This window comes from Micromonospora sonchi, assembly GCF_014646235.1.
Classification (GTDB): Bacteria; Actinomycetota; Actinomycetes; order Mycobacteriales; family Micromonosporaceae; genus Micromonospora; species Micromonospora sonchi.
This window is the reverse complement of record NZ_BMNB01000022.1, coordinates 1-105,267: the sequence shown is the minus strand read 5'-3', so window position 1 is coordinate 105,267 and position 105,267 is coordinate 1. Positions and strand designations below refer to the sequence as shown.

At 69.2% G+C, this 105,267-nt stretch carries 90 protein-coding genes, 1 tRNA gene and 6 pseudogenes; 40 read left to right on the top strand and 57 right to left on the bottom strand.

The features are described from left to right. Window positions 1-161: 161 nt before the first annotated feature. A pseudogene (locus IEY61_RS21705) lies at window positions 162-854 on the top strand (transposase); the annotation flags it as partial. Window positions 855-899: 45 nt separating this feature from the next. Here IEY61_RS21705 and IEY61_RS21700 read toward each other — a convergent pair. Continuing rightward, window positions 900-2,165: an IS256 family transposase gene (locus IEY61_RS21700; protein WP_229706311.1), complete on the bottom strand. Its 1,266-nt coding sequence runs from the start codon at window positions 2,163-2,165 to the stop codon at window positions 900-902. A gap of 280 nt (window positions 2,166-2,445) precedes the next feature. Between IEY61_RS21700 and IEY61_RS21695 the strand changes: the two are divergent. Then, window positions 2,446-3,228, top strand: a pseudogene (locus IEY61_RS21695) (transposase family protein); the annotation flags it as partial. 105 nt (window positions 3,229-3,333) lie between these two features. Then, the gene (locus IEY61_RS21690) at window positions 3,334-3,693 is read left to right on the top strand and encodes a sigma factor (protein ID WP_189047225.1); all 360 of its coding nucleotides are present in this window, start codon (window positions 3,334-3,336) and stop codon (window positions 3,691-3,693) included. A gap of 37 nt (window positions 3,694-3,730) precedes the next feature. On the opposite strand, the gene IEY61_RS21685 is transcribed toward IEY61_RS21690, so the two are convergent. Both IEY61_RS21685 and IEY61_RS21680 read right to left on the bottom strand, forming a co-directional pair. Then, window positions 3,731-4,159 (bottom strand): VOC family protein, encoded by a 429-nt coding sequence (locus IEY61_RS21685; RefSeq protein WP_189047203.1) that lies wholly within the window; start codon window positions 4,157-4,159, stop codon window positions 3,731-3,733. An 83-nt stretch (window positions 4,160-4,242) separates the two neighbouring features. Beyond that, window positions 4,243-4,662 (bottom strand): MerR family transcriptional regulator, encoded by a 420-nt coding sequence (locus tag IEY61_RS21680; RefSeq protein ID WP_189047201.1) that lies wholly within the window; start codon window positions 4,660-4,662, stop codon window positions 4,243-4,245. Between the two features lie 108 nt (window positions 4,663-4,770). Between IEY61_RS21680 and IEY61_RS21675 the strand changes: the two are divergent. The 4 genes and pseudogenes from IEY61_RS21675 (at window position 4,771) to IEY61_RS21660 (ending at window position 9,780) form a co-directional block, all read left to right on the top strand. After that, window positions 4,771-5,698, top strand: a pseudogene (locus tag IEY61_RS21675) (aldo/keto reductase). Between the two features lie 189 nt (window positions 5,699-5,887). Next, on the top strand, window positions 5,888-6,424 hold the full coding sequence (locus tag IEY61_RS21670; protein ID WP_189047199.1) for a hypothetical protein: 537 nt from the start codon (window positions 5,888-5,890) through the stop codon (window positions 6,422-6,424). 126 nt (window positions 6,425-6,550) lie between these two features. After that, complete coding sequence (locus tag IEY61_RS21665) at window positions 6,551-7,213, top strand: GNAT family N-acetyltransferase (RefSeq protein ID WP_189047197.1); 663 nt, start codon at window positions 6,551-6,553, stop codon at window positions 7,211-7,213. A gap of 695 nt (window positions 7,214-7,908) precedes the next feature. Then, window positions 7,909-9,780, top strand: coding sequence for an FAD-dependent oxidoreductase (locus tag IEY61_RS21660; protein ID WP_229706303.1), 1,872 nt, complete (start codon window positions 7,909-7,911; stop codon window positions 9,778-9,780). Window positions 9,781-9,814: 34 nt separating this feature from the next. Here the strand turns inward: IEY61_RS21660 and IEY61_RS21655 are convergent, their stop codons facing one another. The 3 genes from IEY61_RS21655 to IEY61_RS21645 all read right to left on the bottom strand — a co-directional run bounded on the left by IEY61_RS21655 (window position 9,815) and on the right by IEY61_RS21645 (window position 12,973). Next, window positions 9,815-10,375: a GNAT family N-acetyltransferase gene (locus tag IEY61_RS21655; RefSeq protein ID WP_189047195.1), complete on the bottom strand. Its 561-nt coding sequence runs from the start codon at window positions 10,373-10,375 to the stop codon at window positions 9,815-9,817. 76 nt (window positions 10,376-10,451) lie between these two features. Further along, complete coding sequence (locus tag IEY61_RS21650) at window positions 10,452-12,077, bottom strand: ABC transporter permease (RefSeq protein WP_189047193.1); 1,626 nt, start codon at window positions 12,075-12,077, stop codon at window positions 10,452-10,454. Then, the gene (locus IEY61_RS21645) at window positions 12,074-12,973 is read right to left on the bottom strand and encodes an ATP-binding cassette domain-containing protein (protein ID WP_189047190.1); all 900 of its coding nucleotides are present in this window, start codon (window positions 12,971-12,973) and stop codon (window positions 12,074-12,076) included. The genes IEY61_RS21650 and IEY61_RS21645 overlap by 4 nt, the downstream gene beginning before the upstream one ends. A gap of 175 nt (window positions 12,974-13,148) precedes the next feature. Here IEY61_RS21645 and IEY61_RS21640 point away from each other — a divergent pair, with 175 nt between their 5' ends. Together IEY61_RS21640 and IEY61_RS21635 are read left to right on the top strand one after the other, a co-directional pair. Next, the gene (locus tag IEY61_RS21640) at window positions 13,149-14,474 is read left to right on the top strand and encodes a sensor histidine kinase (RefSeq protein ID WP_189047188.1); all 1,326 of its coding nucleotides are present in this window, start codon (window positions 13,149-13,151) and stop codon (window positions 14,472-14,474) included. Further along, window positions 14,465-15,151, top strand: coding sequence for a response regulator transcription factor (locus IEY61_RS21635; protein WP_189047186.1), 687 nt, complete (start codon window positions 14,465-14,467; stop codon window positions 15,149-15,151). The genes IEY61_RS21640 and IEY61_RS21635 overlap by 10 nt, the downstream gene beginning before the upstream one ends. A 31-nt stretch (window positions 15,152-15,182) precedes the next feature. Here IEY61_RS21635 and IEY61_RS21630 read toward each other — a convergent pair whose 3' ends face one another. After that, window positions 15,183-15,599 carry an ASCH domain-containing protein gene (locus IEY61_RS21630; RefSeq protein WP_189047184.1) on the bottom strand — a complete coding sequence of 139 codons (417 nt, stop codon included), beginning with the start codon at window positions 15,597-15,599 and terminating at the stop codon, window positions 15,183-15,185. Between the two features lie 103 nt (window positions 15,600-15,702). Then, window positions 15,703-16,350 carry an Rv0361 family membrane protein gene (locus IEY61_RS21625; RefSeq protein ID WP_189047182.1) on the bottom strand — a complete coding sequence of 216 codons (648 nt, stop codon included), beginning with the start codon at window positions 16,348-16,350 and terminating at the stop codon, window positions 15,703-15,705. A 142-nt stretch (window positions 16,351-16,492) separates the two neighbouring features. Between IEY61_RS21625 and IEY61_RS21620 the strand changes: the two genes are divergently transcribed. From IEY61_RS21620 to IEY61_RS21610, 3 genes are all read left to right on the top strand, one after another. Beyond that, a complete protein-coding gene (locus IEY61_RS21620; RefSeq protein ID WP_189047180.1) occupies window positions 16,493-17,374 on the top strand; it encodes a hypothetical protein in 882 nt (293 codons plus the stop codon). 6 nt (window positions 17,375-17,380) lie between these two features. Further along, window positions 17,381-18,061 (top strand): hypothetical protein, encoded by a 681-nt coding sequence (locus IEY61_RS21615; protein ID WP_189047179.1) that lies wholly within the window; start codon window positions 17,381-17,383, stop codon window positions 18,059-18,061. 237 nt (window positions 18,062-18,298) lie between these two features. After that, complete coding sequence (locus tag IEY61_RS21610) at window positions 18,299-21,232, top strand: DUF5005 domain-containing protein (RefSeq protein ID WP_189047177.1); 2,934 nt, start codon at window positions 18,299-18,301, stop codon at window positions 21,230-21,232. Window positions 21,233-21,292: 60 nt separating this feature from the next. On the opposite strand, the gene IEY61_RS21605 is transcribed toward IEY61_RS21610, so the two are convergent. Next, window positions 21,293-24,076, bottom strand: coding sequence for an AfsR/SARP family transcriptional regulator (locus IEY61_RS21605; RefSeq protein WP_268240678.1), 2,784 nt, complete (start codon window positions 24,074-24,076; stop codon window positions 21,293-21,295). 218 nt (window positions 24,077-24,294) lie between these two features. On the opposite strand from IEY61_RS21605, the gene IEY61_RS21600 reads away from it, so the two are divergent. From IEY61_RS21600 to IEY61_RS21575, 6 genes are all read left to right on the top strand, one after another. Next, window positions 24,295-24,759: a hypothetical protein gene (locus IEY61_RS21600; RefSeq protein ID WP_229706301.1), complete on the top strand. Its 465-nt coding sequence runs from the start codon at window positions 24,295-24,297 to the stop codon at window positions 24,757-24,759. Window positions 24,760-24,797: 38 nt separating this feature from the next. Beyond that, window positions 24,798-25,298, top strand: coding sequence for a hypothetical protein (locus IEY61_RS21595; RefSeq protein ID WP_189047174.1), 501 nt, complete (start codon window positions 24,798-24,800; stop codon window positions 25,296-25,298). Window positions 25,299-25,484: 186 nt separating this feature from the next. After that, on the top strand, window positions 25,485-25,934 hold the full coding sequence (locus tag IEY61_RS21590) for a recombinase family protein (RefSeq protein WP_189047172.1): 450 nt from the start codon (window positions 25,485-25,487) through the stop codon (window positions 25,932-25,934). Beyond that, window positions 25,931-27,310, top strand: a complete 1,380-nt coding sequence (gene tnpB / locus IEY61_RS21585; protein WP_189047170.1) for an IS607 family element RNA-guided endonuclease TnpB — start codon at window positions 25,931-25,933, stop codon at window positions 27,308-27,310. The genes IEY61_RS21590 and tnpB overlap by 4 nt, the downstream gene beginning before the upstream one ends. A gap of 97 nt (window positions 27,311-27,407) precedes the next feature. After that, window positions 27,408-28,379, top strand: coding sequence for a PaaX family transcriptional regulator (locus tag IEY61_RS21580; protein ID WP_189047168.1), 972 nt, complete (start codon window positions 27,408-27,410; stop codon window positions 28,377-28,379). Window positions 28,380-28,520: 141 nt separating this feature from the next. Continuing rightward, window positions 28,521-29,753: a cellulose binding domain-containing protein gene (locus tag IEY61_RS21575; protein WP_189047166.1), complete on the top strand. Its 1,233-nt coding sequence runs from the start codon at window positions 28,521-28,523 to the stop codon at window positions 29,751-29,753. Between the two features lie 165 nt (window positions 29,754-29,918). Here IEY61_RS21575 and IEY61_RS21570 read toward each other — a convergent pair whose 3' ends face one another. Continuing rightward, window positions 29,919-33,395: a S8 family serine peptidase gene (locus IEY61_RS21570; protein WP_229706299.1), complete on the bottom strand. Its 3,477-nt coding sequence runs from the start codon at window positions 33,393-33,395 to the stop codon at window positions 29,919-29,921. 157 nt (window positions 33,396-33,552) lie between these two features. Here IEY61_RS21570 and IEY61_RS21565 point away from each other — a divergent pair, with 157 nt between their 5' ends. From IEY61_RS21565 to IEY61_RS21555, 3 genes are all read left to right on the top strand, one after another. After that, window positions 33,553-34,065: a SigE family RNA polymerase sigma factor gene (locus IEY61_RS21565; protein ID WP_189047164.1), complete on the top strand. Its 513-nt coding sequence runs from the start codon at window positions 33,553-33,555 to the stop codon at window positions 34,063-34,065. Window positions 34,066-34,074: 9 nt separating this feature from the next. Then, window positions 34,075-35,424 carry a hypothetical protein gene (locus tag IEY61_RS21560; RefSeq protein ID WP_189047162.1) on the top strand — a complete coding sequence of 450 codons (1,350 nt, stop codon included), beginning with the start codon at window positions 34,075-34,077 and terminating at the stop codon, window positions 35,422-35,424. Between the two features lie 103 nt (window positions 35,425-35,527). Next, window positions 35,528-37,027: a SulP family inorganic anion transporter gene (locus tag IEY61_RS21555; RefSeq protein WP_189047160.1), complete on the top strand. Its 1,500-nt coding sequence runs from the start codon at window positions 35,528-35,530 to the stop codon at window positions 37,025-37,027. Window positions 37,028-37,051: 24 nt separating this feature from the next. Here IEY61_RS21555 and IEY61_RS21550 read toward each other — a convergent pair whose 3' ends face one another. Further along, window positions 37,052-38,845, bottom strand: a complete 1,794-nt coding sequence (locus tag IEY61_RS21550) for an alpha/beta fold hydrolase (protein WP_189047158.1) — start codon at window positions 38,843-38,845, stop codon at window positions 37,052-37,054. Continuing rightward, window positions 38,842-39,429, bottom strand: coding sequence for a TetR/AcrR family transcriptional regulator (locus tag IEY61_RS21545; protein ID WP_229706297.1), 588 nt, complete (start codon window positions 39,427-39,429; stop codon window positions 38,842-38,844). The genes IEY61_RS21550 and IEY61_RS21545 overlap by 4 nt, the downstream gene beginning before the upstream one ends. A gap of 61 nt (window positions 39,430-39,490) precedes the next feature. Here IEY61_RS21545 and IEY61_RS21540 point away from each other — a divergent pair, with 61 nt between their 5' ends. Next, complete coding sequence (locus IEY61_RS21540) at window positions 39,491-39,958, top strand: NUDIX hydrolase (protein WP_189047156.1); 468 nt, start codon at window positions 39,491-39,493, stop codon at window positions 39,956-39,958. Between the two features lie 112 nt (window positions 39,959-40,070). Here the strand turns inward: IEY61_RS21540 and IEY61_RS21535 are convergent, their stop codons facing one another. Together IEY61_RS21535 and IEY61_RS21530 are read right to left on the bottom strand one after the other, a co-directional pair. Next, entirely contained in the window at window positions 40,071-42,230 is a 2,160-nt protein-coding gene (locus IEY61_RS21535) for a TerD family protein (protein WP_189047153.1), read from the bottom strand. 57 nt (window positions 42,231-42,287) lie between these two features. Then, window positions 42,288-42,416 (bottom strand) — tRNA-OTHER (locus IEY61_RS21530). Window positions 42,417-42,447: 31 nt separating this feature from the next. Between IEY61_RS21530 and IEY61_RS32015 the strand changes: the two genes are divergently transcribed. Both IEY61_RS32015 and IEY61_RS21520 read left to right on the top strand, forming a co-directional pair. Then, window positions 42,448-43,290: a DapH/DapD/GlmU-related protein gene (locus tag IEY61_RS32015; RefSeq protein ID WP_308424586.1), complete on the top strand. Its 843-nt coding sequence runs from the start codon at window positions 42,448-42,450 to the stop codon at window positions 43,288-43,290. A gap of 404 nt (window positions 43,291-43,694) precedes the next feature. Continuing rightward, window positions 43,695-44,993, top strand: coding sequence for an ISAs1 family transposase (locus IEY61_RS21520; RefSeq protein ID WP_189047151.1), 1,299 nt, complete (start codon window positions 43,695-43,697; stop codon window positions 44,991-44,993). A 49-nt stretch (window positions 44,994-45,042) separates the two neighbouring features. Here the strand turns inward: IEY61_RS21520 and IEY61_RS21515 are convergent, their stop codons facing one another. The 7 genes from IEY61_RS21515 to IEY61_RS21485 form a co-directional block, all read right to left on the bottom strand. Beyond that, window positions 45,043-46,224, bottom strand: a complete 1,182-nt coding sequence (locus IEY61_RS21515) for a helix-turn-helix domain-containing protein (protein ID WP_189047149.1) — start codon at window positions 46,222-46,224, stop codon at window positions 45,043-45,045. A 593-nt stretch (window positions 46,225-46,817) separates the two neighbouring features. After that, window positions 46,818-48,014, bottom strand: coding sequence for a helix-turn-helix domain-containing protein (locus IEY61_RS21510; RefSeq protein WP_189047147.1), 1,197 nt, complete (start codon window positions 48,012-48,014; stop codon window positions 46,818-46,820). A 206-nt stretch (window positions 48,015-48,220) separates the two neighbouring features. After that, window positions 48,221-48,715, bottom strand: a complete 495-nt coding sequence (locus IEY61_RS21505; protein ID WP_189047145.1) for an SLATT domain-containing protein — start codon at window positions 48,713-48,715, stop codon at window positions 48,221-48,223. Window positions 48,716-48,867: 152 nt separating this feature from the next. Then, complete coding sequence (locus IEY61_RS21500) at window positions 48,868-50,376, bottom strand: class I SAM-dependent DNA methyltransferase (RefSeq protein WP_189047143.1); 1,509 nt, start codon at window positions 50,374-50,376, stop codon at window positions 48,868-48,870. Further along, the gene (locus IEY61_RS21495) at window positions 50,369-51,355 is read right to left on the bottom strand and encodes a restriction endonuclease subunit S (RefSeq protein WP_268240676.1); all 987 of its coding nucleotides are present in this window, start codon (window positions 51,353-51,355) and stop codon (window positions 50,369-50,371) included. The genes IEY61_RS21500 and IEY61_RS21495 overlap by 8 nt, the downstream gene beginning before the upstream one ends. 329 nt (window positions 51,356-51,684) lie before the next feature. After that, complete coding sequence (locus IEY61_RS21490; protein ID WP_189047139.1) at window positions 51,685-54,447, bottom strand: type I restriction endonuclease subunit R; 2,763 nt, start codon at window positions 54,445-54,447, stop codon at window positions 51,685-51,687. 262 nt (window positions 54,448-54,709) lie between these two features. After that, on the bottom strand, window positions 54,710-55,189 hold the full coding sequence (locus IEY61_RS21485) for a nucleoside deaminase (protein ID WP_189047137.1): 480 nt from the start codon (window positions 55,187-55,189) through the stop codon (window positions 54,710-54,712). Between the two features lie 260 nt (window positions 55,190-55,449). Here IEY61_RS21485 and IEY61_RS21480 point away from each other — a divergent pair, with 260 nt between their 5' ends. From IEY61_RS21480 to IEY61_RS21470, 3 genes are all read left to right on the top strand, one after another. Beyond that, on the top strand, window positions 55,450-55,926 hold the full coding sequence (locus IEY61_RS21480) for a hypothetical protein (protein WP_189047135.1): 477 nt from the start codon (window positions 55,450-55,452) through the stop codon (window positions 55,924-55,926). 34 nt (window positions 55,927-55,960) lie between these two features. Further along, window positions 55,961-57,796: a glycoside hydrolase family 15 protein gene (locus IEY61_RS21475; RefSeq protein ID WP_189047133.1), complete on the top strand. Its 1,836-nt coding sequence runs from the start codon at window positions 55,961-55,963 to the stop codon at window positions 57,794-57,796. 135 nt (window positions 57,797-57,931) lie between these two features. Next, window positions 57,932-58,414, top strand: coding sequence for a DUF2231 domain-containing protein (locus IEY61_RS21470; RefSeq protein WP_189047131.1), 483 nt, complete (start codon window positions 57,932-57,934; stop codon window positions 58,412-58,414). 19 nt (window positions 58,415-58,433) lie between these two features. Here IEY61_RS21470 and IEY61_RS21465 read toward each other — a convergent pair whose 3' ends face one another. From IEY61_RS21465 to IEY61_RS21375, 19 genes and pseudogenes are all read right to left on the bottom strand, one after another. Next, window positions 58,434-59,057: a LutC/YkgG family protein gene (locus IEY61_RS21465; protein ID WP_189047129.1), complete on the bottom strand. Its 624-nt coding sequence runs from the start codon at window positions 59,055-59,057 to the stop codon at window positions 58,434-58,436. Further along, window positions 59,054-60,568 carry a LutB/LldF family L-lactate oxidation iron-sulfur protein gene (locus IEY61_RS21460; RefSeq protein ID WP_189047127.1) on the bottom strand — a complete coding sequence of 505 codons (1,515 nt, stop codon included), beginning with the start codon at window positions 60,566-60,568 and terminating at the stop codon, window positions 59,054-59,056. The genes IEY61_RS21465 and IEY61_RS21460 overlap by 4 nt, the downstream gene beginning before the upstream one ends. Then, the gene (locus tag IEY61_RS21455; RefSeq protein WP_189047125.1) at window positions 60,565-61,296 is read right to left on the bottom strand and encodes a (Fe-S)-binding protein; all 732 of its coding nucleotides are present in this window, start codon (window positions 61,294-61,296) and stop codon (window positions 60,565-60,567) included. The genes IEY61_RS21460 and IEY61_RS21455 overlap by 4 nt, the downstream gene beginning before the upstream one ends. 1 nt (window position 61,297) lies before the next feature. Then, the gene (locus IEY61_RS21450) at window positions 61,298-61,684 is read right to left on the bottom strand and encodes a RidA family protein (protein ID WP_189047123.1); all 387 of its coding nucleotides are present in this window, start codon (window positions 61,682-61,684) and stop codon (window positions 61,298-61,300) included. 29 nt (window positions 61,685-61,713) lie between these two features. Beyond that, entirely contained in the window at window positions 61,714-62,526 is an 813-nt protein-coding gene (locus IEY61_RS21445) for an IclR family transcriptional regulator (protein WP_189047121.1), read from the bottom strand. 14 nt (window positions 62,527-62,540) lie between these two features. Continuing rightward, window positions 62,541-63,344, bottom strand: coding sequence for an MBL fold metallo-hydrolase (locus IEY61_RS21440; RefSeq protein ID WP_189047119.1), 804 nt, complete (start codon window positions 63,342-63,344; stop codon window positions 62,541-62,543). A gap of 5 nt (window positions 63,345-63,349) precedes the next feature. Beyond that, window positions 63,350-64,195 (bottom strand): fumarylacetoacetate hydrolase family protein, encoded by an 846-nt coding sequence (locus tag IEY61_RS21435; RefSeq protein ID WP_308424585.1) that lies wholly within the window; start codon window positions 64,193-64,195, stop codon window positions 63,350-63,352. 5 nt (window positions 64,196-64,200) lie between these two features. Continuing rightward, a complete protein-coding gene (locus IEY61_RS21430) occupies window positions 64,201-65,421 on the bottom strand; it encodes an aminotransferase class V-fold PLP-dependent enzyme (RefSeq protein WP_189047115.1) in 1,221 nt (406 codons plus the stop codon). A gap of 15 nt (window positions 65,422-65,436) precedes the next feature. Continuing rightward, window positions 65,437-66,630 (bottom strand): amidohydrolase family protein, encoded by a 1,194-nt coding sequence (locus IEY61_RS21425; protein ID WP_189047113.1) that lies wholly within the window; start codon window positions 66,628-66,630, stop codon window positions 65,437-65,439. Next, window positions 66,627-67,592, bottom strand: coding sequence for a Gfo/Idh/MocA family protein (locus IEY61_RS21420; protein ID WP_189047111.1), 966 nt, complete (start codon window positions 67,590-67,592; stop codon window positions 66,627-66,629). The genes IEY61_RS21425 and IEY61_RS21420 overlap by 4 nt, the downstream gene beginning before the upstream one ends. A gap of 10 nt (window positions 67,593-67,602) precedes the next feature. Beyond that, complete coding sequence (locus tag IEY61_RS21415; protein ID WP_189047109.1) at window positions 67,603-68,364, bottom strand: SDR family NAD(P)-dependent oxidoreductase; 762 nt, start codon at window positions 68,362-68,364, stop codon at window positions 67,603-67,605. A 100-nt stretch (window positions 68,365-68,464) separates the two neighbouring features. Beyond that, window positions 68,465-69,433 carry a phosphotriesterase family protein gene (locus IEY61_RS21410; protein ID WP_189047107.1) on the bottom strand — a complete coding sequence of 323 codons (969 nt, stop codon included), beginning with the start codon at window positions 69,431-69,433 and terminating at the stop codon, window positions 68,465-68,467. Then, window positions 69,430-70,308, bottom strand: a complete 879-nt coding sequence (locus IEY61_RS21405; RefSeq protein WP_189047105.1) for a carbohydrate ABC transporter permease — start codon at window positions 70,306-70,308, stop codon at window positions 69,430-69,432. Before IEY61_RS21405 ends, IEY61_RS21410 begins: the two co-directional genes overlap by 4 nt. Further along, a complete protein-coding gene (locus tag IEY61_RS21400) occupies window positions 70,305-71,249 on the bottom strand; it encodes a carbohydrate ABC transporter permease (protein ID WP_189047103.1) in 945 nt (314 codons plus the stop codon). The genes IEY61_RS21405 and IEY61_RS21400 overlap by 4 nt, the downstream gene beginning before the upstream one ends. After that, a complete protein-coding gene (locus IEY61_RS21395) occupies window positions 71,250-72,614 on the bottom strand; it encodes an ABC transporter substrate-binding protein (protein WP_189047101.1) in 1,365 nt (454 codons plus the stop codon). Window positions 72,615-72,987: 373 nt separating this feature from the next. Further along, window positions 72,988-73,855, bottom strand: a pseudogene (locus IEY61_RS21390) (SAM-dependent methyltransferase). A 35-nt stretch (window positions 73,856-73,890) separates the two neighbouring features. Continuing rightward, the gene (locus tag IEY61_RS21385; protein WP_189047099.1) at window positions 73,891-74,397 is read right to left on the bottom strand and encodes a YcxB family protein; all 507 of its coding nucleotides are present in this window, start codon (window positions 74,395-74,397) and stop codon (window positions 73,891-73,893) included. Between the two features lie 33 nt (window positions 74,398-74,430). Further along, entirely contained in the window at window positions 74,431-74,652 is a 222-nt protein-coding gene (locus IEY61_RS21380) for a ferredoxin (protein ID WP_189047097.1), read from the bottom strand. Continuing rightward, window positions 74,649-75,854, bottom strand: a complete 1,206-nt coding sequence (locus IEY61_RS21375) for a cytochrome P450 (protein ID WP_189047095.1) — start codon at window positions 75,852-75,854, stop codon at window positions 74,649-74,651. The genes IEY61_RS21380 and IEY61_RS21375 overlap by 4 nt, the downstream gene beginning before the upstream one ends. Window positions 75,855-76,247: 393 nt before the next feature. Here IEY61_RS21375 and IEY61_RS21370 point away from each other — a divergent pair, with 393 nt between their 5' ends. After that, the gene (locus IEY61_RS21370) at window positions 76,248-77,096 is read left to right on the top strand and encodes a hypothetical protein (RefSeq protein ID WP_189047093.1); all 849 of its coding nucleotides are present in this window, start codon (window positions 76,248-76,250) and stop codon (window positions 77,094-77,096) included. Then, window positions 77,093-78,016: a nucleotidyltransferase family protein gene (locus tag IEY61_RS21365; RefSeq protein ID WP_189047091.1), complete on the top strand. Its 924-nt coding sequence runs from the start codon at window positions 77,093-77,095 to the stop codon at window positions 78,014-78,016. Before IEY61_RS21370 ends, IEY61_RS21365 begins: the two co-directional genes overlap by 4 nt. A 5-nt stretch (window positions 78,017-78,021) precedes the next feature. On the opposite strand, the gene IEY61_RS21360 is transcribed toward IEY61_RS21365, so the two are convergent. The 15 genes from IEY61_RS21360 to IEY61_RS21300 form a co-directional block, all read right to left on the bottom strand. Beyond that, window positions 78,022-78,594, bottom strand: a complete 573-nt coding sequence (locus IEY61_RS21360) for a hypothetical protein (protein WP_189047089.1) — start codon at window positions 78,592-78,594, stop codon at window positions 78,022-78,024. Between the two features lie 62 nt (window positions 78,595-78,656). Next, window positions 78,657-78,911: a hypothetical protein gene (locus tag IEY61_RS21355; protein ID WP_189047087.1), complete on the bottom strand. Its 255-nt coding sequence runs from the start codon at window positions 78,909-78,911 to the stop codon at window positions 78,657-78,659. Window positions 78,912-78,964: 53 nt separating this feature from the next. Beyond that, window positions 78,965-79,153: a hypothetical protein gene (locus IEY61_RS31375; RefSeq protein ID WP_229706293.1), complete on the bottom strand. Its 189-nt coding sequence runs from the start codon at window positions 79,151-79,153 to the stop codon at window positions 78,965-78,967. A 206-nt stretch (window positions 79,154-79,359) separates the two neighbouring features. Next, window positions 79,360-79,482 (bottom strand): hypothetical protein, encoded by a 123-nt coding sequence (locus IEY61_RS31855; RefSeq protein ID WP_268240675.1) that lies wholly within the window; start codon window positions 79,480-79,482, stop codon window positions 79,360-79,362. Between the two features lie 187 nt (window positions 79,483-79,669). Further along, window positions 79,670-80,674, bottom strand: a complete 1,005-nt coding sequence (gene denD / locus IEY61_RS21350; RefSeq protein WP_229706310.1) for a D-erythronate dehydrogenase — start codon at window positions 80,672-80,674, stop codon at window positions 79,670-79,672. 5 nt (window positions 80,675-80,679) lie between these two features. Continuing rightward, window positions 80,680-82,146: a four-carbon acid sugar kinase family protein gene (locus tag IEY61_RS21345; RefSeq protein ID WP_189047083.1), complete on the bottom strand. Its 1,467-nt coding sequence runs from the start codon at window positions 82,144-82,146 to the stop codon at window positions 80,680-80,682. After that, a complete protein-coding gene (locus IEY61_RS21340; protein WP_229706291.1) occupies window positions 82,143-83,318 on the bottom strand; it encodes a DUF993 family protein in 1,176 nt (391 codons plus the stop codon). The genes IEY61_RS21345 and IEY61_RS21340 overlap by 4 nt, the downstream gene beginning before the upstream one ends. A 40-nt stretch (window positions 83,319-83,358) precedes the next feature. After that, on the bottom strand, window positions 83,359-84,615 hold the full coding sequence (locus tag IEY61_RS21335; protein WP_189047081.1) for a CaiB/BaiF CoA transferase family protein: 1,257 nt from the start codon (window positions 84,613-84,615) through the stop codon (window positions 83,359-83,361). A gap of 46 nt (window positions 84,616-84,661) precedes the next feature. Then, window positions 84,662-86,272: an acyl CoA:acetate/3-ketoacid CoA transferase gene (locus IEY61_RS21330; RefSeq protein ID WP_189047079.1), complete on the bottom strand. Its 1,611-nt coding sequence runs from the start codon at window positions 86,270-86,272 to the stop codon at window positions 84,662-84,664. A gap of 115 nt (window positions 86,273-86,387) precedes the next feature. Further along, on the bottom strand, window positions 86,388-87,164 hold the full coding sequence (locus tag IEY61_RS21325; RefSeq protein ID WP_229706283.1) for an SDR family NAD(P)-dependent oxidoreductase: 777 nt from the start codon (window positions 87,162-87,164) through the stop codon (window positions 86,388-86,390). Then, the gene (locus tag IEY61_RS21320; protein WP_189047077.1) at window positions 87,161-87,994 is read right to left on the bottom strand and encodes an ABC transporter ATP-binding protein; all 834 of its coding nucleotides are present in this window, start codon (window positions 87,992-87,994) and stop codon (window positions 87,161-87,163) included. Before IEY61_RS21320 ends, IEY61_RS21325 begins: the two co-directional genes overlap by 4 nt. Further along, on the bottom strand, window positions 87,991-88,494 hold the full coding sequence (locus IEY61_RS21315; RefSeq protein WP_189047075.1) for a MaoC/PaaZ C-terminal domain-containing protein: 504 nt from the start codon (window positions 88,492-88,494) through the stop codon (window positions 87,991-87,993). Before IEY61_RS21315 ends, IEY61_RS21320 begins: the two co-directional genes overlap by 4 nt. A gap of 44 nt (window positions 88,495-88,538) precedes the next feature. Next, entirely contained in the window at window positions 88,539-89,609 is a 1,071-nt protein-coding gene (locus tag IEY61_RS21310; protein WP_189047073.1) for an ABC transporter substrate-binding protein, read from the bottom strand. 68 nt (window positions 89,610-89,677) lie between these two features. Then, a complete protein-coding gene (locus IEY61_RS21305; protein ID WP_189047071.1) occupies window positions 89,678-90,532 on the bottom strand; it encodes an ABC transporter permease in 855 nt (284 codons plus the stop codon). Window positions 90,533-90,609: 77 nt separating this feature from the next. Further along, window positions 90,610-90,852, bottom strand: coding sequence for a hypothetical protein (locus IEY61_RS21300; protein ID WP_189047069.1), 243 nt, complete (start codon window positions 90,850-90,852; stop codon window positions 90,610-90,612). A gap of 154 nt (window positions 90,853-91,006) precedes the next feature. Between IEY61_RS21300 and IEY61_RS21295 the strand changes: the two genes are divergently transcribed. The 11 genes and pseudogenes from IEY61_RS21295 (at window position 91,007) to IEY61_RS21250 (ending at window position 103,052) form a co-directional block, all read left to right on the top strand. Then, window positions 91,007-91,810: an IclR family transcriptional regulator gene (locus IEY61_RS21295; protein WP_229706281.1), complete on the top strand. Its 804-nt coding sequence runs from the start codon at window positions 91,007-91,009 to the stop codon at window positions 91,808-91,810. A gap of 214 nt (window positions 91,811-92,024) precedes the next feature. Then, a complete protein-coding gene (locus IEY61_RS31850; protein ID WP_268240674.1) occupies window positions 92,025-92,159 on the top strand; it encodes a hypothetical protein in 135 nt (44 codons plus the stop codon). 423 nt (window positions 92,160-92,582) lie between these two features. Then, window positions 92,583-93,971, top strand: a complete 1,389-nt coding sequence (locus IEY61_RS21290) for a hypothetical protein (RefSeq protein ID WP_229706277.1) — start codon at window positions 92,583-92,585, stop codon at window positions 93,969-93,971. Then, window positions 93,968-94,762: pseudogene (locus IEY61_RS32200) on the top strand (ARPP-2 domain-containing protein); the annotation flags it as partial. The gene IEY61_RS21290 and the pseudogene IEY61_RS32200, both read left to right, overlap by 4 nt. Before the next feature lie 70 nt (window positions 94,763-94,832). Beyond that, a complete protein-coding gene (locus IEY61_RS31365) occupies window positions 94,833-95,162 on the top strand; it encodes a hypothetical protein (protein ID WP_229706273.1) in 330 nt (109 codons plus the stop codon). A gap of 163 nt (window positions 95,163-95,325) precedes the next feature. Further along, window positions 95,326-95,709 (top strand): annotated as a pseudogene (locus IEY61_RS32195) (DUF7002 family protein). A gap of 168 nt (window positions 95,710-95,877) precedes the next feature. After that, window positions 95,878-96,345 carry a hypothetical protein gene (locus IEY61_RS21270; RefSeq protein ID WP_189047207.1) on the top strand — a complete coding sequence of 156 codons (468 nt, stop codon included), beginning with the start codon at window positions 95,878-95,880 and terminating at the stop codon, window positions 96,343-96,345. Further along, window positions 96,345-97,739, top strand: a complete 1,395-nt coding sequence (locus IEY61_RS21265) for a hypothetical protein (RefSeq protein WP_189047059.1) — start codon at window positions 96,345-96,347, stop codon at window positions 97,737-97,739. The genes IEY61_RS21270 and IEY61_RS21265 overlap by 1 nt, the downstream gene beginning before the upstream one ends. After that, window positions 97,736-99,082, top strand: coding sequence for a VWA domain-containing protein (locus IEY61_RS21260; RefSeq protein WP_189047057.1), 1,347 nt, complete (start codon window positions 97,736-97,738; stop codon window positions 99,080-99,082). Before IEY61_RS21265 ends, IEY61_RS21260 begins: the two co-directional genes overlap by 4 nt. 14 nt (window positions 99,083-99,096) lie before the next feature. Then, complete coding sequence (locus IEY61_RS21255; protein WP_189047055.1) at window positions 99,097-100,209, top strand: ATP-binding protein; 1,113 nt, start codon at window positions 99,097-99,099, stop codon at window positions 100,207-100,209. Beyond that, entirely contained in the window at window positions 100,206-103,052 is a 2,847-nt protein-coding gene (locus IEY61_RS21250; protein WP_189047053.1) for a DUF5682 family protein, read from the top strand. Before IEY61_RS21255 ends, IEY61_RS21250 begins: the two co-directional genes overlap by 4 nt. Window positions 103,053-103,451: 399 nt before the next feature. On the opposite strand, the gene IEY61_RS21245 is transcribed toward IEY61_RS21250, so the two are convergent. Next, window positions 103,452-103,772 carry a hypothetical protein gene (locus IEY61_RS21245; RefSeq protein WP_189047051.1) on the bottom strand — a complete coding sequence of 107 codons (321 nt, stop codon included), beginning with the start codon at window positions 103,770-103,772 and terminating at the stop codon, window positions 103,452-103,454. After that, the coding region (locus IEY61_RS21240) for a hypothetical protein (RefSeq protein WP_229706271.1) at window positions 103,769-105,267 on the bottom strand (1,499 nt) is incomplete at its 5' end. The genes IEY61_RS21245 and IEY61_RS21240, both read right to left, overlap by 4 nt.

The following is a 105,267-nucleotide window of genomic DNA, read 5'->3' as shown; positions in this document are numbered from 1 at the left end:
CGGCTACGCTGTGGCACGCGGCCACCGCAAGATCTGATGTTGTGTCCACAACGCACAGACGATCACGCGGTGGCCGCCTCGCGTCCAGCCCTTCCGAGCAGCGAAATCTCAAACGGCGGCTGCCGTACTAGGGAAGAAGATCGCGAATCAAGGGCTGTCTGGTGATCAGTGTGCACGATGTCGGAGCGTTCGACGCGGTCGGGCGGCTGGCGGTGTTCCGGCGTGAGTTCCATGCCTGCCTGCCCGTTCGTGGGGACGCGTTGTTCGAGCTGGCGGACGCGCTGTTGTGCGGGGATGCGCCGGTGCGCTCGTTGGTGGAGTTGTCGCTGGTGGGTGAGCATCGTCGTGGTCACGGTTCGTTGTATGCGGCGTTGAACCGTGGTCGGATCGATGTCGATCGGCTGCGGACGGCGGTGGCGGCGGTGCCGGTGCCGCGGGCCGCGGACGGGCGGATCGTCCTGGCGGTGGACGTGACCTGTTGGCTGCGGCCGGAGGCGCACACCTGCCCGCAGCGGGTGTTGTGCCACACCTACGGGCGTGGGAAGGACAGCCACATCGGGGTTCCGGGCTGGCCGTACTCGTTCGTCACCGCCCTGGAGGCCGGGCGCACTTCGTGGACCGCGCCGTTGGACGCCCGCCGGCTGGCGCCCGGCGACGATGCCGCCACGGTCACCGCCGGCCAGTTGCGGGAGGTGTTGCAGCGGCTGATCGCTGCCGGGCAGTGGCAGTCTGGTGATCCGGATGTGTGGATCGTGGCGGATGCCGGCTACGACGGGCCGCGGCTGGCGTTCCTGCTGGCTGATCTGCCGGTGCAGGTGTTGGTGCGGATGCGCTCGGACCGGGTGCTGCGCCGGCCCGGGGCCTGTCCGATTGTCTGTGTAACGTCCTATTCTGTAGAACTATCGGGCATCGGTGGGGATGCGGCCTGGGAAGAAGATTTCCAGGGCGTTGAGGGCCTGTTTCCAGCCGTGCACGCCGGCGCCTTCGACGAGGCGGGGTGGGGCGGTGCGGGTGTTGGCGGGCTTGCCGGCCTCGGCGGCGCGTTGGCGGGCGCGTTTGTCCTCGATGTCGGCGATGGCCAGCCAGATCAGCTTGACCACGGCGTCGTCGGTCGGGAAATGGCCACGGTTTTTGATGACCTTTCGGATCTGGTAGTTGAACGACTCGATCGCGTTGGTGGTGTAGATGATGCGGCGCACCTCGGGCGGGAAGGACAGGAATGGGGTGAAGCGGTCCCACGCCCGTTCCCAGACGGCGACCGCGGCCGGGTAACGCTTCCCGAGTGGGCTGTCGGCGAAGGCGAGCAGGGCGGTCTCGGCGGCCTCCACTGTCGGGGCGGTGTAGATGTCCTTGAGCGCGGCGGCCATCGCCCGCCGGTCCTTGTAGGACACGAATTTCATCGCCGCCCTGATGAGGTGCACCACGCAGGTCTGCACGGTGGTGTGCGGCCACACGGCCTCGATGGCCTCGGGCAGGCCGGTGAGTCCGTCGCAGCAGGCGATGAGCACATCCCTGACGCCGCGGTTACGCAGCTCGGTGCACACCTGCATCCAGAACTTCGCGCCCTCGGCCTGCGCCACCCAGATACCCAGCACATGCTTGACGCCCTCGGTGTTGACGCCGACGACGAGGTAGCAGGCCTTGTTACGCACCTGCCCGCCGTCGCGGACCTTCACCATCAGGCAATCGACGTAGATGATCGGGTAGACCTCGTCCAGGGGTCGCTGCTGCCAGGTCTTCACCTCGTCGAGGACCTCGTCGGTGATGGTGGAGATGGTGTCCGGGCCCACCTCGGTGCCGTAGACGCGGTGCAGGTGATGCGAGATGTCCCGCACCGTCATCCCACCCGCGTACAGGCTGATCACCACGTCGGACAGGCCACCCAGGCGGCGGGCGTTCTTCGGCACCAGCATCGGGGTGAACGTGCCCGCCCGGTCCCGAGGCACCTTCACCTCGATCGGCCCGACCTCGGTCTGCACCGTCTTCGCGGTGGCCCCGTTACGCGAGTTACCCGATCCCCGCCCGGCCGCCTCGTGCGCGCGGTAGCCCAGGTGCTCGGTCAACTCAGCCTGCAACCCCCGCTCCAGGACCGCCTTGACCAGCTCGGACAGGAACCCACCCGGCCCGGTCAGCCGCAACCCGTCGCCCTTGATCTGAGCCAGCATCGCATCCAGAGCCTGCTTGTCGATCAGATCGTCGACCGCCCGGCGGGCCGCCACCACCGCGGCCTGCTCATCCACCACCGGCCCCGCGAGGGGCAACCGCGGCCCGTCAGCGGCGATCCGCTCGGCCAACGCCGCGACCTCGGAGTCGACGTCGACCGGGGTGTCGTACTGCTCTACCGAGGAGAAAATCATCAAACTATTCCTATCTGTGCTAGCCGGCTCCTACCGGCCATAACGGATATACATCTACATCCGTTACACAGATCTCCCTACAGGCCCCCGGCCCGCGCCGCCCCGGCTGCCCGGGACCACCGGCCGCCCCCGCAGGCATGGCGGCGAGTTCATCTTCGGCGACCCCGCCAGCTGGGGCGACCCGGACGCCGCCACGACCACCGATACCCGCCTCTACGGCATCGCGACCGTGCGGGCCTGGCACCGGCTGCACCCCAGGCTGACCCACCGCACCGCCTGGACCAGCCAACACGGCCCGCTGCCGATCATCGAGGGCACCGTGATCCTGCTGGCCGTCGACCGGCTCCCCTCGGGCGCCACCGCGAAGCCGGTCTGGCTGTGGTGGTCACAGGCAACCGCCACCACCGTCGAGGTCGACCTGCTCTGGCAGGCGTTCCTACACCGCTTCGACATCGAGCACACCTTCCGCATGCTCAAACAGACCCTCGGCTGGACCAGCCCGAAACTGCGAGACCCGCACGCCGCCGACCGCTGGACCTGGCTCGTGCTGGCCGCCTACACCCAGCTACGCCTCGCCCGAGGCGCCGTCGCCGACCTACGCCGACCCTGGGAACGCCCAACACCACCCGAACGACTCACCCCGGCCCGCGTCCGGCGAGGGTTTCGACACCTGCGCACCAAAGCCGGCAACCCCTCGGCCGCACCGAAACCCTCCCGGCCAGGACCCGGCCGACCACCCGGACTACCCAACCGCCAACCCGCAGCCCGCCACGACGTCCACATCGTCACCGCCGCCACCAGCACCAAACCAAAAGGTGACACGAAGAAAACGAAGACTTCGAATAACCCGAGGCCACGCCGCACAGGTTAAAGATCAAGCTAGAGCACGCTCGGGCCTTGGCGGCCCTCCCGCGCGGGCCTTCACCCCCGCCCTAAAGGGCGGAGCACTGGCCCGCATTCCGGTAGCGATGCCGACCTGCTGGCGCTGGCCGCCGCCGGAGACCGGGCGGCGTTCGAAGCGTTCTATCGCCGTCACGCCGCGTGGCTGGTGCTGCGGCTGCGCTACCGGTGCGCCGACGAGACCCTGGTCGACGACGTCGTTCAGGAGACGTTTCTCGACCTGTGGCGCGGCGGCGCCGAGCGATACCGCGAGCGGCATGGACGCTGCTACGTCGATCGGCTTCGCGAGAACGGCACCGACGCCCGCCTGACCTGCTACTCCAGGGCCACCCACACCTTCCTGAGCATCCCAGGTCTGGTGCCGGCCGCCCGACCAGCGCGGCGCGAAATCCTCACCTTCCTGCGTAGCCATCTCGACCCGGCTTCGCGAGGATGACCCGACCTGGTGGTGTGGCCGAGAAGTGGATATCCGATCATGCTGAGCCAAGATCGGAGCTGGCCCGCTGCGGAGACGCCTCGTAGGAAATGAACTCGAGCAGACTTCCGTCAGGATCGCGAAAGTAGACACTTGTCCCTGTCCCGCTGGCACCGAATCGCCGGACAGGCCCCGCTTCCACCTCAACATCGTGTCTCCGCAGGTGCGCCGCCGCCTCCTCGATCGGCCCCTCCCAGACAAAACAGATATCGCTGTTCCCCGGGCGAACGGGCAGCCGGGCAACGTTGCCCGCGAGGTCGACACCCGGACCATGAACGCTCAACTGGTTGGGACCGACTCGGAACGCAACGCGGTCGCCGCCCACGTCGATCACCTCAGCGCCGACGACGTTGCGATAGAAGTCGGTGGAGATCTGCCAGTCCGAAACAGCGATGACGGCATGGTCCAGTCGAGTCACAGGCACCATCTCTCGACCATACTTCGCGAGGTGATCCACGGTGAGGAATCTCCCTGGTGAAAGTACCGGTCAGTCAGCGCCGGGAACGTCGGTCACCGGCCGGCGTCGGTACCGGTGGCGGACGAGAAGGCGAGCCGGTCCACCGCGTCCTCGTACACCCCGACCTTGAAGTTGACCAGGTCCAGACACTTCCGTAGCTGGTCGATCTGGTCCACGACCCGCTCACGATGCTCCCGCAGCAGCACCAGCCGTTCCGCCTCGGTGCCGCCGCCGGCGCGGACCAGCTCGGTGTAGCGCCGGATCGCCGGCAGCGGCATGCCGGAGCCGCGCAGGATCACGCAGACGGTGAGCCAGCCCACATCGTCCTCGTGGTAGACCCGGCGACCGCCGGGATCGCGCCCGACCGGGTTGACCAGGATGCCTTCCCGCTCGTAAAACCGCAGCGTGTGCACGCTCAGCCCGGTGCGCTCGGCAACCTCGCCGATGCTCAGGCCCGAGACGATTTCGGACATGCTGTCCAACCTACGGGTTGACCTGGAGTCGACTCCAGCTCCTAGGGTGCGCGCACGGGTAGCCGGCGGGCCGACCGCCAGGCGCGCGACGACCACAAGGAGCACTCCATGCGCTACCGCGTCCTCGGCCGTACCGGCATCGAGGTGAGCGTCCACTGCCTCGGCACCATGATGTTCGGCGCCGTGGGTAATTCCGACCATGACGATTGTGTGCGGATCATCCACGCCGCCCTCGACCAGGGGATCAACTTCGTGGACACCGCGGACATGTACTCCGCCGGCGAGTCCGAGGAGATCGTCGGCAAAGCGTTGCAATGCCGCCGGGACGACGTGGTGCTCGCCACCAAGGTGCACTTCCCGATGGGCGAGGGACGGAACCGGGGCGGCAACTCGCGGCGCTGGATCGTCCGCGAGGTCGAGGAGAGCCTGCGCCGGCTGAACACCGACTGGATCGACCTCTACCAGGTGCACCGGCCGGACTCCACCACTGACATCGAAGAAACGCTATCGGTGCTGACCGATCTCGTACGCCAGGGAAAGATCCGCGCCTTCGGCTGCTCGACCTTCCCAGCCGAGCAGATCGTCGAGGCGCACCACGTCGCCGAGCGGCGCGGGCTGCACCGGTTCCGGACCGAACAGCCCCCGTATTCGCTACTCGCCCGGGGGATCGAGACCGACCTGCTCCCGGTCACCCAGCGCTACGGCATGGGCGTGCTGACCTGGAGCCCGCTTGCCTCCGGCTTCCTGACCGGCCGCTACCGCAAGGGGCAGCCGGTGGACCTGTCCACCGGCCGGGCCGCGCTCACACCGGTCCGGTTCGACCCGGCGATCGAAGAGAACGTACGCAAACTGGACGTGGTGGAGAAGCTCGTCGAGCTGGCGTCGGAGATCGGCTGCACGCTGCCTGCTGGACCGGATCGACGAGATCGTTCCGCCGGGCACCAACCTGTACCAGGCCGACGGCACCTGGCGCCCACCGGCGCTGATCGACCCGACACTTCGCCGTCGCCCGATCGCCGACCGCGCAGCCGCCTGACCGCACGCCCTATCCGCACCGGCGCTGAGGGTCTCGGATACCCGCGACACCCCTGCCGGGGCTGCCCGAGCAGATTGTGATCGCGCCAACGTGGACTCTTACGTCTTCATTGCACAGTCCTGAGGGCCGGCAACCGCCGCCTCCCGGGTACAGTCAGCCAAGATCACCCGAGCCGTCCCGGAGAATGCCATGACATCAGAGTTCGCCCGCGACGCAGCCATGACGGCCGCCATTTTCGGCTTCTTCGCAATGGGGTGGTTCGGCTGGGCACAGGAGCATCCACCAAAGCCCTGGAAGAAGTGGCTGATCAGCGGTTCCGTGCTGGCAGCACTGATCCTGGTCGTGGCCGGTCTGCTCTCCTGGAGCATCTGGAACACCGGCACGGTGTTCGACCGCGACACCTCTCAGCTGTTCGGCATCATCGTGGGCATCGAGTTCGGCCTGGCCGGCATCGGAGCGGGCGTGCTGACCCGGCGTGGCCGTCGCGAACTCGTCCCGGTCTGGATCGCCCTGGTGGTGGGGTTGCACTTCATCCCGCTCGCGCCGCTGCTCCGGTCGCCATTGCTCTACCCGGTGGCCGTGGTTGTCATCGCCGTGGCAGCTGCCGCCGTGCCCGTTGCCCGTCGACGTTCACTTCCGGTCAGCGCCGTCAACGGGATCGGGGTCGGCACGACACTGGTTACCGCCGCGATACTCGCACTCGTCGACGCCTTCGCCCGCTCCTGAACTCGAGAAGAGCCCCCGGTAGCTGGGGGCCCTGACAGACAAGGGCGCCCCGGGCGCGCGCTTCAGCGTGCGTGCCGGTCGATATGGTCGAGCCGTACGGGTGCACGGCATGTGGAGTGGACGGGGATGGTCGAGTTGGTCGTGGTCGAGCGGGGAGACGAACTCGGCGAGGGATACCGGCGCCGCATCACCGAGGTGTACGTGCGCAGCTTCGCAGCGGACTTCGTCGCGTTCTCCCGCGACACGGGGAAGTTGGCCGACGCGTTCGAGCACATGCTGCTGCTCGAACGGTTCTACATCGCGCTCGTGGACGGGGAGCCCGCCGGCCTCGCCTCGCTCACCGAGGGCGACCAGACGCTGTTCGCGCCGCGCTGGCCGGAGATCCGGCGTCATCTCGGGCTGGTGCGCGGGCTGCTCGGCTACGCGGTGATCCGCAGATGGTTCATGCGCACCTCCGACGGTGCCCGGCCCGGGCTCGCCGAGATCGGGTTCGTCGCCACCGAGCCGGTTCATCAGGGTCGCGGCGTCGCGACCGCGTTGCTGCGTCACCTGCTGGCGTTGCCCGGGTATCGCGAGTACGTGCTCGAGGACATCAAGGACACCAACACACCCGCCCTCGGCCTCTACGCCAAGCTCGGCTTCACGGTGTACAAGCGCCGGAAAGTACGCTTCGCGCGACGCGCCGGATTCACCGAACTCGTGTCGATGAAGCTCATGCAGGGCTCCCCGTCGCAGCCTGGGGGTGGCGGGGGCACCGGATCTGGTTGGCCCGGACAGCAACAGCCGTAGCGGGCCTCGCACCACATCGGCGAAGGCAGGAGCGGCACTGGTGTGGACGGTGAACCAGAGATGGGCGGTGTAGAAGTCGACGGCGGCCTGGACGTCGTCACGTAGTCGTACCGGCGGTCGGCCACGGCATCGAGGTGCCGGGGCTGCTGCCCGCACCGTCACCGGACAGATTGATCTTTTTACCGGCGAGGCATAGAGGACTGGCAGCCCCGGCATCCCGTGCGCAGAGGATGTCGAAGTCGGCTGCTGTCGAGCTGACCCGTTTGCGCTATCGCGGCCCCTCAGCGAGGGGCGGGTTCGGTCACCGCTATGACGCACCCCCGCCCACGGCCGATCACCGCGATCCGTTCACGCTCTCAGCTCGACAGGACCCAAACCCGACACGACGACCACCGGGTCACCACCCCCGCAGGCCAGGAAACCCGGCGACAGCTTTGCCGCGACCCGCGCTTGCCCCCTCGCCAGCGACCACACGGCGCTGCCCTGGGCCTCGCTACGAGGCGGAAACAGTTCGCATCGGCGGCCTCTTCGAGGATCAGGGGGGGCCGGGTCCCGGCCTGCACAAACCGGCGATGAACACCGAAAGTACGCGCAGTGGTGCCAAAGAGCCTCCCGCAGGTCGCCACAAGTGGCTCAGCCCGATCCGAATTCCGCGTGCTGATCCTCTGCAAGGCCTACGTTGACTCAAGAGGGTCATGACCGAAATTGATCATGCGGAGGACGTCGTGGTCAGCAGTTCGACTCAGCACCGTGGCTCCATCGGGACCGTGTCGCAGCGCGGCATCCCCGAGGAGGTGGAGGTAGCGATCGTCGGCTCTGGCGGGGCGGGGCTGATGGCGGCGCTCAGCGCCGCGAAGCAAGGGGCACGGGTCCTCGTCGTGGAGTCCCAGCCGATCGTCGGTGGCGCTACCGGAATCTCCGCAGGTGCGGCCTGGATTCCGAATCATGGTTTTTCGACCAAGGATCTGAAGGTGAGCGACGACCTGGACAAGGCGCGGCGCTACATCTATGGCGAGGGCCGGGACAGGATTCTTGACCATGAACTGGTGGAGAAATTCCTGGAGATGGGGCCCTACGTCGCCCGATTCGTAGAAGAACACACCTCTTTCGGGTGGATCCCGACGATCTGGCCGGACTACCGCTCCGACATCGATGGTGCGTCGGTCGGGCGGGCCCTCTTCCCCGGCCCCTACTCCCCGCAGGGATTGGGGGAAGCCGCCTCGTTCGTGCGACCGGCCCTGACGACCGGCATGGCCAGGAATCCGCTCCCGTTCTGGCTGCTGGGCGGGCTCCGCAGTGATGCCGTGTGGCTCGCCGGACCAGCCTTGGTCGGTGCCCTGCTCGAAGCGGTTCTGGGTAACGGCGTCGACGTACGCGTCCAGGCGCCCGCGGTCCGGCTCATCACGGATGAATCGGGGGTGCGGGGCGTCGTCGTACAGGATGATGATGGCGTCGAGCGCACGGTGCGCGCCACCAAGGGCGTCGTGCTGGCCAGCGGCGGGTTCGAGGGGTCGACCGATCTCACCACGAGCCACCTCCACGCACCCTTCGCGGTGCAGGTGTCGCCGCAGGGGCATGAGGGCATCGCGGTGCAGCTGGCCCGGGACGTGGACGCCGATCTGACGGGTATGCAGGACGCCTGGTGGATGCCCGCGGTGCAGGTGCCCGGCGAGACGCTGGAGGGGCGCCCGCTCAGTCGGGTGTTCCTGGGTGAGCGCGCGCTGCCGCACAGCATCATGGTGAACAGTGCCGGCGAGCGCTTCGCGAACGAGGCCCTCCCCTACGACCAGCTCGGACAGATCATGCGCGAGGTGGACCCGGCAACGGGCGCCATGCCGAACGCCACGGCGTGGCTGATCTTCGACCACAACTACTGGACGAAGTTCGGCATCTTCGGCATCACGCCCGGCGGGCCGGTGCCCGACTACATCCACCGCGCTGACACGCTGGCGGAGCTGGCGGCTCAGATCGGGGTCGACGAGGTGGGGCTACTCCGAACCGTCGATCGATTCAATCCCGATGCCGGACGGGGTCACGACCGGCACTTCGACCGCGGTGGCACGTTGTTCGATCGGTACTTCGGCGCCTACTACCCCCGGCTGAGCAAGAGGTCTCCCGATGCGCTGTTCCCAGCCGCCACCGCGAAGGCTCGGATGGCCATCGCAAAGGCGATCGGACCGATCGTGACCACGGTGGCGGCACGGGCGGCGAAGAGGAACGACCCCGAACGCCTGCGCTCCCTCGTGGTCAGGCCCATCACGAAGATCGTCCGACCGGTCCTGAGGAGCCCGAGGTCAAGCGTCCTCGGGCCCGTCAACACCCCGCCGTACTACGCGCTCAGGGTCGAGGCCAGCGCGCTCGGCACCGTGGGTGGCCCGAAGACCGACGCACACGGGCACGCGCTGAACACCGACGGCAAGATCATCCCAGGCCTGTACGCCGCCGGCAATGCAGGAGGCGCACCAACGAAGGGGTTCTACGGGGGCGCCGGCGGGACGATCTCCCTGGGGCTGGTCTTCGGCTACCTGGCGGGACAGGAGGCAGCCCGGCGGCAGGATGTTCCCTGAGCCAGGTTCGACAGGACCCGACCCCGACACGGCATTACGGCGTTGTCCCGCGGCGCCATGTCTCGGCGAGCAGCGCGTACGTGTAGCCGTCGACCCAGCCGAACTCGGCGTGCCAGGAGTCGCCGACGCCGTGCTGTTCACGGCGCATGCCGACCTTCTCGAGGATCCGCACCGAGGCGAGGTTGTCCGCGAAGCAGCCAGCGGTGATCCTTCGTACGCCCAGCCGGTCGAATGCGTACGCCACCATCGCGGTGACCGCCTCGGTCGCGTAGCCGTGGCCGCCGTACCGCGGGTCGAAGATGTAGCCGATGTCGGCATCCGTCCGCGGCGGCGTGCCGGGCTGGCCCATCGCGTCCATCACCTCGAGCGAGACCGTCCCGATCACCACCCCGTCGAGGGTCACCGCCACGCTGTGGTCGTCGGGGTTCTCCGCCGAGCGCCGCCACGCCGCTCGGTAGGACGCCGGGTCGACCTCGGTGCGCAGTAGCCAGCGAGTGACCTCCGGCAGGTTGCGGTACTCCAGGATCCGATCGACGTCCTCGTCACGCACCGGGCGGAGCGTGAGACGCTCGGTGCGTAGGTTGGTGCTCCCCATGAGGTGGGACGTTAGCGCACGCACTCCGGCGGCTCGCGCACGCCGCCGGACGCGACCAGGCGCCTCTACCACCGCTTCACCTCCTGATCTGTCGGGCTGTCGCCACGGCGACCCCCACCGAGAGCAGGACCAGCGAGGCTCCCCCGACCAGCAGCGGCGACGGCCCGGCCGGCTGTCCGTCGATCCGTACGGCACCCAGGTAGTCACCGGCGGCGACGCCGTTCACCACCAGGAACCACAACGGGAGGTAGAGCGCCTGGAAGAACCGGCTGGTCCGGCTGACCAGGCCCAGCACCAACGCGAGCGACGGGATGAAGAAGGCCCCGCCGACCCAGGCCGCCGCACCCGGCCAGTCGGCGGCCATCGCCAGCCGCAGCACCGGTCCGAGCCCGACCAGCGCCGTGAACCCGACCCCGGCCGCCCACTCGGCGAGTAACCGGCGGCGTGCACGGGGGTACGCCCCGAGCAGCGGCTCGACTCCGTTCTCGTGCTGCTGGGTGCCGAGCCGGGACCAGACCAGGATCGGCCAGATCCAGACCAGGAGCAGCAGCGGAGTGGCGGCAACAGGAACCGGCACCAGGAGGCTGACGACGGTCAGCGCCGCGACGCCGAGCCACCACCAGCGGGACCCGCCCCGGGCCAGGATGCGCAGCTCACCGACGAACAGCCGGCCGAAAACGGCACCGCCACGGACCTCGACACGCGGCAGCCCGCCGTAGACCGTCGGTCGGCTCGGGGCCGCTGGCCCGGCTGGCCCGGGCACAACACCGGCTGACCCGGACACGAAACCGGCTGACCCAGCCGCGGCACCGACTGGCTGGCCGGCAGGCCGGCCCCCCAGCGGGTCACGGGCCGGGTCGAAGCGACCGAACCACAGCGCCCCCAGCGTCGCCAGCACGACCGCGACCAGGCCGGTCAGGATCCGCTCCCCGACGAAGCCCGCGGAGACCGGCAACCCGGACCAGACGAACGTCCGGAGCGGATGGTCCAGGTACATCAGTCCCAGCGCGAACTCACCGTCGGCTCGACCGTGCTGGGCGACGATGTCGGCCCGCATCGACTCCCCGATCTCGCCGATGCCGAACCCGCCGAAGAGGGCGTCGGAGCCCTGCCCCACCAGGACGAAGACCAGCCACACGAAGAACCAGACGATGTTGCCGAAGCCACCACGCAGCGGCCGGACCGTCTCGAAGAACACCGCCGCAGCGGCGGTCACCGCCAGGACCGGCAGCGCGATCAGCACGAACGGCAGCAGCAACGCGACCGGATCGACGGCCCGGGACTCACCGCGCATCAACTGCATCATCAACGCCGTACCGGCCAACGCAAGCAGCATCGAGCCGAGCACCAGCAGGTTGCTGAGCCATTTCCCGGCCAGGTAGGTGACCATGCGCAGCGGCGTCGCGGCGAGCAGTTGCCCGACCCGGGTCCGCTCGTCCCGGGCGACGGCGTCACGCACGACGTAGAACCCGCCGAGGGTGAGCCAGAGCACGCCAGCGAGCGCGGTCACCGTACCGAGGTAGGCGCTGTCGTAGACACCCCGGAAGTTGCCCGCGTTCAAGATCACCCAACGTCCGTCCGCGGCCGGTGCCGCCAGGTAGCCCAGGCCGATCGCCGCGACCAGGATCACCAGGTACGCGGGACGGCGCGCCCGCTCGCGGAAGTCGGCAAGGGCGAGCGCGCCGAGTACGCCGATCCTCATCGCGGCACCGCCGGCAACTCGCTGGTGTGCGCGCCCGATCCGGGGACCACGCCGAGGTAGACGTCCTCCAGGTCCGGTGGCACCCCGATCGCGTCCGCGGTGGGCGGCCCGCTGGACAGCAGTCGGACCCGTACGCCGACAGCGGTCCGGATGGTGCGGCTGACCACGTACCGTGCCTGGAGCCGGGCCGCCTCGGCCGGGTCGACCACCGTCTCCCAGACCTGACCGTTCATCGTGCCGAGCAACTCCTCCGGAGTGCCGCGCCGCCGAAGCCGCCCCTGCGCCATGATCGCGATGTCGCTCGCCACCGATTCGATGTCGGAGACGATGTGGGTGGAGAGCAGCACGATCCGGTCCGCCGCCAGATCGCTGAGCAGGTTACGGAACCGCACCCGCTCCTCCGGGTCCAGCCCGGCCGTCGGCTCGTCGACGACGATCACCCGAGGATCGGCCAGGAGAGCCTGCGCGATGCCGACCCGGCGCAGCATGCCGCCGGAGTACCCGCCGAGCGGGCGCTTGGCCGCCTCGGTCAGGTTGACCAGTTCCAGCAGCTCGTCGATGCGGCTGCGGGCGGACCGGGCCGACAGTCCCTTGACCGCCGCCAGGTAGGACAGGAACTCCCGGGCGGAGAGGTGGGGGTAGACGCCGAAGTCCTGCGGGAGATAGCCCAACGTCTGCCGTAGCTCGTTCGGCCGGGCCACGACGTCGGTGCCGTTGAACAGGATCTTCCCGCTGGTCGGTCGGGTCACCGTCGCGGCGATCCGCAGCAGCGACGACTTGCCCGCACCGTTGGGGCCCAGCAGGCCCAACAGTCCGGCCCCGAGCTCCAGCGTCAGCCCGTCGATGGCGCGCTTCCGCCCTCGGTAGAGCTTCGTCACGTCGATCAGTTCAAGCATCATCTGAGGCTGCACCCGTCCCCTTCTGCTGGCGAACATCGCCGATTCAGCAGACCAGTCGGGGGATGGCGTGGGCACTACCAGCAGTGCCCCGAACCGAGGTAGGGCCAGGCATACCCGGTGACTACGCCCACGTGGCTGGGAGCGGGCCGGGTGGCGGGCTAACGTCCCTCTGGTGGTCACCCCGCACCCGAGGACAGCGCTGGAAGCGACCAGCAGACGACGGCTGCTGCGCACCGCGTGGCCGTGGCGGGCCCTGGCCTACCTGGCGACCGCCCTGCCGCCAATGCTCGCCGCGATGCTCCTGCTGGCCCTGTTCGGGCTCCCGTGGGCGGTGCTTCTGCGCTGGCTCACCACCCGTGCCGACCGGTCCCCCGGAGAACTGCTCCTGCTCGCCCTGCTCGGCGCCGCACTGACGGTGACCATCGGCCCGATGGGCGCGATGCCGCTGGCCGCGCTGGAGCGGCTACGGCTGCGTCTGGTCGACGACCGACCGGTCACCGCCGGGCACCGACGGCCACCGGAAGCCACCCCCTGGTCGTGGCTGCGCACCCGCTACACCGAGGCGATCACCTGGCGTGAGCTGGGCTACGTCTGTCTCCTGGCCACCGTGCTCCCGGTGCTGTACGGCGTCGTCGGGCTGGTGGTGCTGCTGCTCGGGGCGTACGCGGTGAGCCCGGTCCTGGTCCACGACGGCGAGGCGGTCACGCTCGGCTTCGGGGAGGTCACCACCGTCGGCGGGACGCTGCCGTACGCGGTGATCGGCCTGCTGCTGCTACCCACGCTCGTGCCCTACCTGCTGACCGGCCTCGCCGGGGTGCACGGCGCGCTGGCACGGGCGCTGCTGCACGGCGGCTCCGACGAGCGGCTGCGCGCCGAGTTGGTCGAGGTGTCCCGCTCCCGAGCCCGGTTGGTGGCCGCCTTCGAGGCCGAACGCCGCCGGATCGAACGGGACCTGCACGACGGGGCCCAGCAACGACTGGTCGGCCTGACCCTGCAGCTGGGGCTGGCCCGACTCGACCTGCCGCCGGGTTCCGCTTCGGCGCAGGCCGTGGCCAGCGCCCACGGGCAGGCCAAACAGCTCATGGCCGAGTTGCGCGAACTCATCCACGGCATCCATCCGCAGGTGCTCACCGATCTCGGGCTCACCGCCGCCCTCCAGGAACTCGCCAGCCAGGCCGCAATCGAGGTGGTGGTGGATAGCGACGTGGCCGGGCGGCTGCCGGACCATATCGAGGCGACGGCCTACTTCGTGGCCGCCGAGGCGTTGACCAACGTCGCCAAACACAGTGGTGCCACCCGGGCGGCGGTGACCGTACGCCAGCAGCGCGACCGGTTGGCCGTCGAGGTCGACGACGACGGCCGGGGCGGGGCCGATCCGGCGCGCGGCACCGGTCTCACCGGACTTGCCGACCGGGTCGCGGTGGTCGACGGAAGAATGTTGCTGTCCAGTCCGGTCGGTGGACCGACCCGAGTGCGTGTGGAGCTGCCGTGCGGTTAGACCAGACCCCGGTACGCGTGGTCCTTGCCGAGGACGGTGTGCTGTTACGGGAGGGGCTCGCCGGTCTGCTGAGCCGGTTCGGGTTCGAGGTCGTCGCGGCGGTCGGCGACGCCGACGGCCTGCTGCGCGCCGTCGCCGAGCACCGGCCCGAGTTGGTGGTGACGGACATCCGGATGCCGCCCGACCACACCGACGAGGGGCTGCGGGCCGCCGTGTGGTTACGTCGCGCCTACCCGGGGCTGGCCGTCGTCGCGCTCAGTCAGTACGTGCAGCAGGGCTACGCCGCCGACCTGCTGGACTCCGGTGACGGACGCCGGGTCGGCTACCTGCTGAAGGACCGGGTGGTCGACGTCGAGGAGTTCGTGACCGCGCTCCATCAGGTGGTCGACGGCGGCACCGTGGTCGACCCGCAGGTCGTACGCCAGTTGCTGCGCCGCCGTAACGATCCGGTGGCCCGGCTGTCGGCCCGCGAGCGGGAGGTCCTCGCCCTGGTCGCCGAGGGGCACTCCAACGCGGCCATCGCCCGCCTCCTGGTCGTCTCCGAGGCGGCGGTGGGCAAACATGTCGGCAACATCCTGGCCAAGCTCGACCTGCCGCCGACCGACGACAGCAACCGGCGGGTCCTGGCGGTGCTGACCTATCTGCGCAGCGGTGGCGGACCCGATCAGGTTGCGTGACGAGCGAGATCGCCGTGCGGTCGTGGGGCGGTCAATGCGTCGCGACGAGCCGGAACCGCTCCAGCACGACCTGCGTGTCGTCGTCCACGGTGAAGCCCGGATCGCCCAGCCACCCTCGGTAGTCCGCTCCATGCCAGAACTTCTCGTGGTCAGCGCGCCAGGCAGCGACCGAGTCGTGCCCCTCGCCCTCGTCGCGGGCGTGGTCGAGGTCGACGTCGCCGAGCCGGCTGACCCGCACCTCGGTCAGTTCGATCACCGCCACCCGGCGACCAGCAGAATCGACCACCGCCGCGCGGGCACCGACGACCGGTAGTGGCTCGCCTTCGATCTCGTAGTCCTGAAGCAGGCCGGTCGTGGCGGTCTTGGTCCCATCGAGCACCACAGCCACCAGCGCGTCGCGCAACGGACCAGGGAACGCGAACTCGACCGTGGGTAGGTCTTCGATCACCAAAGAAGACTAACAACAAGCCACACGCGTAGGCGGGTCGTCGACGACGAGGCGGCCTGATTGGACGCCGCTGTCGCCGGTCTCTGTGAAGGTTCAGACTTGTCTAGTTTGGCGGAGTGGCGCTGGCGCTCGGTGTGGTTGCATCCCCCGCGGGAGCGCAGACTTTCCAGGCGCCGCCTTCCTTGCGGAAATACAGTGTCACGTCCCGCTGCCCCGGCCGCGACACCTCGGCGCTGCCCGTGTCGCCCATGACCCGGATGCCGGCGGCGGTCACCGGCCTGACCGGGGGTGGTTCGGCGAGCGGCTCCCGGGAGGGCTGGAAGTCGTCGTCGGCCCGAAACTCCTCGGCCTCCTCGGCGCAGAGCAGGTCCAGGACAGCCGCCTGATCCTGCTGGTCGACTGCGGCGGCGAAGTCCTCGACGAGGCCGCGGATCCGGCTCTCCTCCGTCAACGTGACCGGCTGCGACGCACCGCCGCGTGTCAGCAGGTAGAGGCCGAAGCCGCCCGCCACGAGCAGCACGATTCCGGCGATCATCGCCGGGAGGACCGGCACCCGCAGCCAGCGGTCAGCGGCGGTTCGCGGCTGCCGAATCGGCACCGCGATGCCCGGCGCCTCGGGTGACGGCGGCGGCGCGGGCGGTGGCGGCACCTCGGGTAGCGGCGGCACCTCGGGTAGCGGCGGCACCTCGGGTAGCGGCGGTGCGGGCGCCGGCTCGCCGGGCGGCAACGGCCGGTCAGAATCGTCTGGCATCGCGCCTCCCCGGTGGCGTGGCGTCCACCGGAGGGGTGCGGCCCTGCCGGCCAGGCATCCAGCGTGGACGACCTGTCCAGTATTGCACCCCGTCGATAGGCTCAGGCGCGCCCTCTCGCAACGGAGACAGGGAGTTCACCCCATGCGCCTTCCGGTCACGACGCGCCGGTGCGCGTACCTGCTCGTCATTGTCCTCGCCTGCGCGTTCCTGGTGGCACCCCGGGATCCCGCCCACGCTGGCCCCGCCGACCTGTGCGCTAAACCGCTCGCCGCGGTGGCCTCGCTCAAGGCACGGGTGGACGCGCACAATGCCCGACCCCACCACTTCGAGCTGCCGAGGCAGCAGGCGGCCTATGCCGCTTACAACGCCGAGGCCCACCGGCTCAACCTGGAGAAGACCAGGGTGCTGAAGCGGCTGGAGAACTGTGTCGAGGCGATGAAGACGCTCGAGGACACCGCTGCCGGATCCCCACCACTGACCGCCCCGAGATCCCGAACTCTCAGGAACATCAAGGACGCGGCCGATCAGGTGCCGGCGAACTGGCGACGCCCGCCCAGACCGTCGCAGAAGGAGTACTGGCGGGTCCCGGCCGAACTGCGTCCGCTCTACGAAGTGCTCCGCGGAGTGTCACCCCCAACGTCGTTCCGCATCCGGAACGTGCCGCTGCGCGGGCAGATGCGCCCGCCGGTGAACTCGCCCGATCCCGCCTACCCGGGTGCGAAGATCGCTCGACGGGCGAACAACGCCTCGGACGTCTCGCCGGATCACATCATCCCGCTCGCCGAGGTGATGCAGATGCCCGGCTTCTTGAAGCTGCGTCCGGAGAACATGTACCAGGTGGCCAACGCGCGGGTGAACCTGCAGTGGCTGTCGAGCCGCGCCAACGACGCCAAGTCCTCCCGTAGTGTGGCGGGCATGTCCGGGGTCGACCCGAACTGGCAGCGGAGTCAGATCCAGCTGGAGGCTCAGGTGCGCCGAGAGCTGCGCAAGGCGATCGACACGCTACTGAAGAGCCAGAAGTGAGGAGCAGTGCCACAGTTCGACCACACCGCGATCGCGGGCACCCTGCCGGGACTGGACATCGAACTGCTGGCCGGACCGGACGACCTGCCCGGCCTGCCGGCGCAGTGGCGGCCGATCGCCTCGGCCGGCGACCCGGCGACCCGACTCGAGCTGGCAGTGGCGCTGTGGAACGAGCCGCTGCTGGCGATGCTGCCCGAGTTCTCGGCGGAGCTGCGGACCAGCTTCTTCGACGTGCGGGCGTGCCGGGCCGATGGCGAGTTCGCCCTGGTGTACCTCGCGACGGACGAGCTCGGTGAACTGCTGACCTGGCTCGGCCTCGACCCGGCCGGGTTCGTCGAACCGCAGTTCTGGCAGCACTTCCCCGAACCGCTGCGGACCTTCCAACGCCAGGTCCATGCCGGCTTCACGTCCGTGGAGCCGGACACGTTCGGACCGATGCACCCGCGGCACATGCAGACCATCGCCGAGCGAGCCGGCATGCCGGACGGCTTCCCCGACTGGGACGAGGCGCAGCGCGTCGCCTCCACTCGGCTGCTGTTGATTTCCTCCAACGGCAGCCGGCTCGACTGCTGCGTGTCCCCGGACATCCCGGCTGACCATCTGGCCCTGGTGCACGAGGGCGACATCGACCCGACGCCCTACGGCCGGGCGCTGGACGAGATGCTCATGCTGCGGTTCGAGGGGTAGCACCTCGATCTCGATCAAGCTCCAGCGTTGATCATGAGGTTAGCGACAGTGGTTGATCTCCGCACTGCCGTTAACCTCATGATCAACGGAGAACCCATGGCTCCATGAGGTCAGCGGGATTTCAGTGCTCGATCAGCGGCGCGCGTTACGTTCCGTCGGCCTATGACGGGCGCGCCGTCCGGCACCACCGGATGCCAGCACAACGCCCGTCTCCCCCACCCGGCAGCAAGGAGCAGCGTGAGAAAGATCCTGGCAATGGGTACGGCGGCGGTCACTCTGGCCGCCGCCGTACTGGTCGGCAGCCCGTCCCAGGCCGTGCCACCCGACGACACCACGCGTCGAGTCGGCGACCGGCCGGCACCGACCACGCCCGCACCCGAGGCCGGCGCCGACCGGTACAAGGCCCAGATAGCGAAGCCGTACCAGCCCGTGGCGCCGGACCCCAAGGCCAAGCGGCCGAAGGCGGACCGGCCGGACTTCGGGCCGCACGAGAAGATCGTCCGCGCGTACCATCGCGGCCAGCTGTCGCTCGACGACGCCGTGCGGTACGGCACCATGTCTGTCGACTCCCCGGCCTCGGTGCCCGCGCGGCTGCGCCCCACCGGCGCCATCGAGGACCCGGCGACGTACCTGACCTACCTGTCGATGCTGTCGGCCAGCGCGACGCCGGCCACCTCCCGCGCCGTCACCCCGACGCTCGCCGCACCAACCGCCACGGCGGCCGGGTACGACGACTGTGCGGCCGAGGACTACGAATACATCGGCGTCACCTACAAGTGCCGGGCCAGCGCCGGCGAGTTCCTCATTCTGTACAACGTCGCCGGTGGCGGCCAGCCCGGTGTCCCGGCGGATTACAACCCGAACGGACGGGCGAAGGCCGTTCAGTACATGCTGAACTCGCTGTCGATGGCGGTCAGCGAGTACCGGGCCATGGGATATCCCCTGCCGGTGCGCGCGGACAAGCCGTACGTGCTCGTGTACGGCGTGAACAGCATTCTCGGGCAGCCGAACACGGCCCCGTTCGTGCTGCCGTTCGGCCTGAACCAACAGCCGACGATCCTGGTGCCGACCAGCGAGACCAGGTGGGACTACATGCCGCGGCACGAGCTGTTCCACGTCATGCAGTACCAGTACTGGGACAAGTCGAGCGTGAGCTTGGACTTCCTGTGGCAGTTGGTCGGCGGGAAAGAGTTCGGTTCGATGAACTGGTGGATGGAGAGTACCGCCGAGTGGGCGGCCCACCAGACCTACGTCCGGACCGGCGGGTTGAGCCCGCTCAGCGAGCACAACGACTACGCCCGCAACGTCTCCCGCGTGCTGCGCAAGCCCGGGCAGGCCCTGAACTCGTGGGGTGGGCTCGGTGAAGGCTCCCAGTACGGCTCGTTCCTGCTGCCCGCGTACCTGACCGAGCGGACCGACGGCGCCTTCGTGCGGCGCACCTGGGAGAACGTTCGGAACCACGACCACCTGCCGATCGAGGCGATCCGCAAAACCGTCGAGGGCTACAGCATGAACTTCAAGTACATGCTGCTGGACTACCACATCGCCAACTACCGCCTGACGAAAGCGAACGCCGCACCACCACCGGATGTCTGGGGCCGCTACGGCTACCAGGACCCGGACGCCCACAACGTGTGGCGAACCTTCCTGTACAGCTACAGCGAGACCGCCGACGACGGGCTGGGTGACGCCCGCCCGGCGCGCAAGAAGCACACCGTCCCGGCCGGTACCCACACCGAATACCACGACATCCTGCGCAAGGGCGGCGCTGTCTACCACGACTTCTGGGCCAAGGCACAGTCCGGCGACCCGGACTGCGGCTACTGCTCGACGCTGATGGTGGACACCACCAAGGACCCGAACCGCAGCTCCGCGATCATCGTGTGGTCACCCAAGGGCAGCCCCGGCAACCTCGCCGAGTACCCGACCATCGAGACCGTGAAGTACCCCGACGCCGGTGGGCTCATCACCGTGTCGAACTTCGCCTACCCGATGGTGGCCACGCTGGTGACCACCTGGACCGAGCTGGACATCCACTCGCAGGACGCGGACGACTCCCCCAAGACGTTCGACACCTACATGGAGACCACGCTGCCGCTGAAGGAGCGGAGCTGCGCGCTGCGCGCCCCCAACGTCACCAGCCGGACGTTGAACGTCGCCCCCGAGTCGACGTTCAACTCGTACGCGGCCACCACCCGCGACGGCTGGACCGGCGGCGACTCGACCTACTCGGTGAAGTTGCCGGACGGCCGCATCATCTGGCTGTTCTCCGACACCTGGCTCGGTCCGCTGAATTCCAACGGCACCCGGCCGACGACGGCGCCGCTGGTGAACAACACGTTCGTGGTGCAGAACGGCAACAGCCTCACCACGTATCACGGCGGAACGGCCGGGGCGCCCCGCCCCATCATGGGCCCGACGTCCACCACCACCTGGTACTGGATCGGCGACGGACACCTTTCCGGTGGCCAACTCCAGGTGGTGTTCCAGGAGTACCTGAAGTTCGGTCCCGGCGGGTGGGACTTCCGGTTCAACCGCAACGTCGTGGCGGACTTCGACCTGAGCAACCTGCACGCCCCGGTCCGGGTCCGCGACCTGCCCTCGGCCAGTGGGGTGGCGTGGGGTTCGGCGCTGCTGCCGGCGAGCCGCAGCGGTGACGGCTACACCTACATCTACGGCGTCGACGACTCGCCGACGCACAAGCAGATGCGGATCGCCCGGGTGCAGGGCAGCGACCTCGCCTCCGGTACCTGGCAGTACTACACGCCGTGGGGCTGGACGTTCCGGGAGCAGAACGCGCGCAACATGCTCACCGGCATCGCGAACGAGTACAGCGTGACCCCGTGGAACGGCCAGTACCTGCTGCTCAGCCAGGACAGCACGGAGGCGTTCAGCGGCCGGATCATGGCCTACACGTCGTGCTCGCCGTTCGGGCCGTTCCACCACCGCACCGAGGTCTACCGGATGCCCGAACCGGGCCCCTACGGCAGCTACTGGAACCCCAACGTCATCTCCTACAACGCGCACGTCCACGCGTCGCTGAGCTCGGGTAACACCTTCGTCGCCTCGTACAACGTGAACAGCATGGACACGAGGGTGAGTCCCGAAGGGGACCACTACCGGGACCCGGGGATCTACCGCCCCCGGTTCTTCAGGTTCACGCTCGGTTGACGGGCCGGTGGGGTGGTGCCGCAGCCCGGCACCACCCCACCGGGACATCGACCCGTTGGGTCATCCCGGCCCGGGCCGCTGGTCGGCACCGGGCGGCGCGGCCGGCAGCAGGCGCAGCCGTTCGGTCAGCTCCGCGGCCGCAGCGTCGTCCAGGTCGGTCAGCAGGGTCATCGCCCGCTGCCACTCCCGCCGGCACCCGGCCGTCTCACCGGCGGCGAGGCGGCTCTCCCCGAGGCAGATCAGGGAACGCGCCGAGCCCATCCGGTCGCCGCACTCCTGCAACATCTCGAGGCTGCGCTCGTAGCACTGGATGGCGAGCGGGTACTCGCCGCGCTGATGGTGGATGTAGGCCACGCTGTCCCAGCCGGCTGCCTCGCCGTGGCGGTCCGCACTCGCCTGGAGCAGCGCCAGCGCGGCCCGGCAGTGCTCCAGCGCCTCGTCGTACTGGCCGAGTTGGGCGTGTTCCCAACCCAGCGCGGCGAGGGTGCGGGCCTCTCCGACGCCGTGGCCCTCCGCGCGGAACAGGACCAGGGCGCGTTCCAGGTGGTGCACCGCGTCCCGGTGGCGCTGCTGCCGGTCGAGCATCCGGGCGACGTCCAGTTCGACGTGTGCCTGCCCGATCCGGTCCTCGACGGTCCGGTACAGGTCGAGCGCCCGCTGGTAGTCGACTTCGGCGTCGCCGTGCTGGCCGAGCCGGTCGAAGCCATCGGCCAGATACCGGTGTGCCACCGCCTGCGCCGCGGTGTCCCCGGCCTTCGTCGCCATCGCCACCGCGGTCCGCTGCGCCCGCACCTGGTCGTGGCGGTGCCACTGCCGGCTCAGCCACGGTTTGATCGCCCAGGCCAGCTGCCAGGCGTGCGCGGCGAAGCCCTCAGCCGCGGCCCGGTCGACCGCGGCCAGCACGACCGCGCGCTCGGTGGTGAACCACGCCTGAGCCTCCTTCCGGTCCGTCGGCTCGTCGACGTGCACCTCGTCGGCGCACGCCTCGAACCGGATCGGCGCCCGGTGCGGCTCCACGAGCGCGTCGGCGAGCCGGGCGCTGTGCAGGTAGTGGTCGAGAAGCCGGCGCAGCGTTCGGTGGCGGTCCGCCGCCGACTCGACGTCCCGTGCCAGTTCCTCCGCGTACGCCCGGAGCAGGTCGTGGAACACGTAGCGGCCCGGAACAGGTTCCTCGATCAGGTGTGCCCGGATCAGCTCACCGATGAGTGCCCGCGTCCGCGCCACGGGCAGCCCCGTGAGGTTGGCCGCCGCGGACAGGCCGAGGTCGGGACCGACATGCAGGCCGAGCCGCCGGAACACCCGGGCGGCCTCCGCACCGAGTGCCCGGTAGGACCAGGAGAACACGGTCCGCACGTCGGTGGCGGAGTCACCGTTGGCCAGGGCGTCGAGGCGGTCGCGGCTCTCCCGCAACTCGGCCGCGAGCGCCGCCAGCGGCAGCCGGGGATTGGTGACGGCGCGCGCGGCGACCACGGCCAGCGCCAGCGGCAGTCGGCCACACGATTCGACGATGTCCGCGCTCGCCTGCGGTTCGCGGGCGACCCGCTCACTGCCGAGCCGCTTGGCCAGGAATTCCCGCGCCTCCGACGCGGACGGGCGGCCGAGCGCGAGCGGGGTCGCACCATGTCCGGCCACCAGTCCGGTCAGCTGGTCGCGGCTGTTCACCACGACGAGGCTCCCCGAAGCTCCGGGCAACAGCGGGCGGATCTGTGCGGCGTCCCGCGCGTTGTCCAGCACGATCAGGACTCGGCGCTGCGCGACCACCGTACGGAAGAGGGCCGACTGCTCGTCCAGCGCCGCCGGAAGTTGGCTCGCCGGCACGCCCAGCCCGGCCAACAGCCGGCGTAGCGCGTCGGCCGGGTCCATGGCGGCGCCCGTGGTGTCGAAGCCGCGCAGGTTCACGAACAGCTGCCCGTCCGGGAAGCGGTCGGCGACCCGGTGGGCCCAGTGCACGGTGAGCGCCGTCTTGCCCGCCCCCGGGGCGCCACTGACCACGGCGACCGCGACACCGGCGTGCCGCCACCTGAGCAACCCGTCGAGCGCGGCAAGCTCGGCGGTACGGCCGGTGAAGTACGGCACGTCGGCGGGCAGCTGACGGGCACGGGGACCGGTCGGGGCGGGCGGCGCCGCAGGAGGAGCATGGTCCGTCAGTACCGCGCGGTGGATCCGCTGCAGCTCGTCGCTCGGCTCGATGCCGAGATCCCGGGTCAGCCGGAGCCGGGCCGCCCGGAACACGTCCAGGGCCTCGGTGCGCCGGCCCGCGCGGTGCAGCCCGGTCATCAGCAGCGCGACCGCGTTCTCCCGCGTCGGATGCTCGGCGACCACACCGGCCAGCCGGCCGATGGCGGCGCCGGTATGCCCCGCGCTCAGCTCGGCCCGGGACAGCTCCTCGACGGCGGCGAGCCGCTCCTGCTCGAGCGCCGGCCCGGCGGTCGCCGCCAGCCACTCACCGGCGACGTCGGCGAAGGCGGGACCACGCCACAAATCCACGGCGGTACGCAGCAGCTCGTCGAGCGGAACCTCAGCGGCCTGTGCCCGCTCCACCAGTCGTCGGAACCGGTGCACGTCCACCGACTCAGGCGGCACGTTCAGCCGGTAGCCCGGCCCCGCCGTCACCAGCTCGGCCCCCGGGATTCCGTCGAGGAGCCGGCGGAGCCGGGACACGTGCCCCTGAATGGCATTGCGCGCCGACGCCGGCGGGCAGTCGCCCCACAGGGCGGTGACCAGCTGGGCGAGGGTGACGACGTGGGCCGGGGTCAACAGGAGCATCGCCAGGATCGTGCGTTGCTGGGCATTTGTCGGACACAGCCGCTCGCCGTGGTGCCACACACCGACCGGTCCCAGCATCCGGAACTCGACACCGTCCACCACTCACCGCCCCCGTGCAGGTTCCCGCGCAGCTTACTGTCCAGAGACGACGGTCCGATCCGGTGGGCGTCGGCATGATCGCCGGCAAGCGACGGTCCGGTCACGGATACCGCCATCAGCGGCATTTCAGTGCTCTTTCACCCCTCGCCGATACGGTCCCCCGGTCCAGATCGGACGTCTGACCCAGGGAGTGCTGAATGATTCGTCGTACCCTCCGTCGTGCCGGCGTGCTGGCCGTCGGCCTGGTCACCCTGGCCGCCACGGGGCTGATCGCCGCCGCACCCGCGCAGGCTGCGACCTCCTGCTCGGGCACCGTCACGTACAGCAAGACGGTCTCGCGCAGCGGCAGTCCCATCGGAGAGCTGATCATCTACTACAACTCCAGCAACGGTGGCACCAACAGCGCCTGCTTCTACCACCGCGGCGTCTCCTACGGGAAGTCGGCGCTGACCGGCGTCCACATCGCGCGCTGCGCCCAGCGCTCGGGCGAGGGCCGCACCTGTGACTTCGATGTGCTCTCCAACCCGGACGAGGGCTCCTACTCCTACTACGCCGGACCGGTCGGCGTCACCGGCACCGCCAACAAATGCGTTTCGGCGAAGGGTTGGATCGTGTGGGACTTCAAGGTCTACATCGTGGACAGCCTCACCCAGGGCTGCTGACGCCAGCGGCAGATGCCAATGCTGAAAAATAGGAAAGGATGCAGTTCTTGAAACACATGACGACATTCCTGCAGGGGCTTTCGCGATCTCGGCGCGCGGTCGGCGGTGTCCTCGCTCTCCTGACAGCAGCGGTCGTGGTGCTTGCCGCGCCGTCGCCGGCCATGGCCAGCGAGAATTACGCCAACATCTGCGAGGTCAGCTACGCAAGTTGCCAGACCGGTGTCCAAGCCGGACTGGTGGAAGGCCAGTGCATGACGGCGAACGCCACGTCGCACTACACGCAGGTCTGCGTCAAGTACGACGGTGACTACGTCTACGTCAGGGACGGCCAAGCCGACGGGCACGCGGCGGTCGCGGAGATCAGTGGCGGAAACGGCGACATCCGGAACCGGTTCTGCCGCAACCCCTATGGATACGGCACCTGGGCCAAGTGCAACTTCAACTGGACCGAGTCGGGTACCAAATGGGTTGCTGGCGGCTACTTCGCCAACAGAAATCAATTTATTGCGAACTCACTCTGGCGGTTCTCCGACAACTGAACCGTCATGAGGGCGTCCCGACGGCCGTGTCAACGGCCGCCGGGACGCCCTTCCCCTGCGGCAGGGGTGGACGGCGCGAGCATGGATGACGCCCGGGTCATGGGCGGGGCTTGCGGGGCGTACGAGGGGTGTCTGCTGCTGGCGTGTCAGCGTTGTTTAGCGCTCTGTGGGGTGCAGGGTGGTCGGGTGAACTTGAAGGAATGGGCGGCTTCTCAGGGCGTCGCGTATGTGACCGCGCGGCGGCAGTACGCGGCTGGGAAGCTTCCCGTTCCCACGTATCCTCCCGGGCGGCTCATCATGGTCGGAGAGCCGCTAGCCTGCTCGACCGAGGTCGGGTCCGCGTTCAACGGGCACCGTGAGAAGTTCCTCGCCCTGTTATGCGATCCGGCGGTGGGCACGATCGTGGTCGAGCATCGCGATCGGTTCGCCTGTTTCGGTGCCGAGTATGTTGAGGCCGCGTTGTCCGCGCAGGGTCGTCGGCTGCTGGTGGTCGATCCTGCCGGGGTCGATAACGACCTTGTGCGGGACGTGACCGAGACGTTGACGTCGTTGTGTGCCCGCCGGTACGGCCGACGTGCCGCTGCGGACCGCGCTCGTCCGGCGGTTGAGGTCGCCTGCGGGGATGACGCGGCGTGAAGGCGATTCAGGCGTATCGGTACGCGTTGGACCTCACGCCGGCGCAGGAGCGGGCGGTGTTGGCCCATGCCGGGGCGGCTCGGGTTGCGCATAACTGGGCGCTGGCCCGGGTGGTGGCGGTGATGAACCAGCGTGCGGCCGAACGCACCTACGGGGTCGCCGAGGCCGATCTGACGCCCGCGATCGGCTGGTCGCTGCCCGCGCTGCGTAAGGCGTGGAACGCCCACAAGGAGCAGGTCGCGCCGTGGTGGCGGGAGTGCTCAAAGGAGGCGTTCAACACCGGCCTGGATGCTCTCGCCCGCGCACTGAAGAACTGGTCCGACTCCCGCACCGGGAAACGGGCTGGCCGGCCGGTCGGGTTTCCTCGGTTCAAGTCCCGCCGGCGTAGCGTGCCGAGTGTGCGGTTCACCACCGGAACGATCCGGGTGGAGCCGGACCGTAAGCATGTGGTGCTGCCCCGGCTGGGCCGGTTGAAGCTCCACGAATCGGCGCGCAAGCTGGCACGCCGCCTCGACAACGGCACCGCCCGGATCATGTCCGCCACAGTGCGTCGTGACGGCGGCCGGTGGCATGTGGCGTTCTGCGTCGAGGTTGACCGCGCCGAACGCCGACCCGCCCGCCCCACGTCGGTGGTGGGAGTGGACGTCGGCATCACGCACCTGGCGGTGCTGTCCACCGGTGAACTGGTCGACAACCCACGCCACCTTGACGCCGCGAAGACCCGGCTGCGGCGTCTCGGACGGGCACTGTCCCGCAAGACCGGCCCCGACCGGCGTACCCGGCAACGTCCATCGAACCGCTGGCGACGCGCATCCCTGCGCCTGACCCGCGCGCATGCCCGCGTGAGCAATCTGCGTCGTGACGGCCTACACAAACTCACCACCCGCCTCACCCGCGAGCACGCCACGATCGTGGTCGAAGACCTGAACGTCGCCGGGATGCTGCGCAACCGCAGACTGGCCCGACACATCACCGACGCCAGCTTCGGCGAGCTACGCCGCCAACTGGCGTACAAAACGCAATGGAACGGCGGCCGACTCCTCATAGCCGACCGCTGGTACCCGTCATCGAAAACCTGCTCAGGCTGCGGCGCGGTGAAAACCAAACTCGCCCTGTCCGAACGCACCTACACCTGCACCACCTGCGGCATGAACCTCGACCGCGACATCAACGCCGCACGCAACCTCGTCGCACTCGCGACCGAGATGGACACCGCCGGGAGTGGCCCGGTGACCGGACGTGGAGCCGACCATAAGACCCGCCCCGGCAGGCAGGTGGCTACGAAGCGTCAACCCGGCACGGCGACCGCCGATCAGACCGGGACCGTCCCACCGCAAGGTAGGACTACCGATCACGTGCTCACTGGAGCGTACTGAAAGGTAACGGACTCCTCGAACGGCCATGCCGCACACACCGTAGTCCACCATCCGCCCCAGAACGCCCGTGCGCCAGGTGGTGAGGCAATCTGGTGAGGTGAACGTCCATGAACCCGCCGACGACGTCCGAGTTCCCCGGGCCCAGGTCGGGTCCAGTCCGCAACATCTGCTGACGACCCTGCTCGGCGAGTATCTCGACTCCTCGGATGCCGATCTGCCGTCGATGGCGGTCATCGCGATTCTGCGTGAGTTCGGGGTCAGCGAGCCCAGTGCCCGTGCCGCGTTGTCCCGGCTGATCAAGCGTGGTCTCATCGCGAGGCGGGGGAACGGACGACCGCCGGTCTATCACCTCACGCCTCAGGCGATCGCCAGGCATCGCTCCCGGATGCAGCACTTTCTGAACTTCGGCGCCCATCCGCCGGAATGGACCGGTGAATGGGTGATGGCGTCCTTCTCGATGCCGAGCTCCGGCCAGGCGTCCCGTCATGCGGTACGCAGGTCGTTGAGCGCGCTGAGCTTCGTGGGCCTGTACGACAGCGTGTGGATCCGGCCGGGATCCGACGCCGCGCCGGTAAAGGCGGCGCTGAGCGAGTTGCTGCGCCATGTCGAGGGTGCTCGGTGGTCGGTCATGCACGTCCGGTTCGACGAGGAGTCAGGCCCCCACGGCCCGGCCGCCGCGTACGACCTGACCGCTCTCGCTGCTGCCTACTCGACGTTCATAAAGCAGTACGCGGAGCTGCGGGTGGCCGCCCGCAACGGGGAGGTGGACGCGGCCAGGGCGCTGGTGGCCCGAACCTCCGCCATGGATTCCTGGCGGAAGTTCCCGGACATCGACCCGGATCTGCCCCACCATCTGCTGCCGCAGCCCTGGCCGCGTCAGCAGGCCAGAGACACCTTCCTGGATATCCACTCCGCGCTCGGCTCGCTCGCGCAGACGCGTTTCGTTGAGGTGGCGACCCCGCACTGGCCGGACGCCGCCTCGTGGATCACACACTTCCAGGCCTCGCGGGATCCGGTACGACCGGAGCCGACCGGCGGAAAGCACGCCGGCCCACCCTGCACCGGCTGACGGCGTCCTGGTCCGCCAGCCGGGCAACGCATTGACACTTTTCGCTACGGCAGTGATAGTAACTGCACACAGCTCCCATCGGGTCGCCTGCCGCCACCGCCACCGCAGGGAGTGCCGTCGCGACATCCGCTGGAGGGGTGCATGAGAAGGACATCGAAGCTTTGCGCGGGGCTGGCGGCCCTTATCGTCCCGGCCACCGCCGTGATCATGGCGGTCGGCGTGACACCGGCCGGTGCCGCGATCGGCGGTTCCGGTCCTTATCCCGCCGACTACGAGACCTCGGCCAGCCTGGCCAATCACACCATCTTCCGGCCCCAGACGCTCCCGTCCGAACGCCTCCCCATCTTCGTGTGGGGCAACGGCGGCTGCTCGGCCAACGGCCTCTCGCAGGGCAATTTCCTCCGCGAGATCGCCTCCCACGGCTTCCTCGCCATCGCCAACGGAGCCCCGAACGGATCCGGCTCCACCACCTCCCAGATGCTCACCCAGTCCATCGACTGGGCCGTCGCGGAGAACTCCCGGCAGGGCAGCAAGTACTACAACAAGCTCGACACGACCAGGATTGCTGCCGCGGGCTTCTCCTGCGGAGGTCTGGAGGCCTACGCCGTCTCCAACGACCCGCGCATCACCACGACCGGCATCTTCAGCAGCGGCCTGTTGAACGACGCCGACGACTACCAGCTCAGGAGACTGACCAAGCCGATCGCGTACTTCATCGGCGGGCCCAGCGACATCGCCTACCCGAACGCCATGGACGATTGGGGCAAGCTGCCGGCCGGGCTGCCCGCCTTCATGGGCAACCTGAACGTCGGGCATGGCGGCACCTACGACCAGCCCAACGGCGGCGAGTTCGGCCGCGTGGCAGTGCTCTACCTCAAGTGGCGCCTGAAGGGCGACACCACCGCCGGCGCCAACTTCGTCGGGGCCAACTGTGGTCTGTGCCGCAGCCAATGGACCGTCCAGCAGAAGAACCTGACGCTCGATGGTCCCCCGCCGACCACCCCACCCCCCACCACTCCCCCGCCGACCACCCCGCCACCCACCACCCCACCCCCCACCACCCCGCCGCCCGGTGGGACCCGCACCTGCACCGCGGTCTATTCGGTGCAGGACCAGTGGAACGGTGGATTCGTCGCCAACGTCAACGTCACCGCGGGATCCAGCGCGCTCACCGGCTGGCGGGTCACCCTCAACCTGCCCAGCGGGGCGTCGGTCACCTCGCTGTGGAACGGCATCAACAGCGGCGCCAGCGGCACCATCACCGTGTCGAACCAGAGCTACAACGGGCGACTGGCCGCGGGCCAGAGCACCAGTTTCGGGTTCCAGGGCACCGGAAACGGCAGCGGAGCCACCGCCACCTGCACCGGAAGCTGACCCCAACACACGGCAGACGAACCTGACCGCTCGGCGGGCCGGTGCCCAGGCACCAGCCCGCCGACGGAGAGACCAGCCGTCCGCGGTGCGCCGGTTACGGCGCGCCGCGGACGACCGCGCGACAGGGTGGCCGACCACGCAATCAGGCCACCCGGGCGGCCAGGGCTATCCGGCCCGGTAGGCGTCGAGGATGGTCTGCTCGATGCCGCTACCGGCCTTGCCCTTCGCGGTCACCCGCAACGACACCGTCTGGCCGGCGGCGGGGTGCGGCAGCCGGGCAGCGTACGTGCCGTCGCCTGACCGGTTGACCCGTACGGGCTGCCAGGTGGCACCCCCGTCGAGGGAGACAGCGAGCGCGAAGGAGGTGATGGGTTGGGTCGGCACGCCGTGTGCCTGACGGACGGCGAAGGTCGCCGTACCGGAGGCGATGGGGCGGTTCGCCCTGTCCAGCGGCAGGTCGTAGTCCACCGACAGCAGCGGCAACGGGACGCTGCGGGTGCCGGTCGGCCCGCTGGACCGGAACGTCCAGGAAGTGCTGACCCGACGGGAGACCGGCAGGGCGGCGCTGGCGTCGATGTCGTAGGTCAGCCGGTAGTCGTCGGCCCGCTGCGGCACCGGGAAGTCGGCGATCGAGCCGTCGACCCGACCCACGGTCCGCCCGTCACGCTGGAGGGTGAGCGTCCGCGAAATGTCAAGGTCCCACCCGTCGGCGAGGCAGTCGAACCGCCCGTGCTGGTCGGTCAGCGTGACGACCTCGATGTGCAGGTTGCCGCTGGTGCGGCTCGGCGGGCGGGGCGCGCAGGCGCTCGGGGAGATCGCCGGGTCGTCGTACCAGTCGGAGCGCAGCGGCTGGCGCACCCACGCCTTCTCCTGCCGGCTGCCCGGGGCGTACCGACGCGTCCCCTCCTGGGTAACGATCCCGTCCCAGAACGCCTCGTCCAGCCAGTCGACGCCGGGCGACACGTAGTCGACGCGGTCGCCGGAGAGCGACTCGGTGTAGGTCTCGGCGATGAAGACGCCCTCCGGGCTGAACCCGTACCGCTTGTGGGCGGTGGCCGAGTCCGGGCGGTCCAGCGTGTGGAAGCGCTGGTCGATCCGGGCCAGGGTGGCGTGCTCGGCCGAGGTGACCCGGTACCCGGGATCGTCCGGGATGCGGTCGGACCGGCGGATCAGGTCGTAGAGGTAGGGGCTCTGCCCGCTGCCGGGCGCGACCAGGCCGAAGGTGCCGTACGCGTCGAAGGTGCCGATGCCGGTCCCGTCGTTCGGCACCGCCGACACGTTCCCCGCCCTGGCCGCGTCGCCCCAGGCGAAGGCGAAGTCGTACCAGCCGAAGTCGGGCCGGGGTTGCTGGATGTAGGTCAGGCCGAGCGAGACGGCCTCGGTGGCGACGCCGTCCACGCTCGCCGTGAGCGGGCGGGCCTGGGTCAGGTCGAGTCGCAGCGACGTGTCGCCGGTGACCGTCAGGTCCGGATCGCCGGCCAGGACCGCCCGCTCGTCCTCGTCCGCCCAGGACATGAAGCTCGCCATGACGCTGTACCGGCCGGCGGGCACCCGGAAGGTCAACGTCTCACCGGCTTCAACGCTGTCGACCTGGGCGTACCGGGCCGGGTCGTCGAGGTTGACCACCGTCACTGAGGACCATGCCGATGCCTCGTCCGGAGCCCCGGGAATCGCGGTCGTGGTGACGGTGAGATCGTGGCTGGGTGCCTCCACGTGGAACGTCACCGGCGTACGCGATGCCACCCGGCCGCCGACGCGGGCCGTGACCAGGGCGGTGTAGCGGCCGGGACGGGTCGCGAACGCGGCGCGGTCGACGCGCAGCGTGACGCCGCCGCTCGCCCCCGCCGCGAGCTTCACCCGAGGGGCGGAGAGGGTGGCGGCGCCGGCCGGCGCGGCGACACCGTCGTGGCCGGTCACCGTCACGGCGAGGTCGACCGCGGCCGGGCCGGTCCCGGTGTTGACCCACGTCAGCCTCGCGTCGGTCGTGCCCGACTGCGGGTGGTCGAAAATGCCGAGGTTGACCACCGGCTCGGCGCTCACCACGCCGGACAGCGGCCGGGCCACGTCGAGCCGCCCGCTGCCGCTGGTGTACGTGTCGCCGCCGGCGATCGGGTCGGCCGCGCCGGTCAGTGCGGCCTTGAGCCGCTCGCCGTTCCACCGGGGGTGGCGCTGGGCCAGGACGGCGGCGGCACCGGCGACGTGCGGGGCGGCCATCGACGTGCCGGAGGCGAACACGTACCGCGCGTCGAGCACCCGGCCCAGGGTGGTCCCGGCGGCCCGGGCCGCGACGATGTCCACGCCCGGCGCGACCAGTTCCGGCTTGGCGGCACCGGTGTTGACCAGCGGTCCCCGGCTGGAGAAGTCGGCGAGTACGTCGTCGCCGTCCACCGCGCCCACGGTGAGCGCGCTGGCGGCGGCGGCCGGTGCGGAGACCGTGCCGTAGAGCGGTCCGGAGTTGCCGGCCGCGACCACGAAGAGCGCCCCGGTCTGCGTGGACAGTGCGTCGAGCGCGAGCGACATCGGGTCGCTGCCGTCGCTGGACTCCCAGCCGCCGAGGCTCATGTTCACCACGTCGGCCCGGCTCGCGGCCCACTCCATACCGGCGATCACCTGTGAGTCGGTGCCTTCGCCGTGCTCGTCGAGGACCTTGCCGACGACGAGACGGGCGTCGGGCGCCACGCCGCGCCGGGTGCCGTTCGAGGCGGCACCGGTGCCCGCGATCGTGGCCGCCACATGGGTGCCGTGGCCGTGGTGATCGCCGGCGTCGCCGTCGTCGGCCGTGAAGTCCTTCTTCGCCGCGATCTGCCCGGCGAGGTCGGGGTGGGTGGCGTCGATCCCGGTGTCCAGCACCGCGACGCGGATGCCCTTGCCGGTGTAGCCGGCGTTCCACGCCTGCGGCGCGGCGACCTGGCGCAGGTTATGGTCCCACCGCCCGCCCCCGGTGCCGGTCGCGCTCCCGGTCACAGGGGTCGTCGCGGTCGTGGGGGCGAGGGTCGCCCGTACCCGCCGGTCCAGCCACACCTTCGGTGCCGAGCCGGACGAGCGGAGCGTCGTCGGGCGGCTGGTGAGCGACCGGACGAACGTCGCGCTCGCCGCCTTCGAGCGCCGGCCCGAGACCGCCGCGATGCTCGGCAGCTCCCGGAGATCGGCCAGGCCGGTGACGAGGGGGTCGGTCTTTGCCTGGCGGGCCTGCCCGCCAGGCCGGACGATGAGCGGCAGATCCGTGGTGCGGGCGTCGTCGTAGCCATTGAGGATCAACGTGGTCACGTCGAACAACGCCGGGTCCAGCACCGTGTCGAGCAGCGGGGCGACCCGCGCCGGCACCACCCGCACGTGCCCGTCCGGGCCGCAGCTGCGGTTCATCACGCCGCTCGGCTCGGCCGGGCGCACGCTCACCGTGGGACAGCCCGACGACGTGCCCCGGACGGTCACCACATCCCCGGTCAACAGCGTCACCGTGTACGTCCGCCCGGCGGGCAGCAGCGACGCCGGGGCGGCCACGGGCGGCGTGCCCCCCGTACCGCCCTGGCCCGCGTCCGCGATGCCGGGAACGGCCAGCCCGAGCGCCGCCAGCAGCACTCCCACGGCGGGTGGTCCGACCAGCAGTTGGCGTCTGCGTCTGCGCAGCCACCCTGCATCCATCGAGAGATTCATGCCCCTTAGAGGGGCTCGGACGGTCGCGGGGTTGCCTGACCGAACGAATAAGGAAGATCACGCAGAGCGAAATCGGTGGACCGGACAACCGCTCGGTCGCCCGCGCCCGTCTGAGGGTGGATGACCCAACGGAGGGGAACAGACGATGCGGGATGCCTCGGAGCGGGAGTACGTCGACTACGTCACGGGGCGGATTCCCGCGCTGCGACGACTGGCGTATCTCCTGGTCGGAGACGAGCACCGCGCCGACGACCTGGTGCAGCAGACCATCACCACCCTGTACGTGAAGTGGAAGCGGGCGCGGGCGGCCGACCATCTCGACGCGTACGTCCGGACCATGCTGGTGCGCACGCACCTGGACGAGCGGCGGCTGGCGTGGGCACGTGTCCAGCTGTTCCACAAGGTGCCGGATCCCGATCCGATCGAGGAACACGGCATCGAGGACCGCCAGATCATCCGGGCGGAGCTGGCCCGGGTGCCCCGCCGGCAGCGGGCCGTGCTGGTGCTGCGGTTCTGCTACGACCTGCCGGTCGACGAGGTGGCCACAATCCTCGGCTGCTCGGCCGGCACGGTGAAGAGCCAGACCTCCCGCGGGTTGGCGACGCTGCGACGCCTGCTCGACGAGCGGGGGTTCGTACGTCATCCCGCCATGAACTGAGGAGTCGACATGCCGAACGAACGTGACCTACTGAACGAACATGACCTGCTGAACTCGCTCGACGACGAGCCACGCGGTCCCTCCAGGGTGGACATCCAGCGCGCGATCGCCGACGGTCGGCGTCGCCGCGCCCGCCGTGGCATCGCGTACACCGGCGCCGCGGCGGTGACGGCGCTCGCCGTCGCCGGCGCGGCGGTCGCGACAGGGGTGCTCGATCAGCGGCCGACGCAGGTCGCAGCGACCGGTACCGCACCCACCGCCGTCTCCACCCCGGCGCAGCCGCAGTACACGATTCCCGGCACCACCGACTGGAGCGTGCCGCCGTCGATCCCGCCCGCCAGGTGCACCCTCGACCGGTTACCCGTGCCGGACAACGCCCCGGCAGCCCTGGTCTCCGGCGCCGATCCCACCGGCCGGTACCTCGTCGGACGCTCGTACCCGAAGGCCGGCGGCTACCAGGCGGTCATCTGGCACGACGGCAAGGCCGCCAAGGTGATGCTCCCCGGCGACCTGGAGGAGTCGCTGCAGGACGTCAACTCGACGGGTACCGCGGTCGGCTGGAGCTACACGGGTAACGGCGAGGCGGACACCGGCCCGGTCCCGTACGTCTACCACGACGGCAAGGTGTCGAAGCTGCCCGGCGTACGACGTGGATCGGCGTACGCGATCAACAACGCCGGAGCCATCGCGGGCGACGACAACGGCGACGCCGCGCTGGTCTGGCCGTCGGCGACCGCGCAGCCGATCCGGCTGCCGCTGCCCGCCGGCGCGTCGAGGGCCTCGGCCAACGACATCGACGAGGACGGCACGGTCGTGGGCACCATGACCGTCAGCGGGCAAAGCACAGCGTCCGCGTCGGGTGTCGCCCCGACCGTGCCGTACGTCTGGTTCGCCGACGGCACCCACCGCCCGCTTCCGATGCCGACCATCGACGGTGTCCAGGCCGCGACCGCGAGCGTCGCCGGTGTCCACAACGGCTGGGCGATCGGCGTGGCCAGCCGCGACACGAAGACCCGAGGGGCGGGAAGTCCGGGCGACGCCGACCGGGCAGCCGCGACGCGGGCGGTCCGGTGGAACATCCGCAACCGCGAGGTGCGCGTCTTCGACGATCTGGGCTTCGGCGCCGACGCGACAAACGCGCACGGCTGGCAGGTCGGCACGGACCGGCAGGGGCGGGCCGTACTCCTCACCGACACCGCCATCGTGGTCCTGCCGGACCTCGCCGACCCCCCGCCGGGCGGGCTCGCCACCATCCCGAGCACGTTGAGCGATGACGGGCGCACCATCGCCGGACAGTCCGACGATGCGACGGGAAAGATCCAGCCCATCGTGTGGCGCTGCCGGCCGGCATCACCGTGACATCACCCGTGGTGATCATCACGATCGCGGAATCGTGCCCGCACCGGACGGTAGGTTCGGTGCGGGTGCGCCCGGCGCGCACGCCCTGAGCGGAAGCGGCTGTATGTCTTCGATGCTGTCCACGACCACCCGGCCGCGCCTGACCCGCCCGTCCTGGCTGTCGCCGAAGGTGTTCCGCACCGAGGTCCTCGCCGGTCTGGTGGTGGCGCTGGCGTTGATTCCCGAGGCGATCAGCTTCTCCATCCTGGCCGGGGTCGATCCCCGGGTCGGGTTGTTCGCCTCGTTCACCATGGCCGTGGTCATTTCGATCTGCGGTGGCCGCCCGGCGATGATCAGCGCGGCGACCGGCGCGATCGCCCTGGTCGTGGCGCCGCTGGTCCGCGATCACGGGTTGGACCACCTGATCGCCGCGGTGATCCTCGGCGGGGTGATCCAGGTGCTGCTGGCGGTGCTCGGGGTGGCGAAGCTGATGCGGTTCATCCCGCGCAGCGTGATGGTCGGTTTCGTCAACGCCCTGGCGATCCTGATCTTCGCCGCGCAGGTGCCGTATCTGCTCGGGGTGCCGTGGCTGGTCTACCCGCTCGTCGCCCTCGCCCTGGTGATCATCGTCGGGCTGCCACGGTTCACCAGGGTCGTGCCCGCCCCGCTGGTGGCGATCGTCGTGCTGACCGTCATCACGGTGGTCGCCGCCATGGCCGTGCCGACCGTCGGTGACCAGGGCGAGCTGCCCGACAGCCTGCCGGCTCTCGGCCTGCCGCAGATCCCGTGGACGATGGACACTCTGGCGGTGATCGCCCCCTACGCCGTGGGCATCGCGCTGGTCGGGCTGATGGAATCGCTGATGACCGCGAAGCTGGTCGACGACATCACCGACACCCACTCGAACAAGACCCGCGAGTCCTGGGGTCAGGGCGTGGCGAACATCGTCACCGGCTTCTTCGGCGGCATGGGTGGATGCGCCATGATCGGCCAGACGATGATCAACGTAAAGGCGTCCGGTGCCCGGACCCGGCTGTCGACGTTCCTGTCCGGCGTCTTCCTGCTCATCCTGGTCGTGGCGCTCGGCGACGTGGTCGCCGCGATCCCGATGGCCGCCCTCGTCGCCGTGATGATCATCGTTGCCGTTTCCACCTTCGACTGGCACTCCGTCGCCCCCGCCACCCTCAGGCGCATGCCGCTCGGCGAAACCCTGGTCATGCTCACCACCGTCGCCACCACCCTGGTCACCCAGAACCTCGCGATCGGTGTCGTCGCCGGGGTGCTCGCCGCCATGGTGGTCTTCGCCCGCCGGGTCGCCCACCTGGTCGAGGTCACCAGCGTGCTGGACCCCGACGGCGGCACCCGCATCTACTCCGTGCACGGCGAGTTGTTCTTCGCCTCCAGCAACGACCTCGTCTACCAGTTCGACTACACCGGCGACCCCGACAAGATCATCATTGACCTGAGTCACGCCCACGTCTGGGACGCCTCCTCCGTCGCCGCCCTCGACGCGATCACCACCAAGTACGCCGCCCGCGGCAAAACCGTCGAGATCGTCGAGCTGAACAAGCCCAGCGCCACCATCCACCGCGCCCTCGCCGGCACCCTCACCAACGGCCACTGACGCCGCGCCGACCCGACCGGGTCGTCACGCCGGCGGCCGCGAGATGGCGCGGGCGACGTCGGCCGGGTGCGTCAACTGGGGATGGTGGCCGGCGCCCGCGATGACCGACACGCCGGCCTGCGGCAGCGTCTCCAGCAGCGCCCGCGCCTCGGGAGTGAGCGGGTCGTCGCCCCCTACGATCACGTGTACCGGCCCTGGAAAGCGCCGCAGCTCAGACCGGAGCCCCTCCCGCCACCGTTGGCGTCCGGCGTCGGCCAGCAGTCGGGCGACGTTGGCCGCGACGACGCCGCGACGCAGGTCGGCCACGGTGGACCCGAGCACCCCGGCGTACGCCGCGTCGCCGGTGAGCCGCTGCGCCAGCGCCGCCGCGCCGACCCGGTGCAGGTACCACCGGGTCAGCGGTGCCCAGCGTCCGGCGCCACCGGTCGGCGCCTGGAGGAAAAACGGCGAGACGAGCGTGAGTCGCTCCACCGACCGGGGGTGGGCCGTAGCGGCCGCCAGCGCCGCCGCGGCGCCGATGGAGTGGCCCACCAGGTGACGGGCGCCGGTCGCGGTGACCAGCGCGGCCAGCCAGGCCGACCAGTCGGCGCGCCGGCCCGCGCTCAGCCCCAGCCCGGGGAGGTCCACGACGCGGGCCTCACCCAACGCCTCGCAGACCGACGCCCAGGTGTCGGCGTTGACCGGCAGGCCCGGCAACACCACGGTGGACGCGTCCGGCTTTCCGAGCTCGAAGGTCCGTACGCCGGCCGGGGCGACGAACCGCCGGTCACCGGCGGGGGCGGTGCCGAAGCGGTGGGCCGCGAGGTGATCGGCCCAGCGCAGGATCGACATGGTGGTGTCGGGCATGGCGAGGCCGTGCCGGGCGGCGAAGGCCTTCGCCGAATCCGTCGGATACCGGTCGCTCGACAGGAACGTCAGCGTCTCCGGATCGGTCCTGGTGAGCGCCGGCGGCAGGCGCTTGATGAGGGAGACCGGGACCCGGGCACGGGGAACCCGTACGCGATAGTGCGTGCCGACCAGCGCGAGCAGGTCGGGCAGGGCGGGGGTGGCATCGTCGAGCACCCAGTACGCACCGCCCCTGCTCGCCTCGTCCACCGGCAGCCGGGTCATGAACCGGGCAAGGTGGTCGACCGGCACCACGGGGACGAACGTGCTCGCGTTCCCGGGCAGGGCCATCACGGTGCCCTGCCAGATCTCCTGGACGCTCGACGCGAGACCCAACTGCTGGTCGGACTCGCCGGTGGCGCTGTCGCCGATCACGCTGGACGGGTTCACGAGGGACCAGGGAACGCCCAGCCGGTCGGCGTCGGCCTGGAAGACGACGTCGGCCTCGACCTTCGACGCCTCGTACGCGCCCAGGGCCCGGTACGTGTCCCGCCTCCGCTCGTCGCTGCACTGGACCAGCCCCGGATCCTGCCCGCCCACCCGGTACCCGGAGACGTGCACGAGCCGGCGCAGCCGGGGCAGGCCCGCCGCGAAGTCGACGATGGCGCGGACACTGTCGACGTTGGCGCGGCGCGCCTCCTCGGCCGACATTCCGAAGCGGTAGGCGCCGGCGCAGTTGTAGATCTCGGTGACGTCCGCCCACGCCGTGGGGTCGCCCGACAGCAGCGGCGGTGCCGCGAAGTCGACCCGGAGATCGGCGGGGACGTGCCCGTGCCCGTGGTCGGCGAGCCAGCGGGTGAGCCGCCGGTACGACCCGGAGCTACGACTCGCCGCGCTGACGCGTACGCCGGCCCGGCCGAGCGCGAGGACCAGGTGCCGCCCGACGAGGCCGCTCGCCCCGAACACCAGGGCGTGCCGTTCGGCGGTGTTCACGGCGCCTCCGTTCCTTCCATCTGCCCGGCGAGCATGTCGGCGACGCAGCGCAACGGCTCCACCGACCGCTGCGCCCGCGACACGATCATCGCGCCCTCCACACTGCTCACCACGGCCGTCGCCAGCATCCGGGCCGCCTCCTCGGAGTGACCGAGCCCGACCAGGTACTCGGCGACCGGGGAGATCCACGAGTCGAAGGCGTTCGCGCAGGCGGTCCGCAGCCGATCACTCTGCGCGCCCATTTCCAGCGTGACCACCGAGACCGGGCAGCCCAGCTGGAAGTCGCTCTCCTCAAGGAGCCCGGCCAGCACGTCGATCACGCGGCGGATCACGTCTCCCGGGGCGGTCGAACCCAGGTCCGCGTCGACCAGGAGGGAGCGGAAACGGACCGCGGCGAGCTCGATGGCCCGCTCGCCGAGCGCCTCCTTCCCCTGAGGGAAGTGGAAGTAGAGCGACCCTTTGGGGGCCCCTGCCCGCTCCACCACGGTGTTGAGGCCCGTGCCGCTGTAGCCACGGACCTGGATCAGCTCGAGCATCGCCTCCACCAGCCGACCGCTGGTCTCGGCACCCTTCGTTCCGGTCATCACGCCACAGTAGACCGGTCTACATATTTTGGCGAAGGTAGGATCGTTCGGGAGGTGCGGGATGAGTTTCCGGCTGGCCGCGTACGCCGTGTGCATCGAGGAAGCGCGGGTACTCCTTGTCCGTCACGTATCGTCGGCTGGCGAGACGAACTGGACCCTGCCGGGCGGCAAGGTGGAGCACGCGGAGGATCCGTTCGATGCGGTGATCCGAGAGGTTGCCGAGGAGACCGGCTGCGACGCGATGGTCGAACGCCTGCTGGGCGTCGATTCCAGGGTGATTCCCGCCGCCGAGGCGTGGTCAGGGCTCGAGCACCAGAATGTCGGCATCTTCTACCAGGTCCGGATCACGGCCGGCGTGCTCCGACCGGAGCCGAACGGCGAAACTGCCGGGTCGGTCTGGACCCCGATACCGGACGTGGTTCACCTGCGCCGATCCTCTCTCGTCGACGTCGGTCTTGCCCTGGCGCAGACGCGTCCGCTCACCGGCCACGTCCCTCCGGTCTCGGCCGGCGGGCTCATTCAGCACTGAACCGGCGAGGCCGAGGAGAGCGCGGGCGCTGAATACCAATCCTCCGCTTACGCGGAGGTTCCGAATTGAACGGAATAGCAGGAAGCGCCCGCATGGCCTCGGCTGTCGCCGCTCACTCAGGGATCAGCTCGCTGAGTCGATCCAGTGTAAACGCCTCCGATCCGGCTGGCAGCTCCTGCGGCGCCTCGATGCCGACGAAAGTGACCGGCTCGTCCGGCAGGCGGCCGTCCCACGTCCTGACTTCGGCTCGCGTCCGCCAGCGGTCGAGAAGGTACGACATGGTGAGGTAGCGCCGCTCCATCAGCGCGCGTACCCGGTCGGCAGTGTTGAAGGTGTTGTCCTCCACCCGGTTGAAGGACGGCCAACCCGCCAGGTACAGGTGCAGCCACACGGCCTGCCAGCCCTGCTCGCCCCTGGTGAACACCATCGGCAGTGCGACCCGGCCCCGGCCGCGCAGCTGCGAACGCGCCCGCACGGTCCGCGCGTCGAACGGGGCGCCGCGCTGGTCCCGCGCGCGGGTCTGGTACCCGAACATCGACTCGGCGACCTCGTCGAACGACTCGCCGGCATAGATGTGGACCTGCGGCACCACATAGTGCCCGCGGGCCTTCAGGGGCACGTCGATGAACTCGGTCGCACCGTCCTTGGCGTCGGTGATGTCGCCGGAGTGCACCACCCGGCCGTGGCGGAAATTCGTCCAGGACACCTGACCCGTGGGGTGGAACTCGTCATCGAGCAGCAGCACCGACAGGTCGTAGTCGGTGCGACGACTGTTCTGACGCCAGTACATGAAGAAACGCAGCAGCTCACCGGAGAGCAACGCCCGCGAACCCCGCGGCAACACCGCGAAACCGCCTTCGGTGGCCTTGCCGGACAGCGGCAACGCGACGTCGAGCACCTCCGGGTCCACCACCAGCGGCCGCTCCGATTCCGGCAGCCGGGCGCTGATCTCGGCGTCCAGCAGCGACGACAACTCGGCCACCAGGCCGGCCGGCAGCGGCGGTCGCTGGTCGGGCCCCACCCACGCGGTGCGTGAGCGGCTGGCATACATCCGGGCGGACGCGGGCGTCAGGCGGTTGTCGACGTGCTCCCGCAGCGAGAGCAGCACCCGGCCCGACGCCGAGCCGAGCGCACCGGTGACCGCCTCGACCACAGCGGCCCGCTCCGCCGCCGACGCCAGCCGCAGCAGCCGGTCCGCGGATCGCAGGAGCAGGCCCGGCGCAGCCGACAACACCGACACGGCCGAACCGATGGCGCCGGCGCGGATCGCCTCCTCCGCACGGCCGGCGAGGTTGGGTACCCGCCGTTCGCCACGCGCGACCTTGAACACCTCCTGCGCGTGCGGCCACTGGTCGTACTCGTGCGGGTGCAGCCGTTCCCCGAGCCGCTTCCACCGCTCCGCGTAGCGCACCACATCACCGAGCTTGGCCGGGCTCGCACCGACGACGTCGTTCAACGCGGCCAGCAGCATCCGCCGCTCGGGGCGCCGGAAGGCACGAAAACGCGTGGGTGCGGCGAGCGAGACGTCCCCGCCGGAGACCTGGCAGGCAAGGCGCAGCACGTCGGTCGTGGTGTCCACGCCGAGCAGCGGCCGGCCCAGGACGAGCCGGATCCCGTTGAGCACGGCCCGGTTCTCCCGCACCGGAATCTCGGTCGGCTGCATCCCGTCCGCGCAGGCGACCGCGAGCTCACCGAGGATCGCGAGGTCCGCCTCGCCGTGCGGCGTCGAGCTACCCGCCAGCGCCAGGTAGAGCCGCTCCGCCTCCACCTCGGCCGGGTCGCCGAGACGCAGCACCGTCAACCGGTCACCGGCCGCGGCCACCAGGTCGTCGTGCACGGCCAACAGCTCGGCATAGGTGTGCTGGTATGTCCCGTAGGCCGGCAGATCGAGCAGGTTCACCCCACCCGAGACCATGATGTCCCGCAGCTGCGCGTCGGTCGCCGTGCCACCACCGGCGAGCACGGCCGCCCGCAGCCGCTCCACCCAGAACTCGACGGTGTCCGGCACATCGTCGGGGAAGCCGATGAAATAGGCGTTGTGCTGGACGTGGTCACCGACCAGCTCCCGCACCGCCGAGACAACCGTGGCGGCGAGATCCATCGCCGGCGCGGGCGCCAGGGCGCCGACGTGTTCGAGCAGGGCCCGCGACGCCGAGAACCCGACATCGAGCAACGCCGCGTCCAGCTGCCGAGCCACCGGTGTGCCGTCACCAGCCGCGCCAGTGCTCGCCGGCACGCGCAACGTCTTCTGAATGATCAGCTTTTCGAGCACGTGCTCCCCCCATTCCGGTCGATTCCGGCAGTTGTCGGCCCACCGCCGACGGCAGTGTGGGTCGCCGGGGACTCGAACCCCGAACCGTCCAATTAGACAGGAGAAGGAAGCGCCCCCATGACCGCACAGGTCGGAAAGCGGACGCGCTACTCAGTCGGATGCTCTAGCCAGTTGAGCTAGCGACCCACATGTCGATCATGCCACCAGCCGACCCGGCATGGCTATCGCGTTTTCGGTGGGCCCACACCGAGTCGTCGACCCGGGTGTGCCAGCATCGCTCGTGCGCAACGAACAACGCATACGAACACGGACGCAGGAGTCACGGGCCTTCGCGCAGCGCGTACAGCTGGTCATGATCCTGACCTCGCGCCTCAACGCGCTGCCCTTCGACGACCTCGACGGGCGCAGGACGCTGCTGACCGAGATCTTCGGTGAACCGGTCCCTGACTCGCTGTCCATCCTGCCACCGTTCTATTGCGACTACGGGCTCGGAGCATCGTTCGGCGAGCAGGTGTTCATCAATCAGGGTTGCTTCTTCCTCGACTACGGCGGCATCACGATCGGTGACCGAGTCCTGATCGGTCCCCGAGTGACCCTGTGCACGGCCGGACACCCCGTCGAGCTCGACGAGCGGTACGACTTCATCACGCACGCGCCCATCGTCATCGAGGATGACGTGTGGATCGGCGCCGCAGCCACGATCACCCCTGGAGTGACGATCGGTCGCGGCTCGGTCGTCGGCGCGGGCACCGTTGTCGCGAAGGACGTGCCACCGCTGAGCGTGGTGACGGCAACAAGCGTTGTCGAGCGGAAGCGTCTGAGGTCGGTAGGCTCGTCGTCCATGGGCACCGCGGAGGGGTTCGACTACATCAAGCGTCCGGACGGCAGCGTCGTCATCACGCACCGCGGCCGCGTGGCCACCACGCTGCGCGGGCAGCGGGCCGCCGAATTCCTCGACGAGGTCGACGACGACCCGCAGGGCCTGATGGCCCGCGTGACCGGCAATTACAAGCACGGCAACGAGCGCACGGCCAAACAGCATCCCCGTAATCGGCATTGAGCCGGTCACCTGAGCTTTCGCGAACACGCCATTGTGCGCGTGACGTCAGTCAGGTTGACGCGGCCGTCGGACAGGCCGGCGACCTCCTGAATGATCCCGTAACCCGAGATCACCGCCGAACTCGCGGAAGGTCTCCTCAGCGTGAGCGGTAGTAGCGCCGAACCCACCAGGACAAACAGGATGAGACAAGTTCGGGGAGGTTGCTGCCTCGCGGGCCGTCTGACACCGCAACTTCCCCGAAGATGCGCCGTTCGGTGCTGGTTCACACCCAGGGCCCCGGCGTTGTTCCGTTTTGTTCGGCTCCGTCCTGAAACGCCATGGCTGAGGGTTGCGTAGAGGACGAGCACGACTTCTGGTGATCTTTAGGTTCCTAGGCCAGAAGATCATGTTCAGGAGTCGTGCTCGTGCCGGTATCTTCCCCGATCAGTCCTGCTGTTGACCACCTCGCCGACCTGGCCCTGTGGGAGGCCGAACTCGCGGCCGACCCGCAGCAGGTGGCCTCGTCGCTGGCTGACCGCCTCGCCGTGGTGCCGGACCCACGTGCCCTTCGGGGCCGCCGGCATCGGCTGGTGGTGATCCTGGTGCTGGCCGCGTGCGCGACCCTGGTCGTGGGCAACGATTCGGTGGCGGCGATCTGGCAGTGGGCGACCGGTACCGGGCAAGAGGTCCTGGCCCGCATCGGCGCCCGCTACGACGCGTTGACCGGCCGGTATGTGGTGCCCAGCGAGCGGACCTTCCGCCGGGTCCTGACCGATCTGGACGGTGACGCCCTGGACGCGGCGGTCGGCGGGTATCTCGTCGACGTGATGCGGGGTGTCAGCCCCGCCCCGGTCCTGCCCGCTGCGGCCGGGCCGGTCGAACGCGAACAACGCCGCGCCGCGACCCGCGCGGTGACGCATCCGGTCCCGGCGGGGCTGCTGCCGGCCGCCGCGATCGACGGGAAACTGCTGCATGGGACTGTTACGGCGGCCGGTCGGGTGTTCCTGGTCGCGGCGATCGGCCACGGGACCGGGACCGTGCTGGGCCAACGGCAGGTCGCGGACAAACGCGGTGAGGGCACCGTCATCGAGCCCCTGCTGGGCGGGTTGGACGTGACCGGCATGGTCCTGACCCTGGACGCCCTGCACACGACGAAGAAGACCGCCCGGCTGATCACCGGCACCCTGCACGCCCACTACGTCCTGATCCTGAAGGCCAATCAGCCGCTCGCTTCGCAGGCCGCGCAAGCTCTGCTGTCCGGCACCGACGTGCGGTTCGCCGATCGCACCGACATCGGCACCGACCGCGGGCACGGCCGCACGGAACGCCGTACCCTGCGTGTCGCAGTCGCCGACGATGCCCTGTTCCCCGCCGCCCGGCAGGTGTTCCGGCTGCGTCGCGACACCGGCGGCCTGGACGGTCAACGCACCCGCAAGGAGATTGTTTACGGCATCACCAGCATGCCCGCCGATCTGGCCGCCCCTATCCACCTCAACCACTACGCACGCCAGCACTGGTGCGTGGAAAATCGCCTACATTGGGTCAGGGACGTCACCTTCAACGAAGACAACTCCCAGCTCAGGACCGGTACCGCGCCACGCGCCCTGGCTACCTTCCGTAACCTAGCTATCGGAACCTACCGGCTCGCCGGACGCGCCAACATCGCCCACGCCCGCCGCGACCTCCACGATCGCGCTGACGTCTTCACCGTCTACGGCATCTAGCAAACCATCACCAAGTCGGACAGAAGGAAACAACGCCGGGGCCCTGGGTTCACACCAGCCCGAGGCTGAGCGCCAGCTCGCCGATCGCCGCCGGTGCCTTCGGATCACGGGCGACCTGGGCGAGGACGTCCCGGCCCGCCGGCCGGCGCCGCACCTCGTACGGCGCAATGCTCTCCGCAGCGAGCAGCACTCGGGCCGCGTTGCCGGGGTCGTCGGTCTGAAGGTACGCACGGGCGGCGTCGATGAGGTGCGCGGCCCGGTGCTCGACCGGCAGCAGCCGCCACCCGTCCCGCCGGGTCGCCTGCTTGTGCCGCGCGACCGCCTCCCGCCCGTCGCCCAACTCCCCGGCGGCGGCGCACCGGGCCAGCTCGACAGCCGTCGGCCCGAACCCGGTCCGGTGATGGTCGTGCCCGTCACCAACCAGGACCGCCATCTCGGCGGCCTCGTCCAACAGCTCGCCGGTCGCGCGCTCGTCACCGCACCGGGCCGCCACCAACGCCGCCTGCACCAGCAACGTCCCGCACAGCGACAACTCCCCCGCCTCACCGACGCCATGGTCGGGCGGAGCGATCCGGTACGCGGCCGCCAGCAGCACCGACCGCGTCCACGCCGAGGTCCGCAACACCTGCCCGAGCTGCACCGCCGCAGCCGCCACCAGGACGGGATCACCGGTCGCGGCAGCCATCGCCCGGTCGGCGGCGAGCCAGGCAGGACTCGTAGCCTCCAACTTCACCAGCAGCGCGGCTGTCACCCGGTACGCCTCCACCACCGCCACCCGACCCGCCACCGGATCCCGGGCACCGGCCCGGTCGACATCGCTGAGCAGCCGGGGCAGCAACTCCACCACCTGCGGATACCGCGCATGCTGGTACGCCGTCCAGACGTACCCCACATGCCGCAGGAGACGATCGACGGGCACCACCGGCGCAGGCCGGTCACACACCACCGCGTACGACGACAACGCCCCACGGATTCGCGCGATGTCCACGCTGCGCGCCGCCGTTTCGGCGGGCTGCGCGTCCCGGCCGAGCAGCGTCGCGGCGTCGACCCGCAGCACGGCGGCGATGTCCCGGATGGTCGACACCCGCTCCAGCGAGCGCACCCCACGCTCCACCTTGTCGACCCAACTCTTCGACTTGCCCAACCGATCCGCCAACGACTGCTGCGACAGCCTCCGCCGTGCCCGCAGGTAGGCGACCCGCCGACCGATCGGCACCCCGTCACCGCTCATCCGACACCGTCCAGCGGCCACGGTTCACCGGCACGCGAAGCCGCGCCCGGCACGGCAGGTCCGCACCACACCGGCAGACCCGCCGCCGCTTCCGCCACGACCAGACCGGCCGATGCCGGCAAGCAAGGACGAGCGCCACCGCCGCGACATAATCGCCGTACGAAATGCGCCGGCTGTTCGATGTCGACCGGCCGGACCTGTTTGCCATGCCCCGGCTCACCGGAGGCTCCCCGGGCCGTGCCCGTTCACCGACCTGCCTGTGGTCGGTTTGTGGCCGCCTTGGGTCTGTTGTAGCTGCGCCGCGTGGTCGAGCAGCCGTTGCTGCGCCGCCGCCTGCTCGATGTCCTGATACCGCTGTCCGGTTCCCGGCGGTGGTGGTGGCTCGGGCCGCCGGAGCAGCCACCGCGTCAGCGCGCACAGCTCAGACCAGACCGTCACAGACTCGCCTCCTCGATCGAGCATCGGGAGGCGGCGGCGAAGTCCCGGCAGGCCCTATTGAGGGCCGGACCAGCACAGGTCCCGCCACCGCCAGTGACCCGCACGGTACGAAGGGTCACATGCGGCGGTGGGGAGAGTTTGTACCTGAGGGAGGGTTACCCCGTCACTCCCATGGCGAGAGCCAACTCTCGTGCGCCCTCACCGATCGTCCCCGGCCGGTTCGACAGTTCCAATGCGGCCGTGCGAGCGTACGGGTGGTGCCGCACGGTATCGACGCTCTCCCGCAGTGCCCGCCCGAGCAGGTGCACTGCCGCGACCTCACCCCGCGCCAGCATGTGCGCCCGAGCGGCCTCGATCAGAGCGCCGGCCCGACGAGTATGTGAGGGCAGCGCGCGGTAGTCGGTGGTGTCGGCCCGCCGCACGGCCTCACCCGGCCGGCAGAGGTCCGTCTCGATGGTGACCGCGTACGCCACGCAGGCCGCCGGCCCGAACATCAACCACGGGTGGACGTACCCGCCGCCAAGGCGACTCGCGGCCGAATCTGCGGCATCCCAGGCCCGCCAAGCTCGTCCCGCCCGACCAGCCTTGCTGTGTGCCAATGCGATGCCGAGTTGCGCCTGCCCCCACCGCGCCAACTGCTCGCCGCCTGCCGCCGGATCGACCAGCCCAGCGACGTCAACCAGCACCTGCTCGGCAGCCTCGACCTGGTTGGCACCCCGGTATACGTGGGCGTAGTACCAGGCAGCCACCGCCATCGCGGCGGGATCGTCGGCCTCCTGAGCCGCCAGCATCCCACGGTCGGCGGCAAGCCACACCAATTCCGGGTACGGCTGGTGGGCCAGGTACAACTGCACCAGGTGGTAGACCCGCGCCAACTCGACCAAAGCCTGCCGGCGAGCCGCACCGTCCAACCGCCGGGCGCTACGTTGCGCATCCGTCAGCAACCCGGGAAGCACCGCGGCGACCGCCGTGCGCTCGGTGGTCGATCGATGCCACAGCGCCCACGCCTGATCAACCAACCCACGCACCACCTCGATCGGCGTCACCGGGCCGATCGGCAGGGAAGCACGTTGCATGGCGGCAGCCACCTTGCCGACATCGGCATGCCCGGCGCTGGTCACCGAAGCCACCGGCAGGGACTGATCACCGGTCAGAACCGCAAGATCAGAAATGTCGAGCACCTCCGCCAGCCGCAGCAGCATGGGCAGACGAGGCGGCAGAAGCCGGCCGTTCTCCAGGGCCTTGACCCACTCCGCACTACGACCGACAAGCCCGCCAAGGACCGGCCGAGTCTTTCCTGAACGCTCGCGGAACGCGCGAAGACGGGCACCAAAGGTTGCCGGGTCGGTCACCGTCGCCTCCTAGGGATCGGTCTGGCCGGCGGACCACCGGGCGCTACGACCAGCAGACCGCCACAGTCGACGGTACGCGCATCGCCCGCCTCGACGCGCCCCGCCGCCGCGGTGGCACCACCGGCCCCAGGCTGGCTGGACCAAGCAATTGCACCAGTGCTACTCAGGGTCGCGGTGCCGTGATGGCCCGGCGCGTCCGGAAGGGCTCAATGGGTAGCTGATCCCGAGCGCCTGTACTCCTGCCAGCGAGAGCTGAGGTCGTCCCAAATTCTTTGATATTCATCGAACAACCCCCGCACTTTGTCAACTTCGATTTGGTCTGGTTGAGTCGATGCAATATAGTACATAACGTCGTCCCTCAGCCGGTAGAATCTATACTGACTTTCCTCCATCAGCACCCACCGTGCTCGCCACGCAAAAAACGGCTCGACCGTGTTTGCGACGGTTGCCACGGCTACCAGCGCAAAGCCGAGCCCTGCCCAGAAGTCGAGATTCTGCAATCCGAGAATGATGGTCGACGCGACGGATAGGGCAACGGCGACAAGCCGTATAAGTACAGCCCCCCGCCTGAAAGTCTCCTTCCGCAGCCTGACGTAGTCATTGCCACGCTCGATCCGACGAAGAAGATCAAGAGCAAGCGCGAGAGGATCGAGTCCTGAGCCCGCAAATTCTGACTGTATTGGCTCCTGCAAATTCGACATACCTATGCAGCGTAGTACCGTCCATCAATGCGCGAGATGGGAGGCGCCGCTCGGCCAACTGATCAACGGTAAGACTGAAAGCTCAAATCGACCGAGACGCGCCGCCAGCCAGGCAAAGCCCTGAGCACGCCTGTCGTGGATCGGCTGGCCAGTCAACTGTCAGCACTGGGTGCATCTGGCACGCCGGACGTTGCTGCAGCCTCCAGTGCGGCGGCGACAGCCTCGAATTCGGCCAGGGCTGCGGTGAGGTCTTCGACGATCTCTCGGGCGATGACCTCGGGGGCCGGGAGGTTTTCCATGTCCTCCAAGGACTCGTCGCGCAGCCAGGTGATGTCGAGGTTGACCTTGTCGCGGGCGAGCAGCTCGTCGTACGTGAAGGACTTGAACCGCTCGGTCGTCACACGCTCGGATCGGGGCTTGCCCGGCAGGTAGCTGGAGACGAAGTCTTCGAGGTGGTGACGGCGCAGCGGGTTCTGCTTGAGCGTGAAGTGGTGGTTGGTCCGCAGGTCGTAGATCCACAGTCGGTCGGTCCACGGCTGCTCGGCGGCAGGCTTCTTGTCGAAGAAGAGCACGTTGGCCTTGACGCCCTGGGCGTAGAAGATGCCGGTGGGCAGGCGCAGCATGGTGTGCAGGTCGAAGTCGTGCAGCAGACGCTTCCGAAGCTTCTCCCCTGCCCCGCCCTCGAACAGCACATTGTCTGGCAGGACGACGGCGGCCCGGCCGTTGATGTCGAGGATCGTGGCGATGTGCTGAAGGAAGTTGAGCTGCTTGTTGGCGGTGGTGACGACGAAGTCCTGCCGCTCGATCTCCCGATCCTCGCGGGCCTCCCGGCCGTCCGCGCCGATCATCGTGAGGGACGACTTGCGACCGAACGGCGGGTTGGATAGCACCACGGAATACCGCTGGCCCGGGTCGGCGATCAGGGCGTCCTTGACCTCGATGAGGCTCTTGCCCGTGGGGGTGCCGATGCCGTGCAGCAGCAGGTTCATGGCGGCGAGCCGAGCGGTGCCGTCGACCAGTTCGAAGCCGTGCACGAAGGTGTCGCGCAGATGGGCGCGCTCGGTCGGGGTCAACGTCTCGGCGTCGCGGGAGGCATACTCGTGCGCCGCCAGCAGGAAGCCGCCGGTGCCGGCAGCCGGATCGACCACCGTGTCACGAACGGTCGGCTGAACACAGTCGACCATCGCTTGGATCACCGCACGCGGGGTGAAGTACTGCCCAGCGCCGGACTTGATGTCCTCCGCGCCCTTGGAGAGCAGTTCCTCGTACGCGTCGCCCTTGATGTCGGTGCCGGCCGCCGACCAGTTCTCCTTGTCGATCAGGTCAACGATCAGCCGCTTCAGCTTGGCCGGGTCCTGGATCCGGTTCTGCGCCTTGCGGTAAATCGTGCCCAGCGTGCCAGGCTGACGAGCCAGGTCTTCGAGGATGTGCCGGTAGGTGACCTCCAGGTCGTCGCCCTCGGCGTCCAACAGCAACTGCCAAGAGCAGTGCCTCGGCACGATCCGCTCCGGCTTCAGCGGCCGGGTCTCCCGCTCATGCGCCATCTTGAGAAACAGCAGGTACGTAAGCTGCTCGGTGTACTCAATGGTGCCGACCCCGTCGTCCCGCAGCACATTGCAGTACGACCACAGCTTGTCGACCAACCGCCGCGCGTCAGACACCCGCTATCTCCTCAACCATGTCCATGTCACTCCCCCGCCCCGTCAACCGCCCGGAAAAGGCAGCGTCAAGCATCGCCTTCCGGAGAGCCTGACCTTGACGCCGCGTCGTACCAGCGTCCATGGCCAATCGATTAGCGACCCGTTCAATCTCGGAGAGTTTAGCTACCAATTCCCGCTGACAGGGCAGGGACGGGACCTTGAGGACAATCGATGCAATGGCCTGTTGATCGATCTTGGGCATTGAGCCTGCCAGTCCTTTCGCCTTGTCGCGCAGTTGGCGGTGGACTCGTTCGCTACGCAGCACTGCCGTGACGTACTCGGGGAGAACGACTTCAGTGTCAACCCGCAGGCGGATCATGAGATCGGGAAAGATCGCCCAATTATTTGGGCCGCCGTACATGGCGGCTGTCCCGACGAGTTCCGGCGTATTGGATCGCTGCACCAGGATGTCCCCGGGTGCCAGCCAGAGTCCGACTACCCGCTTCGGGTCAGCCGCGCTCATCTTAGTGAAGGCGTCAGCAAACAAACCTCGCGTGACGGCTGTCAGCGTCAACGTCCTAACGCCAGGCTCGCCGTCACGTGCGGCTCGGGCAGAATGGCCGTTGCGCATCGGTTCTCTCAACAGTTCCGCCACGCTTCTCAGGGGTGCTTCCTGATTTAAGAGCAAGCGGTCAGCACTTGCCCGCCTCCAGCCGTCGACCCGACGATCGGCAGAGTCAACCTCAAACTGCGCCGCATCGAGTCGGGAGAGATAATCTTCGAGGAGGTTGACGATTCTCTGCTGCTCCCGAAGGGGCGGCACAACGATGGGCAAATTAAGGAATCGTGATTGCGTCAGGTTTACGCCATTGTCACTAATTCCAGTTTTCATTAGGTCTAGGGCGGACTGGCACGCTGGACTCAGGAGCTGCAATTCAAGAAATCGAGGATCTACGAGCGCCTCATCCGCCCGAAAGCGGTACATCTTATCGGATATCATAAGCCGCGAACGTGTGGATCGCACAAGGCAGGGTATAGCACACCTGCCACGGGGTCCAGCCCGCGTAATTAGGATGTCGCCAGCAGAAACCTCTAATGCTAGCTTCGGCGACAGATGGTCCGGTAAGCGCTTATTGCGATCGTCAACGAAATACCCTGGCTGGATTGCCGCTGTCTGCAGCACCCCCCATGCACTTTCATCTACCGACGGCTCCCTATGGCACTGAGGACTCCATCCTTGTTGTAATAGCTGGCCAATAGGCAGCGGCCGGAGGACCTTTGAGATAGCCATAGAAGGCCAGGAGAGCGGTCTTTCGAACCCGTTGCCCGTCACGCCGTCAGCTCCGTGTTGAGTTGGTCGATGAGGGTGGCGGTGCGGGGGCCGAGGTCGCGGAGGGCGCCGTCGATGCCGCCGCGTTCGGTGAAGGGGGCGTTGTCCAGGTCGTCTGGGCTGATGCCCGCTGATGCGGCGATCACCTCGGCCATGCGGTCCAGCCACCACCTCTCCGTGTCGGTGAACGTGACTCCGGCCTGCTCCTGCTGGCGGAGCCAGCCGGCGTACCGCTCGCGAATCTTTTCCGCGTACGGCACGAGTTCGTCATCTTGCCCGATGGCGTACCGGATCAGCGACACCAGGTCGGTGAGTGTGTGTCGATCGCTGTGCCGGACCCGACTGGCCTCGATCGCTTCGTGGGCGGCCCAGATGAGGTCGATGGTCCAGTTGCGAGGCGGGCGCTGGATGCGGTCGGCGAGTTCCTTGATGTCGGCGAAGGAGATTCGCCGCCCGCGCGCCTCGGCCAGCAGCTGGATTGCGGTGATCTCGTCGCGGTGCTCGTCCAGGTAGGACCGCCAGGATGTGACGATCGAGCGGGCGCGGGAGGTGTCGACCACGCCGTACGCGTCTTCGAGCACGTCGACGCTGACCTCGTCGATGATCCGGTCATGGGTGCGGCGTAGCTCCAGGATTCGCTGGCGCAGTTGCGGGTTCGCCGCGATGGGGCGTACCGCCGTGTCGAGCAGCGCCTGCACGGCGGCTTCGGGGTCGGCGGCGCTGGCGGTGGCGCGGGCCTGGGTGTCGGGGTCGACGGCGTCGACCAGGCTGCGGACGATGTCGCGGACCGAGCCGCTGGCCACGGCGTCGAGTTCGGTGCGCTCGTCGGGGGTGAGCTGCAACTCCAGGGCGGCCAGCCGGGACGCGAGCGTCGCGGTCTCGGCCTCGGTGAGGGTGAGGGTGGCGGCCTTCTCCAGCAGTTGCTTGAGCGAGACGCCCTTCTCCCGGTTCAGCGGCGGATCGACGAAGTCGTGTTCGGTGACGCCGATGGCGTCGACGATGACGAACCGGGTCTTCTGCGTGGCGTCGGGGGTGACGGCCTGGAAGTCCGCTTCGGCGATGGTGCGGGCACCGCGACCCTTCATCTGCTCGAAGTACGCCGCGGAGCGCACGTCGCGCATGAAGAAGACGCATTCCAGGGGCTTGACGTCGGTGCCGGTGGCGATCATGTCGACGGTGACCGCGATGCGCAGGATGGCCGAGGTACGGAACGCCTGCAACTGGCCCTTCGCGTCGCGGGCGCTGTAGGTGATCTTCGCGGCGAAGTCGTTGCTCTTGCCGAACACCTGGCGGACGATGGTGACGACTTCCTCGGCGTGGCTGTCGTCCTTGCAGAAGATCAGCGTCTTGGGGACGGTGGACCGTCCGGGGAAGATCTCGGTGAACAGCTTGTCCCGGAACGTCTCTAGCACCAGGCGGATCTGCGAGGTGGAGGTGACCGCCCGGTCCAATTGCTTGTGGGTGTATTCCAGGTCCTCGTCCAGGGTTTCGAACCGCTGGACCCGGGTGCGGCGGTCGACCTTCGGCACGACCGTGCCGGCGTCGATCTTCGAGCCCTCGCTGCTGATCCGGGTCTTGATCCGGTAGAGGTCGAAGTCGACGTTGACGTTGTCGGCCACCGACTGGGGGTAGGTGTACTCCGACACCAGGTTCTGCCGGAAGAAGCCGAAGGTCTGCTTGCCGGGGGTGGCGGTCAGACCGACAAGGTGTGCGTCGAAGTACTCCAGCACCCCACGCCACACCCCGTAGATCGAGCGGTGCGCCTCATCGACGATGACCAGGTCGAACGTCTCCGGCGGCATCCCGGCGTGGTAGGCGACCGTGACCGGGTCATCCGGCACGTACCCGTCGAGGCCCGGGTCGTCGCCCTCGGGAGCGGCGTCGCCGGCCAGCACCTTGTAGACCCGCTGGATCGTGGAGATCACTACGGTGGAGCTACCCAGCATGCCCGCGCGGGTCAGCTTGTCCACGTTGTACAGCTCGGTGAACCGTCGGCCGTCACCCGGGGTGCGGTAGTTCTGGAACTCGGCCAGGGTCTGGTCGGCCAGGTTGTTCCGGTCGACCAGGAACAACACTCGGGTGAAGCCGCCGTATTTGAGCAGCCGGTAGCACTCGGTCACGGCGGTGTAGGTCTTGCCGGCACCGGTTGCCATCTGCACCAGCGACCGGTCGAACCGCTGCTCGGCCAGCGAGCGCTCGACTCCCTCGATCGCCGTGATCTGGGCCGGGCGTAGTGGCGCGACATCCAGCGGTGGGAGGTGCCGGACCTTCGCCCGCCACGTCGGTCGCTCGGGATCGGCCTCGGCGTCACGGACGATCCTGGCCAGGGTGCCGGGCTGCGGGAAGGCGAAGATCCGCCGCGCCCGGGGCTGCGGGTCGTATCCGTTGGTGAAGTGGGTCTCCGAGCCGCTGGCCTCGAAGACGAACGGCAGCCGTCCGTCGCGGGTCAGCGCCTTGAGCCGTACCGAGGGCGGCAACCCGGTGGCGTACAGGGCCGACTGCCATTCCACTCCGGACAGCGGAGTGCCCTGGGGCTTTGCCTCGATCAGTCCGACGGCCCGCTGGTCTACGTAGAGGAGGTAGTCGACCCGGCCGTGGCCCTTTGCCATGATCACTTCGCGGATGACCACACCCTGGCCGGCGAAGAGATTGGTTTCGGAGCGGTCCTGCACGACCCAGCCGGCATCGTGAAGCTGGCGGTCGATCAGAAATCGGGCCCGCTGCTCCGCCTGAAGTCGAAGATCGTCAGTCTTTCCCCCCACAACCCGTAGAGGCTAGTCAATCAAGCGCGCTGTCCGAATCCTCTTCATGACGGATCATCACGGTACGTCTGCCGGAAAATCGCCACGGTCGTCCACCGTCCTCAAGCGAAGGTCGACCTCGACCTGCCGGGCACCGTGTCCCCACCCACTCATCCCGTTGATCATGAGGTTAGCGGCAGTTGGGGAGATCCACTTCGCCGCTAACCTCATGATCAACCAGAATATTGGGGGGTGGCGTGGGAAGCGCTGCCGGCAGGTCTCCTCAGCGTGCGCCGTGGTAGCGCCGATGCAGGTCGCGCACCTGCTCGGTGAGCTCGGCCACGGGCCCCTGCACCACGACGCCGGGCGCGACGTCCCGGACCGGCAGGCTCCGGACCGGTGGCGCGGGCACACCCATCTCGGCCAGCCAGGCCGCCAGTTGCTCGGATGAGGCCACGTACACGATCCGGCCGAGGCCGACCCAGCCGTGCGCGGCGGCGCACATCGGGCAGTGCTCGCCCGACGTGAAGACCGTCGCCTGCGCACGCTCCTCGGGGGTCATGTTCGCCGCGGCCCAGCGAGCGAGCTCGAATTCCGGGTGGCGGGTCCGGTCGCCGCCCGCCACCCGGTTGTGGTCCTCGGCGAGGGCTCGGCCGTCGGCCGCGACGAGCACCGAGCCGAACGGCTCATCGCCCTTCTCCAACGCCTCGGCGGCCAGTTCCACGCACCGGCGTAGGTGCCGCAGCTCGGTGTCGCTCAGCATCGGATTCTCCCGGAGTCGATCGCTCGTTCTCGAGGTGCTTCGTGTGCACGGTCGTCCTGCCGGCATCGTAAAGGGCAGGCCGCTCTCCCTGAACTGGGGACTGACGTGCCCAAAGTCCATGATCATCGCCGATGGCGACCTAAAATCGGCACCCGACAGCGTGTCCAGGCGGAGGGGTGGACCGATGACCGGGAGAACGCTCGGCGTCGCCCGTACGGCCATGCCGACTCAGCACGCCCCCGACGTCGACCACTGTTGAGATGGACTGGGCCGCATGGGCATTGTTCGGGCTGGTGGCCACGGTGGCGCTCACCGCAGCGCTGATCTCTGCTCAACTGGCCGGCCTCACGCGCCTCGATTTTCCCCTGGTGCTCGGGACCCTCGTCACGGAGGATCCCGACCGGGCCCGGGTCGTCGGTTTCTTCATCCACCTCTGTATCGGTCAGGGCTTCGCTCTCGGTTACGCGGCGGCGTTCACGCTGCTGCACCGGGCGACCTGGTGGATCGGGGCGCTGTTCGGGGTGCTGCACGTCGGGATTGCGCTGACGGTGATCCTGCCGCTGTTGCCCGGTGTCCACCCGCGCATGGCGTCGCAGCGAGCGGGCCCGTCCAGCACGGCCATGCTGGAGCCGCCCGGCCTGTTCGCGCTCAACTACGGTGTGCAGACTCCGGTGGTCGCGGTGGTCGTCCACGTCATCTACGGGATCGTCCTCGGGTTGCTTCTCCGACCCGGCTGACCGACGTGGCGCGGCTCGTGAGGCAGCGGCCGCCATGAGCAGGAACTGCCCTAGGCCCGCGCCGCCGATCAGCGATTACGGGCTGCTGGGTGACACGCGCACCGCTGCCCTGGTCGCCGGTGACGGTGGGCTCGACTGGCTCTGTGTGCCCCGCTTCGACGGCGAGCCCCTGTTCGGCCGGCTGGTCGGCGGCCCGGATGCGGGAACGTTCCGGGTCGGCCCGGCCGGGCCGGCCACGGTCGTCGGACGGCGGTACCGGCGGCACACCGCCACGTTGGAGACGACCTGGGCGGTGGGCCGGGGCCGTCTCACCCTCACCGAGGGGATGATCGCCGAGGCCAATCGCCGCCTTCTGCCCACGACGCTGATCGTGCGGCGTCTGTCGGCCGAGGCGGCGGCGGTCGACGCCGTCGTCGAGTTCGACCCCCGCCTCGGCGTGCGGCACCGCCGGCCCCGGGTTCAGCACCGGCACCAGGCCCTGGTGTGTGAGTGGGGGTCGTTTGCGGTGGCTCTCGGCGTCGCCCCCCGGCTCACCATCGAACCGGGTCGCCCCGTCCCGATCACGGTCAGGCCGGGCTGTCCGGTCACCCTCGTGCTGGCCCTGGCCCACCACGAACCGCTGATCCACGTCGAGCCGGTGGCGGCCTGGGACCTGCTCGTCGAGGACGAGAGTCGATGGCGGGCCTGGAGCGGGGAGGTCGACGAATCGCTGCCCTTCCGGGAGGAGGTCGTCCGGAGCCTGCTGACCCTGCGACTGTTGACCTACTCGCCCTCGGGGGCCCTGGTGGCCGCACCCACCACGTCACTGCCCGAGGAGCCCGGTGGGATACGCAACTGGGACTACCGCTACGTCTGGCCCCGGGACGCCAGCATCGGCGTCAGCGCCTTCCTCAGCGTCGGCAAACCCGACGAGGCCCAAGGGTTCCTCGCGTGGCTGTTGCACGCCAGCCGGCTGCAGCGGCCGCGCCTGCCGGCATTGCTCACCCTGCACGGCCGCCACGTGCCGGCGGAACGGGACCTGCCGGGCTGGCCCGGCTATCTCAACAGCGTTCCGGTGCGGGTCGGCAACGGGGCCGCCGGCCAACACCAGCTCGACGGCTACGGCTGGGTGATCGACGCCGCGTGGGCGTTCGCGCAGGCCGGGCATCGCCTCTACAACGAGACGTGGCGGGCGGTGCGGGGCTTCGCCGACGTGGTCGCCCGGTGCTGGCAGGAGCCCGACGCCGGCATCTGGGAGGTCCGCGAACCCGCTCAACACGTGCATTCCAAGCTGATGGGCTGGCTCGCCCTGGACCGGGCCCTGCTCATCGCCGACACCCACCCGCTGCCCGAGCGCCAACGTCGACGGTGGCGGGCGGCCCGGGAGGCCATTGCCGCCGAGGTCCGCACGCGCGGCTTCGACCCGACGGTGGGCAGCTACGTCCGCAGCTACGGCTTTTCCGACCTCGACGCGGCCCTGCTCGTCCTGCCGCTGCTCGACCTGGACAGCATCGAGTCATCCCGGGTGCGTGGCACCATCGACGCCATTCGGGACAGGCTCTCCGCGGGCGGCGGGCTGCTCTACCGCTACCCGCCCGGACGGGACGGCTTCCCCGGCACCGAAGGCGCGTTCCTGCCCTGCTCCTTCTGGCTCGTCCAGGCCCTCGCCCGCACCGGACGCCGCGACGAGGCGATCGACCTGTTCCGGATCATGCTCGACCGCGCCACCCCACTGGGCCTCTACGCCGAGGAGATGGACCCGGCGACCGGCGCCCACCTCGGCAACTACCCTCAGACGCTGACCCACGCCGCGCTCATCCAAGCCGCACTCGCGATCCGAGACGCCCCCACGCCCGATACCGGGTCCGGCCGGCCGCGGGGCGGTGCCTGATCCTGCCGCCAGCCGGGCGTCGCGAAGCGAAGTTCCGCCTCGCCTTTTATCCAGTTTTGACGCCTATGCACACATCTTCTGTGGTGGACTCTGTTGGCGGATACCAGGGTCGTGTAGCGACGTCGGGAGGCGATCATGCAGAGTCGAGCGAAGGCGATGGGGCACGCCATCCATCCGATGTTGATCGTATTCCCGCTCGGGCTGCTCGCCACCGCGGTGATCTTCGACATCGTCTACCTGATCACCGACCGGTCGGGGTTCACCGTGGCGTCCGGATACATGATCGGGGCGGGGATCGTCGGCGGGCTGGTCGCGGCGTTGTTCGGTTTTCTGGACTGGCGGGCGACTCCGGCGGGCAGCAGAGCGCGACGGATAGGCATGCTGCACGGAGGCGGCAACGTCGTGGTGCTCGTGCTGTTCGCGATCAGCTGGCTGCTCCGCAGAGGCGCAGTCGACTGGCAGCCCGGTGCGCTGGCCCTGGTGTTCAGCTTCGTCGGCGTGGCCCTGGCCGGCGTCACCGGGTGGCTCGGCGGCGAGTTGGTCGAGCGGCTCGGGGTCGGCGTGGACGATGGCGCCCACGTGAACGCCCCGAGCTCACTGGCCCACAAGCACGTGTGAGTCCTCGACCGAGCAGCGCTTACCCGAGATCGTCGACGATCACCACGTCCAGCCGGCGCGGCCCGTGTACGCCGTCGACCCGGTCCAGCTCGATGTCGCTGGTCGCCGACGGTCCGGAGACGAAGGTGAGCGGCCGGGTGGGGTCGGGTAGCCGGGCCAGCGCCGCGGGCAGCCCACCGACGATCTGCTCCGCGCGCACGACACAGACATGGTGGTCGGGCAGCAAGGTGAGCAGGCGTCGCCCCTGATCCGGGCCGCCGTCGAGGATCAGCGTGCCGGTCAGCGCCACCGCGACCGTGCAACCGGTCAGCACCGACACCCCGTCGGCGGCCAGTTCGGCCACCGACAGGGGGTGGGTGTCGCTGTCCCGCCGGACACGTGCCCGGCATGCGGTCACCCACTCCTCCGGCGCCCCGGCCGGCATGATCACGGTACGGCCTTCGGGCAGCAGCCTGCCGAGAATCTCCGGCAACCCGGCTGGGCCGGTCCGCTGCACCCCGGCCTGATAGTCGCGCACCCGTTCGGCAAGCATCGACACCCGGTCGACCACCTCGCCGCGCCGGTCGTAGTCGCGCGGTACGGCCACCGGCGTACCGCTGCGGGCGGCGTGCAGCCGGGCCAGGACATCGGCGCGCGCGGTCATCGCGGTTCCCCCGGCTCGTGAGTCGCGTCCCCGGCCACGGGGTCTCCCGCCGCCTGAGCGGATTCGTCTGACGCCCGGACGGCCCACCATTCCCGAAAGGTCTGCCGGGCGGGCAGTGGGGCGTCCCGGCTGGCCGTCCAGGCGGACAGTGGCCAAGGGAGCCGACGCGCGGTGCCCCGACTGCCGGCCAGCAACCGCAGCGGTGCCGCGCCGCGCCGCGCCGCACGCAGTGCCATCGCGTACCGTCGTCGGTCCCGCATCAGTCCGGACGCGGCGCGCAGGGCGACTCGCTCCAGCGACGGCCGGTCGCGGCGCGCGTCGACGCCGACCTGGCGCAGGTGAACCAGCACCTGAGGAATGTCGATCTGCACCGGGCAGACGTCGTAGCAGGCGCCGCAGAGCGTCGAGGCGTACGGCAGTGTGCGGTTGGCGGCGTTGTCCGGGCCGGTCATCTGCGGGGACAGGATCGCGCCGATCGGCCCGGGGTAGGTCGACCCGTATGCGTGCCCACCCACCTGCTCGTAGACGGGACAGACGTTCAGGCAGGCTGAGCATCGGATACACCGCAGTGCCTGGCGGCCCACCTCGTCGGCCAGGGTATCGCTGCGCCCGTTGTCCAGCAGCACGATGTGGACGTCGCGCGGCCCGTCGCCGGGATGCACCCCGGTCCAGATCGAGGTGTACGGGTTCATCCGCTCGCCGGTCGCGGAACGCGGCAACAGTTGCAGGAAGACCTCCAGGTCCGCGAAGGTCGGTACGATCTTCTCCACTCCGACGACGGAGATCAGCGTGTCCGGCAGGGTCAGGCACATCCGGCCGTTGCCCTCGGATTCGACCACGACAAGTGAGCCGGTGTCCGCGACGGCAAAGTTCGCGCCGGAGATCGCCACCTTGGCGGAGAGGAAGCGTTCGCGAAGGTGGCGCCGGGCCGCCTCGGCGAGCGCGGCCGGTTCGTCCGTCAACTGGGACGCGTCGATCTCCGGCATGCCGGCGGTGAGGATGTCCCGGATCTGGCGGCGGTTGTAGTGGATCGCCGGTACCAGGATGTGCGATGGGGTGTCTCCGGCGAGCTGAACGATCAACTCGGCCAGGTCGGTTTCCACCGCGGTGATCCCGGCCTCGGCGAGCGCCTCGTTGAGCCCGATCTCCTGCGTGGCCATCGACTTGACCTTGACCACCTCGTCGGTGCCGGTCTCCCGGACCAGGCCGGTGACCACGGCGCACGCCTCGGCCGCGTCCCGCGCCCAGTGCACCCGGGCGCCAGCGGCGGTGGCGCGTGTCTCGAACTCTTCGAGCAGTTCCGGCAGCCGGCTCAGCACGTCGTCCTTGATCGCGGCTCCGGCGGCCCGGAGCGCCTCCCAGTCGGTGACCTCGTCGACCACCTGGCTGCGGCGGTTCCGGATCGTCCGGGTCGCCCGCCGCAGGTTCGCCCGCAGCTGCGGATCAGCGAGCTGCCGACGAGCTGCGGTGGGGAAGGGCACGGTGGCGCTGATGCGTCCGGTGCCGGTCATCGGTCCTCCTCTGGTCCGGCGAGGATCTCGGCGTAGTGGATCGGCCGCGGCGCGCCCGGCCGCCGGGCCAGTCCGCCGCCGATGTGGGCCAGGCAGGAGTTGTCCGCCGCCGCGAGATAGTCGGCGCCGCAGGAGGTGGCGGCGGCGCACTTGTCGGCCAGCATCGCTGCGGAGACCTCGGGGTTCTTCAGTGCGAAGGTGCCGCCGAAACCGCAGCACTGCTCCGCTTCGGCCAGCTCGACGAGGTCGAGGCCCCGGACGGCGGCGAGCAGCCGGCGTGGCCGGTCGCCCAGCCGGAGCGCTCGCAGGCCGTGACAGGTGGGGTGATAGGCGACCCGGTGTTCGAAGGTGGCGCCGACGTCCGTCGTACCGAGCACGTCGACCAGCAGTTCGGACAGCTCCAGGGTCCGTGGCGCGAGGGCCGCGACGGCGGCGGACAGGGTCGCGTCTCCCGCCGCCAGTCGCGGATAGCCGTCGCGCACCATTGCCACGCACGACCCGGACGGGGCCACTACCACGTCGTACGGCTCGAAGGTGGCCACGAAGGCCCGTACCAGCGGCAGGGCCTCCTGTCGGTAGCCGGTGTTCGCGTGGAGTTGGCCGCAGCAGGTCTGCGCCTGCGGGAAGTCCACCTGGTGACCGAGGCGTTCGAGGATCCGCACCACCGCTCGACCGGTGCCGGGATAGATGAGGTCGTTGACGCAGGTGACGAAGAGCGCGATGCGCATCTCACCGGTCCCCGTCCACCACCGCCACGAAGTCGATCTCGACGAGCATGCCCGGGGGTAGCGTCGATCCGACGGTCGTGCGTACCGGATAGGGTTCGGACATCAGTGTCCGGTACGTCCGGTCGAAGACGGCGAAGTCCGCCAGGTCGGCCAGGTGGACGGTGGCCTTCACGACCCGGGCAAGGCAGCTTCCCCCGGCGCGCAGCACCTCGTCGAGGTTGCGCAGCACCAGGCTCGTCTGTTCCTCGATGTCCTGGCCGACCAGTTGCCCGGTCGCCGGGTCGATCGGGCCCATCCCGGCGGTGAAGATCAACCCGTTGACCACCAGCGCCTGCGAGTAGCCGCCCGCTGGCGTCGGGGCGCTGTCGGTCCGTACCTGTGTCGCCATGTTCTTGCCTTCCCCTAGACAGTGGTTGGTCATTGCGGCCCGCCAAGCCAGCCGAGGTCGCGGGAGAGCGCGGCGGCGTGGCGGGTCAGTGCACTCACCAGGTGGTCGCGGTGGATCAGTCCTCCGTCGAGCCGGACGCGGGGAAGGGAACAGCTCATCGCCGCCACTACCCGTCCGCTGCCGTCGCGCACCGGAACGGCCACGCAGAAGACGCCCACGGTGTACTCGCCGTCGTCCTCACCGAAGCCGCATTCCCGGATCGCCTGGATCCGCTCGTACAACTGCTCGAAGGTGGAGATGGTGTGGGGCGTGAACGCCTGCATGGTCACCCCCTTGAATCGGGCCGCGAGGTCCCTGGGGTCGACGTAGGCCAACAGCACCTTGCCGAGACCGGTGGCGTATGCGGGCAGCCGCATCCCCACCCGGGACACCAGTCGGAGCGGGTGGTCGGCCTCCACCTTGGCGACGTAGACGTTGTCGATGCCGTCCAGCACCGCCAGTTGCACGGTTTCGTTCAACTCGTCGCGGGCCGACCTGAGGTGCGGCTCGGCCCGGTGGACGAGGCTGTCCAGATAAACGAAGCTCTGCGCGGTCTCCCAGACCCGCATCCCGATCCGGTAGCGCCGGCTCTCCTCGTCCAGGTAGATCCAGCCCCGGTTGACCAGCGTGCCCAGCAGCCCGTGCAGGCTGCTCTTGGGCACCCGCAGATCCGCAACGATGTCAGGAAACGTCGCACCGGAGCGCCGGGTCGCCAGGTACTCCATCAGGTCCAGCGCCCGTTCGGCGGACTTGACCCCGGTCGCGGAAGAACTGCTCTGCGAGGTGCTCTGGGCGGACTTCATGGCCGCTAGGCTCCTTACGTTCCGAGGGATGACCGGGTGACCGGCCCGGGCCCATGCGGAAAACGCGCCGCATTGCCCGGGTCATGCAACGCCACCACCTCATCACACAGTCGTCGATAGTCCTTGATGGCCCGGCGGCACGCTGCGGCGTCCTCGGCGATGCCGATGGGTAGCGTCTCGGCGATGTTGCGGTCGAAGAACGCCGTCTCCAGCAGTCCCACCACACCGTGCGCGCAGTCGACCCGTACGCCGGCCGACCCGGGATGGTGGCCGCCGGTGGTCTCGAACACCAGTCCCGGCGCGACCGTGACCGGCTCGTCGGTGAGCACGAGCCGGCCCTCGATCGCCAGCGTCCGCAGGTACGACCAGGAGTCGCTGGTGAAGTAGAACTCGGTGGGCGGGTGCCCGGGTGGGGCGCAGAGCATCTCCCGCACCCCTGCGTACGAGGCGTACACCGTCGCGCGGGGCAGCAGCTCAGCAAGCAGGCCACCGGTGTGGTACGTGATGGTCTGGGTGACCAGCACGAAGTCGATGTCCTCGCCCCGCACCCCGAATTCGGCGAGGACCTCGGGCAGCAGCCGTACGTCGTGGAACTGGCACCGCGGGTCGACGCCCTGGTTGGCGCGGTCCAACGCCGACCGGTCGTCGGCGTCGAGCGGCAGGCCGACGTCGATGAGGCCGGTGCGGGTGCCGTCGGTGACCAGCCAGACGTAGAACCACAGGTCGTGGAAGGTGGTGTCGTTCTCGCCGAAGAACGCCTCCCAGCCGGGAATCGGCAGGCGGGCCACCGGTGCCGCGGTGAGAGTGAAGGGTGCCATCGCCCTCACCCCGCCGCCGCGACGACGGTCCGCTGGACGCCGAGCCCGTCGATCGACATCTCGATCTCGTCGCCGGGGGCGAGATAGGGGAACCGTCCGGACAGGGCCACCCCCTCCGGCGTACCGGTGTTGATCAGGTCGCCTGGCTCCAGGACGAGGTACTGACTGAGGTGGTAGATGAGGAAGTGCACCGAGAAGATCATGTCCGCGGTGCTGGAATCCTGCCGCGGCTCGCCGTTGATCCAGCTCCGCAGGCCCAGCGCCTGCGGGTCACCGACCTCGTCGGGGGTGACCAGCCATGGGCCCAGCGGGTTGAACGTCTCGCAGCTCTTCCCCTTCGACCATTGCCCACCGGAGACGTCGAGCTGGAAGGCGCGCTCCGACACGTCGTTGGAGATGGCGTACCCGGCGATCAGCGCGGCGGCGTCCTCCGGCGAGTCCAGGTAGCGGGCCGGCGCGGCCAGCACCACGGCCAGCTCCACCTCCCAGTCCGTACGCTGGGAGTTGCGCGGGATGCGCACGGTGTCGTGCGGGCCGATGACGGTGTTCGGCGCCTTGTAAAACAGCACCGGATACTCGGGAGGCGCGGCCCCCGACTCGGCGGCGTGCGCCGCGTAGTTCATCCCGATGCACAGCACCGAACCTGGCCGGGCGATCGGCGCCCCCACCCGCAGGCCGGTGATGTCGGTGCGGGGCAGCGCGTTGCTCTCGACGGCTTGGCGTACCCGGTCCAACCCGCCGTAGCGGAAGAACGCCGCGTCGATGTCGGGGGTGATGGGGCGCAGATCGCGGTGGTCATCCGCGCTCAATCGCACCACCGGTCGTTCCGCGCCGAATGGTCCAACCCGCATCAGCTTCATCGTCCAGCCTCCGATCCTTCCGCCGCCTTGTCGGCGGCGTCATCGGCGGTCGCCCCGCCGTTGTCCAGTACCTCGATCAGCCGCGCGGCCAACGCCGCACCGTCACCGACGCCCAGCCCCATGGGGTTGACCACCAGCACGTTTCGCCAGGCGAGATCCTCCCCGACGTGGATCCGCGGGGCGCCCCGGTCGAGTTCGCGCACCACCTCGTCGGTCGGCAGCCCGGAACGGGACAGGTCGATCTCGATCACCGGCACGTCGAGGTGGTGGTCGTACTCGTCCCGGACCACGCAGCGCGGGTCCGCCGCCAGCGCGGCCCGGATAGCAGCCAGTTCCTCCCGCCCGTGCCGGCGGTGGGCGTCGGGGTCCCGGACGAACGCCCGGACCGCGACCAGCAGGCCGATGATCTGTTCGCGGCCGACCTTCATGCCCCGACCGATGCCGTGCCGGCCGCGTTCCAGGTTGCTGCCGGTGACCTCCGAGCGTTGCCAGGTCTGCGGCCGGATGTCCATGTCCTGGTGGTGCAGTGCCACCGCGCCGATCAGATCCGGTCGCCCACACAGGATTCCGGCGGTCTGCGGGCCACGGAACACCTTGCCGCCGCTGATCGCCACCAGGTCGGCGCCGCCGTCGAACAGGGCCGCGAGCCGGTCGAGCGGTGGCACGTCCAGTGCGGCGTCGACCAGCACCGGCACCCCGGCACGGTGCGCCAGCTCGGACACCTCGGCGATGCCCAGGTGGTCACCGCCCCGGCCGGGACGCCAGAGCACCGCGGCGACCCGCTCGTCGAGTTCCCGGGCCAGTTCGTCGGGGCGGGTGGAGCTCGGGTAGCCGATCTCCACCAGCTCCGCGCCCACCGCGGTCACCGCGTGGTCGTACGGGTCCCGGTGGGCCCGGTGGATGATGACCCGGCGACGAGGACCGGACACCACGGGCAGGTTGTCGATCGCCGCCGGCCGGTCGCCGGCCAGACAGACAGCGGTGGCCAGGCTCAACGCGGCCGCCGCGCCGTTGGTGACATAGGCGGCCGGAGCACCGATCAGCGCGGCGATCTCGGCGCCGGCGGCCTCCTGCAACTCGTCCATCCGGACGTTGCGCGAGCCGGCCGCCCGCATGGCCTCGATGACCTCGTCGGAGAGCGCCAGGCCGCCCAGCCGGGTCGCCGGTCCGACCGCGTTGATCAGAGTACGGATACCGAGTTCCGCGTACACGTCCATGGATTGGGGTGCCTTTCAGGTAGCGACCAGATGATCGATGTCTGAGTGGACGATCTCGCCCTGCCGCACGGTCAGCGCGACGGTGACGGCCGCATCGGTCGGCGGCGTGCCGTCGGGTGGCGCGAAGCCGGCCGGGCCGCCGGCGCCGGTCACCCGCAGCACCGCGAGGTCCGCCGGCGCCCCGACGCGCAGGGTGCCCACGCCCATCCGGTCCAGCCCGACGACACGGGCGGGCGCGATGGTGGTGCGACTGACCACGTCGGGCAGGCTCACGCCGAGAGCGAGGAATTTCGCCATGACATGCGGCAGATCCTTGACGATGTCCCGGGAATAGGCGTGCAGGTCGCTGCTGATGGTGTCCGGCAGGAAGCCGGCCGCCACCGCGGCGCGCGCCTGGTCGAGGTCGAAGCCGCTCATCCCGTGCCCGACATCGAAGATCACCCCGCGCTGCCGGGCTCGGGCCACCACGTCCACCGGTCGGCCCCGCTCGGTGAGCGGACGCCCGGACAGACCGGTGAAACAGTGGGTGAGCACGTCGCCCGGCCCCAGCCGGTCCAGGATCTCCGGCAGCGCGGCCGGCGACGGTCCCAGATGGACCATCAGTGGCAGGCCGGTCTCGTCGGCCACCCGCCGGGCCCGGTCGACCGCTGCTGAGGCGTTGCCGCCCGCCACATCGGCGGACGCCCGGACCTTGATGCCCACGATCCGGTCCCGGTACGCCTCGATCGCCGCTCGGCAACTGTCGGGATCGACGTAGTCGAGGGTCTTCAGTTCGCCGCAGAGGCGAATGCTGGTGGTCCCGACGCTGGAGATGTTGATGAAGGCGGCTATCCGGGTCCGGGCGACCTCGACGGTGCCGCGCAGGAAGGCGCCGAACAGGTGCGCCCCGGCGCTGCCCGTGTCGATCATCGTCGTCACGCCACTGGGTGGGCCGACCAGGTCCGGGTCCACCCCGAGGTCCTGCCCGACGAAGACGTGCGTGTGCAGGTCGACCAGGCCCGGAGTGACCACCAGCCCCGACACGTCGACGACGCGCGCCGGTGCTCCGGCTGACGCCGGGGCCTCCGGCGGCGCCGAACCGGGCCGGGCGCCGCCTGCGGGGTCGAGCACCGCGGCGATCCTGCCGTCGGAGACGACGACATCGGCCAGGGCGAGCGAACCGGCCTCCGGATCGCAGACCAGGCCGCCGCACAGCACGATCGAGGTCATCGGAGAGTCACCGTCCGTCCGGTACGGGCCGACTCCGCAGCAGCGGCGGCGTACACCATGGCACGCCGACCGTCCTCGGCTGTCGGGGCGGCATCCCTCGTCCCCGCGCACGATCGCACGAAGGCCGACATCTGCCGGGCCAGCCAGTCGTCATCGGCGTACGACTCGGTGCGTTCCATCGTCGCGGAACGCACGCTGAGCACTCGGTCCTGGTCGATCCGCAGTTCCCCGGCGGTGCCCTGGACGAGCATCAGCGCCTGGACATCGGCCTGGTACGTACGCCCGAAGGACAGCGCGATGCCGGCGACGGCGCCGCCGGCGAAACCCGCGGTGAGCGTGGCGGCCGACGCGGCCTCGCCGGGCAGCCCGGCGGTCCGGCAGGTGACCTCGGCCAGCGGAGCGCCGACCAGCCACGGCAGCCGGTCGAGGCAGTGATGCGCCTGGAGTTGGAGGATTCCGCCGCCCCGGCCGACATCCCAGTACCAGGCCGGGGTGTGTGTCATCGCCTCGGCGATCACGTCGGTGACGGAGACCGGTTCACCGATCACCCCGCTGGCGATGAGCCGATGGGCTTCGCGCCACTCGGCCCGGAACCGGTAGCTGAAGCCGACCATCAACACGATGTCGGCCTTGTCCCGGGCCGCGATGATCTGGTCGGCCTCCGCCACGTCGTTGCACAGCGGCTTGTCGATCAGCACGTGGACGCCGTGCCCGGCGGCTGTCACGCAGGCCGCCAGGTGTCCGTCGTGCGGAAGCCCCACGTAGACCGCGTCGACCAGTCCCGAGGCGAGCAACTCCGGGTAGTCGGCGAACGCGGTGCCGCCGTAGCGGGAGGTCAACTCGCCGGCCCGTTCGTGGGCGGGGTCGGCGACGGCGGTGAGCCGGACTCCGGGCAGGGCACTGACCGTCTGCGCCACCTTGGCACCCATGATCCCGGCACCGATGATGCCTAGTCTGATCATGCCTCGTCCCTCACATACCCAGCAGTTCGCCGCCATCGACGACGATGTCGCCCAGCAGGATGTGGGAACTGTCCGGGGAGAGCAGGAAGCGCACCGCGGCGGCGATATCCGATCCGCGTGCGACCCGTCCGGCCGGGATACGCGGCCGGAACGCCAGCAGGCTGCCGTCGGCCAGATCGTCGACCGTGGCGTGGTCGCTGGCGAGTTGCCGCATCATCTCGGTGTCGGTCGGCCCCGGTGACACGGTGTTGACCCGTACGCCGTCGGCGGCGACCTCCATCGCGAGGACCCGGAGCGCCTGTCGCAGGGCCGCCTTGGATGCCGCGTAGCCGGCCTGTCGCATCCGGGGCATCCGGGCGGCGATCGAGGCGACCGCCACGATCGAACCCGTGCCCCGCTCGGCCATCCGGCCGGCGTAGTGGCGGGCCACGTCGAAGCAGCCGATCGTGTTGATCCGAATGATGCGTTCGAAGTCCGCGACGTCGACCTGCAACGTGGGTGCGCTGTCGAAGACGCCGGCGGCGATGGCGACCCGACTCGCCTCGGACGTCGCGGCGACCAGGTTGGACACCGACTTCTCGTCGGCGATGTCGACGTGGCGCGCGACGGCGTCGACGCCTCGCGCCCGCAGTGAGTCCGCCACCCGCTCGACGGCGTCGAGGTCGATGTCAGCCAGCACCAGACGGTCTGTGGGGAAGGCCTGCGCGAGGTCCTCGCCGATTGCCTGGCCGATGCCGCGGGCCGCGCCGATCACAACTGCCGTAGTGCTCATGCCTTTTCTCCACATTTCTTGAGATTGCGTGCCGCTGCTCGTCGTCCGCCCCGGCGATCGGGATCGGCCAGCACCGCACCGATTCGGGGCCGAATTGGTGTCACGACGGCGTCGAGTACGCGAACGCTCGTGCCGGGTTCGCGACCGTCATCCGGTGAATGTCCTCTTCAGACACTCCTCGGCTGCGCAGCATGGGCAGGAAATTCTCGATCACGTTGGCGTAGCCCACCCCGCCGTAGGCGGTGAGCTGGCCCAACTCGCAGATGTCGTTGGAGAGCATCACCTGTCCGGCCAACCCCAACGCGCAGAGTTCGGCGACGTTGTCGGCGCGGAACTCCAGCGGCGCGTACCCCTGCACGAAGGCCAGGTTGTCGATGTTGAGCCAGGCTCCACGCTCGGCGATGGGCAGCCACCAGTGGACGCCCCGACGATCACCGAGATGGGAGATGATCACATGGGCCGGGTCGACCTGCTCCTCGGCGAGCAGATCGAGCTGCTCGAGAGCCAACTCACCCCAGTGCGTGGTGTGGGTCAGGATCGGGATTCCGGTTCGTCGGTGCGCCCGCCCGGCGGCCCGGAACACGCGCTCCTGGGCCGGGCTGATGAAGCCGCGTTCCGTGCCGATCTCACCGATGAAACCCGGCCTGACGCCGGTGCCGTCCACCCCGTCGATGATCTCGTCGACCAGCCGCCGGGCCAGCGCCTCGGTGCTGTCGGTGCTCACATAGTCGGGATAGACCTTCTCCCGGTACCAACCCGCACCCATCAGCACGTGCACACCGGTGGCCTCACTGATCCGCCGCAACGCCGCCGGATCCCGCTTCAACCCGATGTTCGTCGGATCGCAGATCGTGCCGCCGCCGGCCGCGGCGAACCGCCGGACCTCCTCGATCGCGATGTCTTCGTCGTCGAGGATGGCCTCGTAGAGCGGGCGCATGTCCCACCCGTCCACCAGCAGGTGGTCGTGGGTCAGGGTGACACCGAGCTCCGCCGGGTCGACGGCGCCGAGGACGGTCATCGCCTGACCCGCCCACGACACGACCGGCTGGGCCCTGTCTTTTTCGGTCATTTCACACTCCCTGCGGCCAGACCGGCCACGATGTAGCGCTGGAAGGCAAGCGCGATCAGCACCGGTGGGACGACGGTGAACATGGTCGCGGCGGCCAGCGTCGTCCAGGAGAACTGCTGAAGGTTCTGCAGCCCGGCCACGACGGGTGGCACGGTGAGGCTGTTGGTGAGCACCAGCGAATAGAAGAACTCACTCCACGCCTCGAGGAACACCAGCAGCCCTGCCGCGATCAGCCCGGGGCGGGCAATCGGTGTGACGATCATCAGCAGGCACCGCAGTCGGGAGGCGCCGTCCACCTTGGCGGCCTCTTCCAACTCCCGTGGCACGCTGTCGAAGTAGGTCTTCAGCAGCCAGATCGCCAGCGGCAGGGTGAACGCGTTGTAACTGATGATCAGGGCAAGCGAGGTGTTCAGCAGGCCGAGGTGCCGGAAAGCGACGAAGAACGGCAGCACCACAGCGATGGCCGGCACCACCCGCGAGGCGAGCAGGAGCAGGTAGGCCACCGTGGAACCGCGGAACTCGTAGCGGGAGAAGGCGTAGCCCGCGGCCCCCGCGATGATCAGGTTGCTGGCCACCACCGCGACACCCACCAGCAGGCTCCGGCCGATCGCCGGCACAAGCCGGGCGACGGCGTCGGTGCTGGAGACGATCCCGCCATCCTGGCCGGTGGAGAAGGGAGCGCTGTCACCGGTGAAGATGGCGATGTAGTTCGCCAGGGTCGGGTTCTCCGGCCACCAGTGGAACGGCTTGACCCCGATTTCGGACGGAGCCATGAAACTGCTGAGCACGGTGAAGTAGAGCGGGAACAGCACCCAGATCAGGAACAGGGCGAACCCGAGGTACACGACCAGCGTGCGGAGCCGTGACGTTCTCATTCCACCCCCTCGGTGATGGCGTTGGAGCGGTACAGCAGCTTGACGAACACGAATCCGAGAACCAGCGCGATACCGCCGAGTACCACCGCGGTGGCCGAGCCGAGGCCGATGTTCGTGTAGACGAAGAGCTGTTCATAGAGGTAGATGGAGAGCACCGAGGTGGCGTCACCCGGACCGCCCTGGGTGAGCGCCCAGATCGTGTCGAACTGCATGAACCCGAAGATGGTGTTGATGATCACCACCACCACGATGACCGGCCGTAGCCAGGGCAGCGTCAGGTGCCGGAACCGTTGCCAGACGTTGGCGCCGTCGACCATCGCGGCCTGCGGCAGCTCCTTCGGGATCGTCTGCAGTCCGGCGAGGATCAGCAGACCGGTGAAGGACGCCTGCCGCCACGCCCCGGCCAGCACCGCGACGACCAACGCGCCGGTGCTGTCCGACAGCGGAGCGGCGTAGCTGTCGATCAGGCCGAACTGGTAGAGCGCCGCGTTCAGCGCGCCGACCTCACCATCGACGAACCATTTCCAGATCATTCCGACCATGACCCAGGGGCAGGCCCACGGGACGATGAGCAGGCTGCGGGCCAGCCACTGGCCATGGAACTTCTCGTTGAGCAGGAGCGCGAAGCCGAGCCCGAGCAGCGTCGAAACGAGCAGGAAGCCGACGGCGTAGAGGACGGTGGTGGTCAGCGAGTGGATGAAACGCTCGTCGGTGAACAGGGTCCGGAAGTTGTTCAGCCCCGTCCAGCTCTCCTCGCCGGCCAGGCTGACCCGTTGCAGGGAGTAGACCGCGGTCCGCAGTCCCGGCCAGGCCACGAGTCCCAGGACGAGGATGAGCGCGGGGGTGGCAAGCAGTAACCCGAACCGGGCGTCGGCCTGTGCCCTGACCGACGTCCGGCGTCGGGTCGCCGGCCGGGAGGTTGTCTCGGCTGTCGATGTCATCTACTGCCCCGCAGCGGCCAGGTTCCTGGCGTCCGTGGCGAGCGCGTCGACGGTCTCCTTGACGTCGGCCTGGCCGAGCAACATCGCCTGGATCCGGTCACCGACCTTGACCTGGAACGACGCGTACCACGGGGCGACCCGGGTGGGGACCACGTCGCTCTGGTTGGCGAAGGTGTTCTCCAGCTTCGGCATGTCGTAGTAGGACGGGAACGCCGCCAGGAAGTCCGGGTCCTTGAACAGCCCCGGGTAGGGTCCGAGCAGGGCCGCCGCCTTCGCCCAGGAGGTGAAGGTCGAGTACTTGCCCACGTCGTCCTTCCAGCCATAGAACTTGAGCAGCTTCCAGGCGTCCTGGGCGCGCTGACCACCCGACTTGGCGCCGATCTGGATGACCTCGCCGATCTGCAGGGTCGTGCCGGCAGTTCCCGGGTTGCGGTACAGGATCGTGACGTTCCCGGACTCGGGGCCCTCGGTGGTCCGCACGATCTGGAGGAAGTAGTGGTGCAGCTCGAAGAAGGTCGAGTTGCCCTGCGCCATCGCGGTGACATGGTTGCCCGGGTCGGCGGTGAGCACGTCCTTGGACGTCAGCCCGTCCTGGTACATGGCCTTCCACCACTCCATGACGTCCTGCGTCCTGGGGTCGTCGGCGAAGACGGGAGCGCCCTTGTCGTCGAACGGGGTGATGCCGTCGGCCAGCAGGTAGACGAGGAGGTACTCCTCCAGGAACTGCTTGGTCCAGTACCCGGCGTACGGGCTCGGCACCCCGGCCGACTTGAGCTTGCGGCACTGCTCGTACACCTCCTCCTTGGTGGTCGGAGGAGCGCTGATGCCGTGCTTCTTGAGGTGGCTCTCGTTGTACATCAGGTTGTGCACGGCGGAGAAGTACGGAACGCTGATGATCCGCCCGTCGGCCAGCCGGTGCCGGGCCGCCGACGCCGGGAACATGTCGGCGAGCAGGTCTTCGGCCCCGGGGAAGTCGTTCAGGGTGCCCGCCCAGCCCGCGTCGACGTACTTCGTCGAGGCGTACGCGAAGTTGTAGAAGACGTCGATCGCCTGGCCACCCTGCAGCCTGGTCTGGAGGGCGGGGCCGTAGCCGACGTTCGGGATGAGGGACAGGTCCACGGGCGAGCCGCCCTGGTTCTTGAACGACGCCAGCAGCTCCCTGATCTGCTCCGGGTACGCCTCCCAGGCAGTCATCGACAGCGTGCCGGGAGTGTCGTTGGTCTTCGCCGCGGAATCGCCACACGCGGTGAGCAGCGGTACAGCGGGAACGGTGAGACCCGCCGCGAGCGCGCCGCGCAAGAGGTTTCGGCGGGAGAGCGACGCGCTGATGGGGAACGAGCCAGCGGTCGGGTATCGCACGTCCATTTGACCCTCCGGTCCAACCAGATGGTTCATATACATGAACCTGAGTTCTGAGTTGAGACTTTGTACCAGGCCAGGGGCATGCGGGCAAGGGGTCATGAAGGGCTTCAGCCGGCACGAGGCGCGGTCGGGCCGGTCGAGGTACGTGTCGCGGCACCCGTGGTGCACGTCGAATCACGACTCGTCGAAATCGTCGACGTCGAAGTCGGGGTCTCACTGATCCCCGGAGCACCGGGTATCAGCGGAGCCTCCGGAGTCGCGGAACTCGCTCAACGCCAGGTCGGCACACGACGTCCCGGACCGGCAGACTCCGGACCGGCGGCGCGGGCAGCGAGACGCCCGCAGCTGCCCATGCCCCTCGCTGGATCCTGTGCGACTACGGGATCCGCCCGACTCCCCCGAGCCCGGCGCTGAGCTTCGGGTCGTCGGCGAAGTACTGCGGGTCGTCTGGTGCGGGTCGCCACAGTGGTAGCCACACCACGCCCGGTTCAACCAGGTCGAGCCCAGTGAAGAAGCGCTCGATCTGAGACCTGGTGCGCAGGCCGAGGGGTGTGGCGGTCTTGCGCCGGTAGATGTCATGGGCCACGTCGAGCTCGTCCTGGTCGTGGGGTACCTCGTCCGCCGTCGCATGAGACACGAGCAGACAGCTTCCGGGCACGAGCGCGGCGCGCAGCTGTTCTACCGCGTCGTACGCGACCTCGTCATCGGACACGAAGTGCAGGACCGCGCCCAGCAGGAGGCCAATCGGCCGATTGAAGTCAAGCATCGCAGCGACCTGTGAATGCGAGAGAATCGACTGGGGATCACGCAGATCACCATTGACGACGGTCGCCAGCTGGTTGCCCTCAAGAAACTCCAAGCTCTCCGCGACCGCCACCGGGTCGATGTCCACGTAGACCACGCGCGCCTCGGAATCGACCTGCTGGACGATCTCGTGAACGTTGCCCTCGGTGGGGATGCCTGAGCCGATGTCCAGGAACTGATCTACCCCCGATTCGGCGAGGTACCGCACAGCACGCCGCAGGAAGGCTCGGTTCGTCTTGGCGAGTTGCGGCCCCAATGGCAGCACCTGCAGCATCGCCTCGGCCGCCTCTCGGTCAGCCGGGAAGTTGTGGGTGCCGCCGAGGTAGTAGTCGTAGATCCGGGCCGCCGTCGCCGGCTTTGCCTCGCCGTCGCGACTCACACCAGTCATGCCGCCTCTTCCCGTGAGTAGTAGTAAGAGGTGCGCGTCCACATGCGACTATCCGAGACTCTACCTCGCTCCTGTCCGTCACGGGCTTCAAGCTCCTGCCGCCGATTGAAGCAGCCCCCGTTCGGTCATGAAGGCCCGCAACGTCTCGGCGTCCTCGGCGGACATCAAGCGGCGCGGGATCACGGTCGCCGGCATCCGACCGACGTACACGATCCAGAACTCGGGAGTGTCCTCCACCTGGTCGACGCCGTCCCAGGCGATGCCACCGGATTCCGAGCCGCTGCGCATCATGATGTTGTCATCGGTGATCTCGTAGGCGCCCTCGACAGCGTAGCGACCGGAGCGACGTCGGGCGCGCCACCGCACCCACGGCCCATACAGCATCGCCAGCAGACCACCCATGATCATTGGTATCCACAGCGGCGAGATCTGCTCGCCCCACGCAAATCCCCGTGAAACAGCGAAACCGATCGCCCCGACCGCCGCCAGCACCGCGCCGACATAACCGTATTTGCGCAGCTGGACGCCGCTGATCGCAGCGGCCACACGGCCCGGGTAGGCGGGATCGGCTGGTACGTCAAAACGGATGTGCACGCCACGACGGTAGCGAATTCAGGCGCTGTCGCGTCAGGTCGGCGCGATCAGGATGCCGTCGTCGTCGCGTACGGCGATCGCCTCGACCGGGCAGGACTCAGCGGCGTCGATCACCGTCTCGGTCGGCTCGACGGCCGCCGCGGTCGGGGTGGCCCGCCCCGATTCCATCCGGAAGTGGGTCGGCGCCATGCCGACGCAGCTGCCCGAGCCGATGCAGCGCCGCGCGTCGACCTCGATCCGCCAACCGGCGCTCACCAGGCCACCGGCATCCGGGCCAGACCCCGGACGATCATCCCGCTCTTCCAGGTCAGCTCCGGCTCGGGCACTGCGATTCGCAGCTCGGGCAGCCGGGCGATCAGGGCGCCGATGCCGACCTGTAGCTCCATGCGGGCAAGCTGGGCGCCCACGCAGTGGTGCACGCCGTGTCCGAAGCCGATGTGCGGGTTGGTCTCGCGACCGAGATCGAGTTGATCCGGGTCGGTGAAGACCGTTTCGTCCCGGTTAGCCGAGGAGAGCGAGCCGATCACCGGCTCCCCGGCCCGCACCAGCACCCCACCGATCTCGATGTCCTCGGTGGCGTACCGGGCGAACGAGGACGCCACGCCGAGCGGGACGTACCGCATCAGCTCCTCGATCGCGGTCGGCACCAGAGCCGGCTCGGCCCGCAGCCGAGCCAGCTGGTCCGGGTGGGTGAGCAGGACGTACGCAAAGTTGGGCAGCTGGGTGACGGTGGTCTCGTGGCCGGCGGCGAGCAGCCCGGCGGCGAGCTGCACGACCTCCTGCTCGGTGAACCGGTCCTGGTGCTCGTCGCGGGCCTGCACCATCGCGCAGATCAGGTCGTCGGTGGGCTGTCGGCGCCGCTGCTGGACGAGCTCGCCGATGTAGCCGTACAGGTTGTCGAGGTACTCGTGGATCTGCTCAGGCGACAGCGAGGTGGTCGAGACGATCGCCTCCGACCAGACGTGGAACTGGTGCCGGTCGGCGAAGGGCACCCCGAGCAACTCACAGATCACCTGGATCGGCAGCGGAGTGGCGAAGTGCTCGACCAGGTCGACCGGCGGCCCGGCCGCCACCATGGCATCGATCAGCTCGTCGGCGATCTGCCGGGTCCGGGGCCGGAGCTGCTCGACCCGACGGGCGGTGAACGCCTTGGCGACCAGCCGCCGCAGCCGGGTGTGCTCCGGCGGGTCCATCGACAGGATGCCGCCCTCGATCTGCCTCGGGGTCAGCCGCGGCTCGTCCCGGCCGACGCTGGCCGCCCGACTGAACCTCGCGTCACCGAGGACCATCCGCACGTCGGCGTACCGGGTGGCGAGCCACGCCTCCTCGCCGAACGGCAGCCGTACCCAAACGAGCGGCTCGACGCGCCGCAGCTCGGCGTAGAGGGGGTCGAGGTTGAGCCGATCGGGGGCGCTGAACGGGTACGGCCGCGCGGCGACCCGGGCGACGTCTGTCATTGGCCAACCTCCGAAGCAGACCGGATCACCCGCAACACAAGCCAGATGATCGACCTATAGTGACGCATCGATCGCCGATCGTAGTTGACGGCATTGATCCATGCCAGTGCTGCGGCCGGGATGCTCCTCGGCGCGTCCCCCGTTCCCTCGGCCCCCGTAACGGCTCAAGGGGCTGAGCGCGTCATCGCACCCGGCCAGCCGCAGCGGCTGCGCCCGAAAGCCGGGCTCGCGTACGGAAGCGCGGGTGTCTGGTCGTTCGTGGCCGATGGGCCCGGCCAGTGTGTCTTGCTCCGGGCTCGTTCGTTGGTCAGAAAAGGCGGCCGGTACGCCGTTGACCAGGCCTGCGGCGGCGTTGGCCGCCCCGGGCGCAAGGAACCTCTGGGGGAGTCGCCAGTGTCAGACGACAGCACCGACCGGTACGTCTACGGGCTGCGGGTGCGCGGGCTGGGCCACGTCACCCAGTTGCCGCCGGCCGGACCGGCGGACGGTCGTCCTACCGTCGCCATCTGGTGCGTCGACACGCAACCACCGCCGCCGACCGGTCCGGACGGATCGCGGTCGGTCCGGCTTCTGCCCGATGGCCAATGGCTCAGCGTGGACCGGATCAGAGCGACCGCGATTTTCCACGGGCCGGCTCCGTCGCCTGACCTCATCGCTCACCCGTACCTCGCCGCGGCGGCCACCGTCGTCAATCGCTGGGCCGGCCGGGAGACCTTCCATTCCGGGGCGTTCGTGCGGCACGGCCGGGCCTGGGCGGTGCTCGGTTCGCGTACGGCAGGCAAGAGCAGTCTGCTCGCGGCGCTGGCTGCCGAAGGTGTGCCGGTGATGGCTGACGATGTTCTGGTGACCGACGGCCGGTACGGCTTCGCCGGCCCGCGCTGCGTGGACCTGCGGGAGATGATCCCGGGCCTGACCACCGACGCGATCAGGGTGCGGCGGCGGAGTCGGCTACGGGTCGCCTTGCCGCCGGTGGCCGACCGCGTGCAACTCGGCGGCTGGTTCTTCCTGCGCTGGGGCACCGAACCGTCCGTTGTCCCGGTTGCCCCCGGTGACCTGCTGGCGCGGCTGGCCGCGTTACGGTCCTGGCCCGAGTTGCCATCGGACCCGTCGACCCTGCTGGCCCTCGCGGCCCTGCCGGCATGGGAGCTCAACCGGCCCCGGGACTGGTCGGCGCTCGACGCGACCCGCCGGTTGCTGGAGGCCACGGTGGCCACCCCGGCGCGGGTCGGGGTGTCCACGTGAGCGCCCCGACCGAACGGGCGGTCGCCGTCCGGTGCCTGGCCTTGGACCACGCCGCCACCAGCACCTGCCTCGCCCTGCGCGAGCGCGGCGTCGACGCGGTCCTGCTCAAGGGTGCGGGACTGGCTTACCGGTTGGGGGTCGATCGCCGCTACGGCGACGTGGATCTGCTGGTGGCACCAGCGGCCTTCAGCGCCGCCGAACGGATCCTCGCTGAGCTCGGGGCTTTTCCGGTGATATCGGGTGCCCGACTCGACGACCTCTCACCGCACGAACGCTCCTGGCGGCTGCCCGGCCACGTGCCGTTGGTGGTCGACCTGCATCGGGGATTCGCGGGGGCGGCGGACGCCGAGGCCCTCTGGCACGAGGTGTGGAACTCGGCGGAGGAGTTCCCGCTGGCTGGCGGGCGGATCCCGATACCGGGCCAGAATTGCACCGCTCTGTTCGTCGCTCTGCACGCGGCGGCACCCGGCCGGTCGGTACGCCCCCGTGCCGATCTGGAGCGCGCACTGATGGTGCTGCCGGCCGACGCCTGGCGTGCCGCCGGGCGGATAGCCCGGCGGTGCCAAGCCGAAGAGGCGTACGCGCTAGGGCTCCGGCTCGCCGACCGCGGGGCTACGATGGCCGCCGAGTTGGGACTTCCGGAACGTAGCTCCCCCTCGCGCTGGCTGCTCGCCCACCACGGCTCGGTGCCGGCATACTCGTTGGCACGGCTCGCCGAGTTGCCAACGGTCGCTGCCCGGCTGCGACACATCTGCCGCCGGGCGGTGCCGTCGCCGGCGATGATGCGTCACAGCAGTCCGTTGGCTCGACGTGGACGGCTTGGCCTGCTGCTCGCCTACGCGAATCGGTTGGGCCGGCACGCGGCCCGGCTGCCGAGAGCGGTGCTGGAGCTGCGCGCTGCCCGGCGGGCCGTACGGTGACCGGATCAACTCCGGCGCAACAGCTTGTTGCGCCTCGCCTCCGCCGTTGTCGGGCCATCCGCCGGTCCCGAGGGTGGGCCGGCCATCGGTGTTGATCGTATCGCCAGCCACAGATGCTGCGCCAGGGCCGCAGTGCGCCGCGGCACCGGCCATCGCGACCATGCCTGGCGCGACGCCAGGGGATCGACCAGATCGGTGTCCACTCCCGAGCCGTCCCTGCCGGTGACGAATTCCCGGGTATGCCCGCGGAGAAAGACCTCCAGGAACACGGCCTTGCGGCGGGGCGCGGTCACCACAGCGGGTAGGTCGTCGCCGGCGATCCGGGCCAGCAACTCGGCCCGGTTCGTCGCCTGCAGGTGCCCGGCCGTGGCGGTCAGCGCGGTCAGGAACCTGCCGTCGAGCAACGGATTGATCACGCGCACGTGGTGGTCGGCGGCGACCGCCGCGAGGCTCGCGCGGGCCAGGTTCAGCTCCCGCCGGCTCAGGTGCCAGCGAATCCGGTGGCCCAGTCGGTCCGGCTCGGCGCGTTGCTCCGCCGCGTACGACCGATAGGCGTTGATGGCGACGGCAGGCCGCATCCAGGCAAATGCGGCCAGGGCTAGTTGCCGAGGTGGTGGCAGTACCGCCCGGACGAGTGGGGTCAGACTCCGCCGCAGCCGGGACCGGATCGTGCGCGCGGGAGGTGCCAGCCGGCCAGCATCTGGTCACCCCCGACGCCGGTGAGCAGAGCACCGCCTGCGGCCAGCTCGATGATCGGCAGGTGAAAATGGAGGTTGCTGGGATGCAGCACGCCGTACCGGTGCAGTAGGCGGCCAGCCACCGGACCGACGAGGTCGAGGTCGTCACCGGCCGGCAGGATGTGCCAGTGCTCCGCCAGGCCTAGTGCGCGGATCACCTCATCCTGCCAACCTGATTCGTCGGCCCGAAGTGCTCCGGTGAAACGCCAGGTCACCGGAATCGGCGGCGGCAGTCCTTCCTGACGGGCGGCGCGGACCGCGATGGCCCGCCATCGCCGACGCCGATCGTGCCGCCCTTGATCAACTCGGCGAGGGTGCCGAGCCGTTTGAGTTGCGGCGGCTGATACCCGCTCTTCGCGTCAGCCTTGCCCGTCTCCCTTTGCGACCGCCTGCTTTCCATGAGCTCCTCTCAGGGCTTGTTCGGAGTACCGCCAGACGATCGCAGTCTAATCGCCTATCCGGACGAATCGGGCAGATCGGATTGGCCCGCGTAGCCCTCGGTGCGGCTGCCCTCGCGGCCGTACGCCGGGTGGCCCGGCCAGAGGCACATCCCGAACAGGCGTCATGTCACCCTGACATATTCATGTCACTGTGAAATCAGCATCCTCACGACCACCGCTCCCCGCACGCCAGCCAGGTGCCCGCGTACGGGTGACCGAGGCGGTACGCGCACAGACTGGCCTCGCGCAGAGCGGCCAGCACGGTACGACCCTGCGTGGGTGCGCCCACGCACGCTCGTGGCGACGGCCAACCCCGGGTCGGCAGGCTGGCCAGGTCTCCTTCCGCATCGCTCGGCCCTGAGGCCAGCCGCGCCGCGGTCATGGTCACCGTTCGCCCCTGCACCCCGTGTGCGAACAGAATCTCACCGGCCGCCTGGCGGTACTTGCGGGATGCCGGGGCCTGGGGCCGGTCAGCTTCAGGCGTCAGGCTCACCGATCCGCGCCGGGTCAGCGCTACTGCCAGCGATGGTCGAGAGGTACTCGCGGATGAGCGCGTCGAAGTCGGGCGGGGGCAGCAGGCCTAGCGATTCCGCGCGTTTCGTGATGAAACGCGCGGGCCATCTGCCGACGATGGCGAAGACCGCGGGGTCCTCGGTCCAGTCGATCAGGCCGCTCGTGCCGGCACCGGCCACGCGTTCCAACGCTTCCACCATGTCGCCGGGCGTGGTCGTGAGCGCGGGGAGGTTCAGCGCGGTACGGCTACCCCAGGTCACGTCGTCGACCTCAGCGGCTCGGATCAGTCCGTCGATCGTGCGGCTCGGCGAGGAAAGGGCGATGGCGGTGTCGGGGGGCACCGGACAGTTGGCGCGCTGCCCCGCGATCGGCTCTCGAATGATCCCGGAAAGGAAGCTCGATGCTGCCGCGTTCGGCTTGCCCGGCCGCACGGAAACGGTCATCAAGCGGACACTCCGTCCGCGGACGAAACCCTTGCGGGTGTAGTCGGCGAGAAGTTGCTCGCCGATGAACTTCTGTGCCCCGTAGCTGGATTGCGGCGTCGGCAGGGTGTCGTCCCGCACGGTCTCGACTGCCTCGCCAGCGGAGTTGGTGCCGAAAACCGCCAGCGAGCTTGAGAAGACCAGTACCGGAGGCGCAGGAAGCCGGCGAGCCCATTCGAAGAGGGCGCGGGTGCCGTCCACGTTCGTGGCCATGCCGAGGTCGAAGTCGGCCTCGGCGGCACCACTGACGACCCCTGCGAGGTGGAACACGAGGTCGGCTGTGCCCACGGTGGGCAATTGCGCCTCCATCGCACCGGTCATTGGCGTCACTCGTGGGTCTGCGAGGAGATCCGGTTGGGGTGCTACCAGATCGACTAGCACAAGCTCCTTGACTCGACGCGGTGCGGCGCCGCCGACGCCGACCTCCCCAGCGAGGAGACGGCGCGCCAACAGGGTGCCGAGGAATCCGGCTCCCCCCGTGATCATCACTCTCATGCCGGTTTCTCCGATCTACCAGATGCCTCTTCCAGCCGCTCGACGACATCAGCCAGCGAGGTGTCATCGCCGACGTTGCCGGCGAACACCACGTAGGGCAGGTCGGCGGCAAAGCCGCTGGCCGCCTCCCACAACGACACGATGCCGTCGAGAATCGGTCCCCTGATCCAGGCCCGGTCCATGCGAAGAGCCTCGGTTGCCACGTCGGACGACGTGATGCCCCCCTTGGCGAGGACAAAGGACGGACGGCGTTGTCCGACGATCCGGGCGGTCGCGTCCACCAGCGCCGAACTCACCGTCCGAGCGATATCGAGGCTCCCGTTGGCATCGATCCCGGTGACGAGTTGACGTGATGTGCGCAGCACCACCAGGTTGTCCGCCAATGCTGTTACCGCCTGCCGCACCAACTGCTCGACGTGCGAGGCCCGGTCCGCCGGATCCATCACCTTTGCGACGTCGAGTTCGAGTTCGGTAGGGGAACGACGCTGTCGCAACACGTCGAGCTGCCGCGTGGTCAGACCCACGTGCGAACCGACGACGACCAGGCCGTGTGCGTCGGGATCAACCAGTTGGGCGAGGCGCTCGTCGTCGATGCGTGAGCCGTCCTCCTGCCCGAGTCGTGCGCGTACGAACGACGGCCCGACCCGTTGGACGATGCCGACTCCGGCACGTTCGGCGGCGATGATGTCCAACACCGCCGAGCGCAGATCGTCGTCGGTGGCCGCGTCGATCGCCACGACCTGGCCGTCCTGCGCTGCGGACAGGACGGCGCGCAACGCCCCGCCGCCAGCGGCCCGGATGTCCGTGAGGTGGACCTCGGCCACCTGGTCAGCACGGAGACGGCCACCGCTCTTCTCTTCGACCCACTCTGCGAGGCGTGATGAGTGGTAGCCGAACGTCGCGTCGCGCGCGTACTCGCCGTCGGCGATGGGCGCGAGACCGGCCGGCCCTGCCGCCCAGTGGACTCCACCCACGGTGACGCGTCCGGCATCGATGTACGCCGGCGCGAGGAGCACCGCGTGCGTGGGTTGGCCGTGTTCCGCGAGGACCTCGGCCAGCACATCCGTTTCGAGGGGAAAATGTCCTCGCAACGTGGAGTCGCCCCGGCTCGCGAACGTGAGCTGCACGTCTTCGAGTCGAGCCGCCTCCAGGCACGCCCGGGCCACGTCCCGGTTGCGTTCGGCCGCCGCTGCCGGGGAGAGGCTTCGGGTGTTGGTGAGCACGTAGAAGCCGGGTGTTCCCTGGCGCAGCGCCCACCGCACATCCTCGACGTCCCAGCGCGTGAGCACGGGGACGTCCCGGACGGTCTGCGTGCCGGTCGGGTCGTCATCGAGCACGACGAGCCGGCGTGCCCCGCTGAGACGGGCGCGGATCTCGGCTACGGTGACGCCGCGAGCCTGGGGCAGCGCCTCGGCCCAGTTCGCGTCGCGTGGAGAGATGAGCTGATCGCGGGACGCCGTCATTCGACGCCACTCGCAGCCAGAAGCAGCCGCATACGGTGCGCCGCCAGTGCGGGATCGGGAAACAGGCCGATCTCGTCAGCGAGAACGAAGAGATCAGTGAGGTGCTGCAGCGAGCGGAAACCTTCCCGACCGGTGACCATCCGGAAGTGGTTCTGGTGCCCGGACAGCCAGGCGATGAACACGGTACCGACCTTGTAGCGGTCGGCCGGTGCCTCGAACATCTTGACCGCGAGGGGGATCGAGGAGTTCATGGCCTCGACGAAGCCCGCCTCGTCGCCCTTGTCGAGCGCGGAGAAACCAAGGGACGCGACCGGGGCGATGGGGTCGAGCACACCGAGCAGTCCGTGGCTGTGGTGCTCACCGTCGCCCAGCAGGAGGTTGGTGTACCCGTAGTCGTCGCCGGTGTAGACCTTCACGCCTTCCGGCAGGCGCCGGCGGAACTCCCTTTCGAGCTCCTCGTCCAGCAAGCTGAACTTGATCCCGTCGAGGCGCGCCGAGTTCTCCTCAGCCATGCGGACGACGACATTCATCGCCTCCCTGGGGTCGGCGTGCCCCCAGTATCCGGCGAGCGAGGGATCGAATCCGGTTCCGAGCCAGTGCACGATGGCGGGCTTGTCCACCTGGGCGAGGACCTGGCCGTAGACCTTGAGGTAGTCATCCTCGTTGCGGGCGGCAGCGACAAGGGCGTGGCTGGCGCGGATCACCGCAGCGCTCCCTTGGGCCTGGACCCAGTCGAGTTGCTCGAGATACGCGTCGACGACCTCGCCCAGACTGGGGTCGCGGGACGTGATCTGGTCGGTGCCAGCGCCGGCCACGACCGCGGCGCCTTCTTCCCGCGCGGCGGCCACGCCCAGCCGGATCAACTCCTTGGCCTGTCCCCACTGGAGGCCGCCGGGACCACGCTCGGAGGTGTCCATGGCTTCGGCGATGCCCACTCCGTAGCTGAACAGGTGCTTGCGAAACGCAATCGTGGCCTCCCAGTCGATGGGAGGCTGCTCCCCTGGGGTGTAGTCAGCACGGGCGTCCACGACGACGTGTGCCGCGGCGAGCACGGTTCGGGACCTGAAGGGCCCCTGATGGCGCGGGTAGTCGACCGGTTCGTGCATGACATGCACTGTGGTTCCGCCGTCAGCGGTGGGGATGGTGAGCTTGGCGGTCGTGAGCTTGTCCACGAATTTCTCCTCGATCGAAGCGTTGGTAGGGGGTCGGCAGTCAGGACCAGGCTGGCCGCCCGCCCGCCGCCTCGCGATCCGACTCAGAGCCGATGACTCCGACTGACTTCAGGTTGGCGATCTCGTCGGGGCTGAGCCCGGCCGCACGGAGGACCTCGTCGTTGTGCTGGCCCACCTTGGGGGGCACCATGCGCAGGCGGGCCGGGGTCTCGGAGAGCGAGACCGGCATGCCGACGAAACGTACCGGTCCGATTCCGTCGACCTCCGCCTCGAGTACGAGGTTGTTGTGCCGGACCTGCGGGTCGTCGAAGACGGCGTCATAGTCGTGGACGGGCGCTACGAGAATGTCCTCCGCCTCGAACCGAGCCATGATCTCGTCGCGTGGGAAGCGCGCGATCGCGTCCGCCAGCAGGTCGCGGGTCTCGCGGACGTGTTCGGTCAGCCCCTCGATGCTCTGGAAGCGAGGGTCGTCGATCTGCTCCGGGGTCAGGCCGCAGGCGCGTGCGGCCCTGCGCCACTGCTCGTCGACGTAGTACTCACCGATGAGCGTGAACCACAGATTGTCGGCGGCCTTGTAGTAGCCGTAGAGCGCCGTGTTGTGTGCGTGGGCGATGTTGGCCAGCGGGCGGGGGTAACGCTGGCCGGTGCTCAGGAACGTGGTGCCCTCTTGCAGATGCGTCGTGATCGCGGCGTTCATCAGGTTCGAGTCCACGACCTGCCCGCGGCCCGTGCGTTGCCTGGCCGCCAGCGCGGCCATCATGCCCAGGGCGAACTGCATGGAGGCGACGTAGTCGATGATGAATGTGCCGGTCGGCATCGGGCCGGTTTCCTCGGTGCCGGACAAGGCCATCAGCCCACTGATGGCCTGCGCCGCCAGGTCCTGTCCACGCCGGTGGGTGTACGGCCCACTGAGGCCGTACCCCGAGGCGTACGCGACGATGATGCGTGGATTGACAGCTGACAAGGCGTCGTAGCCCAGCCCGAGGCGGTCCATGACACCCGGCCGGAAGTTGCTCGCCACGATGTCGGCGTTCTTGGCCAGGTCCAGGATGAGCTTGCGGCCCTCGGCCGACTTCACGTCGACGCTGATGCTCCGCTTGTTCCGGTTCGTCGCGGACCAGTGCGGGCTGTATCCATCGCCCAGGAACGGGGCCTGATTGCGCCCGATCTCACCCACGTCGATGCGCTCGACCTTGATGACGTCGGCTCCGAAGTCGGCGAGCATCTGGGTCGCGGACGGGCCCTGTTCGAGCTGGGTGAAGTCGAGGATGCGAATTCCCTCGAACGCGTCGGTCACGATGAGATCAACCTTTCTGTGTCTGAGGCCGGGGAAGGACAGCGGGTCATCCGAGGCGGCGCGGAGGCAGGCAACGCAGCCCCGCCGGCTCCGGATGGAACAGTCGCCCGTCCATTTCCCGAAGTGGCTCGCGGATGATGGGGGTGAAGCCCATGCGTGCAAGGACGTCGCGCTGCAGGTCGACTCCGGGCGCGATCTCGATCAGTTCGACGCCGTCAGCGCCGAGCCGGAACACCGCCCGCTCGGTGACGTAGAGAACCCGTTGTCCCGCGCGACGCGCTCGTCTCCCGTCGAAGGCGATGCGCTGGACTCGATCGACCAGCTTGCCGTAGCGGCCGTCTCGTACGATCTCGAGGCGGCCCTCCCCGACCCGCACGTCAAGGTCACCACCGCGGAAGGTGCCGCAGAACACGACGGTCTTGGCCTTCTGACTGATGTCGATGAAACCACCGGGGCCAATCGGCGTTCCGTCCACGCCCGCCACGTTGACGTTGCCTTCGGCATCGAACTCGGCGAACGCCAGGCCCGCGAAGTCCAGGGCGCCGCCGTCGTACAGGTCGAACTGGCTCGACATGTCCACGATCGCCGTCGGGTTGATGGCAGTTCCCGAGTCCAGGCCCACGCCGGGCAGGCCGCCGAACACACCCTGCTCGATGCTGAGGGTGAATCGGTCGAGGAAGCCCTCCTCGAGTGCCACGTATGAGATGCCGTTCGCCATCCCGACACCGAGATTGGCGAGATCGTCTTCGTGGATCTCCTGCGCGGCTCGACGCGCCACCACCTTCCGGTGGTCGAAGGGCAGCGGGGTGATGGCCGTGGGCCGGTTCGGCTGCACTCCAGTTCGCCGGGGGTCGCTGCGGGTGATGGGGGTCTGATTCGGCCAGTCGGTGATCACGACGTGATCCACGAGTGCTCCGGGTACCTTGATCCGCCCGGCGGGAAGCTCCCCGGCGGGGACGATCCGCTTCACCTCGGCGACCACCGTGCCGCCGCTGTTGTGGACAGCCTGAGCGATGGCGAGGTTGTCGCTGAAGGCGGCCTCGTCGTCCATTGCCAGGTTGCCGTGGGCATCGGCCACCGAGGCGCGCAGCAGCCCGAAGTGAACGTTGAAACGGGGGTAGAAGAGCCACTCGCGGCCCGCGAGGGTGATCAGCTCACTGAGACCTTCACGAGTACGGTCGTTCATCCGCCCCCACTCCTGACGGGGGTCGACAAACGTTCCCAGGCCGATATCCGTGAAAAGCCCCGGTCGTCCGCCGGCGATCTCCCGGTACAGCAGCGAGATGGTGCCGGCCGGCAACCCGATCGCCTCGACCTGGTTGTCGGCGATCGCCCGTTGCTGGCGGGGCGAGAGGACAAAGTGCGAACCGACGAACCTGCGCACCAAGCCAGGAATGGCGATGTGGTCGATTCCGCGGCCCTGGTGGTCGCCGAGCCCCATGACGTGCACGACGGTCAGGTCGTTGGGCGCCTGCTCCTTGCCCCAGCGCTGCTCGAGTGCAGCGAGCAGCGTCTCGGGCACCTGCAGGAGAGAACCGCTGCCGCCCACGGCGAGGGTGTCGCCCGGAGAGACCAGCGCCACCGCATCCTCGGGCGTCAGCACCAGCCCGGGGCGCCGAGAGCCGTCCCCTGGAGCGGGCTTGAGGGTGAGCGTCATGACCGACTCACCAGGCCCGCGTTGAGCGGCAGATCGAACGCCGGGTTGTCGAGTTGCACCAGCCACACGGGGCCGGAGCGGTCGAGCCGGACCGTCGCGGGTGCGGTGGCGCCCATCAGAGCATCACGTCCCCGCCGCAGACATTCAGCGTCTCCCCCGTGATGTAGGAGGCGTCGTCGGAGGCGAGGAACGCCGCCGCGGCCGCCACCTCCTGGGCCCGGCCGGTGCGGCCGAGCGGGATGGTGGCAACGCGGTTGGCCAGCATCTGCGCCGGATCCTTGTCGACCATGCGGCCGAGTTCGACGTTCGCCCGCTGGGCCAGCGGCGTGTCGATGCGGCCCGGGGCAACCGCGTTGACCCGGATTCCCCGTGGCGCCAGCTCAGCGGCGAACGTCTTGGTCGTACTGACGACCGCTGCCTTCGACGCCGCATAGTTCGCCGACATCACGTTCGGCAACATTGCCTGGATCGAGGCCACCGTCACGGCGCTGCCGCCGTCCGGCAGGAGCCGCGCCGCGAGTTGGAGGGTCAGGAACGTACCCCGGGCATTCACCGCCAGCACGCGGTCCCAATCCTCGACGCTCAACTCCAGTAGCGGTCCGAAGGTCTGGATACCGGCGTTGGCGACGACGACATCGACCTGACCCAGCAGGTCGCCGAGCGAGGCCAGCGAGGCCGCGTCCGAGACGTCGACCGTCGCGGACTCCGCGGAGCCGCCGACAGCCCGCAGAGCGGTCGCCGCTTCGCGCGCCAGGTCCTCGTTGACATCAGCAACGACGACATGTGCGCCCTCCGCGGCGAGCCGCTCGGCGATGGCCCGTCCGATCCCCTGGCCGGCTCCGGTCACCAGCGCGCGGCGATCCACGAACCGGAATGCGCTGCCGACCGTCATGACTGCGCCTTCGGCAGTTCGATGCCGTGGAGCACGCCCAGCCGCTCGAAGTGCTGGTAGATCCGGTCAGCGTACTTGCCGAACTCGGGAGACTCCCCGAGCGCGATCGGCCGCGGACGGGGCAGGTCGACGACGATCTCATCGACGATCTCTCCCGGGCTGGGGCTCATGACGAAGATCCGGTCGGAGAGCCCGACGGCCTCCTCCACGCTGTGGGTGATGAACAGGACCGTGGGGCGCCGCTCCATCCACAGCGCTTCGAGGTCGGTACGAACCTGCAAACGGGTCAGCGCGTCGAGCGCACCGAAGGGCTCATCGAGCATGAGAACCGAAGGGTTGTGCACGAGGGTCCGGATCAGCGACACCCGCTGACGCATCCCGCCGGAAAGCTGACGGGGGTACTTCTTCATCGCCTTGGTCAGCCGCAGTCGCTCGAACAACTGCTCCGCGCGACTGCGGATCTCCCGCTCGGGTAGGCCGCGGATCGTCGCCTGGAGCATGACGTTGTCGATAGCGGTCCGGAACTCGAGGAGGAGGTGATCCTGGAACGCGATACCCACGTCCGTGATGGGCCGCTTCACCACTTCACCCCCGACGCGGATGTCGCCGGTCGTGCGGTCAAGCAGTCCGGCGACCATGAGCATGAGGGTGCTCTTGCCGCATCCGGAGGGGCCGACGATGGAGATGAACTCGCCGGGCTTGATGTTCATGTCGACCGGCTTCAGCGCCTCGAACGGGTTCGGGCTGTCAAGTCCGAAGGTTTTGCTGACGGACTCGATGGAGATCGGGGCCCCCGTCCGAGTGGCTGCCGTGGTGGTGCGTGCGGTCATGACTGTGCCTTCCCGCTCGCTTCGACCCCGCCAAGGGGAACCTTGGACAGAAGCTCCACCTTCTGCCCCTCCTGACAGACGCGGCCGTCCTGGTCGACGACGCGTACGTCGAAGGTCACGATCGCCTGGGTTGGCTTGGACGCACTGTCGCGCATCTCGGCAACCGAATACTCGACAAAGATCGTGTCGCCGATGAAAATCGGAGCCTTGAACCTCCATTCCTTGATTCCGAGAAATGCGATAGCGGTGTCCCGCAGCATCCCGGTGCGCGGCCACATCAGGCCGTGTGAGTAGGCCAGGCCCAGCATGCCGTGCGCGATCCGTCGACCAAACTGGCTGGCTTTCGCGTAGACGTCGCTGGTGTGCACTTCGGAGAAATCCCCGGTCAGTGCGCCGAACCCGACGACGTCGGCGTCGGTGATGGTCCGTCCGGGGCTCCGGAACGCAAGTCCGACGTACAGGTCCTCGTAGATCAACCCTTGCCGCGGGATCTGTGACATTTGGCCCCTCCTTTCGACAAATCAGTGAGGTGTTCGCTGCGGGTTCACTTTGCGGTCAGCGGCACCGGCTTGCCGTCCTGGCACTGCTGCATCTCCGACTCGGCGGGAAGGAAGTCGTTCGAGTAGTACGTGGTGGCGTCCGTACCGGCGGGCAGGAGGTCGACCGAGGAGAGCAGGTCCTGGGTACGGGTCCAACTCTCGTCGGGTGACTTGCCGACGACCGTGGCGCCGCCGGCGCAGAGCAGCGGAATAACCGCGTTCAGCTCAGCGAGGCTCTGCTGCTCGTTCGAGTTGGGGAAGTACTCCTTGACCGCCGCGGCGCCAGCCTTCGGGTCGGCGGCGACAGCCGCCCAGCCCTTGAGGCTGGCTCGGATGAATGCCTTGACGTCGTCGGCGTTGCTCTTCAGGTATTCCGAGTTGGCGAACACGCTGGTGCTGATCGTCGGGACCCCGTAATCCGCAAAGGTCCAGTTCCTGGTCTCCGCGCCCTGCTGCTCCAGCTGTACGCCGTACGAGTCGGTCGAGCCAAGGATGGCATCGACCCGCTTCTGCAGCAGCGCCTGAACCAAGGACTCCTTGGGCAGGCCCACCTGGTTGATGTCCGAGGGCTTCAGACCGTTCTTCTGCAGCAGGATGGGCATCATCGCCGTCTGCGAACCGCCGGTCGGCACGCCCACACTGCGGCCCTTCAGATCCTGAATCGAGTTGATGCCACTCGACGTCAGGGTCGTCACCTGGTTGGGGCTGGACTGGTAGAGCGTCATGATGGTCTTCATGGGAGCGCCCTTGGCGACGAGGGCGCTCGTGGTGGGCGCCTCCGCGAATGCGATCTGAGCCTTACCCGATGCGACCATCTGGGCGGTAACGCCGGAGCCGGCACCCGGAATGATCTCGACGTCCAGCCCTTCCTCCTTGTACAGGCCGTGGACTGCGGCGTACTCGAAGCCCGCGTTGAATCCGCCCGCGGTGAAGTTGAGCTGGAAGGTGAAGGGCTTGAGCTTGGTGCCGTCGGTGCCGGCGGACGAGGAGTCGCTCGAGCCGCCGCAGGCGGTGAGCGCCATGGAGGCGGCCAGCACGGACGCGACCAGCGCGAACCGCCGAGAGTTGTGGCGCATGTCTTTCCTTTCCGGGATCGTCGTCGATCCCGTTTAGTGATGTGGTGCGTGATGGAGGGGGTGATCAGTTAGTTGTTGCGCGCCCGCTGCCAGGGCGTCAGCAGCCACTCGACCAACTCGACGAGGTAGTTGAGAGCGATTCCGATAATGGTCAGCACGACGAGGACGGCGAAGATCAGCGTGGTGTCCAGGGTGCTCGTGCCCTGGAGCAGCAGGTAGCCCAGCCCGGTGTTGGCTCCGACGAACTCGGCGACGAGGGCTGCCGTCGCGGCGAGCGTCGCCGATGTCTTCAGCCCTGAGAAGATCACGGGCAGGGCGGACGGGAATCGCAAATAGCGGAAGGTCTGCCAGCGCGACGCGCCCATCGACTTGGTCAGGTAGAGCATCCGGTCGTCCAGAATCCTGAAGCCGCTGATGCTCGCCACCAGGAGCGGAAAGAAGGTCATCAGGACGGTGAGCAGGATCTTGGACTCTATGCCGAAGCCGATCCACACCACGAAGAGAGGGGCGATCGCGATCTTGGGAACGAGCTGCATGAAGACGACCGGCGGGTACACCACCTGCCTGGCGACGCGACTGAGCGCGATCATCAGACCGAGCGGGATGGCCGTCACGATGGTGATACCGAGACCGGCCACGATCTCGGACACCGTGACGCCGGTGTTCTCCCACAACAGCGGGAAATCGTTGGCCATGCGGGCGAACGTTTCCTGCGGGCTGGGCAACAGGTACGAGGGGATGTCAAACGCCTCCACCGCGCCGGCCCACAGCGCGACGATGGCCGCGAAGACCCCCACCGGGATGAGGTCCCAGGCGAGCTTACGGAGTCGGCGGGGCCGATAGGTCGTCGCCGCGGAGGTCCCAGGCGCCGCGACGGCCTTCGGAACCCCGGCGGTCGTCGGGGAGTCGGTTTGCATTGACATCGTGGGCCTTTCGTTTGAATCAGCAGCTCAGCCGGCTAGCGCCGGGGGGTGCGATGGCGTCGTCGAGAGATTGCAGGTCAGCGCCATCCGCCGCCCGCTGGTCGGGCTCGGCGAGATGCCCGCGACACAGCGTCAACCGAGAGGTCCGCACGACGGGCCACGCCGACGGCGGACGCCGACTCGAAGCCTGGGGCGTGTCGCCAGATGTCCAGGTCGCCGACGCCGGCGAACGCGGCGGCCTCGGCGAACGCGGCGGCCGACACCGAGAGGAAGGTGCCCTGACTCAGGGCCGTGAGGTGGGTGTGCACGTTCGCCACCATGCGGCCTCCCTGACTCCCGGATCGGCTGGAACGCCGTTGCTGAGTGGAACGGTATTCCAGTACTGTCGACAGCGCAAGAGGCACGTGAAAGATTGGTCACGTCGACTTCCCCGCGGCTGCCGCGGGCGAGTGTGCCAATAGAAAGCGGTGGATAATGGTTGCTGCTGGGACGCTGTCGCGTGGCTTGGCGGTGCTCTCCTGCCTTGTCGGCGAGGTCGAGGGCATGCCCCTAGCTCGCATCTCTGATCAATTAGGACTTCCCAGGAGCGCCACCCATCGGATCCTCACGACCCTCACGGACGAAGGCTTCGTCCGCCAGCTCAAACCATCGGGCAACTACACGCTTACGCTGCGTGTCGTTGGCCTGGGGTTGCGACACCTGGCGACCTCTACCATCACCGGGCTCGCCGAACCTGTCTTGACCCGCCTCGCCCTCACCTCAGGCCAGCTCGTCCGCCTGAGCCTGGTCGACAGGGAGCAGTTGATCTGGGTCGCCAAGGAGCAGGGCGCAAAGACTGGACTTCGATACGACGCTGATGTGGATCACGGCCATGTGATTCCCCTCGACTCGACTGCGACGGGGATGGCCTGGTTGTCCGCACTTCCCGAGGACCGGGCCCTACGGCTCGTCGCCCGGCAGGAGCCACCGCGGCGGCATCCGGTCGGGCCCGGAATGCCGCGCAGCCTCGCCGACGTGGCGGCCCGCATCCGCGAAGCGCGAGAGCAGGGATGGGCGCGTGTGCATGAGAGCAACGAAAGAGGGATCTCAGCGATGGCCATGCCGCTGGTGGACACGCACAGCGGCGAGGCGCTCGGAGCGGTGAGCATTGCCGGACCGAGCATTCTCCTGACCGAGGACCGGATGCGCGAAATCCTCCCGGCACTGCAACAGACTGTCGACGAGCTGGGGGGCATTGCCGCAGCACTGGTGGGCGAAGCCCACCGCAACGCGTTGTAGCCCGTACCCCCGCAGATCGCTCTGAAGGGAACGGCAGCTACCGGGGACGCGCCTGATACAACCCGAACCAGGAACCCCGCTCGACTGACATGTGGCAGCCGGTTGAACGCCGGCCGCCACACGTCAGTCGTCCATTCAGCCGCGCAGGGCTGGCCGGCGGGCCGGCACACCCGCTGTGGTCGGTCATCAATGAGTTGCTCGGTCAGGTGCGCTGGTGTTCCACGACCCGGCCAGCGCGATCCGCGCCCTCGACTCCGGCCGAGGACTTGCCCTCTACGCGGCGACCGAGAACCGTCAGATCCCCGGCCGCCTCGAGGTGGCGGACCGGCCCGAACTGGCGATCGGTTGAGAGGCGTACGTGCCACGATCGAGCACGATGTGGACGAATTTCACGCCATGCTCGGCCGCGAACGCCGACAGCTGCCCGGCCTGCGACGCGTGAGCGGTGATATGGATTTCGAAATCCCCCGACACGACACGCACCGGCGGTGTCTACGGCACGGCCATGAAGACCAGCCGCCGGCCGCCTGCAACAACCACCGGCTCGGATACAGCGGGCCACCTGGGGCGGTTTTCCCGTCGCGTCGTGTTGATCGTGGCGGGTATCGTGGCCGGGCCGGCCGCGGGACTTCGGTGCGACTTCCGGAACCCGCCTCTGAAGCGATGCTTCGCAGTTCGTGCCCCTATTCCCCGGCCGGCCCCATGGCACTGTATGGAGGGTTGGGTCGCGGTCATGCCGCGGGCGGATCGGGTTGCGTGCGAGGACGCGGTCATGTTCGTCAATGCCGCGATCGCCGCGACGGCCCAGCGCGAGTTCCGTGCTGGAGCCGCCGCGCAGCGCCTGTCGTTGGGTTTCCTCCATGAGTACGTGCTGGGCAACTACCGCGACCTGTACGCCGCGACCCTGGCCCTGGACGTCAACGATCTCAACGCTGCCATGGTCGTGACGAACCTGCTGCGCACCGCACGGGAGGCGAGCGACGAGCAGCGCGCGGTGGAAGGGCGGCTGATCGCGGCGCGGCTGCGGTCGCTGCCGCCGCATCGGGTGTACGGCGTGCTTCGCGAACTGCGCCGGTTGGGGATCAACAACCGGCGTACCCGCGTCATCGTGCGCGACTGGGTGGCGGCCCGGCCCGACCCGGCGTTCGACGCGATCAAGTACCGCCGATCGTTGTCGGTCGCCGCCCGTCACGCCCACCTGCCGCTTCCCGGCGAGGTCGGCACGGTGCTGTTCGACTGGCGCCGACCGAAGCGCTACGAGACACCGATCCTGGAGGCATGGCGACGCGCCCACTACGAGCAGCAGGCCCTGTACGAGCTGCCCTACACCGTCGCCGAGGGACTGGCCGCCCAGCACGGCATCGACCGGGCCCGCTTCCTGTCCGGCATTGCGCCCAAGCTCACCGACGGCGAACGGCTGCGGCTGCAGGGGAGCGCCGCACGGCACAGGGTCGAGGCCGTCGCCATGGACCTCGCCGCCGCACCCCTGACCCGCCTCGCGATCTACGCGCTGTCGCTGCCCCGCCCGGAACGCGCCCGGCGTCGCGACGAGCTGACCGGCGCGCTCCAGGCCGCCGCGCGCCGCGCCGCGCGCCGGCAGGCGGGCACCTGGGGCCGGGTGGTGGCCGTCCTCGACGACAGCTACTCCGCCGCCGGCTCCGGGGTGAAGCGTCGCCGGCCGCTCGCCGTCGCCCTGGCCACGTACTACCTGCTGGAGGCCCTCGCGGCCGACTTCACGGGACTGTGGCTGCACCACCGCGGCGACCCGCTGCTGGTCCACCCCATCGGCGCCACGGGGCTGGGCGTGCGCATCGTCGACGCCCTCGCACTCCGCCCCGACCGGCTCGTCATCGTCTCCGACGGCTGGGACAACGACCCACCCTGGCAGGCCGCCGAGGTGTTGCGGGTCTGGCGCACCCGCCTCGATCCCCACCAGGCCACGAGCGTCGTGCACCTCAACCCCGTCTACGACGCCGACACCTTCGACGTGCGCCGCCTTGCCGCCAGCGTGGCCACCGTAGGCGTGCGCGACGCCGAGGACGCCGCCGCGCTCGTCGAACTGGCCCGCTTCGCCACCGGCAGCGCCGGCTTCGACGAGCTACGCCGCCACCTCGCCGACCGGGTCGAGCGGTTCCTCAACACCGAGGAGGCAGTCTCGTGACGGCCGTCACCGACGGGATCGACCTGACCGGGCTGACCGCCGGCCCCGCCCAGACGTGGGGCGCAATCCGCCTCGTCCCGCTCCTGCGGCCGATCCCCATCACCGAGCTGCGCCTGCACGCCCGCCTCTACGACCCCGACGAACCCTCGATCGTCCACACCGGGCCACGCACGGCGTACCTCTCCTACATCCCGCATGCGTTCGTCGCCACCTGGACCACCGACACCACCCCGGTCGCCGCCTTCGGCACCCAGTTACGCGGCTCCGCCGACACTCGCGCTCCCGCCGGCATCCGGCTGGCGTCGCGCCGCCGCATGACTCGCCGGGAGGACCGGCAGCGGCTGCGTTTCCTGCCGCTGCACCTGGCCATGGAGGGCTACCTCGCGCTGCAGTTCGGTGGCCCGCCCATCGCCTGGCAGGAATGGACCCGTCACGCCGTCACCCGCGGCCTTTCCCCCCGGGTGGAGGCCAGCTACACCGGCGCCGCCATCGCTGGCCTCGACGACGCGCTGCGCGTCTTCGAAATCCACCCCGACCAGTGCGGCATGGTGCTCTACGTCGCTGACGCGCTCGCCGCCGCGTTCGTCGTCCCGCACCCGGACGACTACCGCGCCCTGCACCCCACGCTGTTGCAGGACTTCTACGGCGAACTGCTGTTCCATTACACCCATCTGTATCCGGCCGTACCCGACTTCACCCCGCGCCTCGACGACACCGTCATCACCAGCGTCGCCGACCTGCGCGCCCAGCTGGCCCAGGTGGCCGCCGACTGGACAGCTTTCCATGCCCTCATGGCCGATGGGCTGCTCGCCGCCGGGCGACTCACCGTCACCCCGGTACAACGGATGGGTCGCTTCACCCTTGGCCCGGTTCCTGCCCGCCTTCAACCCCGAAGCCGAAAACCACATCGGCGAAACCATCACCGACGAGGCCGGCCAGCTGGCCTACCTCAAAACGTTCCGGCTCTCGGCCGCCCAGACCCGCCGGGGACACTTGCTGTCCCAACTCGCCGCCACCGACTGGGACCTCGACGCCACCGCCACAGCACTCGGCACCGACCGGGACGGACTGGTCCAACGTCTCGACCGCGCCGGCTTCGGCCACCTGCTCCGCCCCGACATCATCGATGCCCGCCCCACGCGCGCCCGAAAACTGCGCAACCTAGCATCGAAAGCGGGGCCCACGAAGTGAACCTCCCCGGATCTTGTAGAGACTTCCCCGCTTGCGTCGGCTTTGGCGGTTGTCTCGACAGGCGTAGGCGTAGCGCTGAGGAGCGCCAGGGCCCGCTGGCTACCCGTCAACCAGGTGGTGGGCACATCGGATTCCTGGTGGCCCGTAGCCGCGGACGTCCGGCATGATGACCGTCATGGACGTCGAGGAACTGATCGCGCGTCATCCTCGGGTCTTCCACACGATGTCGGCGACCGCGTGGCCATCGGTGCAACGACACGGCCTTCTGTCCACGCAGCAACTGACAATCTGTTCGACCTCGACGTCGCCGAGCGTGACCGACTTCTGAGCGCCCCTCGCTAGCCGGTCCACCGTTCTACGCGCTCCCGGCCTGCCGCCTGCCGTGATCCGCGATCAGAAGCCGATGAAATTCGTCGCGGAAAAGATTGATCCGAACTCCTCGCTGACCGCGTATCTCGCGGCCATCAACTCCCGGGTCTTCTTCTGGGCCAGCGCTGAGCGGCTGGACCGGCCTCCGGCGAGGGCGGCAAGAAGCACGAGCCGCTGACGCTGAAGCGGGGTCAAAACTGTCGTAGCCATCCGCCATGATCCTCCTGTCATGGCGGCGCCGACACCGGTCGGCGCGGCTTCACCACGGGCGGGCCGACGAGTCCGCGACGGGGCGGGGAGGACACAGGTGACGGACGCTGACGGGAACGCCTGGCGGCGGCGTAGCGTGCTGGCGGTGGTGCCGCCCGCCCGGGCGCGCAAGTTGGCGAAGGTGCCCTTCGTCGAGCTGGCCGACGGGCGGCTACAGGGTGTGGTCTCCAGTGGCTCGGACATCGAACGGGTCTACGTCTCGTCATTGGTCGCCGGCACCCACGCCTACCACTGCAGCACCAACAACAACCGGCCCTGCGGTGGGCTACGCGGCGCGCCCTGCAAGCACCTGGAAGCTCTCGCCGACGAGGCCGTCCTCCAGTACGGCGTGGACCGGGTCGCCCGCTATCTGCGGGTCGATGCCGGTGACGGGGTGGGCAGCGGGACCGACCTGCTGGCCCGGATGGACACCCGGCACGAACCGACCCCGGCCGCGGTGGTGTTCAGCCGGTTCCTGCGCCACCTGGCCTACCTCGAACTGCCGGACAGCACCACCGCGCTGCCCGAGTTGCACTGGTTCCCGGCCACCGGGGCGGTTCGCTGATGCTGAGCACGCAACTGGCGCAGTTGCAGCAGAGCGTCCCGGTGGGGCTGGTCGACGCCGATACGGTGGTCGCCGGTTTCGACGACGCCCTGGTCGGTGGATTCGCGCGGGTCGGTGACGAGGCTGCCGCCGCACTCGCCGCCCTGGCCGGTGCCATGGCCGGCACCCCGCTGCACGACCGGGTGACCGAGGCGGTGGGCAAGGTGACCGCTGGATCGTTCAGCCAGGAGGACCTCGCCAGCCTGGCCGGTGCCCGGTCGGCCCTGCTCGGCGCGGCCCACGACGCGCTGCTCGGCCAGTTCGACGCCGCCGTCGGGCGCGACCGGGCGCCGCGGGCGGCGTCGATCGGCGTAACGGTCGAGGCGTCCGCGCCTCGTGGCGCGGCTCGGGCCTGGTTGCACGAGACGGCCGTGGCCGGTTGGCGCGGTGTCGACCACGACCTGCTCTCGGCCGTCGGGGCACCGGTCGAGGCGGCCCTGGCCGAGCCGGGGCTGCGCCGGCTGGCGGTGCTGCTGGACGGTCTCGCCGCCGAACTGCGGGCCAGCCTTCCGGTGGCCATGATGTCGCAGGTGCCGGCCCGCCGCTGGGCCGATCTGTGGTCCCGGGCCGTGCTGCTGGCTCAGGACTGGTCGGGCGCCGGCGACGTCGAGACGATCTCCGGCCGCCTGTTTCCGCTCGGCGTGGACATCCACGAGCACGGCACGGCCATCGGGGTGCAGGTGCACGGCGTACTCGAGCCATCCGACGGCCAACCCGCCCGTCTGGTCCGTACGACGGTGGTGGCCGCGAAAGTCGAGACGATCACCGGGCCGGCGGTGTGGCGACTGCTGCAGGCGCACCCGGTCCTGCTGGCCGCGCTGGCGCAACGGCGGGTGTTGACGGTTACCGACCTGCCGTTGCACGGCGGCGACCTGCGTTGGCTCGACGGGCAGGCCCGTGTCGGTGAGCAGGCCGACCCGTTCGCCACCGCCCGGTTGCTGCTCGCTCCGGCGATCGCGGCGGCCACCGCGCCGCTGGACCGACACCCGGCGGCGATCGCGGAGCCGGTGCTGCTGGAGGGCTACACGGTGCGGCAGACCGAAGGCGGGCTCACCGCCGAGTGGGACGACCAGCAGATCTTGATCGCCGTTGACCGGCTGCCGGCGGCTGGTCCGCTCACGCCCGCGCTGGTCGCCGCCGCGTCGTGCTGCCTCGGTCTGCTTCGCTGGGACGACGGTCGTTGGCTGGTGCAGCCGCTGGCGGTGCGTGCCACCGTCAAGCGCAAGCCCGTCGAGGCGCACAACGGTGACTGGGCCGAAGGTGTCACCGATCCGAAGGTGGCGAAGGCCGAGGCCAAGGCGGGCGACGCGGTGGCGGTGCTGCGCGAGCGGGCGGGACGGTTGCTGCGCCGATGACCGACTCCTTCACCCCCGGTGACCTGGCCGCCGCCAACCGCCGCCAGGTGCTCTACTGGCGACTGCTGGGCCGAATCTTCGATCCGGACGAGCAGCCCGCCCTGGAATCGGCGAGCATGGCCGTGGTCGATGATCTGGGGCTGCCCGCCATCCTGTTGGACCCGGCGGTGTCGGTGGACACCGTGATCCAGCGTTTCCCACAGCTCGCCGACGAGTTGCGCGGCCTGCTCTCCGACACCGAGGCCACCGCCACCGGCGAGGACGCCGGACCGCACCGGCCCGGCGAGGCCGAGGTACGCCGAGCGGCGCTGGTGTCGAAGCTGCTGCTCAACGTCTTCGCCACCGGCTCGGGTTCGGTCAGCGCCGGACAGTTGGCCCGTTGGCAGTCCGACGCGGGCTGGTTCGAGCAGGCGCTCGGTTGCGCACCCGGCGAGTTGCGCCGGCAGGGCACCGGGCTGGGCGCCACCCTCGCCGGCATCGAGGGTGACCTGGTCAATCGGATGCACCTGCGTGAGGTGCTGGCGGATCCGACCCTGGCCCGGCAGCTCACCCCCAGCATGTCGCTGATCGAGCAACTGCTGCGGGACAAGGCCAACCTGTCCGGGGTGGCGCTGGCCAACGCCAAGTCCCTGATCCGTCGCTTCGTCGACGAGGTCGCCGAGGTGCTGCGTACCCAGGTGGAGCAGACCGCGGTCGGCGCGATCGACCGGTCCGTGCCACCGAAGCGGGTCTTCCGCAACCTCGACCTGGACCGCACGATCTGGCAGAACCTGACCAACTGGAGCCCGGAGGACGAACGGCTCTACGTCGACCGGCTCTACTACCGACAGACGGCCCGCAAGACAACGCCGTCGCGGCTGATCGTGGTGGTGGACCAGTCCGGATCGATGGTCGACTCGATGGTCAACTGCACCATCCTGGCGTCGATCTTCGCCGGCCTGCCCAAGGTCGACGTGCACCTGATCGCCTACGACACCCGGGCGCTGGACCTGACCCCGTGGGTGCATGACCCGTTCGAGGTGCTGCTCCGCACCAACCTCGGTGGTGGCAACGACGGGCCGGTGGCGATGGCGATGGCCCGACCGAAGATCGCCGAGCCGAGGAACACCGTGCTGGTGTGGATCTCGGACTTCTACGAGTTCGACCGGTCCCAGCCGCTGTTCGACGGCATCGAGGCGGTGCACCGGTCGGGGGTGCGGTTCATCCCGGTCGGCTCGGTCAGCAGCTCCGGCCAGCAGAGCGTCAACCCGTGGTTCCGGCAACGCCTCAAGGACCTGGGCACTCCGGTCATCTCCGGCCACATCCGCAAACTCGTCTTCGAGCTCAAGAGCTTCCTCACCTAGGAGAGACACCCCTCATGTCCGAGATGCTGCGTGCCCCCGCAGAGGTCAAGTACGCCGACGAACTCGACTACCTGGAGTCGGTCGACACCGGCCCCAAGCCGTACTCGTGGCGGCTGAGCCCGCGCATGGTCCGGCTGTTCGTCCTGGGTTCGGAGCGCGCTGACGGCCTCGACCGGGACATCCCGCAGAAATGGTTCGGTGATCGCAGCTTCGTCGAACGCAGCATCGTCACGCTGGCCTCGGATCGGGGTCTGCTGCTCATCGGCGACCCGGGCACCGGGAAGAGCTGGCTCGCCGAGCTGCTGGCCGCTGCGATCTGCCGCAACTCCACCCTCGTCGTACAGGGCACCGCCGGCACCACCGAGGACCACATCAAATACTCGTGGAACGTCTCCATGGTCATCGCCAAGGGGCAGTCCCGCGAGTCGATGATCCCCTCGCCGATCATGACGGCGATGGAGCAGGGCCTGCTCGGCCGCTTCGAGGAGTTGACCCGCTCCACCAGCGACGTGCAGGACGCCTTGATCTCCATTCTGTCGGAGAAGTACGTCTCCATCCCCGAGCTCAACGACGACAACATCGTCTTCGCGAAGCCCGGGTTTTCGATCATCGCCACCGCGAACAGCCGGGACCGGGGCGTCAATGACCTGTCCTCGGCGCTGAAGCGGCGGTTCAACTTCGTCCGGATCCCGGTGGTCACCAACAAGCGCAGCGAGGCGGAGATCGTCCGGTTCCGTACCGAGGAGTTGCTCCGCCGCCATCACGTCGAGCTGGACGTGTCGCCCACCCTGCTGGACATCCTGTTGCAGAGCTTCGCCGACCTGCGGGCCGCCACCGCCTCGGCCACCAGCGACGACGACAAGCTGGAGTCGGCGCTGTCCACCGCCGAGCAGATCGGTGTGCTGGAGGACGCCATCCTGCACAGCCAGTTCTTCGGCGACCGCACCCTGCGGGCCGCCACGCTGGCCGGTTCGTTGGTGGGCTCGCTGGCCCGGCGCAGCCCGGAGGACCTGGCGATCCTCAACAAGTACCTGCACGCGGTGGTGGAGCCGCGGGCCAAGCAGGACGGCGGCGAGTGGAACGGCTTCCTCGACGGTGGCCGCCAGGCGATCGCCGCCCTGTCGTGACCGCCCCCACCCGCGTCGGTGGGTTCGGCGCGCTGCGTGAGCAGCTCACCGACGCCGCCGCCGCGTTCGCCGACGGCCCCGACGCCCTCGCCGACATCCTCACCGGCCTGGTCGACGACGTCGACCGCGCGCTGGGCGAACGGCTGGAGATCTTCCCGGTGTGCCACCACTCGCCGGCCTCCGCGCTGGCCATGGTGCGCCGGCTGCGACAGAAGCCGCCCCGGGTGATCTACCTGGAGCTCTGCGAGGACTTCCAGCCGGTCCTGGCGGAACTGCGCAACTGCCGGCTGCCGGTGGCGGTGCAGGCGTTCGCCTCGGAACTCGACGGATTTCCCGCCGCGTGGGCTCCGCTGAGCGTGATCGCCCCGGTCACCGAGGCGTCCGCGGAATACCAGGCCATCGCGTACGCGCTGGAGACGCCGGGCGTGGAGCTGGTGCTGGTGGACCGCTCCACCGACCACGTCTTCCAGTGGTCGCCGCGCGACGAGACGCCGCCTCCGGACGAGCCCGCCAACGAGCAGACCGGCGAGGACGCGGGTGAACAGGCCGCGCTGCACGGCGACGCGGTCGGCGTGGAGATCGGCGACCTGCGGCCCCGCTTCGCCGAGCTGGAGGCACACCTGCTGCACCACGGCAAGGTGCGGCACTGGTCGGAATGGTGGGACAGCTACGTCGAACGACCGCTCGTCAGCGCCGACTACGACACCTACCGCCAGGTGATGGTGCTGATCGGAAGCCTGTTCCGGCGGCTGCGTCCGCCCGGGTCGGAACGCGCCGACACCGACGAGGACCGCGAGCGCTACATGTGGACCAGGATCCGGCAACACCTCGCGGCGACCGGCGCGGATCCGGCCGACTGCCTTTACGTCTGCGGCGCCTTCCACGCCGCCAGCAGGGTCGAACAGTTCGGCCTCGACTCCCCCACCCCCGACTTCGACATCACCCCGCGCACCGCGACCAACTGGCAGTACGGGCTGATCCCGTCCAGCCACTCCGCGATCGAGGCCCAGTTCGGCCTCGCGGCCGGGTCGGTGTCGATCGCCGCCGCCAACTGGAACAAGGCGGTGAGCGCCTCAGGCGTGACGCCGTACCGGCTGGGCGGTCAGCGTGGCGCGACGAGCCGCAGCCGACGCGGGCGCGGCACGCCGGAGGCCGCCCCGGTTGAGGCAGCCACCGACCGGCTCTCCGGTTTCCTCGCCGCGCCGCCGGCCCCCGACGGGCTCGATGAGGCGGAGCTGCGCAGTTGGTGCGTGGACATCGTCCGGTTGGCCCGCCGCAACGGATACCTGGCCAGCACCGCCGACGCGATCGCGGTGTTCGAGACCTCGATCCTGTTGGCCGGGCTGCGCAACCGGGCCCGCCCCACCCCGTACGATTTCGCCGACGCGGCGGTGACCTGCATCGAGAAGGATGTCGTACCGGGTCGCCGAGACGTGCGGCGGCTCTGCGAGATCCTGCTCGGCGGGGACCGGATCGGCCAGGTCGGCTACGATGCCCTGCCACCGCTGGCCCGTGACGTGCTCCACCGGCTCCAGCCGCTCGGTCTGGACCTGGAGAAACGCACCGTGCAGCGGGCGCTGCTGGATCTGCACGGCAGCCCGGAGCTGGCTGGCTGCTCGGATCTGCTCTGGATGCTGCGGCACCTGCTGCCACCGGGCGCGGTCCGCCCGATCATGGGTGAGCATCGGCTCGGCCACCGGTCGATCCAGGAGAGCTGGGATCTGGCGCTGGGCCGCCACCAGCGCGCGCTGATCGAACTCGGCTACGAGGGGGTGACCGTCGAACAGGTGCTGGAACAGCGCCTGCGTCGGGCGGCACACGGCCCTGAGGCGACGGCCGTCAGCGCCCTCGCGGCGGTCGAGGACGCCATCCGGCTGCTGAACAGCCCCCGGCTGGTCGACGAGTTGGGCACCCGCGCGGTCGAGTTGCTCGCAGGCGAACGCACCGTCGACGACGCCCCGGAGGTGTTGCGCCGCATCCGCCGGCTGCTCGCCCACCACCAGGCCACCGCACCGAGGCTGCCGGCCTGGTGCGAGGCGTTCGTGACCACCGGGTACGCCCACTACTGCACCCTGCTGCCGACCGCGTTCGTCGCGGAGGAGACCGGCGTCCGGCAGGTCGGGGCGATGCTCGGCTTCCTGTTCAGTCTGGAGAGCCTGGCGCTGTCCCTGGGTTGCGACCGGTCCCAACTCGAACTCGCGTTGGCGCAGTCCCATCCGCAGGCGCCACCCAAGGTCGCCCTGCTCTGGGCGGCCCACCACCAGCTCGGCATGCTGCCGTTGGCCGAGTTGCGGGCCCGCTGCCTGGAACTGCTGTCCAACCCGCTGCTGCTGCCCGCCTTCCCGCAGTATCTTTCCGGTTTCGTGCACGCGCTGGAGCCGGTGCCAGGGCTCGCGCCGTTCGTGGTGGAGACGATGTCCACCGCGTTCGCCCGGCTCCCCGACCCGGTGCTGCTGCCCTGGCTGCCCAACCTGGTCACCACCCTGCGCGAGCACGGGCCGGAGTTGGTGCCGTTGCTGGTGCGGGAGGCCGGGCGCACCTTCCCGGGCACGCTGTCCGCGCTGGACTCCTGGGTGCCGCCCTGGTCGGGCACCACCCCCACTGCCGCGCCGGTACGCTCCGACCGGCCCGCAGGGCAGGTACATCTCCTGTTGGCCGACCACCGGGAGCCGGTGGACGCGGTCGCCGCGCTGCTCGGCGTCGAGGGTGACTGGCAGCGCTCCGGCGACGGCGCGACGGGTTCCACCGCAGCCGCCCTCGTGCAGGTCCATCCGGGCACCGCCGAGGCCATCGCGGCGTTGCTGCGCCTGCCGCGATCGCCGGTCCGGCAGGAGGTGCGGTAGTCGACGGTGGAGGTCATGAGGGGTGACACGAGCACCACCGGCGGGAGCACGGCGATGTCGGCGGTGTTGCCGTCCAGGCCCACTGCGGTTTCGGCCCACTCGCCTGATCCGGGCGCGTCCGAGCGCCGTCAGGGCGAGGTCGGTGAAGAAGGCGATGGCCCGCCGGTCGTCCCGCCGGCGCCGAGCAGCCACGACTCCAGGGGCCCGAGCAAGTTCATCCCGACGAGCATCGCGAGGGCCGCCTCAGGGTCGAGCCGCGCAAGTCGCCGCTGTTCGCCCACGCACGAAGTTGATGTCCTTCGGCGCCTGATCTTGCCCGAACTGCAATCCGCCGCGTCCGAGGGCTGCGGCGATGATCAGCCGGGGTCGTTACAGGCCGACCCCAGGTCAAAGATCAAGCTAGTCCTCGTCGTAGTCGATGGCCACGTCGAATGCGTTGTCGTCGTAGACGCGCTCCAGGAACTCACGGGCTTCGTCGTCGGTGAGGACGTTGCGGCCAGAGGCTCGGAATACCAATTGCTGGAGTTCGCCCGCCGGCAGCTCAGCATCGATCGCCCGCCCGAAGGCCTGCGCGTTGCGCCATCGTTCCTGGGGATCGTCACCAAGTGACGCCTGCAGGGCCGCCGAGGCGGCCCGGTCGTCGGACGCTTCGGCGTGGTAGAAGCGCTCCAGGAACGCGCGGACCCGCTCCAGGGTGGCGGTGATGGGCTCGTCGGTCATTCGAAGTAGGCCGTCTCGATCATGAAGTGCCGCTGGGTGTCGTCGGAGATCACCAGCCGCAGCACGAGCGTGGTCAACGGCCGGGTGATCGGTACGACCAGGTTATCCGGATCGAGCTCGAAGCCGCGGCCCAGACCGGCCGGCGCGGGGTGGCTGACACCGGTCTGCGAGCCCGTGGGTTTGCTGCTGCCGTCAGGCGCGGTGAATGCCGCGTCGATGACCGACTTTTTGGCCGCGAGCGCAGCCTGAATGGTGCTCTCCATCATCTTGTTGTTGGTGAAGTGCGTGACCTCCTTGCTGACCATGTGCGGCAGCGACTTGGCCCATTTGTCGAGCGCCGCGAAGACCTGGTCCCGCTTGGTCTCGTCGATGCTGCGGTATTCGGTGATAGTCGCCTGCGCCGCGGCGATCCGCTCGGTGAGTTTACGAATCTTCTCCAGCCGCTTCGGATTTGGCGCGAATGTCTGTTGCTCGGTCAGATCTCGGGTCAGCGCGTTGATGACGTCCTGCTGCTTCTGGATCTTGTCGTTCCGTACGGTCTTGAACATATCGAGGGCGTCTGTCAACCGTTGCTTGAGCATCGCGTCCGTGACACTCTCGCCGTGCTTGGTGATCAGGTGGATGGTCTTTGGCTTCGCGGCGGTCAATATCGTGTGCCCCTCGTGCGCCGCCAAGCCACCCGGCGCGTGTGAGAACGACGACCCAGAAGTGGGCGGACCGGTCCTCGTGGTGGGTGGGCTGGCGACGTAGCGGTACTGCCAGACGTCGCCGGACCTGCTGGCGCTCAATTCCTTGAAGATGGGGTGCGCAGCCTTGACCTTCCTGGTCTCGGCGCTGATCTGGCGATCGGTGGCGCCGCTCGCCTTGTACTTGTCCGTCAGGCCGTCCAGCGTCTTGAGGCCGGCACTGAGTTCTTCCTTGTATACCTGCGATCCCTCCGGAGCGGCAGCCTGCTTGCCGCCCTTGCCCCTCCCTTTGCCTTTGAGCTTGGTCCAGAGTTTTTTGGCGAGGGCGACGATTTTGTCGACGATCCAGCCGACTGCTTTCTTGATTGGTTTGCTGAGGGCTTTGAAGAGGCTTTTGATCTTGTTGGCGATGCCGCCGATGCCCATGACCGCGGCGAGGACGCCGATGAGTACGGGCACCGACCGCGCCAGGGCCTTCTCGATCAGCGCCGGCACCCCGCCCGCGCCACCACCGGCGATGGCGATGATGGCGTCGAGGACGGAGTTGACGAACTCGATGATCTGGGCGCCCTGGGTGATGATGAACGTGACGAAGTCGATGATCATCTTGGCGGCGCGGATGAAGGCCGACGCGGGGTTGAGCAGGCTGAGGACCCAGGTGATGCCGGCCATCAGGATGGTTGGGATCAGGTACTCGCTGATCTTGGAGAAGAGGTTGGCCTTGAGGTCGCCGACCTTCTCCTTGATCTCCTCCCAGATGCCGCCGAGGCCCTGGGACTGCACCTTCTGCACGATGGGCACGGACTTCT

Coding starts and splice junctions, on each gene's coding strand:
- IEY61_RS21700 (WP_229706311.1), bottom strand. CDS start 2,165: ATGCTGGCTCAGATCAAGGGCGACGGGTTGCGGCTGACCGGGCCGGGT.
- IEY61_RS21685 (WP_189047203.1), bottom strand. CDS start 4,159: ATGGTGCCTGTGACTCGACTGGACCATGCCGTCATCGCTGTTTCGGAC.
- IEY61_RS21680 (WP_189047201.1), bottom strand. CDS start 4,662: ATGTCCGAAATCGTCTCGGGCCTGAGCATCGGCGAGGTTGCCGAGCGC.
- IEY61_RS21670 (WP_189047199.1), top strand. CDS start 5,888: ATGACATCAGAGTTCGCCCGCGACGCAGCCATGACGGCCGCCATTTTC.
- IEY61_RS21665 (WP_189047197.1), top strand. CDS start 6,551: ATGGTCGAGTTGGTCGTGGTCGAGCGGGGAGACGAACTCGGCGAGGGA.
- IEY61_RS21660 (WP_229706303.1), top strand. CDS start 7,909: ATGACCGAAATTGATCATGCGGAGGACGTCGTGGTCAGCAGTTCGACT.
- IEY61_RS21655 (WP_189047195.1), bottom strand. CDS start 10,375: ATGGGGAGCACCAACCTACGCACCGAGCGTCTCACGCTCCGCCCGGTG.
- IEY61_RS21650 (WP_189047193.1), bottom strand. CDS start 12,077: ATGAGGATCGGCGTACTCGGCGCGCTCGCCCTTGCCGACTTCCGCGAG.
- IEY61_RS21645 (WP_189047190.1), bottom strand. CDS start 12,973: ATGCTTGAACTGATCGACGTGACGAAGCTCTACCGAGGGCGGAAGCGC.
- IEY61_RS21625 (WP_189047182.1), bottom strand. CDS start 16,350: ATGCCAGACGATTCTGACCGGCCGTTGCCGCCCGGCGAGCCGGCGCCC.
- IEY61_RS21620 (WP_189047180.1), top strand. CDS start 16,493: ATGCGCCTTCCGGTCACGACGCGCCGGTGCGCGTACCTGCTCGTCATT.
- IEY61_RS21605 (WP_268240678.1), bottom strand. CDS start 24,076: ATGCTGGGACCGGTCGGTGTGTGGCACCACGGCGAGCGGCTGTGTCCG.
- IEY61_RS21600 (WP_229706301.1), top strand. CDS start 24,295: ATGATTCGTCGTACCCTCCGTCGTGCCGGCGTGCTGGCCGTCGGCCTG.
- IEY61_RS21595 (WP_189047174.1), top strand. CDS start 24,798: ATGCAGTTCTTGAAACACATGACGACATTCCTGCAGGGGCTTTCGCGA.
- IEY61_RS21575 (WP_189047166.1), top strand. CDS start 28,521: ATGAGAAGGACATCGAAGCTTTGCGCGGGGCTGGCGGCCCTTATCGTC.
- IEY61_RS21570 (WP_229706299.1), bottom strand. CDS start 33,395: ATGGATGCAGGGTGGCTGCGCAGACGCAGACGCCAACTGCTGGTCGGA.
- IEY61_RS21565 (WP_189047164.1), top strand. CDS start 33,553: ATGCGGGATGCCTCGGAGCGGGAGTACGTCGACTACGTCACGGGGCGG.
- IEY61_RS21560 (WP_189047162.1), top strand. CDS start 34,075: ATGCCGAACGAACGTGACCTACTGAACGAACATGACCTGCTGAACTCG.
- IEY61_RS21555 (WP_189047160.1), top strand. CDS start 35,528: ATGTCTTCGATGCTGTCCACGACCACCCGGCCGCGCCTGACCCGCCCG.
- IEY61_RS21545 (WP_229706297.1), bottom strand. CDS start 39,429: ATGACCGGAACGAAGGGTGCCGAGACCAGCGGTCGGCTGGTGGAGGCG.
- IEY61_RS21540 (WP_189047156.1), top strand. CDS start 39,491: ATGAGTTTCCGGCTGGCCGCGTACGCCGTGTGCATCGAGGAAGCGCGG.
- IEY61_RS32015 (WP_308424586.1), top strand. CDS start 42,448: ATGGCTATCGCGTTTTCGGTGGGCCCACACCGAGTCGTCGACCCGGGT.
- IEY61_RS21515 (WP_189047149.1), bottom strand. CDS start 46,224: ATGAGCGGTGACGGGGTGCCGATCGGTCGGCGGGTCGCCTACCTGCGG.
- IEY61_RS21505 (WP_189047145.1), bottom strand. CDS start 48,715: ATGTCGAATTTGCAGGAGCCAATACAGTCAGAATTTGCGGGCTCAGGA.
- IEY61_RS21495 (WP_268240676.1), bottom strand. CDS start 51,355: ATGATATCCGATAAGATGTACCGCTTTCGGGCGGATGAGGCGCTCGTA.
- IEY61_RS21485 (WP_189047137.1), bottom strand. CDS start 55,189: ATGCTGAGCGACACCGAGCTGCGGCACCTACGCCGGTGCGTGGAACTG.
- IEY61_RS21480 (WP_189047135.1), top strand. CDS start 55,450: ATGGACTGGGCCGCATGGGCATTGTTCGGGCTGGTGGCCACGGTGGCG.
- IEY61_RS21475 (WP_189047133.1), top strand. CDS start 55,961: ATGAGCAGGAACTGCCCTAGGCCCGCGCCGCCGATCAGCGATTACGGG.
- IEY61_RS21470 (WP_189047131.1), top strand. CDS start 57,932: ATGCAGAGTCGAGCGAAGGCGATGGGGCACGCCATCCATCCGATGTTG.
- IEY61_RS21465 (WP_189047129.1), bottom strand. CDS start 59,057: ATGACCGCGCGCGCCGATGTCCTGGCCCGGCTGCACGCCGCCCGCAGC.
- IEY61_RS21460 (WP_189047127.1), bottom strand. CDS start 60,568: ATGACCGGCACCGGACGCATCAGCGCCACCGTGCCCTTCCCCACCGCA.
- IEY61_RS21455 (WP_189047125.1), bottom strand. CDS start 61,296: ATGCGCATCGCGCTCTTCGTCACCTGCGTCAACGACCTCATCTATCCC.
- IEY61_RS21450 (WP_189047123.1), bottom strand. CDS start 61,684: ATGGCGACACAGGTACGGACCGACAGCGCCCCGACGCCAGCGGGCGGC.
- IEY61_RS21445 (WP_189047121.1), bottom strand. CDS start 62,526: ATGAAGTCCGCCCAGAGCACCTCGCAGAGCAGTTCTTCCGCGACCGGG.
- IEY61_RS21440 (WP_189047119.1), bottom strand. CDS start 63,344: ATGGCACCCTTCACTCTCACCGCGGCACCGGTGGCCCGCCTGCCGATT.
- IEY61_RS21435 (WP_308424585.1), bottom strand. CDS start 64,195: ATGCGGGTTGGACCATTCGGCGCGGAACGACCGGTGGTGCGATTGAGC.
- IEY61_RS21430 (WP_189047115.1), bottom strand. CDS start 65,421: ATGGACGTGTACGCGGAACTCGGTATCCGTACTCTGATCAACGCGGTC.
- IEY61_RS21425 (WP_189047113.1), bottom strand. CDS start 66,630: ATGACCTCGATCGTGCTGTGCGGCGGCCTGGTCTGCGATCCGGAGGCC.
- IEY61_RS21420 (WP_189047111.1), bottom strand. CDS start 67,592: ATGATCAGACTAGGCATCATCGGTGCCGGGATCATGGGTGCCAAGGTG.
- IEY61_RS21415 (WP_189047109.1), bottom strand. CDS start 68,364: ATGAGCACTACGGCAGTTGTGATCGGCGCGGCCCGCGGCATCGGCCAG.
- IEY61_RS21410 (WP_189047107.1), bottom strand. CDS start 69,433: ATGACCGAAAAAGACAGGGCCCAGCCGGTCGTGTCGTGGGCGGGTCAG.
- IEY61_RS21405 (WP_189047105.1), bottom strand. CDS start 70,308: ATGAGAACGTCACGGCTCCGCACGCTGGTCGTGTACCTCGGGTTCGCC.
- IEY61_RS21400 (WP_189047103.1), bottom strand. CDS start 71,249: ATGACATCGACAGCCGAGACAACCTCCCGGCCGGCGACCCGACGCCGG.
- IEY61_RS21395 (WP_189047101.1), bottom strand. CDS start 72,614: ATGGACGTGCGATACCCGACCGCTGGCTCGTTCCCCATCAGCGCGTCG.
- IEY61_RS21375 (WP_189047095.1), bottom strand. CDS start 75,854: ATGACAGACGTCGCCCGGGTCGCCGCGCGGCCGTACCCGTTCAGCGCC.
- IEY61_RS21360 (WP_189047089.1), bottom strand. CDS start 78,594: ATGCGGCCTGCCGTCGCCATCAACGCCTATCGGTCGTACGCGGCGGAG.
- IEY61_RS31375 (WP_229706293.1), bottom strand. CDS start 79,153: ATGGAAAGCAGGCGGTCGCAAAGGGAGACGGGCAAGGCTGACGCGAAG.
- denD (WP_229706310.1), bottom strand. CDS start 80,674: ATGATCACGGGGGGAGCCGGATTCCTCGGCACCCTGTTGGCGCGCCGT.
- IEY61_RS21345 (WP_189047083.1), bottom strand. CDS start 82,146: ATGACGGCGTCCCGCGATCAGCTCATCTCTCCACGCGACGCGAACTGG.
- IEY61_RS21330 (WP_189047079.1), bottom strand. CDS start 86,272: ATGACGCTCACCCTCAAGCCCGCTCCAGGGGACGGCTCTCGGCGCCCC.
- IEY61_RS21325 (WP_229706283.1), bottom strand. CDS start 87,164: ATGACGGTCGGCAGCGCATTCCGGTTCGTGGATCGCCGCGCGCTGGTG.
- IEY61_RS21320 (WP_189047077.1), bottom strand. CDS start 87,994: ATGACCGCACGCACCACCACGGCAGCCACTCGGACGGGGGCCCCGATC.
- IEY61_RS21315 (WP_189047075.1), bottom strand. CDS start 88,494: ATGTCACAGATCCCGCGGCAAGGGTTGATCTACGAGGACCTGTACGTC.
- IEY61_RS21310 (WP_189047073.1), bottom strand. CDS start 89,609: ATGCGCCACAACTCTCGGCGGTTCGCGCTGGTCGCGTCCGTGCTGGCC.
- IEY61_RS21305 (WP_189047071.1), bottom strand. CDS start 90,532: ATGTCAATGCAAACCGACTCCCCGACGACCGCCGGGGTTCCGAAGGCC.
- IEY61_RS21300 (WP_189047069.1), bottom strand. CDS start 90,852: ATGGTGGCGAACGTGCACACCCACCTCACGGCCCTGAGTCAGGGCACC.
- IEY61_RS21295 (WP_229706281.1), top strand. CDS start 91,007: ATGGTTGCTGCTGGGACGCTGTCGCGTGGCTTGGCGGTGCTCTCCTGC.
- IEY61_RS21290 (WP_229706277.1), top strand. CDS start 92,583: ATGTTCGTCAATGCCGCGATCGCCGCGACGGCCCAGCGCGAGTTCCGT.
- IEY61_RS21265 (WP_189047059.1), top strand. CDS start 96,345: ATGCTGAGCACGCAACTGGCGCAGTTGCAGCAGAGCGTCCCGGTGGGG.
- IEY61_RS21260 (WP_189047057.1), top strand. CDS start 97,736: ATGACCGACTCCTTCACCCCCGGTGACCTGGCCGCCGCCAACCGCCGC.
- IEY61_RS21255 (WP_189047055.1), top strand. CDS start 99,097: ATGTCCGAGATGCTGCGTGCCCCCGCAGAGGTCAAGTACGCCGACGAA.
- IEY61_RS21245 (WP_189047051.1), bottom strand. CDS start 103,772: ATGACCGACGAGCCCATCACCGCCACCCTGGAGCGGGTCCGCGCGTTC.